This window comes from Phytohabitans aurantiacus (assembly GCF_027923225.1).
Classification (GTDB): domain Bacteria; phylum Actinomycetota; class Actinomycetes; order Mycobacteriales; family Micromonosporaceae; genus Phytohabitans; species Phytohabitans aurantiacus.
Map to the genome: position 1 here is coordinate 52637 of NZ_BSDI01000010.1, position 90730 is coordinate 143366.

The following is a 90730-nucleotide window of genomic DNA, read 5'->3' on the forward strand; positions in this document are numbered from 1 at the left end:
TCGGGCACCGCCGGTGTACCGGGTGATGGTCTTCGCGTCGGCGTGGCCGTCGATCTTGTCGACCATCTCGACGAGGGCCGGCTCGCGTTGCGGCGCCGGCTCCTCGGCCGCGCGGAGCCTCTCGACCTCCGCACGCAACCGGTCGTTCTCCGCCCGCAGCCGGGCCGTGGTATCCCGCTTCGTCTCGGGGCGCGGCACCGAGGTATCGACAGTGACCGAGATGTTGCCGATCCGGGTCCGCGCCTTGTACTCCGAGACGTGGGTGCTGCTCTCGGTCTTGGCTTGCGCCTCGAAGAGGTTGGCGAGGATGTCGACGACCGGCTTGGTGCGGTCGGCGGCCTCGGCGTTGCCGCTGACCTGGATGAAGATGTGGGCGATGTTCAGGCGCGGCGGCATCTGACCGTCGGTCGCGAGATCGGCCAGGGCGGCGAGGCGGTCGGCGATGTCGTGCAGGTTCTTGGCAACGCCGGCGTAGTAGTCGAAGCCGGTCTGGAACCTCGGGTCCGGCGTGTTGGTCTCGGGCATTGGTACCCTCCCTGGTGTCTGGCGCCTCCGACTGGCCGCGAACCTTGTCCGGGGGCGCTGGTTTTTTTGGTGGCCGGCCCGGCCGCCTGCCGAGCGGGGCGGCGGCAGGGCCGGGGTCTACGCCGCCGGTTTCGCGGCGCGCTTCTTGGCCGATGCGAGCGCCATCCGCCTCATGTGCGCGGCCTGGAGCCGCTTGACGGCGGCCTCCAGCTCGTTCGGCGACAGCACGCCGTCCGGGTCGGCCTCGGCCTCCCAGCGCCTCCGCATCGCGGCTCGCGCCGGGGCGAGCGCGGCGGTGCGGGCGTCGCGGCTGTTGACGCGCGACCAGCGGGTGAGTGAGCCGATGGCGGACGCGAGCCGGTGCTGCGACTCGGGCATGGACGCGAAGCCCTGTCCGGCGGCCATCAGGCGGCCACTTTCTGGCCGTCAGCGCGGAAGGCGCGCCGGTCGGCAGGCTGGAGCACCCGCACGAGGGCTGCGTGCACCTGCGCGCTGCATCGCGGCGAGATGCCGCGTTCCAGCTTCGAGATGTACGCCTTGCCGACCCCGACACGGGCGGCCACCTGAACGGTGGAGAGCCCGCGGTCGAGTCGGACTTCGCGGAGCGCGTCACCGTTGATCTTGATGAACGCCTCGGCGCGAGACTTGCGCTGTGACATGAGGGAAACTGTAGGAAACTGTGGATCGACTGTCAACAGGAATCTACAGGAACCACAGAACTGTGCCCTGAGCTGGAATGAGTGAGTGTCCGTTTAGATTCACGGCGACAGATTCATGTCCGCATGGGGGCTGGCCTCTTCGGTTTCCTACAGGTTCCTGTCATGCTGGGGAGGGCTGTGGGTCAATCACCCCAAGTTGGCGAGGGAGGAGGCAGAGTGCCTAGGCAATTGACGCCTAAGGAGCGCTCGGCAGTCGCCGACCTGGTACGGCGGTCACGCGGCAGGCAAAGCCAGGAGGCGATGGCCGAGCGTGCGCCTATGAGCCCGGTGACGTGGGGCAAGGTGGAGGCGGGCGAGGCGGTTCGCCTTAACACGTACGCAGGGATAGAGCGAGCGTTTGGCTGGTCTACCGGGGCAATCGAGCACTTCGTCGCTACTGGCGACGAGCCAATCGGGGGACGACGCGTCTGGCTTGAGCCGTGGGCGCCTGGCCTCATGATCGACATGGCGCTGGGTGTAGATCGCGATCCAGCGGTCAAGGTGGATCTCGTTTGGATCATTCGTTCCGGTGGCAACCCAATCGACATGATCTTGGAGCTGGACCGCGATGATCACCACAAGGTGGAAGTGCTCGCCGCTTATCGCGACATAGAAAAGCAAGTCCGCTATCTAGCATCGACCCAGAAGGGCGCCTGACAAGGGCGTTCAGGGAGAATCCGCTTAACGCGTTTGAGGATGCGGCGCGCTAGCGTAAGACCAGCAAAGCAACGACGCTCACAGCGTTTCCTGCTTGTAAGCGGAGGGTCGCCGGTTCGAGTCCGGCCGGGGGCTCCACTCCATTTAGTGCCCCGGTCCGCGCCAGTCGCGGACCGTTTGCTCCCGCGGGCACCGCGGCGGCCGGCGGCTCGCCAGGGCTCGCCGAAATCCCCGGCCCCCGCTGCCGGGTCCGCGCGCCCAAACCTCGACCCCGCACCGCGCGGGTCGTGGATACGCGGAGGGTGAGGCCGCGGGAGCAACGGCATGGCCCACGTCGAACGTCGCGGTAGCTCGCCTCAGGGTCGGCGTGGGGACGACTTCGGGGATATTGCTGCCTCAAGCCTGGTCGGACGGCGCTAAATCCCCGAACATGCGGCATCCCCCGCCGGCGCACCGGCGTGAAGCCCGAGCCAAGTGTGACCGCGTGCCGTCCGGTCGCCGATCAAGGGCGATCGCATGGATCAAGGGCGTATGCACGCGGTTTTGAGATCGAACCGTGTGCGTTTGCCCTTGATCGGCGTGCTGGGCGCGGCGACACGCCGTCGCGGGCGGGGAGCGCGTGCGGGGGAAAAGGCCGGTGGCGGGGCCGAAGCCCCGCCACCGGTTTGTATCGGGTTGCTCAGATGTCCATGTGCTTCATGCCGGGCATGCCCGCCAGCGTGCCGTTGGTCGGCAGGATGGTGGTCAGGTTGCTGATGTCGCCGATGAGCGGCAGGCCGACGCTGGCTGCCTCGGCGTAGTCGGCGTCTTCACCCGCGACCGGGCGGTCGGTGGTGCTGTGCCGCTTGGTGCGGGTCTGGCTGCTGTCGTCGTCGGCCGGCAGCGTGGTGGCGCCACCCATGCCGGGCAGGCCGAGCGAGCCGAGCGCGCTCACGACGGGGATGTCGTTCGTCGGGTTGTCGGCCGCACCGGGGACGCCCTTGAGGTTCAGGTCGCCGACCAGCGGCAGCGTGGCCACCGGAGGCAGCGCCTCGGGCTGGAACAGCTCGGGGCTCTGCGCGACCATCGCGTCACCGATGAGCGCCGGCACCATGTTCGATGCCTGCCCGCTGGTCGACTTGGCGAAGCCGTTCGCGTTGCCCTTCGCGGCCTTGTGCGTGGCCACGGTGGGGATCGCGTCGGCGGGCATGACGCCGAGCGCGGCGGGCAGGGCCGCGCCGGCCCGCGATGCGTCCACATCGGACGTAGCGGGCACGAGGTTGTGCACGTCGCCGGCGTTGGCGCTGATGCCGTTGCCGCCGTTGAGGATCGACTGGGTCGTACCGGCCACGCCGAGCGCGTCGACCGCACGGCCCGCGCCGATGGTGTCGGTGAAGGTGCCAGCGACCGGCAGCGTCGAGATGAGCTGCGGCTTCTCGGTCAGCCCGGCCTCGTTGTCGAGCGAGGCGGTGCCGAGAAGCGACGGGTTGATGGCGGCGGTCGGCGACGACGGCGCCGAGCCGAGGAAGCCGAGGTCGCGAGTCGGCGCGACGTCGCCCTTCAGGTTAGAGAGCTGGCCCCGCATCATGATGTCGGGCGAGGCGGCCGGGGCGTTGGGCCCAAGGGCGACCTGCGAGATCTGGCCCCCGTTGGGGGTGAAGAAGTCGTCGAGCAGGCCCTGCAGCTCCAACGGGTCCGTTGCCGGGGTGGCGTCGACGTCCTCCGCCTGGGCCGCGCCGCCGCCGAGCAGCAGGAAGCCGCCGGCGACGCCGACCGTCCCGACTGCGCGATAGAACCACTTGTTCATGTCCATCCATTCAGGTGCTTACCGGTAGCACCGCGCAATAGGTGCTAAGTACGCCAAAGTGGTCAACGACGCTTGTCCAAAACCGTTCCTGGCTCCGTCGAACTTCATGATCGTTGATCGCGCTGGCTACCATCCCGGTCATGTCGGTGGACCCGTGGCGAAACAGGGCCCGACGCGCGGTCGCCGCACGCTTGCGCCCCAACGGCGAAACGCGTCCCCACTACGTCGTCTGTGGAAACGACGCGCTGACCTACCGGTTGGTGAAAGAGCTGGTGTCGGCGTCCGCCGGTTGGGTGACGGTCATCGTGCCCAACAAGCGGCGCTCCGAAGTGGCCGACCTCGCGCGCATCAAGGGAATCCAGATCATCCGGGCCGACCGGCTCACCGAGGAGACGTTCCGCGCGGCCGGGCTCGCCGGTGCCGAATGCCTCGCTCTCGTGCACCAGGACGACGTGGGCAACATCCACGCCGCCCTTTGCGCACAGGCGGTGGAGCCACGGATACGGCTGGTCATGCGCATCTTCAGCAGCCGGCTGGGTAGCGGCGTGAAGCGGCTCTTCGCCGACTGCGAGGTGATGTCCGACTCGGCGATGGCCGCGCCCGCGTTCGTGGCGGCGGCGCTGGGTGAGCCGGCACCGACGCATTTCCGGCACGCGGGCCGCACCCTGTACGTGGCAAGGCGCGAAGACGTACGCGCTGACACCGTCGTGTGTGGCCTCGCCGATACCCGGCAACGCAACAATCCCCGGGTGCTGCCGGCCAATCCGGGCGACGCTGACCTGGTACTGGCCGAAGCCACCGGCCAGCCGTCGGGCACCGTGCTCGCCGCGCGCAAGCTGGCACGGCAACGCCGCCGCCGTCGGCCGGTAGCCGCCGTCGTACGTGGCCTGCGCGCGTTCGTGAACCGGAAGACCGGTGTCGCCACGATCGCGGTACTGGCCGTCGTGGCGATCTTCGGCACGCTGCTCGCCCGCACGCAGGACCTGGAGCTGTGGAAGGCGCTCTACTTCGTCCTCCTCACCACGATCACCGGCTCCGACGTCGAGCTGGATACCGGCTGGGGCGTACAGGTCATGCAGGTGATCCTCACCGTGGCTGGGCTGGCGCTGATACCGCTGATCACCGCCGCCGTCGTCGAGGCCGTCGTGAACACCCGCCTGGCGCTCAACGTCGGCCGGTTGCGTACCCCGCGCCTCGACCACGTCGTCGTGGTGGGCCTCGGCAACGTCGGCACCCGGGTGATCCGGCAGCTCAACGACCTCGGTGTCGAGGTGGTTGCGATCGACAAGGACCCGGAAGCGCGGGGCGCCGCCGTGGCGCGTCAACTGGAGATCCCGCTGATCGTCGGCGACGTGGCCCAGGAGGAGGTACTGCGTTCCGCCTCGGTCGAGACCTGCCAGGCCCTCGTGGTGGTGTCCACCGACGACGTGTCCAACCTGCAGGCCGCGCTCCACGGGCGCGCGCTCCGGGCCGACCTGCGCGTGGTCATGCGCCTCTTCGACGGTGACCTCGCCAAACGCATCCAGCGCGCCTTCAACATCGCGGTCTCGCGGAGCGTGTCGTACCTGGCCGCACCCTCGTTCGCCGCCGCGATGATGAACCGCGACGTGATCGCCACCATCCCCGTCGACCGGCACGCACTTCTGGTCGCCGAGGTGCCGGTCGCGCACGGCTCAGCCCTCGACGGCAAGGTGATCGGCCAGGCGACCCGCCCCGACGCGGTACGGGTGATCGCGCTGCACAAGTTTGGTGAGCCGCGGCCGATCTGGAGCCCCCAGACGGCGTACCGGGTCCAAGGCGGCGACCGGCTCACCGTGGTGGCCCGCCGGGCCGGCCTAGGCTGGCTCGTCAAGCAGACGATGCCAGCCCCTCCGGAGATGACCGCCCCTACGAAACCGCCTGCGTGACCTCCACGCCCAGCACCGCCTGCTCGTCGGGGCGGTGCACGAGCACGTCGGCCAGGAACGACTGCACCGCCAGCGCCAGGCCAACATCGCGGCCAGCCTCTTCGGACAGCCGCCAGCGGTGCTCGATGACCTGTACGAAGAGTTCGGTCGGCTCGAGCTTGCGGCGCAAATGGCCCGGTACCGCCCGGACCACCGGCTCGAAGACCTCGGTCAACCAGCGGTGCGCCGCCTGCTGCTCGTCGGCCAGGTCGCTCTCCGCGCGGTACGTGTCGAGGTCGTTGAGCAGCCGGCGAGCCTGGTTCTCTTCGGCGTCGAGGCCGGTCAGGCGCAGCAGCCGGCGGGTGTGGTAGCCGGCGTCGACCACCTTCGGCCGTACCTTGAACGCGCCCCGGTCAGCCAGTGACATCGCCACCTCGGCGACGTCGAAGCCCATCTCGTTGAGGCGCCGGATGCGGCTCTCGACGTGGTGCCGGTCTTCCCGCTGGAACTCCTGCTCGTAGGTGATCTCGTGCCACAGCCGCTCGTACCGCTGCACGACCTCCTCCGAGACCACCTCCGGGTCGATCGACTCGTGCAGCAGCCCAGCGGCCTGCAGGTCGAGCGCCTCGCCGAAGATGTTGACCCGCGCGATCTCCAGGTCTTCGCCGCGCTGCCCGTTGGAGAGCTTCGCGTGCAGGGCGCCGGTCTCCGCGTCGACCAGGTAGGCGGCGAAGGCGCCCGCGTCGCGACGGAACAGCGTGTTGGACAGCGAGCAGTCGCCCCAGAAGAAGCCCGTGATGTGCATCCGCACGATCAGGGCGGCCAGCGCGTCGAGCAGCCGGGCCATCGTCTCGGGGCGGAGCGTGTGGGAGAACAGCGCCCGGTACGGCAGCGAGAACTGTAGGTGACGGGTGATCAGCACAGGGTCGAGCGGCTCGCCGTCGGGAGCGTGCCGGTCGGCGACGATCGCCACCGCCTCGACGGACGGGAAGCCGATCCGCTCCAGCGCGCGCAGCAGGTCGTACTCCCGCTCCGCCACCCGCTCTCCGGTCTCCTTGACCGCGTAGACCGTGCCGGCCAGCTTGACGAAGCGCACCACGTGCCGCGAGATGCCCTGTGGCAGCGCCACCAGATGGTCGGCAGGCCACTCCTCCAGCGGTGTCGACCAGGGGAGGTCGAGCAGCGCCGGGTCGATGAGGGCCGAAGTGATCCGCACGGTGACAAGCATGCCGGCTGAGAGCGCGCGTCGCTGCCAACCGTGGCTCGTTACACAGTGTCGGAAACCAAAAGTCTTGGCTACGACACATGGGGGACACGTATGCGGCGGACTGTGGCGCTGGTCGCGGGGGTGTGCGCGGCCGTACTGGCCGGTGCGGCGGGCACGACGGCGTACGCGTTGACAGGGCAGGAGACCGCACCGGCGGTCCGGAAGCCCGCCGACGCGACGGCGGCGGCCCCCGCGCAGGACGCGCCCGCTCCGAAGCGTGCCGCGGCCGCTGACAGCGGCGCCGCGCCCCAGGCCGCGGCCGGCAAGCCGGAACGGCAGGCGCCTCGGCAGGTGGGCCGCGAGCGGATCGGCGTGATCGAGCCGATTCAGCGAGTGCTCGGGTACCTGGACACCGAACGCACGATGACCTTCCAGTACCCGGGCGCGGCGTACGTGAAGCCGCACTTCAACCACCTCCTGTTGCTCCCCGGCGACTACCTCACCGTGTCCGACCCGACCGGCCAGGAGGTGCACCGGGTCGACGGTGGCCTGCTCGACAGCGCCGGCCGGTGGGCGATGTCCGTGACCGGCGACACGGCGGTGGTCGAACTGCACACCGCCCGTCCCGACGTGCTGGGCCTCGGCTCGAAGCTCGCCCAGCTCGGTGTGGGCGTCGACAGGGTGGCCCGCGGGTACACGGCGGACGAGCGCAAGGCGGCCGAGCCGCGTACCGAGAGCGTGTGCGGTGGCGACGACAAGTCCGACGCGGTCTGCTACCGGTCCAGCGACCCGGTGGCGTACGAGCGGTCCAAGGCGGTCACCCGGCTGCTGATCAACGGCAACGAGCTGTGCACCGGCTGGCGGATCGGCCCGAACAACCGGATGCTCACCAACAACCACTGCATGGTCACCTCGCGGGACGCGTACGACACCGAGGTGTGGTTCAACTACCAGTGCGCGCAGTGCGGCGGGCACGCGGTATTCCGGTCGACCAAGGTGTGGGGCGACAAGGTACTGAGCACCGACAAGACGCTCGACTACACGCTGTTCACGATCGAAGACTTCGAGGCGGTCAAGAAGTTCGGCTATCTGCAGTTCGACCTGCGGCGGCCGGCCCGTGGCGAGGAGCTCTACATCCCGCAGCACCCCAGCGGCGACCCCACCATGATCGCGATGGACAGCGACGAGGACGCCAACGGCACCTGCGCGGTCGACAACCCGAACTACACCGGGTACGCCAACGGCACCGACGTCTCGTACCTGTGCGACACCGAGGGCGGCTCGTCCGGTTCGCCCGTGCTGTCCAGGTCGACGGACAAGGTCGTCGCGCTGCACCACTTCGGCGGCTGCCCGAACTCCGGCGTACGGGTCGACCTGATCAACAACAAGATCAAGTCTCAGCTGTAGCTTGGGTGCGTGCAGGAGACCGCCACACGTAGCAGGGTCGCGCCCGCCGGGTGGTGGCTCGACGGGGTGCTGCTCGCCGCCTTCGCCGCGCTGACCGCGATGCTGGCGGCCGGGTGGCTGCTCGACCTCGACACCACGGTCTCCGACTGGGTCGCCGATCAAGACGGAAGCCCGGTCTGGTGGCTCTGCCGGGTGCTGAACTTCCTCGGCAACGGCGGCCCGCTCACGCTGATCTGCCTGGTCATCGCGATCTGGCTCGCCGTGCGCCGCCGGTCGGTGTGGCCGGTGGCGCCGGTGATCGCGGCGTTTCTGGTGACCGGGTTCGCCATCATGCCGCTCAAGCTGTGGACCGACCGCGCGGCGCCCAACTCGACGCTGCCCGACAAGGTCGAGATCTTCAACACCCTGCCGCCCGGTGAGTACAGCATGTCGTATCCCTCCGGCCACATGGTGAACACCATGGTCTGGTACGGAGTACTGGTGCTCCTGCTGTCTCCGTGGCTGAGCCGCACGGCTCAGCGTTGGCTGCGCTTCGCACCGCCCGCGATCGTGTTCTGCACCACGATCTTCCTGAATTATCACTGGGTGACCGACTCGGTCGCTGGCCTGATGCTTGGCGTGGTCCTCGACCGCCTCCTGCACCGCATCCCGTGGCGTCAGCTGCCTCGTGAGTGAGCTGGCTCGGCGGCTGACTACGACCGACGCGGTCGTCATCGGCCTCGGGTCGATGCTCGGCGCCGGGATCTTCGTGGCGTTCGCGCCCGCCGCCGCCGAAGCGGGCGGCCGAGGACTGCTGATCGCGCTGGTGCTCGCCGGATTCGTGGCGTTCTGCAACGCCAACAGCTCCGCCCGCCTCGCCGCCCTCTACCCAGAGTCGGGTGGCACCTACGTCTACGGCCGCGAACGCCTCGGCGACTTCGCCGGCTTCATCGCGGGCTGGGGCTTCGTCGCCGGCAAGACCGCCAGCTGCGCCGCGATGGCCCTCACCATCGGCGCGTACCTGTGGCCCGCACACGCCCGCCCCATCGCCGTCGCGGCGGTCGTGGTGCTCACCGCCATCAACCTCGGCGGCATCCAGAAGACCGCCCGCGCCACCCGCTGGCTCGTGACGGTCACCCTCGCCGTGCTCGGCACGGTCGCCGTCGTGGGCGCGGCCGCCGGCCACCCCACCGCGGCTCGGATCTGGGACGCCGACGACGCCGGCGCCCGCGGCATCCTGACGGCCGCTGGGCTGCTCTTCTTCGCGTTCGCCGGGTACGCGAGGATCGCCACGCTGGGCGAGGAGGTGCGGGACCCCGAGCGCACCATCCCGCGCGCGGTGCCGCTGGCGCTGAGCCTGGTACTGGCCATCTACCTGGTACTGGCGGTGGTGACCCTGGGCGTGCTCGGCCCCGAGCGTCTCGCCTCGTCCCCCGCACCCTTGGCCGACGTCGTATCGGCCGCCGGCGCACCCGGACTAGCGTGGGTGGTACGCATAGGCGCGGCGGTCGCCGTCACCGGCGTACTGCTGGCGCTCGTCGCAGGCGTGGGCCGCACCACGCTCGCGATGGCCCGCCGCCGCGACCTGCCCGGCGCCCTCGCCGCCGTCCACCCGACCCGCCAAGTGCCCCACCGCGCCGAACTGGCGGTCGCCGCCGTGGTCATCGTGCTGGTGTCTCTCGGCGACATCCGCGACGCGATCGGCTTCTCCAGCTGCACCGTGCTCGTCTACTACGCCATCACCAACGCGTCCGCCCTGACCCTGCGCGGCCTGCGGGTCGTGCCGGCGCTGGGCCTGGTCGGCTGCGTAGTGCTGGCGGTAACCCTCCCACTATCAAGCGTCCTCGCCGGCTTCGCCGTCCTCCTGGCCGGCGCCGCCTGGTTCAGGTTCCGCCCCCAACGCTAGGCCCCACGCGCCGCGCTCCCACGCCCGCCCGCTTCCGGGCCGCCCGCTCCCGCCGCGCGCCGCCCGCTCCCGCGCCGCGCCGCCCGCTCCCGCGCCGCGCGCCGCGCGCCGGCGGGTTTTGCCGTCGATCAAGGGCGAATGCACGTGGTTGGATCTCTTTTCCGCGTGCATTCGCCCTTGATCCCTGCAGATCGCCTTGATCGACGCCGTTGGATCAGGCGATCCGCGCCAGGTCCGAGCAACGGGCGCCAAGGGCGCCCGTTTGACGACCGGATTGCCCCATTCCGCGCCGCCGCCACTCGCGCTGTGAACGTTTATTGCTGCTCCAGCAGCAATAAACGTTCACAGCTTGTGCGCAGCGACGACGTTGACGTCGGCTCGCGCCCTTGACGCAACGCCGTTTGGGGCATGACCGCCACGAGCGCCGGCGATGGACGCGTCGCGGTGCGACAGCGTCGGGGTCAGCGGCGGCGGGTGCGGGCTCTTGTGGAGCGGAGGCGGCGGAGCCGGCCCACGACCACGGGGTCGTGAGCCAGCGCCGCCGGATTGTCGAGCAGTCCATTGAGGATCTGGTAGTACCGGGTCGCGGACAGGTCGAACGCGTCCCGGATGGCCTGCTCCTTGGCGCCCGCGTGCTTCCACCACTTGCTCTCGAACGCGAGGATCTGCTCTTCGCGTTCGGTGAGACCGGGCTCGGGCGCCGCCTCCGCTTCCTCGGCAGAAGCCGACGAAGCGGAAGCCGACGAAGCGGGATCCGACGAAGCGGGATCCGGGGAGGCGGCAGGAGCGTCGGTGTCGAGATCGGAATCCGGCTCGGACTCCACTAGCTCAAGGTCGTCATCGGCCGGAGCGTCGGCGTGGGGCTTCATGGCGCTCCTTGCACATATTGACTAGCACGGAAGTACTAAAAGTACCTCACGTTACGTCCCGCCTGCGCATCAACCATGTGGCCGCGATCAGCACCACGGCCGTGCCCAAGCCGAAGACCAGGGCGGACTGCTGCCAGGTGACCACGAAGACGTCGGGCTTGCATTCTCCGGAGATGGAGAAGTTGCAGGCGTTCCAGTCCTCCAGCGTCCACTTCTTCTCGAACCACGCCATCGCGTACGTCGACAGGTAGTAGCGGTCGGCGAACTTCACGCCGGCGATGTCCAGTGCGATCCGCAGCCCGATCTCGCTGATCACGCCCGCGCCGATCGCGACGCCGAGGGCCATCGCGGTGTGCCGGCCGACCGACGCCAGCCCGTACGCGATGGCGGCGACCGCGAGCACGAGGCCGATGCCGCGGGCGCCGCTGATCGCGAACGACTCCCACGTGCCCTGTGTCATTTTGCCGGTCTGTCCATCGAACTTGCCGATGAGCCACAGCGCGATCGTCCACAGTGTACCGAGTGCGAGGCTCACGCCGAGCACGCTCGTGAGTAGGACGCCGAGCTTGGTGAAGAGTACGGAGAGCCGCTTGGGCCGCCACAGCAGCAGGTTCATCATGCCGCCGCTGTGCCACTCGGCACCGACGAACGAGGCGCCGATGATGTACGCCGCCAGGGCCACGATGCCCGCGAACACCGAGATGAAGATGCCGAACTCGTCGTGGAAGTTGAACTCGTACGGCAGGAACCACTCAGCGTCGAACTGCTCCCGCTGCGGGCCGAACTCCCGCCCGCAGTCCGGCGGATACTGTTCGTTGACGTTTTCCCCACGCGCCTTGGCGGCCTCACACTCGGCCACCCCCTGCTCGTGGTAGCGCAGTTGCGTCTCGTACGCGGATTGCGCCTTGGTCTCGGCGGCGGCCAGCTCCGAAGGGCCGATCTTGTGGCTGGCGAGCGAAAACGCGGTGATGATCGTGCCCAGGGCGAGCACGAGCAGGCCGAGCATCAGCCGGGTGACGCGCCGTTTGAACAGGCGCCGGAACTCGGCGCGAACTAGGCCCTTCATGCGGGCACCTCCGCGGACTGGTCCACCTGGCGGTGCTGACCGGCCACCGGTGCGGTGCCGGTCAACTCCAGGAAGACGCTCTCCAGGTCGACTGTGATGGGGGCGAGCTCGCTCACGTAAAGGTCGCGGCCGGCGAGCATGCGGGTGACCGACGACGGCTTGTCGACGCCGCTGACGAGCAGGTGGTCTGGCTGGATGTCGACCCGGACGCCGGAGGCGACCAGCACCTGCGCGGCGGCTGGCAGGTCGGCGGAGCTTTCCAGCCGTACCCGGAGACCGCCGCTGGAGTGTTGTGCCAGTACCTCGGCAACCGGCCCGGCGGCGACCCGGCGGCCGAGCGAGATGATCGTGACGGAGTCGCAGATCTGCTGTACCTCGCCGAGGATGTGGCTGGAGAGCAGCACGGTCATGCCCGACGCCGACAGGTCGCGCATGAGGTCGCGCATCTCGCGGATGCCGCCCGGGTCGAGGCCGTTGGCGGGCTCGTCGAGTATCAGCAACTGCGGGTTCTTGAGCAGCGCGGACGCGACGGCGAGCCGCTGCTTCATGCCCAGCGAGTACGTCTTGACCCGCTCCTTTGCCCGGTCACGCAGCCCGACCACTTCCAGTACCTCGGGCACTCGCTGTTGGGAAAGGTTGCCGGCGTCGGCGAGCAGGGAGAGTGTGTCCTGCGCCGAGAAGTGTGGGAAGAACTGTGGACTCTCGACGATCGCGCCGACTTTCCCCACCACCGCTGGCAGGTTGGCCGGTACCTCTTGACCGAGGATCGCCATCCGACCGCCGTTGGGACGGATCAGTCCCAGCAGCGTGCGGAGCGTCGTGGTCTTGCCCGACCCGTTGGGCCCAAGGAACCCATGTACCTGCCCGGCCTCGACAACCATGTCGAAGCCATCAAGGGCCCTGCGTTCGCCGCGCCGTCTACTCCGGTACGTCTTGCGCAGGCCTTCTATCTCAAGCACCGCAACCATGGCGCACACCATACTGGGTATGCACAACTCCGTGGGGTCCCCATGGCGAACTCACCCCCGACTGTCCGCGCCGTTCTCCTCGATCGCTGGCACTCGGAAGGAGGGAAACCGCGACATGCCGGTAGAACCTTGCCGTCAAGCAGCGGCGGGTTTAGCTTGCGCCGCGTGAGTGTGTTGACCGCGACCGCGCGGGCCTTGACCTTGGCCGAGGTCGTTGTTCCGGTGGGATCCGGGGTCCACAGCGACCGGATCAGTCGTATCAAGCAGGGTTATCGGGTGGAGTTGGACCCGAGCATCGAGCAGCGGGTTCGGCTCGGTCAGCACGCCGGCCTGTCCCGGGTGGTGGAGAACTTCTGCCTCGACCTGGTCAAAGCAGCGCTCGACCAGCGGGAAGCGGAGCGCAGCTATGGTGTGCCGGAGGCGATGCTGACGCCAGTGCCGTGGTCAGCCCCGGCGTTGGAGAAGGCGTGGCGCGCCACCCACCGCACCCGCTATCCATGGTTCACCGAGGCCGGGCTGTCCTCACGGGTGCCGAAGGAAGCCTGCCGGGTCCGGGCCGCCGGCCTGAAGAATTGGGTCCAGTCCGGTAAGGGCGCCCGTCGTGGCCGGCGGGTGGGGTTCCCGACCTGGCGTCGACGCAAGCACGGCTCCCGGTTCCGGTACGACGCTGACCGGGCTCAACCCGCTGACGCGTGGACGGTGAAGCTGCCCGGCGTCGGCGCGGTCGCCACCCAGGAGGAGATGGGCTGGCTGACCTCCCGCCTGGCCGACGGTCGGGCGCGGATCATCGGCGCGACCGTCCGGGAGCAGGCGGGCCGGTGGTGGGTCTCCTTCCAACTGGAGATCGACCGGACCGACGTCAACGCCCGACGTGCCGTCGGCCCGGATGCGCCGGCCTGCGGCATAGACCTGGGGTTGCGTACGTTCGCTGCAATCGCCGACGACACCGGCACCATCGAGGAGATCCAGGCCCCGAAGGCGTTGAAGGCGGCCCAACGCAAGCTGCGGCGGGCAAACAAGGCGGTGGCCCGCCGCCAGCGCGGTTCGAGTAACCGGGCCGAGGCGGTGCGCCAGCTCGCGACCGTGCATCTGAAGGTTGCTCATCGGCGTGCCGATTTTCTGCACAAGCTCACGACGAGGCTCGCGAGAACCAAGCGGGCCATCGCCGTGGAAAGCCTGAACGTGGCCGGCATGGTGCGGAACCGGCGGCTGGCCCGCACGGTGTCGGATGCCGGGTTCGCCGAGTTCGTTCGCCAGTTGACTTACAAGACGGCTTGGTACGGGTCGAAGGTCTGGGCCGCGGACCGCTGGTTCCCGTCGTCGAAGACGTGCAGCGGCTGCGGAGCGGTCAACGCCGCTCTGACACTGTCGGATCGGGTGTGGACATGTCGATGCGGCACGGTCCATGACCGGGATCACAACGCGGCCCGGAACCTGCTGGCCGCTATGCACGCCGCCTAGGCGGCGGTGGTTGTCGCCGGGTAGTTCCCCGGAGACCTCAAACGCCTGTGGAGGATCGATAGGTCCCCGGCTTGCCAGGGCACGGACCTACGAAGCAGGAAGAGAATCACCGGGATTCTCCGAACGGTCAGGCGCGGATGACCTGTACCCCGGCGGTCTCGAACGCGGCGATCGTCTCGTCCGCGGCCCCGGAATCGGTGACCAGCGTTTCCACCCTCTCGATCGGGCAGATGCGCGCGAACGCGTGCAGACCCAGCTTCGACGCGTCCGCGATGATGACGACCCGTTTCGCGCGCGCGACCATGAGGTTGTTCATGGAGGCCTCGCCCTCGTGATGGGCCGCCGCGCCGAGGTGCGCGTCGATCGCGTCCACGCCGAGCAGCGCCACGTCGAGCGTCACCTCGCGCAGGAGTGCGCTGCCCAGCGGACCCACCAGCTCGTACGACTGTGGCCGCACCACGCCACCGGCCACCACGATCTTCATTCGCGAGCGTACGAGCAGCTCGTTGGCGATGTTGAGCGCGTTGGTCACCACGGTGAGCTGTGCGCCGTCGGCGCCGCTGTTGAGGTCGGGCCGCACGGCGAGCGCCCGCGCCACCTCGGTCATCGTCGTACCGCCGTTGAGGCCCACCACCATGCCGGGCGTGACCAGGGCCGCGGCGGCCGCCCCGATGCGCTGCTTCTCGGCCGAGTGCTTTGCGGTCTTGTAGCGCAGCGGCAGGTCGTACGACACGCCGTTGGCGACCGCCCCGCCCCGGGTACGAGTGATCATCTGCTGCTGCGCGAGCTGATCGAAGTCGCGCCGGATGGTCGCCTGCGATACATCGAGCCTGGCAGCGGCGTCTTCCACGCTGACCCGCCCGCTCTCCGTCAGCAGTTCGAGCAGGGCGTTCCAGCGCGCATACCGGTCCACCGTAGCCTCCGATGCACGGACCGTGAGTTTTGCGTGCACAATAGTGCTCAAAACGCGGCTACGCAAAACTATTCGTTGCGCGAAGCTGCGCATGGTTGCGACGAGAGACGAGAAGCGCGCAGAATGGCGCTCGAAAGAGGGCGCTAACGAGCCGTAACGCGCAGGAGTTGCCGTGTCGTACGTGGACGAGGAGATCGCCAGCCAACCCGATTGCTGGCGCCGCGCTGAGACGGTCGCCGCCGGCGCCGCCGGGCTCCCAAGCCGTGGGGAGCGGGTCGCCGTCGTCGGTTGCGGCACGTCGTGGTTCATGGCCATGTCGTACGCGGGCCTGCGCGAACGCCTAGGCGTTGGTGAGACGGACGCGTTTCAGGCGTCCGAGTTCCCGACGAGCCGCCGCTACGACCGCATCGTGGCGATCACCCGGTCCGGCACCACGACAGAGGTGCTCGACCTGCTCCGGTCGGTCGACACCCCGACCACCGCGATCGTCGGCGACCCCAACGCGCCCGCCGCCGAGCTGGCCACCGACAGCGTGCTCCTGCCGTTCGCCGACGAGCGTTCGGTGGTGCAGACCCGCTTCGCGACCAGCGCGCTCGCTCTGCTCCGCGCGCACCTCGGCGAAGACCTGGACCCGCTCGCCTCGGATGCCGAGGTCACCGTGCGGGCGCCACTGCCGATCGACCCCGCGCGAGTGGAACAGGTGACCTTCCTCGGTCGCGGCTGGACTGTCGGGCTGGCTCAGGAAGCCGCACTCAAGTGCCGCGAGGCGGCCGGCTTCTGGGCCGAGGCGTACCCGGCCATGGACTACCGGCACGGGCCGATCTCGATCGCGGCGCCCGGCCGGGTGGTGTGGGCGTTCGGCGCGGTGCCCGAGGGCCTGGCGGAAGACGTCGAGGCGACCGGCGCGGCGTTCGTGCACAGCCGGTCCAGTGGTGGCTATGCGGTACTGGGCAACTGGGCCGCCGGCCGCCAACCGCTCGACCCGATGGCCGACCTGATCCTCGCGCAGCGCTTCGCCGTGGCGATCGCGACCAGCCGTGGCCTCGACCCCGACGCACCCAGACATCTCACCCGCTCCGTCGTGCTGACATGAGCGAGCGCAGCGGCGCGGCGGCGTCTGGACCGGACGGCCTCGCCGACGGAGTCGGGGTTTCGAGGCTGGGAGGGAAGACGCCGCCTCAAGGCGCCGCGGAGCGAGCGAATCATGAGGCCATGAGTGAGGTGCTCGTCGCGCTCGACGTCGGCGGTACTGGAATGAAATGCGCGCTGGTGTCGCCGTCGGGCGAGATCGTGCACGCCGAACGGCACGCCACCGGCGCCGACCGCGGCCCCGAGGCGGTGACCGCCACCATCCTCGACGTCGCCGAGGGCCTCGCGGGCAAGGCGCGCGCCGATGGCCTGCGCCCGGTGGCCGCCGGCGTCGCGGTCCCCGGGGTCGTCGACGAGACCCGGGGCATGGCGATCTGGTCCTCGAACGTGGGCTTCCGCGACGTACCCCTGCGTGATCTCGTGTCAGCGCGGCTGGACCTGCCCGCGGCGCTCGGCCACGACGTGCGTGCCGGTGGTCTTGCCGAAGCGAGGCTCGGCGCCGGCCGTGGCGCCGCGCACGTCCTCTTCGTCGCCATCGGCACCGGCATCGCCGCCGCGCACATCGTGGCTGGCCGCGGCTTCGCGGGCGCGCACGGCGCGGCCGGCGAGGTGGGCCACGTCGTCGTCCGGCCGGGCGGCACACCGTGTGGATGCGGTGCGCGGGGATGCCTGGAGGCCGAGGCTTCCGCGGCCGGCGTGGCCAGGCGATACGCCTCACTCGCGGGCACGCCGGCGACGGCGGCCGAGGTGGTCGCCAAGGCGGCCGCCGGCGACCAAGTGGCCCAGCACGTGTGGCGCCTGACGATCGAGCTGCTCGCCGAAGGGCTGCTGACCGCGCAGGCACTCTACGACGCCGAGGTGATCGTGCTCGGCGGCGGATTGGCCGAAGCCGGCGACGTCCTGCTCGACCCGCTGCGCCTCGCGGTGCGCGAACGGCTCACGTTTCACCGCGAGCCGCGGCTTGCCCGCGCCACGCTCGGCGACGAGGCCGGCTGCGTCGGCGCGGCACTCCTCGCGTTGGACCTGGTAGGAAGCCCCGCATGAGGATCGAGGGTCGGGTCGTGACGCCGTCGGGCGTCATCGAGCAGGGGTACGTCGAGGTCGAGGGCCCGTCCGTGACCGCGGTCGGCGCCGGCGGCAACGGTGGGGATACGTGGATCGTGCCGGGTTTCGTCGACATCCACACGCACGGAGGTGGCGGGCACACGTTCACCACCGGCGACCCGTCAGCCGCTCGTGAGGCCGCCGCTTTTCACCTGCGCCACGGCACCACGACGCTCCTCGCCAGCCTGGTCAGCTCGCCCTTCGAGCTGATGCGCGACGCCACGCGCGCGTTCGCGCCACTGGTCAACGAGGGCGTACTGGCCGGCGTCCACTACGAAGGCCCGTACCTGTCGCAGATCCGCTGCGGCGCGCAGAACCCGGCGTTCCTCCGCGACCCATCGGTCGACGAGCTGGCAGAGCTGCTGCCGTTGGGCGCCGTGCGGATGGTCACGATCGCGCCCGAACGCCCGGGCGCCCTGGAAGTGATCAAGCTGCTCGTCTCGCACGGCGTGGTGGCCGCCATCGGGCACACCGACGCCACGTACGACGAGACCCTGGCCGCGGTGGCCGCCGGCGCGACGGTGGGCACCCACGTCTTCAACGGCATGCGCCCGCCCCACCACCGCGAGCCCGGCCCGGTGTTCGCCCTACTCGGTGCGCCCGACGTGGTCTGCGAACTCGTCGCCGACGGCGTACACCTGCACGACGGCACGCTCGCGTTCGCCGCGATGGTCACCGGACCGGACCGGGCCGCCCTGATCACGGATGCGATGGCGGCGGCCGGCATGGCCGACGGCGAGTACGAGTTGGGCGGCCAGACCGTCGTGGTGAGCGACCGAGTGGCTCGACTCACCCGCGACGGCTCGATAGCCGGCAGTACCTTGACGATGGACGCGGCCCTCCGCCAAGCGGTACAGGCGGGTGTGTCCATCGTGGACGCCGCACGCATGGCCTCGACGACTCCCGCCCGCGCGTTGGGGCTGGCGGAGAAGGTCGGCTCCCTGACCCCGGGCCTCCGCGCCGACCTGGTCGTCCTCGACGCCGGACTACACGTCCAGCACGTAATGCGCGCCGGGTCCTGGCTCTAGCTACGCCGCGTCCCCTCGTGATCAGGGCGTCCCTCAAGGCGCTCTAACGACTTCAGGGACGCCCTGATCACGAGAGGGTGGCGAGACGGTCACCGGGCTTCGCGAGCCGTCGCGTACGTTTCCAGCCAGGCGACCTGGCCCGGGTCCAGGGATGGCCGGATGCGTTCGCGGGCCGTCGCCACGTGTGCCGCCGTCACCGTGGACGCTTCGAGCGACTCGCGCATCGCCGCCAGCGCGGCCTCGCGTACCAGGGCGGCGCAGTCGGCGGCCGAGAAGCCGTCGAGCGACGCGGCCAGCGCGGGCAGGTCGACGTCGTCGGCGAGCGGGACGTTGCGGGACGAGGCGCGCAGGATCTCCACTCGTGCTGACGCGTCCGGTGGCGGGACGTAGACCAGCCGCTCCAGCCGGCCGGGGCGGAGCAGGGCCGCGTCGACCAGGTCGGGGCGGTTGGTGGCGCCGACGACGACCACGTTGCGCAGGGCCTCGACGCCGTCGAGCTCGGTGAGCAGGGCGGCCACCACCCGGTCGGTGGTGCCGCCGTCGGTGGCCTGCCCACGGATCGGGGCCAGGGCGTCGACCTCGTCGAGGAAGACGAGCGTGGGCGCGGCTTCGCGGGCCCGGCGGAACAGTTCGCGGACCGCCCGCTCGCTCTCACCCACCCACTTCGACAGCAGCTCCGCGCCCTTGACGGAGAGCACGTTGGCCTTGCCGGTGCCGGCGATCGCCTTGACGAGAAACGTCTTGCCGCACCCGGGTGGCCCGTAGAGCAGCACGCCACGCGGTGGCTGCACGCCGAGGCGGGCGAACGTGTCGGGGTAGGTGAGCGGCCACAGGACGGTCTCGGTCAGTACCTCTTTTACCTCGACCATGTCGCCGACGTCATCGAGCGTGACCGCCGCCAGCTCCAGTGTGGACGAAGACATCGACGTGGGCCGGACCACTTCGAGGGCGGCGTCGAAGTCGGCCATCGTCACGACCGGCGAGGCGCCCGTCGCGCCGGACCGGATACGCAGCGCCGCGCGCACACCGGCTTCGCGGGCGAGCGCGGCGAGGTCGGCGGCGACGAAGCCAGGGGTACGGCCAGCCACGTCGTCGAGTTTGACGTCGTCGGCGAGCGGCATGCCCTTGGTGAGCACGGTGAGCTGCTCACGGCGCATGGCGGCGTCGGGCAGGGGTACCGCCAGCTGTACCGCCAGCAGGTCGGGTGCCCGCAGTGCGGGGTCGACCGACTCGGGCCGGCTGGTGGTGCAGATGACGGCCGCCCCGGCACGTACTGTCTCGGCGAGCACCTGGCGGAACACCGTCGACAGTGGACCGGGCTGCTCGCGCGGCGCGAGCGCGTCGACGTCGGCGATCAGCAGGATCGCTGGACCGCGGGACCGCACCGCGCCGGCAGCCGCGCGGAGCCGGGCGGCGGCGTCGTTGTTGGTGAGCGCCGCTACCTCGGGTGCCCAGATCTGCTCGACGCGCGCGCCGACCTTCCCGGCGACCGCCTGGACGAGCGACGACTTTCCGGAGCCCGCCGGGCCGGTGATGAGCACGCCGAGCGAGACGGTGGTGCCGAGCCGCCCCAGTACCTCGCGGTGGTTGAAGCCGAGATCGAGCAGCTCGCTCAGCTCCTGAGCCTGGGCGCGGAGCCCGGGCAGCTCCTCCACCGTCGGTGCCGGCGCCGGTGCGGCGGCCGCCGTCTTGGAAAGGCCGGGCGTCGTGCCGGGAGCGTGTGTCGCCTGGCCACCCTCCCAGGCGACGACGGTGTCCATTGTGACCAGTGCGGCGTCCGCCGGCTCGACCGCCTCTACGGTCAGCAGGGTGCTCGTCCACGCGTACCCGACGGTGTTCGCGAGACTGCGTCGCGCCCCCTCGATGAGGGTGCGCGTCTCGGACTGGGGCACGACGTCCTGCGGCAGCAGCGACACGTTGTCGCCCGCGGTGACCACCTTGCCCAGGAGCGCGAGCCTCAACATCTCCGGCGACACGGCGGCGACGATCTCCACCGGGCCGGCGAGCGTGACGCGGCCGGCGGCGACGACCGGCGCAGGCGTGATCGTGATCTGGCCCCCGTCGCGGATGCCGAGGTTTCCGAGGATGAGGTCGTCGGCGTAGAGCAGGGCCCGGCTGGCTCCCGGCTCGGCGCGGGCGGCGATGCCGGCGGTGCCGCGGCGGCCGGTGAGGTGCACGGGGTCGCCGGGGCTCAGCCCGAGCGCGGTCAGCACCTCCGGATGCAGCCGGACGATGCCGCGCCTGGCATCCAGCGCCGCTGGACGCATGCTCGCGGTCAGAGTGAGATCGCGTTCGGCCACGCGCCGAGAGTAGCCCGCGCGAGCACCTGAGAGTTCTCTCAGGAGGCTGATGTCGGACGACGTACCGTTTGCGCATGCTCGCACGCCTTCCGGCGCGGCTCCGCCGTGCCCTGCCCGTGGCCGTCGCCGTCGTCGTGGCGGTGACCGGCGCGGTGGTCTGGGTGGCGTGGCCGGATTCGCCGGCCTACACCACCGAGGACGCCACGGTCACGGTGCGCTCCGGTCCGAACGGCGACGAGCCGGTCGACCTGGACACCACGCTGTACCTGCCGGCGGACGCGGACGGGCCCGTCCCGGCGGTGCTCATGCCGCACGGTTTCGGCGGTACCAAGCAGAGCGTCGCCGCCGACGCCAAGGACCTCGCCGAGCTGGGCTACGCGGTGCTGGCGTACACGGCGCGCGGGTTCGGACGCAGCGGCGGCCAGGTGCACCTGGACAACCCGGACTACGAGGTACGCGACGCGCAGCGCCTGCTCGACTGGCTGGCCGCGCGCCCGGAGGTGAGCAAGGACGCCTCCAACGACCCGAAGGTGGGCGTCGTCGGCGGCTCGTACGGCGGCGCGCTCGCGCTGCTGCTCGCCGCCCAGGACCAGCGGGTCGACGCGATCGTCCCGATGATCACCTGGAACGACCTGTCGCGCTCGTTCCTGCCGCAGTCGACCGGCTCCCCGGAGGTGGATGGCGTCTTCAAGAAGGGCTGGGCCGGCTACTTCTTCTCCGGTACCCAGGGCGGCGACCCGACGTGCGGGCGGTTCGCACCGGACATCTGCCAGGCGTACCTCGGGATGGCCACCACCGGACGGGCGACCGCCGAGGCGGTCGAACTGCTGCGCCGGTCCAGCCCGGCGCCCGTGCTCGACCGGATCAAGGCGCCGACCCTGCTCATCCAGGGTGAAGCAGACAGCCTCTTCCCGCTCTCCGAGGCGGACGCCAACGCCAAGGGCATCGCCGCCGCCGGCACCCCTGTGCGGGTCGCGTGGTTCACCGGCGGTCACGACGGCGGCACCGGCCCGGCGAGTGACCGCGATCGCGTGCGGTTCCTGACCGCGCAGTGGCTCGACCACTACGTCAAGGGCGAGGGTGACGCGCCGTCCAACAGCTTCACCTGGTCGCGGGTCGCCGGCTTCAACGCGCTCGACCGGGGCCTCGTCACGAACGGGTTCTCGGTCGACGAGTACCCGGGCCTGCGCGGCACCGACATGCGAGAGGTAAAGGTGGCAGGGCCGCCGCAGATCATCGCGAACCCGCCGGGTGGCAACCCCGCCGCGATCTCCACGGTGCCGGGCGTGGGCGCGCTCGGCGCGGCGGCGTCGGTGGCGGGCGTGGCGATGGACCTGCCCGGCCAGCACACCCACTTCGTGTCGGAGCCGCTGGCCGAGGCGATCGACGTCGCCGGCGCGCCGACCGTGTCGATCCGGGTGGCGTCGCCGACGGGCGAGGCGGTGGTCTTCGTCAAGCTGTACGACGTCGACCCGAACGGGACGGAGACGCTGCCCAGCGGCCTCATCGCTCCCGTGCGCCTGACCGGTCTGCCCGCCACGATCGACCAGGCGCAGCCGGTCACGGTCACGCTGCCCGCGATCGTGCGCCGCGTCGAGGCCGGCCACACGCTGCGGGTCACGGTGGCGACCTCCGACCAGGGGTACGCCACGCCGGCCGAGCCGAACGTCTACACCGTGGCGCTCGGCGGCGGCGCCCTCACCCTGCCGACGATCGCGGGGGCGGAGCCGATCGCGACGACCGCGGCGCTGTGGCGGTGGGTGCTCGCCGCGCTGCTCGCGGCGATCGCGCTGGGGCTCGTGGTGGTCGTCCTGATCGCGCGGCGCAGGCACCGCCGCACCGACATTTCCGTGCACGAGGAGTACGCGGACACGCCGCTCGTCGTCGACCATCTGCGCAAGGAGTACGCGGACGGCTTCGTCGCGGTGTCCGACGTCCACTTCACGGTCGAGCGCGGGCAGGTCGTGGGCCTGCTCGGGCCGAACGGCGCCGGCAAGACGACGACGCTCCGGGTACTGATGGGGCTGACCCAGCCGAGCGGTGGCGAGATCTTCGTCTTTGGTCACCGGCTGGTGCCCGGCTCGCCGGTGCTGTCCCGCCTTGGCGCGCTCGTCGAGGGCCCCGGCTTCCTGCCGCACCTCAACGGCATCGACAACCTCAAGGCGTACTGGCAGGCGACCGGCCGCCCGCTTGCGGACGCGCACTTCGACGAGGCCGTCGAGATCGCGGGACTCGGTGACTCCATCCATCGCAAGGTCCGCAAGTACAGCCACGGTATGAAGCAGCGCCTCGCCATCGCGCAGGCGATGCTGGGCCTGCCCGAGCTGCTGGTGCTCGACGAGCCCACGGACGGGCTCGATCCGCCGCAGATCGCGGAGATGCGCCGGGTGCTCAAGCGGTACGCCACGGACGGCCGGGCGGTGCTCGTCTCCAGCCACCTGCTTGCCGAGGTGGAGCAGACCTGTACCCACGCCGTGGTGGTCAACAAGGGCGAGATCGTGGCGTCCGGCCCGGTGGACGAGATCGTGGGTGACTCGCCGACGGTCCAGTTCGACGTGACCGACGTCGACGCCGCCGAGGCGGTGCTCGACGGGCTCGCCGGCGTGCGTTCGGTGGCGTGGGACGGCAACGGCGGCCTGGTGGTCGACATCGACGGCAGCCCGCGCAGCGAGGTGGTGGCCGAGCTGGTACGCGCCGGCGTCGGCGTCAACCGGGTGGTGCCGCGGCGGCGGCTCGAAGACGCGTTCCTGGCCCTGGTGGGCTCCGAGACCCGGGGGAGTGGCGACCGATGACGACCACGGCGACGGCGGTGGATGGCGCGGCGACCGGCTACCGGCCCGGCCGCACCCTGACGATCCGGAGCGAGTGGCGCCGGCAGGCGTCTCGACGGCGCACCCAGCTCGCGCTCGCGTTCGTGGTGCTTTTGCCGCTGATCATCCTGGCGGCCTTCCAGTTCGGGGGCACCGGCGACGACGACAACGGCGGGGGCGAGTTCTCCAGCCTGGTCGAGCTGGCCACCTCCGGCGGGCTCAACTTCACGCTCTTCACCCTCTTCGTCTCGGCCGGCTTCCTGCTGACCGTCGTCGTGGCGCTCTTCTGCGGCGACACGATCGCCAGCGAGGCGAGCTGGGGAAGCCTGCGGTACCTGCTGGCGGTGCCCGTACCGCGGGCGCGGCTGCTCGCGGTCAAGCTCGTCGTGGCGCTGGCCTACTCGGCGGTCGCTCTGCTGACGCTGGCCGGCACCGCGCTGCTGATCGGCACGCTCCGGTACGGCTGGGATCCGTTGCGCAGCACGGTGGCGGCTGACATCCCGGCGGGCGAGGGCCTGCTGCGGCTGCTCGGCATCCTCGGATACCTGGCGATCGGGCTGCTCGTCGTGGCCGGGCTGGCGTTCCTGCTGTCGGTGTCGACCGACGCGCCACTCGGAGCGGTGGGCGGAGCGGTACTGCTCTTCATCGTGTCGAGCATCCTCGACCAGATCACCGCGCTCGGCGGCCTGCGCAACCTGCTGCCAACCCACTACAGCGACGCCTGGCTGGGGATACTCTCGACACCGGTGCAGTCCGATGACATCGTCAAGGGCACCATCTCAGCGGTGGCGTACGCGACGATCTTCTGGTCGCTGGCGTTCTGGCGGTTCACGCGTAAGGACGTCGTCTCATAGCGTGATCGGCATCACTGAGAAAGCCCGGCCGGGTCAAGCGCCCGTTACACTGGCGACACAACTGAACACCTCATCCAGAGGGGCTGAGGGATACGGCCCGATGACGCCCCGGCAACCACCGCGTAAGTGACTCGACGACGAGTCCGCTCGCGGCAGGTGCCAATTCCGTCCCCTGCCGCACGGCGCGGCGCAGGGAAAGATGAGAGAAGGGCATCACGATGACGTCGACTCTCGACGCTACGGTCACCGGCACCCACGTCCCGCCAAGCCCCGCACGCGCGCTCGTCTGTCGCGGCTGTGGCGCGGAGTACCCCCTCATCGCGCAGCACGCGTGTTACGAGTGTTTCGGCCCGCTGGAAGTGGGCTACGACTCGGCCGCGCTGGCGCGGGTCACGCGGGCGCAGATCGAGGCCGGTCCCAAGAGCATCTGGCGGTACGCCGCACTGCTGCCCGCTGGGCAGGACCCGGCCACGCGGGTCACGCTCGACCCGGGCCTCACGCCGCTGGTCGCCGCACCCGCCCTGGCCGCCGAGCTGGGCGTACGCGGACAGTTGTGGGTCAAGGACGACAGCGCCAACCCGACCCACTCCTTCAAGGACAGGGTCGTGTCGGCGGCGCTCACCGCGGCGCGGGGGCTCGGCTTCTCGCGGTTCGCCTGCGCCTCCACCGGTAACCTCGCCAACTCCGTGGCCGCGCACGCCGCCCGCGCGGGTGTCCCGTCGATCGTGTTCATCCCGGGTGACCTCGAGCCCGGCAAGATCATCACCACCGCGGTGTACGGCGGCGACCTGGTGGCCATCGACGGCTCGTACGACGACGTCAACCGGCTCTGCAGCGAGCTCGTGGAGACCGACGAGTTCGAAGACACCGCGTTCGTCAACGTAAACGTCCGCCCGTACTACGCCGAAGGCTCCAAGACCCTCGGCTACGAGGTGGCCGAGCAGCTCGGCTGGCGGATCCCCGAGCAGGTGGTCATCCCGATGGCCAGCGGCGAGCTGCTCACCAAGATCGACAAGGCGTTCAGCGAGCTGGTGGAGATCGGCCTGGTCGAGGCGCCGGCCAACGGATGGCGGGTCTTCGGCGCCCAGTCCGCCGGCTGCAACCCGATCGCCGACGCGCTGCACCGCGGCGTCGAGGAGATCACCCCGGTCAAGCCGACCGGCATCGCCAAGTCGCTCAATATCGGCGACCCGGCGGCTGGCCTGTACGCCCTGGAGGCGGTGCGGCGCACCGGTGGCTGGATGGACTACGCCAGCGACGACGAGATCCGAGACGGCATCCGCCAGCTCGCACGGACGACCGGGATCTTCGCCGAGACGGCGGGCGGCGTGACCGTGGCCGTACTGCGCAAACTGGTCGAGTCGGGCAAGCTCGACCCGGACGCCGAGACGGTCGTCTACAACACCGGCGAGGGGCTCAAGACGCTCGACGCGGTCGCGGCTCAGGTCGGTCCGACGTATCGGATCAAGCCCTCGCTGCGCGGCGCCAAGGAGGCTGGCCTGCTGCGTTAGTGCAACCGGCAGGTGGACGGTGAGTGACCGGGATGGGAGTTGCATTCCGTAGCCATGAATTTGCCGTCCGTGGAGAAACACCGCTCAGAGGACTTGACGGCGCCATCGGGACGACGCAGGATGCTCCGTGCGGGAGGGCGGTCGCCGTAGGCTTTCGTAGTTCTAACGTCCCAGCGCCGGAGGCGCTGTGCGTCCGTCCCTCCCGACCAAACTGCTCAGGCCACCCCACTCCGGGGCTAATTAGGTCGCGCGCAGTCGGCGCAGGCGAGACCCTCGTGAGATGGACATCGCCGTCACGCCACTCGATCCCGCTGATGACGCACGCGCTCACGAGGCGCACAAGATCATGGCAGCCGCGGTCGCGGCAGACATCCCAGACTTCCCGCCGGTAACCGAGAAACGGTTCTTCGGCATGCTCCGCCATCCCTGGCCGGGCATCAGTTGGCATCATGCCGTGGCGTACCTGGACGGTGTGCCCGCCGGCTATCTGGAGATCGGGCTGCCGGAGCTCGACAACCTCGACAACGCCGAGATTGAACTCTCGGTACACCCCGCTCATCGGCGGCGCGGCGTCGGGCGGGCGCTCTTCGAGTACGCGACAGGTGTGGTCCGCGGTCTCGGCCGCAAGCGGATCGCGGGCATGGCGCTGGACGCTCTTCCCGGCGGAGTCGCTCGCGACCCGGCCGGTGCGGCGTTCGCGGAGGCGATGGGTGCCAAGCCCGCGCTCCAGGAAGTGCGGCGGCGACTCGACACCACCACGCTGGACCACGAGGCGCTCGACGCGATGCTCGCGGCCGCACGCGCCAAGTCGACCGGCTACTCCCTCGTCCTGTGGCGGGGCTCGACGCCCGACGACCTCATCGACGACGTGGCGTACCTGGACGGCCGGCTGCTGTCGGACGCTCCCATGGGCGACCTGGAGTGGGAGGCGGAAAACATCGACGCCGCCCGCGTCCGGGCCGGCGAGGCCGTGAAGGCCGCTCGGGGGCGGCGGTCCTACAGCGCTGGCGCGCGCCACGACGAGACCGGACGGCTGGTCGCGTTCACCGTGATCGACTCAGGCGACGTCGACTGGCACGCGTTTCAGCAGATCACCCTCGTCGAGCCCAACCACCGCGGTCACCGCCTGGGCGCGCTCGTGAAGGTGGAGAACCTGCGGCACGCGATGGCGCACGAGCCCGCGGTGCGAGCCATCGACACCTGGAACGCGGGCGCCAACGATCACATGATCGCGATCAATGAGGCGATGGGGTTCCGTCCGGTGGATGGCTGGCAGAACTGGCAGCTCTCCGTGTGAATCGGGCCGCCCACGGGCGCAGCGGAAGCTCGCGGTAGCCGCCTGCCGCGAGCCCCGCATGCCGTTCGAAGAAGTTGCGGCTGCCGTACGCGCCGGTGAGCAGGTATGACCAGCCGGAGGCGGCCGCGTACGCCAGGAAGAAGACGGGGCCGAGCACGGCGTACTGGGCGACGTGCCGGGTCTCGTGGCGCAGGAGTTCCGCGCGCTTCGGGTCAAGCAGCCACTCGGCGGGGCGCTTGGTGAAGACCACGGTGCCGACCGTGAAGCAGCTCTGCTTCGGCACCTTGAGGCGATATCCGTGCGCCACCAGTACGCCGCCCGGCGCGCGGGTCAGGCGGGTGCGGGTGACCGCGCAGATCAGTATGGCGGCCAGGGAGCTGCCGTTGATCCAGGTCAGGGTGCTACGAATCAGAGGCCACGCGGGCATAGCTCTGAGCATCCCACCGTTTCTGCGGCATGATGGCGGGCATGACGGAGACCCCGCATCATCTGTACGACAAGCACGCCGACACCCTCTCGCGCGCGCTGACCGCTATAACCGAGCGCGGCTACTGGTCGGCCTATCCCGAGTCGCCCAGCCCCCGCGTGTACGGCGAGACCGCCGCCGCTGACGGCGAGGCCGCCTTCCGCGGATACCTGCACCAGCGCTTCCCGCTCGACCAGCCCGGCACCGACGGGTGGGTGGCCACCGAGGCCAGCCCGTTCGGGATCGAACTGGGCGTGACGTACCCGCACGCCGGCGCCGCCGCACTGCTGGCCGCCGCGACCGCCGCACTGCCGGCGTGGCGCGACGCCGGGCCGCAGGTTCGCGCGGGCGTCTGCCTCGAAATCCTCGCCCGGCTGCACGCGCACATCTTCGAGCTCGCCAACGCGGTGCAGTTCACCAGCGGCCAGGCGTTCGTGATGGCGTTCCAGGCTGGCGGGGCGCACGCGCTCGACCGGGCGCTCGAAGCGATCGCGTACGGGTACGCCGAGATGACCCGGCACCCCGCGACGGCCGAGTGGGAAAAGCCGGCCAAGGGCGAGCCGCTGAAGATGACCAAGACGTTCCACGTGGTGCCGCGGGGCGTGGCGCTCGTCGTGGGCTGCAACACGTTCCCGACGTGGAACTCGTATCCGGGTCTGTTCGCCTCGCTCGTCACCGGCAACCCGGTGGTGATCAAGCCGCACCCGCGTGCCGTGCTGCCGCTCGCCGTCACCGTCCGGTACGCCCGCGAGGTGCTCGCCGAGGCCGGGTTCGACCCCAACCTCGTGCTGCTCGCCGTGGAGGAGCCCGGCGAGGCGCTCGCGTCCACACTGGCCCTGCGCCCCGAAGTCAAAATCATCGACTTCACCGGCTCGACCGCGTACGGCGACTGGCTGGAGCAGAACGCGCGCCAGGCCGCTGTCTACACCGAGAAGGCCGGCGTCAACACGATCGTCGTCGACTCCACCGACGACTTCGCCGGCATGTGCCGCAACATCGGCTTCTCGCTGACCCTCTACAGCGGACAGATGTGCACCACGCCGCAGAACATCCTCGTGCCGGCTGCCGGCATCGCCACCGATCAGGGGCACAAGAGCCTCGACGAGGTGGCCGCCGGCATCGCCGGTGTCGTGGGCAAGCTGACCGGCGACCCGGGTCGCGCGGTCGAGCTGACCGGCGCGATCGTCAACGACGGCGTACTGGCCCGGCTCGAAGACGTGCGCTCGGTCGGCGAGCCGGTGCTGGAGTCGCGCTCGGTCGATCACCCGGCCTACGAGGGCGCCGTCGTCCGCACCCCCACCGTCGTACGCCTCTCCGCCGGCGACGCCGAGACGTACGAGCGGGAGTGGTTCGGGCCGATCTCATTCGTCATCGGCACCGACTCGACCGCGCACAGCCTGGAGATCTTCCGGGCCACGGTGGGCGAGCACGGCGCCCTGACCGCCGGGGTGTACTCGACAGACGAGAAGGTGCTCGACGCGGCCGAGTCAGCGGCGCTGGAGGTCGGCGTCCACCTGTCGTGCAACCTCACCGGCGGTGTCTTCGTGAACCAGTCGGCGGCGTTCTCGGACTTCCACGCCAGCGGGGCCAACCCGGCGGCGAACGCGGCGCTCACCGACGGCGCTTATGTCGCCAGCCGCTTCCGTATAGTCCAGTCCCGCCGCCACTCCTAACCCGTGATCATTGCGTCATTCAAGGCGTCATAGCGACTTGAATGGCGCAATGATCACGCGGGGCGGCGCATCTGGAGCTCGGTCAGCACCGGGATCGTCGGGTGCGGCAGCCGCACGGCGGTGTCGACGAAGCCCAGCCGTTCGTACGCACGCAGCGCGCGGTCGTTGCCGACCACCACTTCGAGCAGCAGCTCGGGCCGGCCGGCCGCCCGCGACCAATCGGCCACTTCCTCGACCAGATCGGCGAGCACGCCGGTGCCCCGGTAGGCGGGCGTGACGTACACCGCGAAGATCACCGTTACCTTGGCGTCGTCTGGTGACGCGATGCCGCCCGCGTGCGCGACGAGCCGCCCACCGGCGTCGGCCACGAACTGCGCGCAGTCGTCGCCGCGCGCGTTGCGGGCGACCCGGGCGGCGTACTCGCTGTGTGGGCGGGCAGCGGCGTCGGCGATCGTCTCCAGAAAGGCCAGCGGCGCGTCGGCGAGCATCTCCAGCCGGAGCGCCCGCATGCGCGCGGCATCTTCCGGCCGGATGCGGCGCACCGGCCCTAGTGCCGCTTGAGTAGTCACCCCGTCACCCTAGAGCACCCCGCGAAAGCGCTCGCTGCGCTCACGTTTTCGCGGGGACCCCGCTAGACGGGGGAGACGAGTTGCTCGCCGACCTGCCGGCACAGGTCGGTGCCGTATTCGAATCCGAGCCGCCCCGGGTACCGGGCCAGGACGCCGAGCACCCAGCCGTCGCCGATCGCCAGGCACGCGATGTGCCACAGGCGGTCCTCGTCGCGCAACAGCCAGCCGTTCTTGATGGCGACGGTGGCGGCGATGCGCTCGGGCAGTGTGTGGCGTACGCCGAAGTCGCCCGCGCCGCGCACCTGGCGCATCTCGTCGAGCAGCCAGGGTGTCCACCGTGGACCCGCGGCGCGCCCGTCGGCAAGGCAGACCCCGATCCGGACCACGTCGCGGGCGGACACGGTCGTGTTGCTCCACCAGTCGCCGTACGGGCGGCTGTCGGTGAGCCCACAGATCTTGATGAGCCGGAGGATCGAGGCGTGCCGGCCCAACTCGGCGAAGATGGTCTGCGCGGACACGTTGTCGCTGTCGCGGATCATGATGGTGAGCTGGTGCATCCGCGTTTGCCCTGGCGTGACGCCCTGCTCGGTGGCGCGGCGCAGGTAGTCGGCCGCTATCCAGGACTTGACCATCGACATGGTGTCGCTGGGGGCGGCCAGGTTCGAGCCGCTGATCTCACCGGTACCCCTATCGAGTAACGCCCAGGAGAGAAAGCCGGCACTGTCGACGTACACCGGTCCCGAATGGAGAGCGACCGTCCGCGGCGCCGGCGGTTTCGTGAACTCAGTCCGATGTGGTCTGCTGGCGGCCCGCTGCGGCGGGTCGCCGCCAATATCGACGGCCGTGACCAGCGCTGTCGCGCCCGCCACCACGATGCCGAGGCACGCGACCGCCCGGTGCGCGGGGTGGATTCCGCGAGCGCGATGCCGTCCGGCGCGGTGCCGGCCAATGCGCACGATCGATGGTGTGGACACGGATTGTTCAACGAGACAGGTGCCCTGGTGGGCGCAGGCAGGATGCCGGGTCACGACCATGGAGTCCGTTTTGGGGTAGTGCGCGAGAGGGTGTGCTCGTGTAGCGTGCGATTTCGGCCGCTGTGTTCGACGGACCACCCCGGACCACGGATCGGCGGCCCCGGTTAGGGAACGCCTCAATCGGGGGTTGTCGAAACCCAGCACCATCGAAGTGAGGGAAGTGCACCGTGGCACAGGGCACCGTCAAGTGGTTCAACAGCGAAAAGGGCTACGGCTTCATCGCGGTCGACGGCGGGCAGGACGTCTTCGTCCACTTCTCGGCGATCGAGATGGACGGCTACAAGGCGCTGGACGACGGTCAGCGCGTTGAGTTCGAGATCGCGCAGGGCCAGAAGGGTCCGCAGGCGGAGAAGGTTCGCCTGATCGCCTAGTCCACCGGTCGAAAACGCGTTGAGGCGGGGCGCCGGCAATTCGGCCCCGCCTCGCGGCTTTTCCCGGGCTGGCTTCTTGGTCTTGGCCACACGTTCACCGACCTCGCTTGCACTCGCCAGGGCAGAGTGCTAAACAAGTGATTGGCACTCGCGGTGTGCGAGTGCCAAAGGTCGGGACGGTGGGGTTCCGGTCGCGCAACGCGCGACACGGGGCCGGTCGTCGCGGGCTATCCGGCCCGGCCTACGAAGCGTCACCGCCGCCAGGTGGTGACCTTTCGAAGGTGCGCGCTTCGAGCCAACAGGCTTGGGGCGCACTGGATGTCCAGCCTGGAGGACAACGCCGTATGGCCAAGATGATCGCGTTCGACGAGGAGGCGCGCCGCGGCCTTGAGCGGGGCATGAACACCCTCGCCGACGCCGTAAAGGTGACGCTGGGCCCGAAGGGCCGCAACGTCGTGCTCGAGAAGAAGTGGGGCGCCCCCACCATCACCAACGATGGTGTGAGCATCGCCAAGGAAATCGAGCTCGAAGACCCCTGGGAGAAGATCGGCGCCGAGCTGGTCAAGGAGGTCGCGAAGAAGACCGACGACGTGGCCGGTGACGGCACGACGACGGCGACCGTCCTCGCCCAGGCGCTGGTTCGCGAGGGTCTGCGCAACGTGGCTGCCGGCGCCAACCCGATGGCCCTGAAGCGGGGCATCGAGGCGGCCGTCGCCAACGTCGCGGAGGAGCTGGCGAAGATCGCCAAGGACGTCGAGACCAAGGAGCAGATCGCCTCGACGGCGTCGATCTCCGCTGGTGACGCGACCGTTGGCGAGATCATCGCTGAGGCGATGGACAAGGTCGGCAAGGAAGGCGTCATCACCGTCGAGGAGAGCAACACCTTCGGCCTGGAGCTCGAGCTCACCGAGGGCATGCGCTTCGACAAGGGATACATCTCCCCGTACTTCTGGACCGACGCTGAGCGGATGGAAGCGGTCCTCGACGACCCCTACATCCTGATCGTGAACAGCAAGATCGCTTCGGTGAAGGACCTGCTGCCGATCCTCGAGAAGGTCATGCAGTCGGGCAAGCCGCTGGCGATCATCGCCGAGGACGTCGAGGGCGAGGCCCTGGCGACCCTGGTGGTCAACAAGGTGCGCGGCACCTTCAAGTCGGTTGCCGTCAAGGCCCCCGGCTTCGGCGACCGCCGCAAGGCGATGCTGACCGACATCGCGATCCTGACCGGTGGTCAGGTCGTCAGCGAAGAGGTCGGCCTCAAGCTCGACGCCGCCACGCTGGAGCTGCTGGGCCGGGCCCGCAAGGTCGTGGTCACCAAGGACGAGACCACGATCGTGGACGGCGCCGGTGACCAGGACCAGATCCAGGGTCGGGTCAACCAGATCCGGGCCGAGATCGAGAAGAGCGACTCGGACTACGACCGCGAGAAGCTGCAGGAGCGGCTTGCCAAGCTCGCCGGTGGTGTCGCGGTGATCAAGGTCGGCGCGGCCACCGAGGTCGAGCTCAAGGAGCGCAAGCACCGCATCGAAGACGCGGTGCGTAACGCGAAGGCCGCCGTCGAAGAGGGCATCGTCCCCGGTGGTGGTGTCGCGCTCGTACAGGCCGGCAAGTCCGCCTTCGACAAGCTCGACCTGGTTGGCGACGAGGCGACCGGTGCGACGATCGTGAAGATCGCGCTCGACGCCCCGCTGCGCCAGATCGCCGTGAACGCCGGCCTCGAGGGTGGCGTCGTGGTGGAGAAGGTGCGCAACCTCGACACCAACCACGGGCTGAACGCGGCGAGCGGCGAGTACGTCGACCTGCTCGCGGCGGGCATCATCGACCCGGCCAAGGTGACCCGCTCGGCGCTGCAGAACGCGGCCTCGATCGCGGCCCTGTTCCTGACCACCGAGGCTGTGGTCGCGGACAAGCCGGAGAAGGAGAAGGCCCCGGCCGCCCCGGGCGGCGGGGACATGGACTTCTGAGTCCATCCCTCCACTGAGGACAAGGGGCGAGCCGGTCGGCTCGCCCCTTGTTCGTGTCTAACCTCTGGGCTGGTTACGCTGCTTGTCAGCCCTGGTCATCGCCTGCCGCCCCCGCGCCGGCATGTCGGACGTCGACGCCGACTCGTCGGGCATCCGCTCCATCGGATCCCTGGCGTCCATGTCGCGCCGGTTCGGTGGGGTCTGCTCGTCGAGCCTGCCACCAGCCGTCTCGGCGGGCATGTGCGCCATACGTGCCTTCGCCTCTGTATGGAGATCGTCCTTCGGTCGCTTGTCCTTGGCCATGATCTCCTCCTTCCCCCGACACCGTATGGTCGGCGCGGCGGAGCCTGCGGTGAAACGCGACTATCCACCCACACGTCCCGTTCGTCCCAGGGTTAGAGCTGTTTGCGGTATAGGAAGAAGACTCGCTCGATCCAGGCGCCGGCGTTGCGGGCGTAGAACGGTACCGGGCCTACCCAGCCGATCTGGCTGCGGGTGATGCCGAGTTCGTGCTGTTCGCGCAGGCAGCGGCGGAGGAGTACACCGCCAATGCCCAGGCCCTGTGCGGTGGGGGCGGTGCCCATCGGGCCGAACCAGCTTGGGCGGGACGATCCGAACGCGGCGAACCCCAGGATTTCGCCGGGACCGCGGATCGCCAGGTGCAGGCCGGCGCCCTCACGGTCGATCGAGTGGGCGACCTCGCCGGCCCAGGATGCCCCGAACGTGCTCCGAGCGAATTCCACCAGCGCGTTCGCGTCGTCGGCTGTGGCGCGGCGTACGGTGATGCCCTTGGCCGCCAGGCGTTGCTCGGCCGGCTCGGTTGGGCGTAGCGCGGGGGATTCGGGGTAGGACAGGTCGGCGGTCATGTTCCACGCCGTGCGGTCCTGCTCGTAGCCCAGCGCCATCGCCGCGCACACCGCTGGCGTGTACCGGACGTCGATCCCGGGCCAGGCGTAGTACGGCGGGTTGCCGGCGAGCAGTACCTCGGTCACGCCCAGCCCGGCGAGTGCCGCCTCGGCGCGACCGATCAGCGCCCGCCCGATGCCCTGGCGCCGGGCGTCCGGCCGTACGGCCACCAGGTCGATGTGACCGACTGACTTGTCGCGAAGCGCGATTGAACCGAGCACCGCGCCGGCAACCGAACCGTCGACGGTCGCCACGAAACCCGTACCCGGCTGCTCGCGCAGGCGCGCGACGATCTGCGGCGCCTCGGCGGCGTCTTCCGGAAGGTCGAGGGCCGCGCGGCACAGCTCGACGACCCGGGGTACGTCTTCGTCGGTCAGAGGCGTGATCGAGAAGTCCACGGTGGTGGACCCTAGCGGGCGGCCTGAGCAGCGCGCACGGCGGCGTACGCGTCGACGAGGCCCGCGCCGGTCAGGTTGGCGGGATTGCCGCAGTCGTCGGTGCCGTCGCCGAGGCTGGCGTCGGTCGCGGTGTCGCGCAGGATCTGGCGGGTGCGCGTGAGGTCGCCGACCAGCGCCGGGTTCGCCGACCACATCAGCGCCACGACGCCAGCCACGTGCGGGGTCGCCATGGAGGTGCCGCTCTGCCGGGCGTACCCGCCGCCGGGCATCGCCGAAAGTACGTCGTTGCCCGGGGCGACCACGTCGGGTTTGGACGCGCCCGTGGAGGCGGGACCGCGGCTGGAGAAGTCGGTCACCGCCCGATCTTCGTCGACCGCGCCGACGGTGAGCACGTCCGCGTACGGGGCGGGTGGGTCGTCGATCGATTCGCAGTACGGGCCGGTGTTTCCCGCGGCGGCCACGAAGAAGACGCCGGCCGCCTCGAAGGCAGCGGTGGCGGCGCTCAGCGCTCCGGTGTCGCAGCCCTCGATCGGCGGGCAGCCCCACGAGTTCGTCAACACGTGCGGGGCCCGCTCCGGCCGCCCGTCGGCGAACGGGTCTCCCCCCAACGGGAACGGCGCCAGCATGAACTGCAGGCAGTCCAGGTACCGGGCCGGGTTGCCAAGGTTGCGGTCGAGGTTGGCGCAGGCCACCCACTGTGCGCCGGGGGCCACTCCGACGGTACGGCCGACGGCTGACCCGAGCGTGTGGGTGCCGTGGCCGGCCCGGTCGTTTGGCGTACGGCTCCCGTTCCATGGGTCGAACCAGGAGTCGTCTCCGCCCCGGTACCCGCCCGACAGCGCGGGGTGCTGACCGTCTACACCCGAGTCGGACGTGCCGACCACGACGCCGGAGCCGGTCACGCCGAGCTGCGACCAGACCCGATCGGCGCCGAGCATCGTGATGTTCCACGGTGGCGTGGTCGGTGCGGCGTCGTCGCCGTGGTGCACGCCCTGCTCGGCTGGCAGCGGGCGCAACTGCTGGCTGAGCAGTACCCGGTCGACGTCGCCACGGCGGGACAGCCAACGCCGCACAGCCGGGCCGCCGTCGACCTCGACGGCGTTGACCAGGTAGTACGGGGTGTAGTCGAGGTGCCAGCGCTTCAGGTCGGAGCGCAGGTCGGCCTGGGTCTGCTCGGCGTGCGCCACGAGCCGGCGGTGCACCTCGGTGACGCGGGCGTCGCGGGTGCCCGTGATGCCGCTCAGGTCGGCCCGCGACTTCATGACGACGAAGAGTCGCTCGCCGTACAGGCCAGGCTGGCCGAGTCCGATGTATACCGCGCCGCCGGCCAGGGCCACCACGACGGTCGCCACCGCCGCGATGGATCGCCGGAGCCGCAGGCCGCGCGTCGACGCGTACAAGATGGCCAGCAGGACCGCGATGGCGAGCGAGCAGGCCGCGGCGATGAGGCTCCAGACTGGCTGGTCCCGGCCCGTGCTGAGTAGCAGGCTGATCTCTTCCGGGTCGACGAAGCCGAGCGGCCCGACGGCCGCGAGCGCGACGAGCGCCCACGCCTGCCGCAACGCGGCGGCCGCGAAGCCGAGCGGCGGCAGCACGAGCATCGCGGCGAGCTGCGCGCCGCTCTGGCCGTGGCCCGCGGCGACGAGCAGCAGCGCGACGCCCACGACCAGGCCGCTGACAAAGACGCTCTGGTAGGCGCCGTCGACGGCGTTGGCGGCGAACCAGCCCACGGCGGCCGCCGCGGCCACCGCGACGGTCGTCTCCAGCGCGCCGCCGAGGGCGCCGGTCCAGAACCAGGGCAGCAGCATCGCGAGCCCGCCGGCCACGGCCGGCAGCGAGACCTCCGGGCGCGGCCGGCGCAACGCGACCGCACCGACCAGCGCGAGCAGCGTCAGCGCGGCGAGGTACATCTCGTTTTGCGCCATGGGTATCGCGCGGAGCAGCCCGAGGCCGCCGAGCGCCGCCGCACCGAGCAGCCAGGCACGGCCCGCCGAGCGCACAGCCGTGCCCTGCGGGATCGTGGCGAGCAGAGCCGCCGGTACGCCGACGAGCAACGCGTTGAGCACGCCGATGAACGGCCACATCCAGGCCGGTGTGGCGAGCCCGGAGACGACCAGCACCTGGTCGATCAGCCAGCCCACCGCCTGCGTGACGACCGTCACGCCCACCGCCCACAGTCCTACCAGCACGGCCGCGACCACCGAGCCGGGACTGCTCCTCATGCCCGACAGACTACGGATACCGTGGTGGGGTGCGTGATCCAGCCGTATCTCGAAACGTCGCTGGCCAGCTCTCGCCCGCGCGCCGGGCCGCTGACCTGCGCCGGCTCCAGTCTGAGCGCTTCGACGTGCTCGTCATCGGCGGTGGTGTGACCGGCGCCGGTGCGGCGGTCGACGCGGCGTCCCGCGGGCTCAAGGTGGCCCTCGTCGAGGCGCGCGACCTGGCCGCGGGCACGTCCAGCCGCTCCAGCAAGCTGATCCACGGTGGGCTGCGGTATCTGGAGCAGCTCGAGTTCGGATTGGTGCACGAGGCGCTCACCGAGCGTGGCCTGCTCGCCACGCGCCTGGCGCCGCACCTCGTGCGGCCGGTGCCGATCCTCGTGCCGCTGCCCGGCGACCAATCGGTGCGCGAGCTGCCCGCACGGGCGTGGCGGCGCGCCTACTACGGGCTGGGCGTAGCCGCGTACGACGCGTTCGCGGGAGTCTTCGGTGGCGGGCGCGGCATGCCGCTGCACAAGCACCTCACGCGCGACGGCGCCCGGCGACTCTTCCCGAGCCTGCGGCCCGATGTCGTCACCGGCGCGATCCGGTACTACGACGGGCAGGTCGACGACGCCCGCCTGGTCGTCACCCTGGCGCGCACCGCGGCCAGCCTTGGCGCGGCCGTCGTGACCAGCACGCGCGCCGTCGGCATGGTCCGGCAGGCGCGTGAGGTGACGGGTGTCCGGGTACGCGACATGGAGTCCGGCCACGAGTTCGAGGTACGCGCGCGTACCGTCATCGCCGCCACCGGCGTGTGGAGCGACGACATGTCGAGCATGCTGGGCGACGTCGGCGTGCGGCCCGGGCTGCGGGTGCGCGCGTCGAAGGGCGTGCACGTGGTGGTGCCGCGTTCGGCGATCACCGGTGACGCCGGGCTGATCCTGCGCACGTCGCGCTCGGTCCTTTTCGTACTGCCGTGGGGCGGTCACTGGATCATCGGCACGACCGACACCGACTGGCGGCTTGACAGAGCGCATCCAGCCGCGTCGGCGAGCGACATCGAGTACCTGCTCGACAACGTCAACACCGTGCTCGACCGGCCACTGACGACCGCTGACATCGAGGGCGTGTACGCGGGGCTGCGGCCACTGCTGTCCGGCGAGGCCGACTCGACGTCGAAGCTGTCCCGGGAGCACGCCGTCGTCGAGCCGATGCTGGGCTTGATGCTGGTGGCGGGCGGCAAGTACACGACGTATCGGGTGATGGCCGCCGATGTCGTCGACAGGGCCGCCCGGCGGCTCGGGGTGACCCGGTCGTCCCGCACCGACCAGCTGCCGCTGCTGGGCGCCGACGGGTTCGAGGCGACCTGGCGCGACCGGCTCGACCTGGCGCGGCGTCACGGCATTCAGGCCGGGGTGCTCGAACATCTGCTGGAGCGGTACGGGACGCTGTCGCTCGACCTGCTCGCGATGATCCAGGCGGAGCCGCTGCTGGCCAGCCCGCTCGCCGGGGCTCCTGAATACCTTGCCGCCGAGGTGGCGTACGCGGCGCGGGCCGAAGGCGCCCTGCACGTCGACGATGTGCTGACGCGGCGCACCCGGATCTCGTTCGAGACCGCGCACCGGGGCACGGAGTCGGCCGAGCACACCGCCGAGATCATGGGGCGGGTGCTCGGGTGGGACGCGACGGTGCGGGCTCGCGAGGTCGAGCACTACCTGGCTCGGGTGGAGGCTGAGCGGCAGTCCCAGACGATGCCTGACGACGCGACGGCGGACGCGGCTCGTTTGGGCGCGCCTGATGTACGCGGCTTCGCGGCAGACCGCGGCGCCCTCCCGTCGTGACCTCTTCCTCCGCGAGCCGCTTTTCGTGATCAGGGCGTCCCTCAAGTCGTTAGGGCGACTTCAGGGACGCCCTGATCTTGGGTGATTGGGGGCGGCGCGGGGAACGAGCGGCGCGTACGGTGCGTCGGATGGGCGTGCGGTGGGTTGCTTTGGTGACGGTTGCGGGGTTGGTCGCGCTCGCGGGCTGCGGCGGCTCGGATGGCGCTCCGCCGGTGGCGGCGTCGCCGTCGCCTTCGGCTGCGACGTCGCCCGCGTCTGACCCGACCACGGCGGCGCCTCCGCCTTCACCGACCCAGCCCGTGTCGCCATCCGCGCAGGCCGGCAGTGCCGCTGGCGTGACGGTTGAACGCAGCGGAGGGTTCGCGGGCGTCACGCAGGCTGTCGCCGTGGAGCCGAACGGTGCGTGGAAGTACCAGGGTGATGGGGGCGGCTCCGGGCCCGCGACGGGCAAGCTCACGCCGGCGCAGCGTGCTCAGCTCCAGAAGCTGCTCGCGGAGCCCGCGCTGCGGCAGGAGGGCGGCAGTCTGGATCCCCGCTGCGCGGACGCCTTCATGTACACGCTGGTGACTGGCTCGACGCGGGTGATCTGGACCGATTGCGGCGACTCGTCTCCGCCGACCGCGACGAAGATCGTCACGCTCCTGGCGGACGCGACACCGCTCTAGACGATCGCTTGAGCTACCGCGACGCTCGTCGCGCGCAAGACCGCTGCGGGAGCGGCGGTCTGGCGCACGACGGGCGTCGCGGTAGCTCGAAGCTCTCTAAAGCACCTTGCCGGGGTTGAGGAGGCCCGCTGGGTCGAGCGCCTGCTTGATCGCGGTGTGGACCGCCAGGCCGACCGGGCCGATCTCCTCGGCCAGCCAGGCGCGTTTGAGCAGGCCAACGCCGTGTTCGCCGGTACAGGTGCCGCCGAGCGACAGGCCGAGCGCCATGATGTCGTCGAAGGCGCGCCGGCACTGGGCCACGCTGGCCGGGTCGGCGCGGTCGACGACGATGTTGGGGTGCATGTTGCCGTCGCCGGCGTGACCGACGACGCCGATGGCGACCCCGTGCTCGGCGGCGATCTTCTCAGTGCCGTCGAGCAGGGCGGCCAACGCTGAGCGCGGCACCGCGACGTCGTCGATGATCAGACCGCCGTTGCCGTGCGGAAAGGCTTCCGCGGCGTACTTCTCCATCGCCCCGTGCGCGTTCCGGCGAGCCTGGAGCAGGGCGGCCGCCTCCTCGGCGTCGGTGGCGGCGTACACCTCGTCGGCTCCCGCCTCCTCGCACAGCGCGGCGATCCGTTCGAGGTCCGCCGCGGCCCGGGGGCCGGTGTCGGAGGCGGCGAGCAGGAGGGCCTTCGCGTCGGTGCGCAGCCCCATCGGCCGGTACGCCTCCAGGGCTATGAGGTGGGTCTGGTCGAGCAGTTCGAGCAGGCTGGGCGTGAGCCCGCGGGCGGAGATCGCGGCGACCGCGGCACCCGCGGCGGCCGTCGACGGAAACACCGCGACCAGGGTCAGCGACTCTTCGGCGGCGGGTCGCAGGCTCAGCGTGATCTCGGTGATCACGCCCAGCGTGCCCTCGGAGCCGACGAACAGCCGGGTCAGGTCGTACCCGGCCACGCCCTTGGCGGTACGCCGGCCGGTGCGCAGGACCTCGCCCGAGGCCAGTACGACCTCCAGCCCCAGCACGTACTCCGCGGTGACGCCGTACTTGACGCAGCACATGCCGCCTGCGTTGGTGGCCACGTTGCCGCCGATCGTCGACGACTCCCACGAGCCCGGGTCGGGCGGGTATCGCAGCCCGTGGCGGCCCACCTCGGCAGCCAGCGCCGCGTTGACCACGCCGGGCTGCACGACGGCGATCCGGTTGACCGGGTCGACCTCGACGATCCGGTCCATCGCCGCCGTCGAGAGCACGATCGCGCCGTCGACCGCGTTGGCGGCCCCGGCCAGCCCGGTGCGGGCGCCCTGCGGGACGACCGGGGTGCCCCGGGCGGCCGCGATCTTGATCACGGCGGCCACCTCGCCGGTGGTCCGCGGCCGGACGACCACGGCCGGCATGCCGTACTCGCACAGGTCGGCCTCGTCGCGCTGGTGCCCCCGCAGCAGATCGGGATCGGTCAGGACGGCTCCGTCGGGCAGGCTTGCCCGCAGATCGTCGATGAGGTCGGCCATGTCTCGCAGGCTAGCCTTCGCGTTACGGTAACGACCATGGTGTACGTCGACCCACCCGCCTGGCCAGCCCGAGGGCGGCTGTGGTCACACCTGATCAGTGACGTGTCGTACGACGAGCTGCACGCGTTCGCGGAGATGCTGGGCGCGCCTCGCAGGGGCTTCGACCGGGACCACTACGACATACCGTCGGAGCGGTTCGCGGCGGCGGTGTGGCTGGGCGCTCGGGTGGTGCCGAGCCGGGAGATCGTCCGTCTGCTGCACGGCGCCGGGCTACGACGGCCGAAGCACCGCTAGCTCGCGCGCGAGGTTGGCGCGGGCGGGCTCCTCCCACTCCGGGTGCAGCCGGTAGAGCGTGGGAAGCGCCAGCAGGTGTGAGAGCACGGCCGCCCGGCCCGCACGGAACGCGTCCTCGGGGACGTGGGCGTACTCCTCGCGGACCGCCGCCGCGTAGGCGTCGTAGTCCGCCGGGGGAGAGGCCAGGATCGCCAGGTCGGCGTCGCAGAGCAGGGCACCGTTGCCGTCGCCCGGCTCGGCGGCGTGCGTGGCCGTCAGCAGGACCAGCCGGTGCACCTCCGCCACGAGTGGCGCCGGCAGCCCGAGGGCGGCCAGCTCGGCCGAAGCGAGTGCGGCACTCGCCCGTTCGTTTGCGTCGCCGAGCGCGTGTGGGTCGTACACCGCGTCGTGGTACCAGACCGCTAGTCGCACGGGCGCGGCGGCGGACTCCACAATGGACAGCATCGTGGCCAGGTGCGCCAGGGTGTGGTACCGGCGGTGGGGCTCGCGCCACCGGTCGAGCAGGGCCTCGCCGGCACCGTCCACGGCATCCGAAGTGCACGCCGCGTCCCGCAGCGCGGTCCGCCACCGGTCGATCAGGTCCATCACACGATCATGCCGGGTAGGGTGCCCGCATGGTGGCAGTCCCGGAGACGCTGGTCAGGCGCACACGCGCCCGGCTGCGTGACCGCCTGCACCGGGTACGCATGAACCTGCTGCTCGCGCTCCAGACCGGCGTGGCCGCCGGGTTGGCGTGGCTCGTCGCGCACGATGTCGTGGGCCACCGGGCGCCGTTCTTCGCGCCGATCGCCGCGGTCATCACGCTGGCGGTGTCCGTGGGCCAGCGGCTGCGGCGCGCGTTCGAACTCGTCTTCGGTGTGGCGATCGGCATCGCGGTCCGCGACGTGCTGATCTACCTGATCGGCACCGGACCGGCACAGATCGGGCTGGTGGTGGCGCTCGCCATCGTCACCGCGATCTTCGTGGGCAGCGGGTCGGCGTTGATCACCCAGGCCGCCTCGTCGGCGGTACTCGTGGCGACCCTCACCCCACCGTCGAACGGCATCTCCTACGGGCGGTTCGTCGACGCCATGATCGGTGGTCTGGTCGGGCTGGGCGTGATGGCGCTGCTCCTGCCGCTCAACCCGCTCACGGTCGTCGGCCGCGCGGCGCGACCGGCGCTGGGCGTACTCGCTCATGGGCTGATCGAAACCGCTGACGCGCTGGCGGCGCGCGACGGCGAGCGAGCGGAGGCGGTGCTGGCGCGGTTGCGCGCCTCGGAGGGTGACGTGCGGCGCCTTCAGGAGGCCATCGACGCGGCCAGCGAGACGGCGTCGCTCGCGCCCGTGAGGTGGCGCACCAGGGGAGCGCTGAACCAGTACGTCGATGGGGCGGAGCACGCCGCGCGGGCGCTGCGCAACGGACGGGTGCTGGTGCGGCGGGCGATCGCGCTCATCGACGATGGCGAAGTCGCGCCCCCGCACCTGGTGGACGCCGTGCGGTCGCTCGGCGAGTCGGTCGAATGGCTGGAGAAGGAACTGGCTGAGGCGCAGGAGCCGGTCGCCTGCCGCGAGCGGGCGCTGCGGGCCGCGAACGAGGCGGGACTCGCGTACGCCGCCGGCGTCGGCTTCTCCGGCAGCGTGATCGTGGCGCAGGTGCGGTCGACGGCGATCGACCTCGTGCGCGCCTCGGGTCTGGAGCCGGACGAGGCGCGCCGGCTCGTGCGGCGTGCGGTTGGCCGCTCAGGCGGCGAGCCCCAGCGCTCGGCGGCTGTCGAGGGCGACGAGTAGCGCGTCTACATCGGACGGTGTGGTGCCCAGGCCGATGCTTGCGCGCAGCGCCGTCGGTGGGAAGTCACGCCTGCCGGCACGCGCGGCGGCTTCCGTGATGAGCCGCCGGGCCAGCGGATGCGCGCAGAACAGCCCGTCGCGTACGCCGATGTTGTGGTCGCGCGCCAGTTCGGCGGACACCTCGGCGGAATCCCGTCCAGCGACCACAAAGGACACTATGCCGACGCGGTCCGCGTCCGGGGCGAACATGCGTAGCTCGGCAACGCCCGGGATTTCCGCAAGACCCGATCGCAGCCGCCGCAGCAGGGCCTGTTCCCGCTCGTGCAACGCCTCGACGTCGAGCGAGGTGCACACGGCGGCCAGCGCTACGGCGCCCAGGAGGTTGGGCGTACCCGCCTCGTGCCGTGCCGGACCGGTCGCCCACCGCACGTCGTGGGTCGCGGCGCCGACGTGCGTCGTGGCGCCGCCGCCGGCCAGGTACGGCGGTGCCGCGTCAAGCCAATCGCCGCGGCCGGCCAGCACGCCGGCGCCGAACGGCGCGTACAGCTTGTGCCCAGACAGCGCCACATAGTCGACGCCCAGCGCGGCGATGTCGATCGCCGCGTGCGGGGCCAGTTGCGCCGCGTCCACCGCGATCCGGGCGCCGTGCCGCCGCGCGACGGCGGCGAGGGCGGCGATCGGCAGGCGCTCGCCGGTGACGTTGCTCGCGCCGGTCACCGCGACGAGCGCGGGCCGGTCCAGCTCGCGCAGCGCCGCGTCGACCCCGCGGATCGCCGCGCCGGGCGAGTCGGGTACCGGCAGCCGCACCGAACCCACCGGCCAGGGCAGCAGGTTGGCGTGGTGCTCGCCGCCGAACGTCACCACGGGGGTACCAGCAGGCAGCGCCCGCGCCAGCAGGTTGAGCGCGTCCGTGGTGTTCCGAGTGAAGATCACGTGATCGTCGGGGCGGGCGCCGACGAAGTCGCCGACCGCCTCCCGCGCCCGCTCATAGGCGAGCGTGCACCTGCGCGACAGCGCGCCCGCGCCCCGATGCACGCTGCCGTACCAGGGCAGGAGCTCCGCGACAGCGTCCGCGGCGGCCTGGGCACACGGTGCGGTGGCGGCGTAGTCGAGGTTGATCTGGCCGGTAATACCAAGAACGCTGGGAATGCCAAGAACGGCGGTCACGATGCCTCCGAGTCCACGCTTGTCCGGCGGACCGTCCGGCCGGACCCGGTCATCACCCGGGGCACCCCACCGCGAACTCGACGAGGGTTGCCGGCCAGCAAGCCGGGGCTTGACGCTGGCGCTCGTGACCTTGAGCCAGCATAGCGGGCCGCCCTCGCGCGCGGCACCTGGCTAGGCTGGCCGCATGGCCGTCGCAGCTCCGCCCCTCCCGCCGCCGCTGCCGACCACGCCCGCGCGGCGCGGGTTGAAGCGCGGGCTACAGATCGGGGCGGTCATCGCCTTCATCGCGCTCTGCGCGATCGCCATGCTGCTGTTCCTCGGTTTCAACATCGGGATAACCGGCCTGATCGTCGGGTTGGTGGCGGCCATCCTGCCCGTGCCGGCGCTGGTCGCGTGTTTCCTGTGGCTCGACCGCTACGAGCCGGAGCCCATCAAGTACCTGGTCTTCTGCTTCACCTGGGGTGCGTTCGTAGCGACCCTGGCGTCACTGACAGTGAATACGACGATGTCGTGGCTCTTCGACCGCGCGGGCATACCGGAGGCGCTGGTGGCGGTGCTGGTCGCGCCGTTCATCGAGGAGACGACAAAGGCGCTCGGCCCGTTCCTGTTGCTGCTCAGGCGGCGCCGGGAGTGGTCGGGCATCACGGACGGCATCGTGTACTGCGGGCTGTCGGCCGTCGGGTTCGCGATGGTGGAGAACATCCTGTACCTAGGCGGGCACGGCTACGCGACGGGCGCTGACCAGTACGGGCCGGCGACCGGGGCGCAGATGGTGTTCGCGCTCTTCATCGGCCGCATCCTGATCTTCGGCTTCGCCCACCCGCTCTTCACCTCGATGACCGGCGTGGGGCTCGGCATAGCCGCCCGCTCCGGCGACCGCCGGATCCGCCTGCTGGCCCCGATCGGCGGCCTGCTGCTCGCGATGATGCTGCACGGCGCGTGGAACCTGGTGCCGACGCTGGTACAGGTGACGGGGGAGAACCTGATCATGCTGTACGGGTACATCGGCGTGATGGTGCCGATCTTCTTCGCCATGGTGGGCTTCGCGGTGTGGTTGCGCGGCTGGGAGGGCCGGTTGACCGAGCGCACGCTGCCCGACTACGTGAAGGCCGGCTGGCTGTCACCACCCGAGGTCGCCGCGCTGGGCAGCCTCGGGCGGCGGCACTCCGCGCGGCGGTGGGCCCGGCGGGTGGCGGGTGAGCCGGGACTGCGGGCCATGCGCGGGTACCAGTTCGCCGCGACCCGGCTGGCGCTGCTGCGCGACGAGACGCGGCGCGGCCTCAACCGCACGCTCAAGGACTCTGCTCCCGCGGTGGCCGAGGAGCAGCGGCTGCTTGACGAGATCGCCGGATACCGCAGTGTCTTCGTGGGCCGCGACCCGCAGGCACCGCGCGCCGTTTGGGACGGCAGCCAGTACCACGTGATGTTTCCCGACGGCGTCACGCGCACGGTCGACGCGCCCGACGAACCGGTCGTGCCGATTCCGGTGGTGATGGCCCCGCCACCCCCACCGCAGCAGTACTACCCCACCTATAGGTAGAGGCCGGTCGCGTCGGGCTCGACGCGTTGGGCCGCCACGGCGTGCACGTCGCGCTCGCGCAGCAGCACGTACTCCCGGCCGTGCAGCTCGACCTCGGAGCGGTCGTCCGGGTCGAACAGCACGCGGTCACCGGCCACGATGGACCGGACGTGTGGACCCACGCCCACCGCGGTCGCCCAGGAGAGGCGGCGTCCCATCGAGGCGGTGGCGGGGATGACGATGCCGACGCTTGATCGGCGCTCTCCCTCGTTGCCCTCCAGCCGGACGAGTACGCGGTCGTGCAGGAGCCGGATCGGCAGCCCGTGCTCAAGGTCGGGATCGGCGGTCACGCCCGAACGCTACCGTGTCAAGTACCTGGCCGCTGCGGGTGTATCCCTCGTGATGTGGGGGAAGACTCAGGGTCTAATGGGCGGGGTCGGTCGGTTACCTCGGGCTAACGTTAGGAAGCCGATTTCTCCACCGAGGAGGAGCCCTTTGAGCCGGGTAGAGCGGGTGCGGGCTAATCTGCGCCGGGCGTACGAAGCCGGTAAGGAGTCCGTGCGCGCGCGCCGTGCCGAGGCCGCCAACGGCAACGGCGGTTACCGTGACGAGCCGCCGCCAGACGCCGCGCCGCCCGCCGAGTTGCATCCGACGACCGCCAGCCGCGACGACGCCGACGTCCCGCATGGGCTCCGCATCGCCGCCGCGTGGTCGTGGCGACTGATCGTGATCGGCGTACTCGGGTGGGCACTCCTCAAGGTGATCGCTGTACTGCACATCGTGATCGTGCCGCTGGTGATCGCGATGCTGCTGTCCGCACTCCTGGCGCCGGCCGTGCAGTCCCTGCTGCGTGCCCGGTTTCCGAAGTCGCTGGCCACCGCCGTCGTTCTCATCGGCGGCCTGGCCGCGGTCGCCCTCACGCTGACGCTGGTCATCACCGAGTTCATCGACGGGCTGCCGCAGCTCACCGACAGCGCCACCCAGGGCGTCCGGCAGATCCAGGACTGGCTACAGACCGGGCCGCTGCACCTGTCCGACAGCCAGCTCGACACCTACATCGACACCGGGGAAAACTGGCTCAAGGAAAACACCGCCTCCCTCACCGACGCGGGCGTGGCCACGGCCACCACCGTCTTCGAGGTGCTCACCGGGATGTTCCTGGTGCTCTTCGCCACGTTCTTCTTCCTGCGTGACGGCGGCCGGATCTGGCGCTTCATCGTCCGGCTCCTGCCGGTGCAGGCGCGCTGGCAGGTCGACGACGCCGGCCGGGCGGCCTGGCTGAGCCTGGTGGCGTACGTGCGGGCGACCGTGCTCGTGGCGTTCATCGACGCGGTCGGCATCGGGGTGGCCGTCTGGATCCTGGGCGTACCCTTCCCGCTCCCGCTGGCCGCGCTGGTCTTCCTCGGCGCCTTCATCCCGATCGTCGGCGCCACCCTCTCCGGCGCCGTGGCGGTGCTGATCGCCCTCGTCGACAGCGACTGGGTCACCGCGCTGATCCTGCTGGGCGCGGTGATCGCGGTCCAGCAGATCGAGGGGCACGTGCTCCAGCCGCTGATCATGGGCCGGGCCGTGGCGATCCATCCGCTTGCCGTCATCGTGGCGATCGCCGGTGGTGTGGTGTTGGCGGGGATCGTGGGCGCGCTCGTGGCAGTGCCGCTGGTTGCGGTGCTCAACACGGGCATCCGCCGCCTGACCCGCCGCCGCCCCGAAGCACCCCCGGAAGCCGTCGTGGTGGCCTCCAGCCCGCCCTAGCCTGCCCGGCTCGCCCTTAAGAGCCAGCGAGGCGTTTCAGGGCGCCGACTGCCACCTCGTGCCTCGTCGTGTACCAGAACGGGGGCAGCGACTTGCGGAGGAACGAGCCGTAGCTGCGCGCCGTCTCCAGGCGCGAGTCGAGCACCGCCACCACGCCCTTGTCGTCCATCGACCGGATCAGACGGCCGACGCCCTGCGCCAGCCGTATCGCGGCGATCGGCACGCTCACCGACGCGAACCCGGACCCGCCGGCCGCGTCGACCGCGGCGGCCCTCGCCGCCGCCAGGGGCTCGTCGGGCCGGGGGAACGGCAGCCGATCGATGACCACGAGCTGGCACGCGTCGCCGGGCACGTCGACGCCCTGCCACAGCGACATGACCCCGAAGAGGCAGCTCGACCGGTCTTCACGGAATCGCCGTACGAGCAGCGGGAGCGCCTCTTCGCCCTGAAGTAGGACGGTCAGGTCGGTGCGGTCCCGCACCAACTCGGCGGCCTGCTGCGCGGCGCGCCGGGAGGAGAACAGGCCCAGGGCACGCCCGCCGAGCGCCTCGATGAGCGTCAGCAGCTCGTTGCCGGCGGCCTCGGGCAGCCCGGAGGCCGCCGGCCGGGGCAGGTGCGCGGCCACGTACAGGATGCCCTGGCGCGGGTAGTCGAACGGCGACCCCACGTCGAGCGACGTCCAATCCGAGTCGTCGTCGACGACCGAGCCCTGAGCGGGCGCGGGCGCCGATGCCAGGCCCAGCGCCCGAGCCACGGTGTCGAACCGGCCGCCCAGCGCCAGCGTCGCCGACGTGGCCACGACCGTGCGCTCGTCGTACAGGTGCGTGGCGAGCGTGCCCGCGACGGACAGCGGCGCCACCACGACCGCGCGCCGGCCAGCCCCGAACCCCTCCGGCTTTTCGACCCAGGCGACGTCGTGGTCGGCCTCTTCGAGCAGGCGCTGTGTCGTCTTGGACAGCTCGTCGAGCACGGACTTGGCCTGCTGCTTGCGTACCGGGTCGGAGTCGTCGGCCTTGATGTCGCCGATGCCGTCGAGCCCGGCGCGGGCGGCCGCGTCGAGCAGGGTGCACGCCTCGCGCAGGGCCGGGGGCAGCCCAGCCGTGATGCGGCCGGCGGGCGTCTCGGCCAGCCCCACGGCCAGGGCGTCGCCCGACTCCACCAGCGACTCGTACGCCTGCGGCTGCACGAACGCGCGCGCCCGCCGGGCCGCCCGCTCGATGAGGTCGGGGGTCAGCTCCGCCTGGGACGCGGACGACACGCGGTCGGCCAGCTCGTGCGCCTCGTCGACGATGAGCAGCTTGTGCGGCGGGACGATGTGGCGGCCGGCGAGCATGTCGACGGCCAGCAGGCTGTGGTTTGTCACCACGATGTCGGCCTCGCGGGCGCGGGCCCGGGACGCCTCGGCGAAGCACTCGGCGCCGTACGGGCAGCGGGTGGCGCCGACGCACTCGCGAGCCGGCATGGAGACCAGCCGCCAGGCTTGATCGTCGACTCCTGGGTCCAGCTCGTCGCGGTCGCCGGTGTCGGTCTTCATCGCCCACTCGCGCAGCCGCTGGATCTGCTTGCCCAACCGGCCCGCCTCGCCGAGCCACTTGGTGCCACCACCACTCGACGGTGCGTCGAAGAGAGCGTCGTCTGGCTCGTCCTCATTGGAGTGATCGAGCCGGGCCATGCATAGGTAGTGGTGGCGCCCCTTGAGCACGGCGAAGGTCGGCCGGCGTCGCAGCACCGGCTCGACGGCATCGGCCAGCCGCGGCAGGTCGTGGTCGACGAGCTGCGACTGGAGCGCCAGCGTCGCGGTGGACACCACCACCGGCCCGTCGACCAGCAGGGCGGGTGCGAGGTAGGCCAAGGACTTGCCGGTGCCGGTGCCCGCCTGCACGAGAAGGTGCTGGCCGCTCTCGATCGACTGCTCGATCGCACCGGTCATGAGCTGCTGACCGGGGCGCGCCGCCCCGCCCGGCACCGCGCCCACCGCCGCGGCGAGCAACTCGTCGGCCGTGAGGCGGCCCGCCGATCGCGGTCGAGGAGTGGTGGGAGCGGCGGCTAGCTCAGTCACGCTGCGACCGTACCGGGCCGCACCGACGGACTCCCGGTTATCCACAGGGTGGTTCGCTTCGGATGACGATTGGCCAGCCGAACGGCCCAGTGATTGGTTCGGTTAGGGTGCGGTGCATGCCGAGCGACGTGGTCCGGGTCGTCTACCGCAAGTACGACGGCACAGCGCACCGTGACTACCCCGCGCGCCGGCTCGCCGAGGACGACATGGGGACCTGGCTGGGCGTGACCGCCGGCACGCGGTCCGTCTACCATGGCCGGCCGTCGGTGGAGCAGATCCCGTTCGTCCTGCTGGTGCCGCACGACGCCTGGTGGACGGGGATGTTCAACCCGCCGCCGCGCACCAGCGAGGTGTACTGCGACATCACCACCCCGGCTGAGTGGAGCGGCGACACGGTGCACATCGTCGACCTCGACCTCGATGTGGTGCGCCGCCGCGCGACCGGTGCGGTCGAGCTGCGCGACGAAGACGAGTTCGAGGAGCATCGGCAGCGGTTCGGGTACCCGGACGACCTGGTCGCCGAGGGCAGGGCGGCCGCCGACTGGCTGTACCAGGCGCTGGGCGACGGCACCGAACCGTTCGCGACGACGTACCGGAAGTGGCTAGCGCTCGTGGTCTAAGCGAGCGGCGGCCAGGGACCGGCCTCGGCCGGCAGCGGCGGCGCCGCCGCCACCTTCGCCGGGTTGAGCTGGTTGTAGACGGCAGTCACGCGGCCGTCGGCGATCGCGATGGACATGACCGTCCGCATCGGCCGGCCATCCTTGTACGCGCCTTCCATCTGGAAGCCGAGCGCGCCGTTGATCAGCACCATGGCCGTGCGCATCGACCGCGTGTCGCGGCCGAGCGTGCGGACCAGGCCCAGCACGAGCCGGCCCACCTCGACGGGCCCGTGCAGCGGGCGGCCGGCCGTCGGAAAGACCCCTCCGCTGTCGCCGACCATCACGACGTCCGGGGCCAGCACCGCGAGCAGCTTGTCGATCTCGCCGGACTCCACGGCCGCGGTGAACGCCGCCAGTACCCGCCGCTGCTCGGCCAGGTCGGCGGTGTGCCGCGGGCCGCCCTCGGCGACCGCTTTGCGGGCGCGCGACGCGTGCTGGCGGGCGGAGGCCACGCTGATGCCGAGCACGTCCGCGATCACCTCGAACGGCACGGCGAAGACGTCATGCAGCACGAACGCGACGCGCTGCTCGGGCGTCAGCCGCTCCAGCACCACGAGGAGCGCCATGCTGACCTCGTCGTGGCGGGTCGCCACGTCGGAGGGGTCGGGCTGGCTGGAGGGCGCCCGCTCCACGAGCGGCTCCGGCAGCCACTGGCCCGGGTACGCCTCGCGTCGCACCCGCGCGGAGCGCAGCACGTCCAGGCAGATCCGGGCGACCGTCGTGGTGAGCCAGCCACGCAGATCGCGCACCTCGGCGCGGGCGGCCGGGTCGGCGAGGGCGTCCGAGTACCGCAGCCACGCCTCCTGTACCGCGTCTTCCGCTTCGGTGCGGCTGCCCAGCATCCGGTAGGCCACCGCGATCAAGTGATCGCGTTCCGCTTCGAACTCCGCCGCCAGATCCCCCACGGCTACCAGTGTGCGCGATGATCGAGGCATGACTGAGCTAACTGGCGCTCGCCTCCGCTCGCGCGGGTCACTAAGTGATCTGCTGCGCGTCGGGCCAACCGTCGACCTGACGGAAATCGACCCGAGATCGACGCCGGGACTGCCCAAGAAGAAGGACCCCAAGGCGTGGGCCCGCGAGCGGCTCGCGAGCATCGGCGCCGACCTCGCCCGCTACCAGGAGAAGCTGTACGCGAACGCCAAGGCGACCGGCGACCCGCGGCGCCTCCTGCTGGTGCTCCAGGCGATGGACTGCGGCGGCAAGGACGGCACCATCAAGAAGGTCGCCGGCGCGATGAACCCGCTCGGCCTGCACATCGTCGGGTTCGGGCCGCCGACCGAAGAGGAGCGCGCACACGACTTCCTGTGGCGCATCCGGCGGGCGTTGCCGGAGGCCGGGCAGGTCGGGGTGTTCAATCGGTCACACTACGAAGACGTGCTGGTGGCCCGCGTCGATTCGCTGGTGCCCGAGCGCACCTGGCAGTCGCGGTACTGGCAGATCAACGGTTTCGAGCGCGAACTGGTCAACGGCGGCTACACCATCGTCAAGGTGATGCTGCACATCTCGTACCAGGAGCAGCGCGAGCGCCTGCTGGAGCGCCTGACCGATCCGACCAAGTACTGGAAGTACAACCCGGGGGATGTGGACGCCCGAGCCCGCTGGACCGACTACCAGGCCGCCTACAACGACGCGCTGAGCAGGTGCACGACGGACTACGCGCCGTGGCACGTGGTGCCGGCCGACCGCAAGTGGTACCGCGACTGGGCGGTCGCCAACATCGTGCGGGATGCGCTGGCCGGCATGGACCTTTCGTACCCGAAGGCCGATTTCGATATCGCTGCGGAGCGTCGGCGCCTGGAAGCCGATCGTGTCCCGAGGTGAACTACAGGTAAACGGCGGGTGAATCAGCAGGTGGTAGGGGGTAGCCGCCTTCCGCACCCGGGAAGGGGTTACCTAGCATTCCCCCGAGTTCATGAACCCGTACCGTCCACCACTGGCATGAGGTTGGCGCCGTGAAGTTTTCCTTCCGCCCCGTCGAGGGTGCTTTCTACGAGCTCTTCACCAAAGCCGCGCAGAATCTGGTGCGCGGTACGGAGTTGCTCAACGAGCTGGCGCTACCGGGAGTGGACGTGCAGTCGGTCAGCGAGCGGCTGACCGAGGTCGAGCACGACAGTGACCAGATCACCCACGACCTTTACAAGAAGATCAACTCGACGTTCATCACGCCGTTCGACCGGGAGGACATCTACCGCCTCGGGTCGGGCCTGGACGACATCATGGACCACCTGGAAGCGGTGGGTAACCTGCTCTACCTCTACGGGTTGACCAAGCTGCCCTCGCTGCCCCGCGAGATGCACGAGCTGATCGCGGTGCTGGACGCACAGGCCAAGCTGACCGCCGACGCGATGCCGCGGCTGCGCTCGATGAAGAACCTCGAGGACTACTGGATCGAGTGCAACAGGCTGGAGAACGACGGCGACCGGGCGTACCGGATGCTGCTGGTCCGGCTCTTCTCCGGTGAGTACGACGCGTTGACCGTGCTGAAGATGAAGGAGGTCGCCGACGAGCTGGAGGCCGCCTGCGACGCCTTCGAGCACGTGGCCAACACGATCGAAACAATCGCGGTCAAGGAGTCCTAGCCCTTGAGCCCGGAGCTTGCCGCCGTCATCGCCGTGATCGTGATCGCGATGGCGTTCGACTACACCAACGGTTTCCACGACGCCGCGAACGCGATCGCGACGAGCGTGTCGACGCGCGCGCTGACGCCGCGGGTCGCGCTCGTCATGGCGGCCATCGGAAACTTCATCGGCGCCCACTTCGGCGCGGGCGTGGCCAAGACCGTCGGCAGCGGCCTGGTCGAACTGCCCACCGGCGTCGCCAGTCTCGGCGTCGTCTTCGCGGGCGTGTTCGGCGCCATCGTCTGGAACCTGGTCACCTGGTACTTCGGCCTGCCCTCGTCGTCGTCGCACGCCCTGATCGGCGGCATGGTGGGCGCGACGCTCGCCGCCTCCGGCACGGTGCTGTGGAGCGGCATCCTGGAGAGCGTCATCCTGCCGATGATCCTGTCGCCGCTGGTGGGCTTCGCGCTCGGATACCTGGTGATGCTCGCCGTGATGTGGCTGTTCCGCCGGGGCCAGCCCGGCAAGCTGAACAGGGGCTTCCGGTGGGCGCAGACGGCATCGGCCGCGGCCATGTCGGTCGGGCACGGCATGCAGGACGCCGCGAAGACCATCGGCATCATCGTGCTCGCGCTCTACGTCGGCGGGTACCAGGACGACGCCAAGACGATCCCTGAGTGGGCGTTCTGGACGTCGGCGACGGTGCTGGCGCTCGGCACGTACGCCGGTGGCTGGCGGATCATCCGTACGCTCGGTCGCAAGATCATCGACCTGCGGCCGCCGGAGGGATTCGCCGCCGAGACGGTCGCCAGCGCGGTGCTGTACTTCAACGCACTCGTGCTGCACGCGCCGATCTCCACCACCCACACGATCACCTCGGCGATCATGGGTGTTGGTGCCACCAAGCGGCTGTCCGCCGTGCGCTGGGGCGTCGCTGGCAACATCGTCGGCGCCTGGATCCTGACGTTCCCGGCGGCGGGCCTGATCGCCAGCCTGGTCTACGTGGTGGTCCGACCGCTCTTCACCTGACGCCGCCCCGCCCGCGCGCTCGTTGGCGCGGGCGGCCAGGCGACCGTCAGTCGCGGTAGGAGACGCCCACCTCGTCACGGACCTGGTCGAGCAGGCGCATGACCTCCAGGGTCGTCGCGTGCGGGACCAGTGGGCTCTCCAGCAGACCCTCGCGCAGGCAGCGCTGCACCTCGGCGGCCTCGTGCTGGTAGCCACGGCCCTCGGCCGGGCCCTTGAACACCTCCGGCTCGGCGCCGTCGCGGTGCAGGACGAACTCGCGCGCCGCGAAGAACGCGGGCGGCAGCTCGATCCGTCCCGCACTGCCCGTGATCAGTGCGGTGATGGGGGTACCGCGCACGATGCCGCAGGTCAGCGCCGCGAGCGCCCCGGAGTCGTACCCGAAGATCATGGCGGTGTTCTCGTCGACGCCCTCGGGGGACAGCTTGGCCCAGGCACGCACATGGTCCGGCACACCGAGCAGCAGGTGAGCGAGGTGGATCGGGTAAACACCCAGGTCGAGCAGCGCGCCACCGCCCAGCTCACGCGCCCGCAGCCGGTGCGTCGCCTCGAACGGTCCCGCGACCGAGAAGTCGGCGTGCACCGACACGACCTCGCCGATCGCGCCCTCGGCGATCACCTCGGCCAGCCGCCGGACCACGGGGTTGCAGCGCATCCACATGGCCTCCATGAGGAAGATCCCCCGGTCGCGGGCCATGGCGATCAGCTCGGCGCTGGTCTCCAGGTCGAGCGTCATCGGCTTTTCGCACAGCACCGCCCGCCCCGCCTCCAGGCAGATCCGGGTGGCCGCGTAGTGCGCCGAGTGCGGGGTCGCCACGTACACCACGTCGATGTCGTCGTCGGCCGCCAGATCCGTCCACGAGCCGTACGCGCGGGGGATGTCGTACCGGCCCGCGAAGGTCTCGGCCGCCTCTTTGGAGCGTGAGCCCACCGCCACGATCTCGGCGTCGGGCAGGAGCTTCAGGTCCTCGACGAACGTGGCGGCGATGCCGCCGGTGGCCAGGATTCCCCATCGCACACGCTCACTCATGAAGCCCGATCGTACGGGCATACTGTGACTATGGCGCAGCCGCGGATTCGCTACGAAGACGGCCGCCCGTACACGGTGCCCGAGACGCTGGAGGAGCTGACCGGACCGACGAGCGGGGTCGTCGAGCTGCTCTGGCCGGCGGATACGCGGTCCAAGCGCTGCGCGCGGTGCGGCGGCTGCCGGAGAGCGCGTTCGAGCCTTACCGGCTGACGAGTGCCGAGGTGGCAGCCCTGCAGGAGCGCCTGCTGCGGTGGGCGGACGAGATTGACGGGCGGGGATGACGGACGAGGACGGGTGGCGGTTGCCGGACGCGCTCGTGGCGCGGGCGCGGGAGTACGCCGCTGGCGGGGGCGGGCCGGTGCCGGTGCCGCGGGTCGCGGCCACGGTGGTGCTGCTGCGGCCCGCTGACTCCGGCTTCGAGGTGTACCTGTTGAGGCGCGCCGCCTCGATGGCGTTCGCCTCCGGGATGTACGCCTTTCCGGGCGGGAGCGTGGATCCCGCCGACGCCACCGCAGACCTGGCCTGGTCGGGGCCGGCGCCGGACGAGTGGGCGCGGCGGCTCGGGCGGTCGCGTGAGGAGGCGCAGGCGGTGGTCTGCGCGGCGGTGCGTGAGGTCTTCGAGGAGACCGGGGTACTGCTGGCGGGGCCTGGTGGCGCGAGCGACGACGATCGGCGGGCACTGGTCGGCCGCGAGTTGGGCCTCGCCGAGCTGCTGTCGAGGCGCGGGCTGGTGCTGCGGTCGGATCTGCTGGGCGCCTGGGCGCGCTGGGTCACGCCCGAGTTCGAGGCGCGCCGCTTCGACACGTACTTCTTCGTGGCGGCCCTGCCAGACGACCAGCGTGCGCAGGACGTCTCGGGCGAGGCCGACTACACGACGTGGATGCGACCGGCCGAGGCCGTGGCACGGTATGAGGCGGGCGAGTTGGCCATGCTCCCGCCCACCATCGTGATGCTGGGGCAGCTGTCCGCGTACAGGATGGTGGCTGACGTGTTGCGCGCGGCGGCCGACCGGGATGCGGCGGCGGCGGTGAAGCCGCGCGCGGAGGTCGCCCCGGACGGCACCGTGCGTCTGAAGGTCTAGCCGAAGCGGCCGGTGATGTAGTCCTCGGTGCGCTTGTCGGAGGGGTTGGTGAAGATCCGGCCCGTCTCGTTGAACTCGACCAGCCGCCCGTGCCGCACCTGCTTGTCGTCGACCTCGGCGGTGAAGAACGACGTGTAGTGGCTGACCCGCGCGGCCTGCTGCATGTTGTGCGTGACGATGACGATCGTGTACGTCTTCGCCAGCTCGTGCATCAGGTCTTCGATCTTGCCGGTGGCGATGGGGTCGAGCGCCGAGCACGGTTCGTCCATGAGGATCACGTCGGGGCGCACCGCGATCGTGCGGGCGATGCACAGCCGCTGCTGCTGGCCGCCGGAGAGGGCCAGGCCGCTCATCTTGAGCTTGTCCTTCACCTCGTCCCACAGCGCGGCACCGACCAGCGCCTCCTCGACGCGGTCCGACAGGTTGTCCTTCAGCCCGTTGATGCGCAGCCCGTAGGCGACGTTGTCGAAGATGGACTTCGGGAACGGGTTGGGCTTCTGGAAGACCATGCCGATGCGCCGGCGTACCTGGATCGGGTCGACGTCCTTCGCGTACAGGTCCTGGCCGTGGTAGGTCACGCTGCCGGCGACGCGGGCGCCGGGCACCAGGTCGTTCATCCGGTTGAGCGAGCGCAGGATGGTCGACTTGCCGCAGCCGGACGGCCCGATCATGGCGGTGATCTGGTTCTGCCGGATCGGCATCGAGGTGCCCCGGACCGCCTCGTAGGTGCCGTAGAAGACGCTGACGTCCTTGAGGGCCATGACCGGCGTACCGGCGGCGTGCGGCGCGTCCTGGGCTCCCCAGCCGCTGGTGGGAGCGTTGATGTTGACGGAGGGGCGATCGGTCACGGTGGCTGCCTCGTATTGGGGGATGGTCATGGTCAGCGCTCCTTAATCGCGAAACGGTTGGCGATGAAGCGGGCGATGATCGTGAAGATCAACACGATCGCGATCAGGGTCAGCGCCGCTCCCCAGGCCCGGTCCTGCGCGATCTGGAACGGCTGGCTGGCGTTGCTGAAGATCTGCGCTGGCAGCGCGGTGTTCTCGCCGCTGAAGAGGTTCCAGTTGGTGGCGTTGACGGCGCCGACGACGAAGATGATCGGCGCGGTCTCGCCGGCGGCGCGGGCGATGGCCAGCAGCGAGCCGCTGGTGATACCCGAGATCGCCGCGGGGAGCACCACGGTGACGGTGGTGCGCCACTTGCGCGCGCCCAGCGCGAGGCTGGCCTGGCGCAGCTCGTCCGGGACGAGCTTGAGCATCTCCTCGGTGCTGCGGATCACCACCGGCAGCATGAGGCAGGCGAGCGCGAGCGCGCCCGCGAAGCCGCTGCGCGCCTCGAACGTCAGCACCCAGATCGTGTAGATGAACAGTCCCATGATGATCGACGGGACGCCGGTCATGATGTCGGCCAGCATCCGGATCAGGCGGGCGAGCGGGCGCTGCTTGCCGTACTCGTTCAGGTAGATCGCGCCGAGCACACCGAGCGGGACCGCCATGAGCGCGGCACCGCCGGTGATGAGCAGCGTGCCGATGATCGCGGGGCCCATGCCGCCGCCGGCCCGCCGCACCGACAGCGAGATGTCCCCGGTGAGGAACTCCCCGCTCATGATGCCGCCGCCCTTGGAGATGACCGAGTACACGACCAGGCCGAGCGGGACGATGGCGATGACCAGCGCCAGCGCGATCGCCCCCAGCGCGACCTGGTTGGTGATCCGGCGCCGGCTGGAGAGCGCGCGGCGGGTGAGGTCGGGGGCGCCGCGGCTGGTCCTTTCCAGGGTGGTCGTCATGACGTGGCTCCCCTCATGCGAGCCTCCGCGCGCCGCACGATGGCCTGCGCGAGCGTGTTGATGAGAACGGTCATCGCGAACAGCACGACGCCGAGGCCGATCAGGGCCGCGGTGAACGTGCCGGTCGACTCGCCGATCTGGCTGACGATGACCGATGGCATCGCGTTGCCGCTGGCGAAGACGTTCGGGGTGATCTGGGTGGAACCGCCGATGACCAGCGTGATGGCGATGGTCTCGCCCATCGCCCGGCCGAGGCCGAGGATGACCGCGCCGACGATGCCGCCGAAGCTGTGCGGGAAGACCGCACCCTTGATCATCTCCCACTTGGTGGCGCCGAGGGCGAGCGCCGCGTCCTTGTCGGCCCGCGGCACCGTGCTGAACACCTCGCGCGAGATCGACGTGATGATCGGGACGATCATGATGGCGACGATGAGGCCCGCGGTCATGAAGCTGCGACCGCTGCCGACCGGTTCGGCGAAGACGCTGCCGATCACCGGGATGCCGCCGAGTACGTCGTGGAACCACCGGTAGACCGGCACCAGCTTCGGTGCGACGACCAGTACGCCCCACAGGCCGAAGACCACCGACGGCACGGCGGCGAGCAGGTCGATCACGGTGATCGCCGGTCCGCGCAGGCGGCGCGGTGCCAACTCGGTGAGGAACAGCGCGATGCCGATCGAGACCGGCACGGCGAAGATCAGGGCGATCAGCGACACGAGCGCCGTGCCGTAGATGAACGCCAGGGCGCCGAACACCTCGGCTGGCGGATCCCAGGTGCGCTCGGTGATGAAGTTCAGGCCCATGTGCGTGAACGCGGGCCAAGCCTCGCGGCTGGTGGTGATGAGGATCAGCGCCAGTACGGCGAGCACCAGCAGGCCGGCGGCGAGCGCCAGAATCATGAAGGCGCGGTCGGCTCGTGGTCCGCCGCCGCGACTTGTCAGGGTGGGTTGCGTTTCAGTCGTCACGCTCTCAACTCCGGGGCTGGTGGTGCCGCCAGGGGCGGGATCAGCGATCCCGCCCCTGAACTCAGCTATCGGTCGTTCACTGGATCTTGTCGAGCTGCGCGAGCGCCTTGGTCTTCAGCGCGTCCGGCAGCGGCGCGTAGTCCACCTCCGGCGCGAGCGTCTGACCCTCGTTGAGGATGTACGTGACGAAGCCCTTGACCAGGTCCTTCTTCGCCGCGTCGTCGTACTTGGTCCGGACCAGGATGTAGGTCGGCGCGGTGATCGGGTAGGTCGTGGCACCAGCCGCGTTCAGCGGGTCGTAGGTGAGGTCGTCCTTGATCGTCGCGCCCTCCAGAGCGGCGGTCGCGCCGTCGAGGCTGGCGGCGACGAACTGGCCGTCCTTGTTCTTGATGGCCGCGAACTTGAGGCCGCTCTCCTTGGCGTCGCTGAAGTCGACGTAGCCGATGCCGCCGTCCGACGACTTGATCAGCTGAGCCACACCCGTGTTCTTCTCGGCGCCCTGCGTGCTGGCCGGCCAGTTGACGGTGTCGCCGCTGTCGAGCTTCCAGGTGCTCGGGGCGGCGGCCTTCAGGTACTTGGTGAAGTTGTTCGTCGTACCCGAGCCGTCCGAGCGGTGCGCGACGGTGATCTTCGTCGAGGGCAGGGTCACGCCCGGGTTGTCAGCGGCGATCGCCGCGTCGTTCCACGTGGTGATCTGCGCCTGGAAGATCTTCGCCAGCGTGTCCGGGCTGAGCTGCAGCTTGTCCACGCCGTTGAGGTTGTACGAGACGGTGATCGGCGCGGCCACGGTCGGCACGTACAGGTAGGAGCCGGCGGCCACGCCGTCGGTGTCCTTGACCGTGCTGTCGGTGCCGGCGAAGTCGGTGAGGTTGGCGCCGAAGTCCTTCTTGCCCTGGCCGGAACCCACCGAGTTGTAGGTGACGGTCAGCTTCGAGGCCACACCCTTGAACTCGGCGATCGCCTCGGTGTAGAAGGCGTTCGGGAAGCTGGCGCCTCCGCCCTTGAGCTCGCCGGAAAGGTTCGCATATTCGTTCGAGCCCGAACCGGCGTCGGTGCCGGTGTCGCCGCTGTTGTCGTCGTTGCCGCCACAGCCGGCAAGCGCGATCGTCGCGACGAGCGCGACGCCGGCGAGGACGCGCCGCGAAAGCACGTTGCGGTTCACCTCAGGTAAGCCTCTCTTTTAAGGGATCGGCCGGCACTGCCGGCCCGACGTCGCCGACGCTAAAAGCAGCAGGTAGCCGGCTTCCCGGACGCGGGTGAACGCAGGGTGAACTCATGCCGCCGCCGAGATTGCGCGCGGCTGAGGGCGAGTTGTCCGTTCCGTGAACTGAGAGACTGGTGACGGAAATATCCGATATAGGCGCTTAATGGCCTCGTCGGTAACTGACGTCTGTAGACCATCTGGCGAATCCGAGGCCCTCGTAGAGCGCCACGGCCCGGACGTTCGACTCATCGACGTACAGCATCGCCTGGTCGAGGCCGCGTCCGCGAAGGTGGCGCAGGCCGGCCACGGTGAGCGCGCGCCCCAGCCCCAGGCCGTGGGCGCTCGGGTCCACACCAACGACGTAGACCTCGCCGATCGGCTGGTGCTCGTGATGATGCCCGTGCACCTTCGTCCAGTGGAACCCGAGCAGCTTCTCCGCCGGATCCGTCGCTATCAGGAAACCCTCGGGGTCGAACCAGGGCTCCGCCATCCGCACATGCAGGTCGCGCAGCGTCCAGCGCCCCTGGTCGGGGTGATCGGCGAACGCGCGCGCGTTGACCTCCACCCAGGCGTCGTCGTCTTCGCCGGGCCGGAACGCGCGTACCTCCACGCCATCGGGCACCCGCGGCTCGGGCAGCGCCGCGAAAAGCGACCGTCGCATCTGGAAAAGCACCCGAGACCGCGCAAACCCCAAGCTCAGCGCCAAGGCGCCCGCCGACGGGTGGTCACCGTGCGCCCACAACCGCAGGCGTCCCTGCGGGTCGGCCTCGTCGGTGACGTCCATCGCCGCCTTCACCAGAGCCCGCCCGAGGCCATGCCGCCGGCGCAGCGGATGCACGACCAACTCGGCCGCCGCACCCTCGACGGCGTCCGTCGTGTCAAGATGCGCGTAACCGGCGAGCGCGCCGTCGTGGTCCCGGTTCAGCAGGTGTACCGCTGGCGTGTCACCGCCATGGCGAATGTGCAGGACCACGTGCTCCGAGAGCGGGTACGCCCCATCGGTATCGCCAGCCGCCTGAGCGAGCCCGAGCACGTCGTCGACGTCGGTGGGGGAGAGATGCTCGATCCGAACCACCGCGGGCTGCACTGACGTCACCCTCAACACGGTATCGGTTGTCTCAGATCTGTCCCGGCTTGACGGGCAGTTCGAACCCGTGGCGCCGCGGCGCATCGGTACCGGGCGGGAGTGCGCCAAGCTGGAAGCGGCGGCTGAGGTTGGGCAGGATCGAGCGCAGTGCGGTGACGGTGCCGCGGCGGTCACCTCCCGCGTCGTGCAGCAACACGATCGCACCCCGCGTCGTACCGGCGTTGACGGTGCCGGCGATGCTGCCGGCGCTCGGCTTGCGCCAGTCCTGCGGGTCGACCGTCCAGTGCAGGGATGTCATGCCCAGTTCGCGGGCCACACCGACGACTCCGGCTGTCCAGGCGCCGCCCGGCTGGCGGTAGTACGAGATCCGGGAGCCCGGCGCTGCGGCCCGGATCGCGTTGTTGGCGCGGATGAGGTTGGCCCGGATGGTCGCGCGCGACTTCGTACCCAGCTGGATGTCGTGGTCCCACGAGTGGTTGCACAGCGTGTGGCCGTCGTCCACGATCGCTTTCACGAGGCGGGGGAACGCTTTCGCGTTGACGCCGACGAGGCAGAAGGTCGCTTTTATCCGGTACCGCCGCAGCAGTTCCAGCGTCTGTGGGGTGTGCTTCGGATCGGGCCCGTCATCGAACGTCAACGCCACAGTGGACGTACCAGTCGTCCGGCGGCTGCCGAACGGACCGCCGCGTTCGGCGGGGAGTGGCGGCCTGTTGGGGCCGGTGATCGGCTGCCGCGGGGGCGCGAACCGTTGCGCGGCCGGCCGGGCGGGTGGTCCGGTCGTGGCGGGCGTCTTGGGAGTGGCTTGCGCCTTCGGCCCCGCCCCTGGCCGTCCAGTGATCCGTCCAGCCAGATAGCCGCTGAGCACCACCGCGCCCACGACTCCCACCACGATCAGCAGCGTGCGTAGGTACCGTGCGCCGCCCCCCGCCTCATGCGCACCATTCACAACGAGCAGAATAATTGCGACCAAAGTAACGCAAGCCCCTTTACCCACATTCCTTCGCTTTCTCCCCCTTCCCGGGCCCGCCCCTGATCCACGTCCTGCCGCCCGTGCCGCGCCGCGCGCCCGCTCGCCGCGCGCCCGCTTGCCGCGCGCCCGCTTGCCGCGCGCCCGCCTCTCCTCGTCGATCAAGGGCGAATGCACGTGGTTTGATCGCTTTTCCGCAGGTATTCGCCCTTGATCGATGCGGATGTCCTTGATCGGCGTCGTGGTTGAGCGATCGGGCGCCGCGCCAGGCCCGGCCGCCGCCGCTAACGGCGCTATGCGCCGTCCACCGACCAGATCCGTACGACGGAGCTCGTGAGCCGTGACTTTAGGGCTGTTCGTGCACTGCGGCGGTTGATCGATGCGCGACGCCGGGGTCCTGGTTAGGGCCGCCCTATGCGGCATGGCGGCTGACGGCGCCGCGACGTTGCTCGTTGACGGCGCGATGCCGCACTTTCGCGGAAATTGTGCGTCCAGGCCGTGCGCGAGCGCGCCCTGAGCTGAATCTTGGAGCTGCACCGTCGCTATGGCGACGCTGCAGCTCCAAGATCTGGCGCGCGAGGCGCGGCGGCCTCACGTGGCAGCCACCGCTCGTCCAGCGGCCTGGGCTTGCGCGGCGGTCGGCGCTCGTGCGCGGCCTCGGCTTGCGCGGCGGCCGGCGCTCGTGCGGCGGTCGGGCCTTGGCTGGCGACGGCTGGGTCGTGTGGCGCCGCCGGCCCAGCCGCGGCGATCAAGGAGATCTGCATGGATCAAGGGCAAACGCACGCGGAAAAGAGATCAAACCACGTGCATTCGCCCTTGATCGACGAGGAGAGGCAGCGCGCGGACGCGCGGCGACGGGCGCGCGACGTGCGACGACGAGCGCGGGCGTGCGACGAGCGCGGGCGTGCGGCGAGTCGGGGCGAGCGCGACGCGACGCGCTGTTAGACGGGGATGGGGGCGGGCTCGGTGTCGGGGAGCTGGCGGGTCGGCGGGACCACGAACTTGTAGCCCACCTGCCGCACCGTGCCGATCATCGACTCGTACTCGGAGCCGAGCTTGGCGCGCAGCCGCCGCACGTGTACGTCGACCGTGCGGGTGCCACCGAAGTAGTCGTACCCCCACACCTCGCGTAGCAGCTGGTCGCGGGTGAACACCCGGCCCGGGTGCTGGGCGAGGAACTTCAGCAGCTCGAACTCCTTGTATGTCAGGTCGAGCGGCCGGCCCTTGAGCTTGGCGGCGTACGTGTCGGGGTCGATGGTCAGCTCGCCGGCCCGGATCAGCCCACCGGCACCGGATGTGGCGTTGGTGAGCCGGCCGACGGCCAGCCGCAGCCGGGCCTCGACCTCGGCGGGACCGGCGCTGGCGAGGATGACGTCGTCGACGCCCCAGTCGGCGTTGAGCGCGATGAGCCCAGCCTCGGTGACCACGGCGACGAGCGGGACGCCCAGCCCGGTGGCGTGCAGCATGCGGCACGTGGCGCGCGCCTCGGCCAGCTCGGAGCGGGCGTCGACCATGACAGCGTCAGGGCTGGGACCGGAGACCAGTGTGCGTACATCGCGCGGGGCGGTGCGCACCGAGTGGGGAAGCAGGTCGAGCGCGGGCAGCACAGCGGAAGGCTCACCAGCACGCGCCGTCACGAGGAGCAGGATCTCCACACTTCACCTCCGTCCTCGCGGCGCTTGGGCCGCGCGGTGACCGTCGGGTCCCGGCGTCGCTGACGGGCGGGGTTACTGAAAAACTTGACGCTGAGCTTAACCGATTTTCAGCTTGTAACGCCCTGGTGCCTACACGATCATCTGTGTGATCGGCCATAACGGCCGAGAAAAGAGTACGGTGCGAGCGTGTTTCCCTCGTCCTCTGACGTGGGCCGCGAATCGTGGGACGGACCCCCGCCGGGCCCGCGGCGTACGGCCCCGAACGCTTACGGCGCGCCCGGCGCGGCACCGGTGACCGCTCCCGACGAGCGGCGGGAACGCGCCGCCGCCCGGCGCGCCCGCCGGGACGGACCGAGCGGCCTCCAGCCGACCGAGCCGGCGGATTCCGAGACGGACGCCGAGGAGAACGAGGACGACGCGGAAGAGGTCGAGCCGGTACCGGTACGGCGGTTACTCTCCGTTGCCGTCGCGGGGTTCGCGGGGCTGCTCACCCTGGGACTGATCATGGGCGCCCAGACCGCCGGACCGGGTGGCGCACGCGTCCCGTACGCGATAGTGATCTTCGGGGTGCAGTTGCTTTTCGTCCTGGCTTGGACGATGGCGATCCGCCCGCCGGCGCTGCCCCTGGTGGCCGGCGTCTGCATCGCGATCGCCGCGCTGGCGGACTTCGCCGCGATCTCGCCCGATACCGCGACCATCGCACCTGTCGGCTACGTCGCCGTGGGTGGTTTCGTGGCTGGGGTGCTCGCGCAGCTCATCCGGCGCGTCGACCGGGTTCGGGTCACCGATTCACTGGGCGCGACCCTGCTCATCGTGGTGGGCGTCGTCGCGTTCGCAACCCTGATCGTGCTGGGCCGGGTGCCGCTCGGTACCCAGGCGATCTTCGTCTGTCTGACGGCGACCGGCGTGTCGCTGGTCGTGGCGCGACTGACCGACGCGGTCTCCGCCTGGCCGCGCCTGGCGCCGCAGGTGCCGCGCGGCGCGGCCGGCGTCGTGCTCGGCGCGATGTGCGGCACGCTGGCCGCCGCGGTCATCGGCAGCTACGTCGTGGGTTTCACCCCCGTCAGCGGCGCGGTGGTCGGCCTGATCGCGGCCAGTGCGGCCGGTCTCGCGGACTTGGCGGCCGGGTACTCCGAAGCGGGTCGCCAGATGGCCGGTGAGCCGCCGACAATGTGGATCGCTCGGCACATGCAAGGGCCGCTCGGAGGGTTCGCGCTCGCGGCTCCTGCCGCTTATGCGATGTGCGTCCTGTTTCTCACGTGAGCGTGGCGCACAGGAAGACCGGGTATAAACGACGAACGTGACGACGTACACGTACGCCGACGAACGCACGCAGCCGCGCCGACGCAAGCGGGGCCGGCGGGTGCTGACCGTACTCATCGTGCTGCTGATCGTGCTGTTGGGGCTCGTGGCGGTGGCCGACCGGGTCGGCGCCTCGATGGCCGAACGTGTGATCGGCGACGAGATCAAGCAGGAACTCGTCGCCCAGGGGCTGGAGACGTCGTCACCCGAGGTGAGCGTCGGCGGCTTTCCGTTTCTGACCCAGGTGCTCGCTGGAGAGTATGAGTCGATCTCCATCCGGCTCCGCGACGTGGAGGGGACGCTCGAAGGCGAAGGCGTCCGGCTGCCACGCCTGGACGTCGAGGCGCGCACCGTGACGGCACCCCTCGACACGCTGCGGACGCAGCAAGGCGAGATCACCGCCGGCACCGTCCAGGGCACGGCCATCGTCGCGTACGCCAGCGTGATCGCCCTGATCAACCAGCCCGGCCTGCAACTGTCCGAACGGGACGGTGTGCTTTCTGTCACCGCTCCGCTCCAGGTACTCGGCCAAGAGGTCACCGTGAAGGGCAACGCGGAGCTGTCGGTGCGCGAAGGACGGGTACAGGTGTCGTTCGTCAACCTCTCGGCAGAGGGAGCGCCGCAGGGCACCGAGGAACTGGTGAACGCGTACGCCAGGGACATCTCACTCAACCTGGCGCTGCCGGAGATGCCCTTCCAGCTTGAACTCCAGGATGTCAAGGCCCAGTCCGACGGGCTGGCCGTGACAGCCGCCGCCCAGAACGTGCCGTTGAACCAATCGTGACCGGGCTGTCCCGGATGGTGAGTCGCTGCTGTTACCGGCGGAAGAACGGCTGGTAGGCTGCTTGCCCATGGGGACGCTCCTCACCAAACGGCGCGCGGTCGACCTGTGCCGCGTGGCCACCTGCCTGTGTCGCCCCGTCATCTGACGGCGGGGCCGGTGCTGCGTACCCTCTGATCCATCTACGCCCGGCAGTGGCGCCGTCGCACGTACCCGTGATCGTCCAAATCAATGGGTCGCGCGCCACGGCAAGAGTTGAGCGCCTAAGCGCCGACCTCGAATCAATCCTCACAAGGAGCTCATTCGATGAGTCGCGACACTGCACTCGTATCCGCGGACTGGGCAGAGAGCAACCTCGACGCCCCAGGTGTCGTCTTCGTCGAGGTCGACGAAGACACCACCGCCTATGACGGTGGACACATCCCCGGAGCCATCAAGCTGGACTGGAAGACGGACTTGCAGGACCCGGTGCGCCGGGACTTCGTCAACAAGCAGCAGTTCGAGGCGCTGCTCTCCGAGCGCGGCATCTCCAACGACGACAAGGTCATCCTGTACGGCGGCAACAACAACTGGTTCGCGGCCTACGCGTACTGGTACTTCAAGCTCTACGGGCACGGCGACGTCCGGCTGCTCGACGGTGGCCGCAAGAAGTGGGAGCTCGACGCCCGCACGCTCAGCAAAGACGCTGTGAGCCGCGAGGCGACCCAGTACACGGCGCAGGACCCCGACGTGTCGATCCGCGCGTTCCGCGACGAGGTGGTCGACGCGATCGGCACGAAGAACCTCGTCGACGTGCGCTCTCCCGACGAGTACGCCGGCCGCCTGCTCGCCCCGGCCCACCTCCCGCAGGAGCAGGCCCAGCGCGCCGGACACATCCCGACGGCACTCAGCGTGCCGTGGAGCAAGGCCGCCAACGAAGACGGCACGTTCAAGTCTGACGACGACCTGCGTCAGATTTACGGCGAGGCGGGGCTCGACGACTCCAAGTCGACCATCGCGTACTGCCGCATCGGCGAGCGCTCCTCGCACACCTGGTTCGTGCTCAAGGAGCTGCTCGGTCACCAGGACGTGAAGAACTACGACGGTTCGTGGACCGAGTACGGCTCGCTGGTCGGCGTGCCCGTAGCCCTCGGCGATGAGCCCGGAAAGGCGTGACAATGACTGCCGTTACCTCCGCGGGTTGCGCCGCGCCCGACCAGGCCGCTCCGTTGCCGGCCAGCGTCGACCTCGAGAAGGAAACCGTGATCACGGGCGTCGTGAGCGACGACTCCGGCGAGGCGGTGGCCGGCGCGTACGTGCGGCTACTCGACTCGACCGGTGAGTTCACGGCCGAGGTGGTCACCTCGCCCGAGGGCCAGTTCCGGTTCTTCGCCGCACCCGGCACGTGGACGCTGCGCGCCCTCTCCCGGCACGGCAACGGTGACACCACCGTGACCGCCAGCCAGGGCATCAACCAGGTCAGCGTCACGGTCGCCGCCTGACCTCAGAGCAACAGCAAAGGAGGCGTCCCCCAAGCCGGGGGACGCCTCCTCGCGTTTATGGCTCGGTCAGCTTCCACGCTCGTACGAACTCTCGATAGAGGAACTGTTCGAAGGGGCGGCCTCGGAAACGCCGAACTACGCCCTTGGCCATTTCGCGGGTCCCGAAATAGAGCCCGCTGACCACCGGTAGGCCGGTAATACTTCGCGTGACCGATGCCACCCCGTCGACCAGTTCGCGCTCGAGCGGGGAGGTCTCGGTGCGGCGGAAGCCGAGCGTCTCCAGAAGGCTATTGCGGACTCCTTCGATATCGCGTGCCAGGCGTAGGTGGTCCTCCTCGGTGACGCACGAGGCGACGGCGGCTCGCAGGTCCGCTGCGGCTTCCCGGTAGCGCTCGATCCGATCCGCCACGACCTCGATCCACTCTTGGTCACCGCGCTTGGCGGTTTCACCGTCTCGCCAGAGCCGACCGCCCAGAAGCGGAAGTTCGAACTCGAGCAGGCGTACGCGGACGGACTCGATCTGGCCTGCCGCCTGCGCGATCGAGTCGTGAATTCCTCGGACGGCTTTGATCACTTCAAGAACGAGGCTCCTGTCGACGCCCCGACGGTTGAGATCGAACGTGACGGAGAAGTCCCGGCGAATTGGATGAGGTTGGTAGCAGAGGGTCGCGGCCTCGGCCCGCGCCTGATAGCGGAGACCCCGCGCCAGCGTTGCCATCAGATATTTGCCCTCGCCCGGCGGGGCCACCGGCTGGAGCGCGCGGTGGAGCACGACGGCTGCCGACCGGGCCCACTCGCCGAATGCGTCGCTCTCGATCCCGTCTCCCGTGTTGATGCGGGCGTGGTGATGCCCGCTTACCCGTACCTGAGCGGCTTGGAACCTGGCCCACTCAGTCAGCCGGGCGGAGAGTGACGTGCGTGTGCTGTAACCGATGCTGTCGCAAATCAGAGCCTGATCAATGAACTGGATGATGCTTCCGGTGCCCACCGACGTCGTGAGATCGAGCAAGGCTGCTGTTTCATCGGACTGGGCAACTGTCCACTGGTGAGCGTCGAGCAGCAACGGATGCACGAGATCTCGACGCATGAGCGCCTGAAGAAGCCGCGGCAACGAACCGAAGTCCTCTGGGCGTGGGTTTGGCAGGGTGGGATGAGGCACATATGTCCGCTCCATGAAGACAAGGGACTGGACCAGTTCGACGAAGCATTGGCGAGCGAATGGATCTTGCGGTCGAGATCGTCGATTCTGTGAGGTGATGTAATCTTCGGCGCCGATCAGCGTCGTGACGTCAATGAGTACAAGGCCGCTCGCAGGCGCCTGTGTCAGGTCATCTCCAAGAACCACCGGACCTCCCTGGGCGGTCCCATGATGGTCACGTCGAATGTCGGCTCGGGGTGGCTGAGCGCCTCAGCGGTGACCGGCAGACGTTTGCGCCCGTTGGCGTCGACTCCCCAGAGCCCTACGGTCTCACCTATGCACAAGCCCGCCAGGCCATCCCACATCTTTTGCTTCGTACGATAAAAGATGGTGAAACGGTGAAATCCGCCATCGGTAAACGGGCTGATGTCGACCGCGGTTCTGATCATGTCAAGGGTCTGAGACGTCGTCCGCGTCTTGAGTTGATATCCGGCGCCTTGCAGTTTCTCTTCGAACGGGCGTGGAGGCGTGCCGGTGCTTCGGGTAACTGAGGCGTGCGGTGGCACAGGCGGTGTCGATGACGTGGCGATGATGCTTCCGTTGACCACGACCTGCCGCTTGACCGGGTCTACTGTGATCAACACCGGCTGGCGGTGGCGCCCGAGTTCCGGCGCGAGGATGAAGGCGGCAACCGGATGGAGATCTTCAAGGACGCAAACGACGGAGCAGAACTCCACCCTGTCCGGCTGTACGAACTCGGCGGTGCCGTCGATGGGGTCGACGACCCAGATCAGTTTTGGCGACCGTAGGACGTCTTGGCGTGCTGCCGTTCGCCCGTCTTCCTCGCCAACGATGACCGCATCTGGATCGAGCTTGCGGATCTTTTCGACAATGCGTCGTTCGACAGCGATATCTGCCTCGGTCAGCAGCGTCGCATCGGCCTTGGTGTCGATCTGTAGGCCTGACAAGTGGTTGCGATAGCTCCGAAATGCGGGGAGAAGGTCGCGTGCCAGTTCGCTCCACAATGCGTTGAATCGCATGGCGCGAGTTTCCCACGTGACCGCGGTCCGTGGCGCTACCCACGGACCGCGGTCACACTCAGGTCAGATGCAGCTTTGTTCGAGGGTTATGTCGGTGGTTTGGGTGACGCCGGGCTCGATCGGTACCCGTTGGGTGGTCGCGAGCCAGCCGTCCTTGGACACCACGACGTCGTACCGCCCACGGGCCAGCCAGTACGAGTACTTGCCGCTGGAGTTGGCCGACACGGTGTACGTGTTGTCCGGGTTGGCCCGTGAGATGAACCGCACCGTCGCCGGTACGGCCACGATGTCGCCGTCACACGTCACGCCGAGCACGGTGCCTTCGATCTTGCCCCAGTTGGTCGGCGGTGACACGTTCAGGCTCACCGAGACCTGCGGGACCGGGTACGGAGAATTGGTGCGGATGCCCAGCTTGGCGCGGTAGACGCCGGGCTGGTTGACGCCCTTGAGCGGGCTGGCGTCGACCGTCAGGGTGACGGTTCGGGAAGCGCCCGGGGTGAGGGTGAACGTTGTCACGTTCTCCGACAGCCACGGCACGTCGCCGATCTCGTCGCAGAGGTCGAGCCCGCCGCCGAGCCGTTCGCTCTCGACGGTGCTGTTGAAACCGCCCGGTGATCCACCGATCTTGTACGTCCCGCAGGAACCGGCGCCCCGGTACCGGGGGAACTGGGTGGCCGGCAGCTCGACCCATGCGTTGGTGCTCGGGTTGAACGCGATGCTCCGGTTGGTGATCGTGCTGAACCCGTTGGTCACGCCGCCTGCCAGGATCAGCAGGCCGCTGGCCGTGGAGTGCGCGGAGCCCCACAGGTCGAGCGGCAGGTCGGGCAGGGCCGTCCAGCGGTTGGTGGCGGGGTCGTACACGAACGCGTCCCGGTGCGAGACCGTCGAGGCGCCGCCGCCGCAGTACACCTTGCCGGCGATGCCGCCACACGACTGGAACGAGACGAGGTGCGGGTACGCCGCCCGGGCCGTGAAGGTGCCGGTACCCGGGTCGAACGCCAGCACGTCGGTCGAGTCCGGGCATGTGCTGTCGACGCAGCCGGCGACCAGGTACACCTTGCCGCCCACTACCGCGATGCCCGCCGCCGCCCGTGGCAGCGGGTTGACCGCTCCGGGAACGGTGCTCCATGTCTCGCTGGCGGGGTCGAAGACGTCGACGGTGGCGACGACGTCGTCTGGGCCCCAGCCGCCGAAGACGTACAGCTTGCCGTTGACGGCTGCCGCCGACGGCTTGGACCGGGCGCTCGGCATGGCAGGCAGTGCCCGCCAGGAGCCGGCCGCCGGGTCGTACACGTACGCCGAGCGTTCCCGGCCGGTACCGCTGCCGCCGCCGACCGAGTAGATCTTGCCGTCGACGGTGGCCGCTGCGTTGTCGAAGATCGGCACGGGGAGGTCGGCGATCCGGCCCCACGCGTCGTCGATCAGCGTGCTGGCGCGTGGCGCGTACGCCGGCAGCTTGCCGTCCGACGCCTGCTCCTTACGCGCCCCGCCAGGCACGGCGACCTCGGTCAGCCGCGCGCCCTGCCGGCTCATCGCCTCGAACCCGCCGGTGAACTCCAGCAGATCGAGCTGTGCCGGTGCGGTACCCGTGTTGGTGATCTTGACGTTGGCCGTGCGGGTGCGGCCGATTGGCGAGTACGTCTCGACCGACGTCTTGTCGACGGCGATCCGTGGCGCGGTTATCGGGAAGTCGAGCCGGGCGGAGCCGTTGGCTGCCACCTGCACGGACTTCGTCGCCTGCGGGTACCCGGCCTTCGTGGCCGTGAACTGACGGTTGCCCACGACGGTCGAGAAGAGCCAGTAGAAGCCGTCGGCGGCCGACGTGCCCGACTCGACAGGTGGGTCCACACTGGACACCTTTACATCGGACAGCGGGGTGCCGGTGTTGGCGTCGGTGGTGTAGCCGACGACCAGGCCGCCCGGCACCGGCTCGCAGAGCCGGTTGACGATCTGGACGTTGTCGACCTGCCACCACCAGGCGAACCGGCCGTTGAACCGGAACCGCACGAGCGCGTCCGAGTCGCCCGCGACCGGGAACAGTGGTACCTCTTCGACGCGTGGACCGCGGCGGCTGGTGGCCTGGTGCCACACGTTGGTCCACGACGCGCCGCCGTCGCTGGAGACGTCGATGTCGGCGCTGTCGGAACCCACGCCGACCGCACGCCAGTCGCTGTTGAACCGGACGTACGGCGCGGACAGGGCGGACAGGTTCAGCGGCGGCGTGACGAGGTCGGTGTCCTGCGTGTTGCCGCTGCCGAGCGCGTCACTGTCGATGATCGCGAAGCCGCCGCTGCCACCGGTCAGGTTGCCGCGGTTGCCCGGGTCGTCGAACTCCCAGCCGCCCATCTCGGTGCGGTTGACCACCGACCAGCCGGCCGGTGCCTCGGTGCCGTCGAAGCTCTCGCTCGTCGTCGGATCGGCGAAACGCGCCTGGTATCCGGGTGCGTTGCAGCCGGGGTCCACCGGGATTCTCGCGTCGACCTTTCCGTCGCTCTCGCCGACGGTCACGTCGCGGGTCACCGTCTGGTAGCCCGGGATGAGCGAGGTGAAGGTGAACCGGTACGTGGCGCCGCTGGCCAGCCCAACGCTGTACAAGCCGGTGGCCGGGTCGGTGTAGATCGGGCCGCCGGGCCGTCCGGCGATGTCGATACGCGCCGCCAGTGGCCATCCGTGGCCGGACGCGTCGGAGACAAGGCCGGTGATGCGTACCGTCGAGGCGGCGTCGAGGTTGAAGTTGGCCGTGACCGTGCCGTTTTCGGGCACCGTGACCGTCACCGACTCGCTGCGGTACCCGTACAGAGCCGCGGTCACCCGCTGCTCGCCGACGGGAAGGCTCAGCGAGTAGGAGCCGTCTGCCGCGGTGGTCGCGGTCTCGTCGGCCGCACTCACCGTCGCACCGGCCAGGGGCTTCCCCGCGGCGTCGGTGACCACACCGGTCACCTCGCCGACCTTGCGGATGGCCCTGGCGACGGCGGCGAACGCGTCGAGCCGTCCCTCGCCGAAGTTGTTGTTGTTGCCGGCGTTTCCGCCGCAGCCGGTCGAGTCGACGTCGATCGCGGTGCGGTCGAGCACGTTTCGGGTCGCCGCCACGTTGCCCTTCAGGGCTGGCGCCGCCGACCACAGTAGAGCGACGGTGCCGCTGACGTGCGGAGTCGCCATCGAGGTGCCGTTGAAGGCGGCGTACTGGTTGCCCGGAACGCTGGATCGCACGTTGACGGCGGGCGCCGAGATGTCGGGCTTGGTGGCGCCGTCCACAAGGGAGGAACCGCGGCTCGACGACACGTAGATCGCGTTGTTGATGTCATGGCCGCCGACCGCGTACGCGCCGGGCTCGTCGCCGGGCGAGTTGGCGGTGCCGCAGTCCGGGCCGTCGTTTCCGACCGCGAAGGACGGGAAGATGCCGGCCGCGACCCAGGCGGCGATGGTCTGGCGGTACCAGGGGTCGTTCTGGCCGCCGCCCCACGAGTTGTTGACGACGTCCGGGTGGAGGTCGGGGCGTGGGTTGGCGCCGTTCAGGTCGGTCGGCGCGAGCACCCACTGGCCCGAGGCGAGCAGCGAGGCGTCGGTACAGTTGCGGTCTTCGCAGCCCTTGGCGGCGATCCACTTGGCACCGGGCGCGACGCCGATCTGGTTGGCACCGCCGTCGTTACCGACCGCTGTGCCGGCAACGTGGGTGCCGTGGTCCTCGTTGTCGCACGGTGCGGGACTGCCGCACACGCCGGCCGGGTCGAACCAGTTGTAGTTGTGGTCGAAGGTGCCGTTGCCGAGGTTGCCCCGGTACTGGTTGACCAGCGCCGGGTGGTCGTACTGCGCGCCGCTGTCGATCGTCGCGACCGTGATGCCCTCGCCGCGCGTCCCGTACTCGGACCAGACCTCTGGCGCGCGAACCTTGTCGACGTTCCACTCGGCGGCCGCGACACCGCGCTCGGGGGCCTTGCCAGCCGTCACCGTCAGCAGTTGGTAGCTGCGGCTCGGTTCGATCCGTTCCACGTCCGGGCGTGCGGCGATGGCATCTACTGTGGACTGATCGCCAGTGACCTGCAGCGCGTTGGCGATCCAGAAGCTGCGGTACGGCGTCTTGCGCTCGTCGAGGTCTGCCCGCAGGTCTGCCTGGCTGCTCTTGGCGGTGCTGGTGAGCTGCTGATACACGTGCGTGGCGCGAGCGTCCGACGTCGCCTGCTTGGCGGCGCCGGCCAGGTTGGCTCGTTCACGCAGATAGACCATGAATTTGGTGGTGCCCTTGGCGTCGAGCTCGGCGACCAGGTCGGGGCTGACCGGTGCGCCGGGCTCGGCGGCGCTGGCGATGGCCGGTTGGGCCGTAACGCCGAGCACCCCCACCAACAGTGCGATAGATAACCGTCTCATTGGTTCCTCCCCCGCCCCGCTTTTACTGACAGTGCACTCATGCTTCTGGCGCGTAACGGGGGTCATCAATGGCGTCTGTCGGGCAGTTCTCGGGCAGAACTCGGGCGCGCCGCCCGGGGAATCCGCTTTATTCGCGACATTGCAGTTGACTTCGTCTATCCCAGGGCGTTGGCTGAGTGCGCACGGAGACTGCGCCCCTGGGGAGGAATGCGGTGGTCCATGGGGACGTGCCGTTGGTGGTGTGTGTATCGGCCGACGTGGCGCTCCGAGAGCGCGTGGTGCGGCGGCTCGACGACTGCGGCACCGTGGTGCTCTGCGCCGACCTGGCCGAACTGCGGGCGATGCTGTTTCCCGAGGCGCGCATCCCGGCTGAGGCCGCGCCCAAAGCCGCGAACGGTCCGGTGAAGCTCGGCGAGCTGACCGTCGACGCCGCCGGTCACGTGGTGACCTGGCGCGGCGAGCCGCTCGCGCTCACCCGCCTGGAGCGTGACCTGCTTGGCCGCCTCGCCAGTCCGCCGATCGCGGTGTGGACGTATGAGCAGCTGTTCGACACCGTCTGGGGCGGCGCCTACCTGGGTGACACCTCGATCCTGCACTCCGCCGTGAAGCGCCTGCGCCGCAAGCTCCGCGCGGCTGAGGGCGGGCCGGTGGTCGAGACCGTCCGCGGCGTCGGCTACCGCCTCCGCTTCCGTAGCATGAGCGCGTGACAGTAGACGCGCCGCCATCCCGGCGCCGCCGGTGGCTGGTAGCCGTCGTGGTGCTCTGGGCCATCGTGCTCGCCGTCATCGCGTACGCCTCCGTGCGGCGCGGTGACGCGACGGTCCGCGACCAGAGCAGCGCCGCCGACGCGCGGCCGGTCGTCGACCGCGCGGTGGGGGAGCTGGCGGCCGCTGCCGGCGCGGCGGGGGTCCTGCACATCTCCGGGTACGACCTGGAGCGCGACTGCCGCATCACCCCGGTCCGGTCGGGTGTGACGCTGACCCGCGAGGTCACCATCTACGCCCGCGAAGCGGACGGTCCGGGGCTGCTCGACCAGATCGTCAAGGCGCTGCCGGCGGGGTACGACGCGGTTGCCCGGCACACCGCGAAGGCGCACGCGCTGCGCGCGGACGCGGGTGACTTCGTCGCGATCCGGGGCAGCATCACGTCACCGGGCGTGGTGAGCCTGTCAGTCGACACCGGTTGCCGCCCGGCCGGTGACATCGAGCTGACCGAGCCCGCGGCCGACCGCAGCGTGATCAACCCCGTTCTGGGCGCGTTCGGGGCCACCGCCAAGGCTGTGACCGCTGCCGAGGCGCCATGCCCCAACGGCGGCACCGTGCGCACCGTGCGCGCCGACGCCACGCCCGGCACGCCGCCCACCAGCCTGTCCGAGCCGCTGCGGCCGCTCACGACCGGCGCGACGGTGATCGTCAACGCACCCGACCGCGTCGCCTACCGCACCCCTCAAGCCGCCGTGTCCGTCGACGCCGACGGCGGCGACCTTGCGATCGCCACGACCACCGGTTGCTAGTAAACGAGGGCCTGAGCGCCGTCGGCCAGCGACTCCTCGACGAAGGCGGCCGCACCCGCGATGCGTACGCCGGGGATCACGTCGTCCGTGGTGATCTCGCGGCGGGCGGCGCACTGGGTGCAGAGGGTGACCTTTCCGCCGGCCAGGATCGCCTCCAGGAGGTCCGGTAGCGGCGCCGAGTGCGCCAGGTCGAACTCAGCCGCCCGCCCCGGCAGCGCGAACCACGCGGACTCGCCGGTCAGCCACAGCGATACGTCGGCACCAGCCGCGACCGCGGTGGCCGCCACCGTGAACGCCTGTGCGCACCGCTCCGGAGCATCCGAACCCGCTGTTGCCTTGACGATGAGAGACCGAGCCATCCCGCCAGCATAGGATCGTGCCGTGGTCACCGAGATCGGGTTCGTGAGCCTGCTGGTAGCGGGCTTCGGGGCGCTCGCCGGTGGCCTGGTCTATCTGGCCGTGCGCATCTCAAGAGGACGCTGGTGACTGAGAACCCGATCGGACCCCCACCCTGGCTCAACGCGCCGCCGGTCGACCCGTACCCGTACGAGGAGACCTACGACCTGCGCAAGGGGCCCGACCTGCATCCGGCGCTCCTGGGCCTGCTGCCGTACATCGGTCTGTGGCGCGGCCGCGGCCGCGGCGGCTTTCCCACGGTCGAAGACTTCGACTACGCGCAGGAGATCCGGATCAGCCACGACGGCCGCCCGTTCCTGCACTACGAGTCGCGGGCCTGGCTGCTCGACGAGCAGAGCCAGCCGATGCGCCCGGCCGGCCGCGAGGTGGGTTGGTGGCGGCCGGTGTTCGACGGTGACCGCCCGACCGACGACCTGGAGGTGCTGATCAGCACGCCCACCGGGATCGTCGAGCTGTACCTGGGCAAGGTCACCGGCACCCAGATCGAGTTGGTCACCGACGCGGTCATGCGCACCTCGACCGCGAAAGAGGTGACCGCCGGCCACCGGCTCTTCGGCATCGTGGAGGGCGCGCTGCTGTACGCCCAGGAGATGGCCGCCGTGGGCCACCCGCTCTCGCCACACCTGTCCGCCCGGCTCATCCGGGTCGGCGGCTAACTCACGCACTATTATCGGTTGGTGTCGGAAACCTCACTTCCGGAGATCCTGCGGGCACGTGGCCTGCGGTTGACGGCCCAGCGCCAGTTGGTTCTGGAGGCCGTTCACGAGCTCGGGCACGCCACGCCCGAGCAGTTGCACGCCGCGGTCCGCGAGGTCGCCGCCGGAGTGAACATCACCACGATCTACCGCACCCTGGAACTACTCGAGGACCTCGGGTTGGTTACCCATACGCACCTGTCGCACGGGTCGCCGACCTATCACCCGGTGAGCGAAGATCAACACGCCCACATGGTGTGCCGGCAGTGCGGCGCGGTGAGCGAGGTCGAGCCGGAACTGCTCGCGCCGCTGGCTGAGGAGCTGCGGCGCCAGCGTGGTTTCGAGGTCGACATCGGGCACCTGGCCTTGTTCGGCACCTGTGGGGAGTGCGGATGATCAACGTAGCGGGAGCGGTGGCGGTCGAGGCCATCGATCCGGACTCGCGAGACGCGGGCGTGGCCGCCCACTACGGCGATCCGATGCGCGAGCAGCGGCTGCTCGCGACCGACGTCGGGCTTGTCGACCGCTCCCACCGGAGCGTGCTGGCCGTGCCGGGCGTCGAGCGGGCGAGCTGGCTGCACAGCCTCACCACCCAGCACCTCGCCGGCCTGCGTGCCGGTCAGGGCACCGAGCTGCTCGTCCTCTCGCCGCACGGCCACGTCGAGCACCACGCGCTGGTCGCCGAAGACGGCGACACGACCTGGCTCGACACCGAGCCGGGCAGCGGGCCCGACCTGCTCACGTTCCTTTCGAAGATGCGGTTCCTGACCCGCGTCGAGCCGCGCGACGCCACGGCCGGGTGGGCGGTGCTGTCGCTGGTCGGCCCCCGCGCGCTCGAAGCGCTCGGACTCCCGCTGAAGGACCCCGAGGTCCGCCCGGTGCCGGGTCCGAAATTCGCCGCCGGCTCCATCCCTTCGACATCGAGCAGCCTGTACGCCGTTCAGGCCCTGCCGTCCGGTGGCCTTGCCCGACGGGGCCGGTTGGGTGTCGACCTGATCGTCCCGCGTGACGCCGTCACCGACGTCGTGGCATCCCTCGGCGTGCCGCTGGCCGGGCTGTGGGCGTACGAGGCGATCCGGGTGGCCGCTCGGGTGCCCAGGGTGGGCCTGGAGACCGACCACCGCACGATTCCCGCCGACGTCGACCTGATCGGCCCGGCGGTGCACCTCGACAAGGGCTGCTATCGCGGCCAGGAGACCGTGGCCCGCGTGCACAACCTCGGGCGGCCGCCGCGCAGGCTGGTACTGCTGCATCTCGACGGTGTGGCCACCGACCAGCCGCCGGCCGCCGGCACACCGGTGACCACCGAAGACGGCCGCGCGGTGGGATTCGTCGGCACGGCGGTGCGCCATTTCGAGCTCGGCATGGTCGCCCTGGCCGTCCTCAAGCGCAACGTCCCCGACGACGCCGTCCTCCGCGCCGGCGAATCGGCAGCTGCCATAGATCTAGGCTGAGTGCATGGGTACGTTGATCACGGTGGCGCCTACAGGTGCCGAGTCCGCCAAGGCTGACGTGCCGGCGCTGCCGGTCACACTCGACGAGCTGGTGAGCACCGCCAAGGAGTGCGAGGCGCTCGGTGCCAGCGTGATCCACGTTCACATCCGAGACGCCGAGACCCGGCCGACGCTCGATCCCGGCCGGCTCCGCGAGACCGTCACGGCGTTACGAGAGAGTACCGGCCTGATCGTGCAGCTCTCCACCGGTGGCGCGGTGACCGACCCGGAAGACGCCCGGCTGGCCGTACTCGAAGCCGGCCCCGACATGGCGTCCTGCACGATGGGCACGGTCAACTTCGGCGACGACGTGTTCCTCAACCGCTGGGAGTTCGTGGTCGGCCTGCACCTGCGCATGCAGCAGCTCGGCGTCGTACCGGAGTACGAGATCTTCGACCTTGGTCACCTGACCGCGTTGCAGCGCCTGCTCGACAAGTGGGGCTTGCCGGCCGGCGGCCACGTGCACGTCGACCTGGTCATGGGCGTACCGGGCGGCATGCCCGGCACCACCGAGGCGCTCGTGGCCTGCCGCCAGGCGATGCGCGACCTGCCTGAGGACACCACGTTCTCGGCCACCGGCATCGGTCGCAGCACGATCCCCGTCATGCTGGCGTCGCTGTCGGCGGGCGGCCACCTGCGGGTCGGCATGGAAGACACCGTCACGTACGCCAAGGGCCGGCCAGTCGAGTCGAACATGCAGCTCGTGGCCCGCGCGGTCGGCTTCGCGCAGCTCGCGCAGCGGCCACCGCTGAGCACCAGCGAGGCCCGCACACTGCTGGGCGTGCCCGCATGACCGAGCTGGCTGCGGGAGGCGGCGCATGACCGTGCTCGCCGAGGTGGTGCGCTCAGGGTTCGTCGAGGGGGTGCACCGCGGCTCGGTAGTGGTCCTCGACGCCACGGGTGCGGTCGTCGACTCCGCTGGCGAGGTCAAGTCCCCGATCTTCCCGCGCTCGTCCAACAAGCCGCTCCAGGCGATCGGCATGCTGCGCTCGGGGCTCCGGCTGGCCGACCAGGCCGACCTGGCGCTCGTCTGCGCGAGCCACTTCGGCGAAGACTTCCACGTGGCCCGGGTGCGGGCGCTGCTGCGCACCGCCGGGCTGGACGAGTCGGCGCTGCGCTGCCCGCCCGACCTGCCGCTGTCCGCGCCCGCCGCGGAGGCGGTACTGCGCGCGGGCGGCGGCAAGGCCCGGATCCAGATGAACTGCTCCGGCAAGCACGCCGGGATGCTGCTCACCTGCCTTGCCGCCGGCTGGCCGACGAAGGAGTACTGGCTGCCCGATCACCCGCTACAGGAGCGCATCCGGGCGACGGTGGAGGAGTTCGCCGGTGAGCGGGTCGCCGCGGTGGGCGTCGACGGGTGCGGCGCGCCCGTGCTGGCCATCTCGCTGACCGGCCTGGCGAGTGCGTTCCTGCGCCTGGTGAGCGGTGCGCCCGCCTCGCCGGAACGCACGGTCGCCGACGCGATGCGAGCACATCCGGAGCAGGTTGCCGGCACGGGCGTCGAAGACACCCGGCTGATGCAGGGGGTGCCCGGCCTGCTCGCCAAGGGCGGCGCCGAGGGGGTTGTCGCGGTGGCGGTACCCGACGTGGGCGCGGTGGCAATCAAGATCGATGACGGCGGGATGCGGGCCCGCATGCCGGTACTGGTTTCGGCGCTCCGGCGCCTGGGCGTGACCGCCGAGGTCCTGGACTCGCTGGCCGAGACCCCGTTGCTGGGCGGTGGCGAGCCGGTGGGTGCGGTACGCGCCGCCTGGTGACCCTCGATGTGACCTGAGACCCATGTTTGCCAGTAGTTAGCGAATCGCTTGCAGGAGCAAGCAGTGCGGGCTACCTTCGAGTCATGGCCACCCCGAAAGATCTGCCCCGCGACATCGGCGGCTTCATCCGCGACCTGCGGCGTAACGCCAAGATCTCGTTGCGGCAGCTCGCCGACCAGGCCGGGGTCAGCAATCCGTACCTCAGCCAGGTCGAGCGCGGCCTGCGCAAGCCCAGCGCCGAGGTGCTCCAGCAGCTGGCCAGCGCGCTGCGGGTCTCCACCCCGGTGATGTACCTGCGCGCCGGCCTGCTCGACGCGCTCGACGCCAAGGAGGGCCAGGGCGTACTGGCGGCCATCGCCGCCGACCCCGACCTGACCCTGTCGCAGAAGCAGTCGCTCAGCCAGATCTACGAGACCTTCCGCCGCGAAAACGCCCGGCACGCCGAGGAAGAGGCGCCGGGGGAGGCATCCTCGCCCGAAGCGGCGACCGCCGATGAGGCCGTCATCGAGTCGGTCGCGGTGACCGAAGGGGGCGCCGCACCGGCACCCAAGCCAGCCCGTAAGACCGCCAAAAAAGCGGTCAAGAAGGCCGCGCCCGCGGCCGAGGAGGAGTGACCACCATGACAGAGACCAAGTCGACCCGCATCCCGGCCCCGCTCTACGCCGCCGCCGGCGCTGGTGACCTGGCCTACCAGCAGCTTCGCAAGCTCCCCGCCGTGGTGAACGAGCTGGGCGAGAAGGCCGCCGCCGGCAGTGTCGACCTGCGCGAGAGGGCTGTCGCCACGCTGCGCGCCGCGAACACCGCCGCGACGAACCTGCGCGGCAAGGCCGCCAGCACCGACCTCGACGTCGACAAGCTGCGTGACGCCGCCAAGCGCAACGCGGCCGTGGTCGTCGCGGGCGCCTTCGCCGCCCAGGAGAAGGCCGTCACCGTGTACGGCAAGCTGGTCGCGCACGGCGAGCGCGTGCTCGGCACCGGTGTGGTCCAGGCCGCCGAGACCATCAACGCCGACATCGAGGCCACCGAGGCGCCCGCCGAGGTGACCGCCACTCCGGCCGACGTGCCGGTTGAAGAGAAGCCCGCCGCCAAGGCGACCCGCCCGGCGAAGCGCACCCGCCCGGCCGCTAAGTAAGTCCCCCCGAAACCGCTGGCCCGGACTCTGTTCAACGGAGTTCGGGCCAGCGGCATAAGCTTCAAGGCATGGCCACCACCGCGCCGATCTTCTTCCTCGACGTCCGGTACGTCATCGACCTGGCGCTGCTCATCTTCGCCCTTGTCATCGAGGGCGTCGCTCTCGTGCACTGCCTCACCCAGCGGGCCGACGCGTTCCCGGCTATCGGCACCCTGCCGAAGGGGGCGTGGCTGGCCATCCTGGGCATCGCCCTGCTCTTCACACTGCTCTTCTGGGCAGTCAGCATCTTCGGGCTGATCGGCATCGCGGCAGCCGCCATCTACCTGCTCGACGTGCGGGTGGGGCTGCGTGATCTGACCGACGGCAAAGGGTTCTGGTGAGGGATTTCCGCTGGCCTCCGCCGCCCGACGGCGGACCGCGGACGTACGGCCCCGGGCCCACCGCGCCCAGGACCGGGCGGCCAGCGCTGCCCGAGCCCATGACCGAGCTGGTGACTACCCCGCACGGCGTGCGCCTGGAACGACTGGTGACGGGTGCGGGCGAGCCGGTCACCGTGTTCGCGCACGGGTTGGCGACCGGCATCGCCGCCACCCGCCCGCTGGGCAGCGCGGTCGCGGGCACCAAGGTCTTCTTTCAGTTCCGTGGGCATGGTCGCTCCGACGCGCCGGCCGGCCAGTGGACGTACACGGATCTCGCCCGCGACCTGCGAGCCGTCGCCGACCTGGCGGGGGCGACCCGGGCCGTCGGTGCGAGCCTCGGAGCGGGCGCGATGTGCCGGCTGCTGGCGGAGAGCCCCGAGCGCTTCGAACGGGCGGTGTTCTACCTTCCGGCAGTACTCGATCAGCAGCGAAGCCCGGCGGTGCGTGAGCGGCTCGCGGAGCTGCTCGACGCGGTCGAATCCGGCGACATCGCGGCGGTGGCCGGCGTGGTCTCCGCCGAGGCGCCGCCCGCGGTCCGCAACACGCCGGCCGGCTGGGCGTACCTGCGGCAGCGCATCGACCAGCTCATGCGCGACGGCCTCGCGGCCGGCCTCGCCGACCTCCCCGACCAGGTCGCGGTGACCGACACCGCCGACCTGGCGGCGGTGACCGCCCCCGCGCTGGTGATCGGCTGCCAGGGCGACGACCAGCACCCGGTCGCGGTGGCCGAGGCGCTCGCCGCCGCGCTGCCGCACGCGACGCTGCACGTGTACGACAAGCCAGCCGTTCTGTGGACGAACCGGTCCGACCTACGAGACCGGATCTCGGGCTTTCTCAACGAGTAGGGTTCGGTTCATGGGTGTCACGCACCATGGCCGAACTCATCGGCTCGACCTCGCCGATCCGACGCTGCGCGAATGGGAGTGCACCGTCCTTGCCGCCGATCCCGAGCAGGGCATCGTGCTGGACCGGTCGGCCTTCTACCCCGGTGGCGGTGGCCAGCCGCCCGACCACGGCGTACTGCTCTGGCAGGGTGTGCAGACCCGCATCGTCGGCACCCGCAAGGGTGACGACCTGTACCTGCTGCCTGCCGAGGGCGACCCGCTGCCGCCCGCCGGCACCGCGGTGACCGGCGCGGTCGAAGACGAGCGGCGCAGCCTGCTGATGCGCACGCACAGCGGTCTGCACGTGCTGTGCGGCGTCGTGTTCCGCGACTTCGGGGCGCTCGTCACCGGTGGAAACATGGAGCCTGGCGAGGCTCGGATGGACTTCAACCTGCCCGAGGTGCCGCCCGACTTCAAGGCGAGGCTGGAAGACCTGGTCAACCAGGAGGTGGTCGCGGACCGCCGGGTGGAGGTGCGGGTGCTGCCCCGCGACCAGGCGCTGGCGCTGCCCGACATCATCCGCACCCAGTCCAACCTGATCCCGGCCGACGAGCAGGAGATCCGGATCGTCGACATCACCGGGCTCGACGTGCAGGCTGACGGTGGCACCCACGTGGCGTCGACGTCGCAGATCGGCAAGGTACAGCTGGTCAAGGTGGAAAGCAAAGGTAAGGCCAACCGACGGGTACGGATCAGACTCGCTGCGTAACCTTTTTGCCGCTTCAGCGGTGAAATAGTGTGGACAAAAGGCCCAAGGTGGTTTTCGCGGCGATTGTACTGATTGGCCTGCCGTTCGCGGTATGGGCGGGCTGGACCTGGGCAGGTACCGGTCCCGCGCCCGCCGCCACCCCCGTGGGCGACGGCGGCCTGGGCACCGCGCCCGTCGGCGGCAAACATCCCCGCGTCCGGATGACCTTGTCACCCTCGACCACCGTCACGCCGTCCGCCACGCCCACGTCGTCCACCTCACCCACGGCGCCACCCGCCTCGCCCACCGCCCCGGTCGATCCGACGCCCTCCCCGTCCCCCTCCGAGACGCTGGCGCCGGAGGCCACCGTCGAGCCGACATACCCGGCCACCGAGCCGCCGGCATCCCCGGACGCGAGCCCGACGCCGTAAGCTCCGGCTTCGTGGCGGTACCCCTTCGTGAGTTCCTCGCGGGCCTGGGCCTGCTCGGCCGCGGCCTCGGCATGTACGCGCGCAACCCCAGGCTCGTCCTGCTCGGCCTGATACCGGCGCTCATCTCGGCGGTGCTGTACCTGGCCGCCTTCGCGACGCTCATCTACTTCCTGTCAGACCTGTCCGACGCCGTCACCTGGTGGGCCGACGGCTGGTCCAGCGGGATGCGCGACACCGTGCAGGTACTGGCCGCCATCGGCATCCTCGGCCTTGGGGGCCTGATCGGCATCCTGACCTTCACCGCCGTGACGCTCGCGATCGGCGACCCGTTCTACGAGAAGATCTCCGAGACCGTGGAGGCCCGGTACGGCGGCGTCCCCGACGAGATCGACGTGCCGTGGTGGCGGTCGCTGCGGCGCAGCCTCTGGGACTCTCTCCGGCTGATCGCGCTGTCCATACTGATCGGCATCCCGCTCTTCGTCGCTGGCTTCATCCCGATCGTCGGCCAGACGGTGATCCCGGTCATCGGTGCCTTCGTGGGTGGCTGGTTTCTGGCGCTGGAGCTGGTGGGCGTGGCGTTCTACCGTCGAGGGCTGCGACTGCCCGAGCGGCGCACCGTCCTCAAAGCCAACCGGCCGATGGCGCTCGGATTCGGGGTGGGCGTGTTCTGCTGCTTCCTGATCCCGCTCGGCGCCGTACTGGTCATGCCAGCCGCCGTCGTAGGCGGCACCCTACTGGCCCGCCGCACCCTCAACCTCCCCACCTGAGCCGCCGGCCTCCCACGCGGTCAGCAGCTTGTCTGGACCGTAGACGGCGTCGACGCTGGTCGCGGTGACGCCACTTCGGCTGACCGCGACCAGTGGGACCGGTTCGTCGGTGAGAGCGGCGCGATGTTTCTGGAGAGCAGCGAGGTCATGGCTGTCGAACGGCGACCTTTCCAGCCACTTGATCGAGCCGAGGAAGTACACCTCCTTGGCGACGGGCTCACGATCCGCGCCGACGATGTCGATTTCGATCGTGCTGGACCGGTTCCAGTACGCGCCGACGACCTGGGCGGCCGGCAGGCTCCCATCGGGCAACAGGCGGGCGAAGGACTCGCGCAGGAGTGGCTCGATCGCCCGCCCGCGCCACGCAGTCCACCCGTCCCGGATCCGCCGGAGTGTGACGTCACCGCGCAGGCGTTCGATCTCGGGCAGGTACGGGCCGATGAATCGCAGCCAGAACCGGAGGTAGGGGTCGGTGACCCGGTAGCGGCGCTCCTTCGAAGGGCGCGTCCAGACCGGCAACTCACTGGCCACCATCCGCTTGGCCATCAGAACGTCGGTCGAACGCGTCAGGCTGGTGTGTGCGATCCCGCCGGCCGCCCGGGCGATGTTGGTAAAGGTCCGCTCGCCGCTGCCGATAGCCGCCAGCACCTCCCGGGCGTTGGCCGAGTCGGGGAATTCGGCCGCGAGGGATCGTTCAGCGGAGACCAGCAGTGCGGAAACGGGGTTGGCCAGTTCAGCCTGCAGGAAGGTCCACAGGCTGTCGCCCGGCTGCCAGGCCGCGCAGATCAGCGGCAGCCCACCGGTGACGAGCGCCGCGTCGAACGCCTCGGCGGGGTCCAGGCGCAGCATCCGACCGACCTCGGCTGGGTTGAGTGGGCCGAGGACCATCTCCTGACCGCGCTGGTGAAACGGCCGGCCGTAGGAGCCAAGAGCCTCCATCATCGACAGATCGGAACCGATCAGCACCAGCAGGACGGGCCGCCGGCTCAGCTCCCTGTCCCACGCGCGTTGCAACACGCCTTCGAACGCGTCGACCCGATCCATCAGGTAGGGCACCTCGTCGATGACAACCACGCTGGGCCTGTCATCGGGCAGGATTCCCGCGAGCTGCCGCAGTGCCGCGGTCCAGTTGCCGGGCACCGCCTCGGCGAACACCTCGCGATCAGGCAATGTGGACCCGGCGACCGCCTCCCGCAACGCCTCCAGCTCCGCCTCGGCGGATGTGCCAGCGGCGGTGTAGAAGACCGCAGGCGCAGCCGCCCGGTCGACGAATGCCTCAACCAGGCTCGACTTACCGATTCGCCGGCGACCGCGAATGAGCAGGCAGCGCCCGGGGCGCGCCGACCCGATATCGGCGTCGACGGCGCGCAGCATCGTGTCGAGTGTTGCCAACTCTCGGTCTCGTCCGATGAACGCAACCACTGCCTGTCACCTACCTGCGATAGTTACAGCCGCGATACTATCTGATGCGATAGTATCGCAGCCGTAACTATCCGTCCGGCTCAGCTCTGGTACGCACGGATGATGGTCTGGTCGAGGGCGCTGCCACCGCTCGCCTTCACCGCCACCCGCAGCGACACCGCCTGCCCGGCCGCCACCTGCGGCAGCCGTGCCGTAAACCGGCCAGCGCCGTCCCGCGACACCGGCACCGTCTTCCAGGTGACGCCGTCGTCCACGGACGTCCACAGCCCGAACGACGTGATCCGCTGCCGGGCCACCCCGTGTGCCTGGTGCACGGTGAACGCGGCGTCCTGGCCGGCGGGGCGGTTCGCGATGTCCAGAGGGAGTTCGTAGTCGACCGATAGCAGCGGCACGGGAGCCGAGCCGGTGCCGCGCGGGCCCGCTGACTTGAAGGTCCACGCGGTGCTCACCCGGGTCGAACTCGGCAGCCACCCGCTGTTGTCCACCTCGTGGACGAGCCGGTACGTGCCGCGCTCCGCCGGGATCGCGAAGTCGCCCACCGACCCCTCGACCTCGCCCAGCAGTGCGCCGTTCCGGTACAGCGCGGTGGTCGCGTTGCCCAGTTCGAAGCAGGTGACCCGCTGGTGCTGGTCGGTCATCGGGACCAGTTCGACGTACAGGTGGCCCCGGGTGCGGCTGATCGGCTCGGGCGCGCACCCACCGACCAGCTCCGCTGGATCGTCGTACCAGTCGGGGCGGAGCGGCTGGCGTACCCAGACCTTCTCGTGCCGGCTGCCCGGCGCGTACCTGCGCGGCGCTTCCTGGGTGACCAGGTCGTCGTAGAACGCCTCGTCGATCCACCGGTACTCGGGCGACACGTAGTCGACGCGGTCACCGGAAAGGTCCCATGTGGTGGTGTCGGAGATGAGCCGCCCCGACGAGTTGACCCCGTACCGCTTATGGCCGGTAGTCGTCTCCGGCTTGTCGAGCCGATGGAACCGCTGGTCGATGCGCACCAGCCTGGCCCGCTCAGCGGCGGTCACCTGATGTGACGCGTCGGCCGGCAGACCCGACGGGTGCGCCTTGATCACCTCGTAGAACGACGGGCCGGGCGCCTCCATCCCCGCCACCGTGTACGCCTGGAACTCGCCGACGGCCGGCTCGTCCAGCGCAACGGCGTAGACGCCGCCGGCGCGGGCGCTGTCGTTCCACGCGAACGCGAAGTCGTACCAGCCGGAGCCGCGCCGGGCCCGCTGCTCGAAGTAGACGCCGACCGCGACCGGCGTGGTCTCCACGCCTTCGACGCCGACGTTCGCCGGCCGCGCGTTCGTGGCGTCCATCGTGAAGGCGGTGTCCGAGGTGAGCACGATGTCGGAGTCGCCGGTCAGCGCCATCCGCTGCAGCTCGACCGTCTCGTAGATGGAACCGGTGATGCTGTACCGGCCGGCCGGCACCCGGACCTTGACGCCCTCACCGTCCCGGTTCAGGTAGAACGTCGTGGCGAAGAGCGCCGGATCCTCCAGGTTGACGATCTGCCCGAACAGGAAGATGTCCGCCTCGGCGGGCGCGTCCGGCAGCGGCTTCATCGACAGTGACAGCTCGACGGTGGGCGGCTCCACATAGAACGCGACCGGCGTGGTCACCGTCCGGCCGCCGGCACGAGCGGTCACGGTCGCGGTGTAGTACCCGGTCGCCAGACCCTCCCGGTCGATGCGCAGCACCGCGGTACCCGTGCCGCCGGCATCGATCGCCAGCCTCCGCTCCGACAGCGTCGCGGCGCCGGGCGCCTTGGCGCCGAGCCGGTCGGTCACCGTGGCCGACAGCGCCACCGCCGCGTCGCGCGCGCCGATGTTCGTCCAGGCAAGCTTGGTCTCGGCGCCGCCGGCGCCGAGGTTGACCACGGCCTGGTCGGGCACGAGCGCACCGAGGGCACGCGCGGCGTTGAGCCTTCCTGATCCGATCGTGTACGCGTCAGCGCCCTCAAGCCGGTCCGCGGATCCGACGAGGGCCGCCTTGAGCGTGCGGGCATCCCAGTCAGGGTGCTGCTGGACCAGCAACGCGGCCGCGCCCGCGACGTGCGGCGCCGCCATCGAGGTCCCCGAGAGCGCCGTGTACCTCTCATCGACGATCCGCCCGATCCCCGTCCCCGACGCGCGGGCCGCGACGATCTCCACGCCCGGCGCCGCGATCTCCGGCTTGAGCGCGTTGGTGTTGATCACAGGGCCACGCCCAGAGAACTCGGCCAGCCGGTCGGCCCCATCCACCGCCCCCACCGTCAGCGCCGACGCCGCGGCGGCCGGCGTACTGATCAGCCGGTCAAGGGGATCGTTGCCCGAGGCGGCCACCACCAGCGTGCCGTACTGTTCCGTTACCGCGTCGACTGCCTGAGACAGCGGGTCGGTACCATCACTGGCCTCGTACCCGCCGAGGCTCATGTTGATCACATCTGCCCGTGGAGCCGCCCATTCCAGGCCGGCGATAATCTGCGAATCGCTGCCCAGGCCCAGATCGTCGAGCACCTTCCCGACGACCAGTCGCGCGTCCGGCGCCACGCCCCGGCGCTCCCCACCCGATCCGGCGCCGCTGCCCGCGACCGTGGCCGCAACATGGGTACCGTGCCCATGCCCGTCGACCGCCTCAGGGCTACTGTCGGTGAAGTCCGCTGTCTCGGCGATCCTGCCCGCGAGATCCGGGTGCGTGGCGTCCACCCCGGTGTCCAGCACGGCAACCCGGGCGCCCCTGCCGGTGTACCCGGCGGCCCACGCCTGCGGCGCCGACACCTGGCGCAGGTTTCGATCCAGCTTCGCCTGCGTCGCGCGTACCCGATGATCAAGCCAGACCTTGCCCGCCGCCGCTTGGCCGGCCAGCGCGGTCATGGGCTTACCTTTCGGCTGCTTACCCGCGACCGCGCCGATGCTGCGCAGCTCTCGCCGCTCGACCAGACTGGTCGTGAACGCGCTCCGGGCGCGGCTGTCTGCCGGCTTTACGATTAGGGGCAACTCTTTGCTGCGCGCGTCGTCATACCCTTCCCGGATCAGCGTCGTCACGTCGAACAGCGCCTCGTCGAGCACGCTGCCCACCAGCCCCGCCACCGTGCCGGGTATGACTCGCACGTGCCCATCGGCGCCGCAACTTTTGTGCAGGATCCCGCTCCGCTGGGCCGGCCGAACCGACACCTCCGGGCACCCCGACGCTCTCGTATGGACGGTAACGACATCGCCGGTCAGCAGCGTCACCGTGTACGTCTCACCGGCTGGCAGGACGGGCGCCGGCCCCTGCCCAGATTTTTGAGCGAACGCCGGCCCGCCTGTGGTGGCGAGTAGTAGCGGGATGGCCAGAAAACTGGCAATTCTACGTATCGTCACGTCACGAAGACGCACGGCATCGTCGCCAGGTTGCACCCGCATCGATACTTGCGTGAACCCGCATGGGGCGCGGGGGCGGCGAAGGGGTCCGGTAGCCTAGATCCGCGGGCCGCTAGCTCAATCGGCAGAGCTGAGGACTTTTAATCCTTAGGTTCGGGGTTCGAGTCCCCGGCGGCCCACCCGAAACGCGTACCCAAACGCGGTGTAAGCGAGTGGTCGAGCGCGCCCGACGATCCGTACTCCTTTCCGAGTGGCCGGTACACACGATTGCAGGCTGTGGTTATGAGGCGGCAGCATCCGGTGCTAAATGTGTACACAATCGGGTACACTTTGGAAATGTTGATCGAGACCTTGTCCGTTCGCGAGGCGCGCGAGCAGCTGCCCAGTGTTCTGGAACGGTTCCGCAAGGGGGACCGTACCCCGGTGGGCGTGGGTTCACATCGCAAAACTGAGGCAGTCATGGTTCCAGTCGAGGTGTTCGACGAGCTCACTGCCGAGCGATCCCGGTCGTTGACGCAGGCAGCGGCATCGGTGCGGGCCGAAGGACTTGCGGTTGCCGCCGATGTTGATGCCATCACTGAACGTTGGGCGCGTGGTGAGATCAGCACCGTGCAGATGCGTGAGCTAGTTCGGCAACTGTACGGCGCATCGTGACCGTCGATCCGTACATGGACCCCGATAGCGGGGTGCTGCGTAACCGGCTCGGCATCAGGGACCCCGAGCGGCTGCGTGAGGTGGAGGCGGGTCTGACATTGGCGGCGCTGGCTGATCTCGGCACGCGGACGCTGCCTGGCGGCTACGACCTGACTCACTTGCAGGCCTTCCATCGGGAAATATTCGGCGACCTCTATCCGTGGGCTGGCGAGATCAGAGCGGTGGGCATCGCCAGGTCGGACCCGTTCTGCCTGCCGCAGCACATCGAGGCGTACTCGGCGGAGGTGTTCGGCAGCCTGGCGAAGGAGCGGTACCTGCGCGGGCTGCCGCGCGATGGCTTCCTTGACCGGTCGACTCACTACTTCGCCGAGGTCAACGCGATCCACCCCTTCCGTGAAGGCAACGGCCGGGCGCAGCGCGCCTTCTTTCGTCAGCTCAGCCGTGAAGCGGGATGGTCCATCGACTGGGCGGATCTCGACCCACACGCCAATGAAGCTGCATCGATGGCTTCACTTCGCGGCGACAACGGCCCGCTTCGCCGCCTCCTCGACGGCTTGGTCACTCCCTGACGTTCGCGGTTAATCGGCCATCGTCAGGGACGTCCGGCATCCCGCCGTGACCTTGCCATCTGTACAGGCAGCGGGTCACCGGCGACCGTCAGAACCGGTTTCGCATTCTGCTGCGCTAAGCCCACCAACAGCCCCTGAGATGCGGGGTGCTGACGCGGGCCTGTGTCGACATGGGAAACGGGTCACGAACGCTCCCGTGGTGCGCTTGTCTGTGTATTACTGTCGGTTGCGTGGAGGAAGACGGCCATAGCGCGGCGTACCAGCCGTTGACCTTGGCCCAACTGAGCGCACTGCTGGTCGGCACCGACGAGTCGCGGCGGTGGCGGCTAGTTGCAGAGTTCCTAGAGGAGTTCCGCTGGGAGCAGCCCCACACGAGGGGCGAAATGCTGGCGGCTGAACCTCCGAGCACAGGCGACGAGCGCTGGGACGTGTTCCTGGCCGCGCTGGCAGAGTACCTTGCGGCGCGCGACGGCCAGCGAGGCCCATTATGGGTTGAGCCGAGGTCGCTGCGACGGTTGTGGTTCCCGTTCAACACCCGTGCGGCGCGGGTCGATGCGTTGGTCCACGCGCCGGCGGCGTTCCGGCGACGAGGCGTGTACGTCGCCGCGCAGGAACTGGAGGTCGCGTGAGCGCCGATGATCCGCTGCTCGACCCAGCTTTTCAACGGCACGTCATACGGGTTCCGGCTCGTCGCCACCAATCTCTCCGGCGACTCGGCACCGTCCAATGAGGCATGGGCCCGCCCACTACCACCCCTGCCCAGAGCGCCAGGGAACCTGCGCGCGTACGCCGGCAGCTCGCACGTCACGCTCAAATGGGATCCCTGTCAACGACGGCTGAAAACTGAGCAGGTTGCGACGGCTGAAAACTGAGCACCTGGGTTGATGGTTTGTCCTACTTGTTGCGGTCTTTAGCGAGTAGTTCGCGGCGGGCTTTGGTGCGGTAGGAGTCGCCGGC

88 protein-coding genes, 1 tRNA gene and 2 riboswitches (2 of these 91 cut by a window edge) are annotated in these 90730 nt (G+C 70.1%); of the genes, 52 read left to right on the forward strand and 37 right to left on the reverse strand.

The window, feature by feature from the left end; translation table 11 throughout:
- Position 1 carries a 1-nt sliver of a hypothetical protein gene (locus QMG73_RS13380; protein ID WP_281895212.1) on the reverse strand. Its footprint begins 407 nt before the window's first position, so a 1-nt sliver of its 408-nt coding sequence is all that appears in the window; the start codon is cut by the window's left edge — 1 of its three bases falls inside, at position 1; its stop codon lies off the left edge, out of view.
- A protein-coding gene (locus tag QMG73_RS13385; RefSeq protein ID WP_281895214.1) for a hypothetical protein crosses the window boundary here: on the reverse strand, positions 1-525 show its 5' portion. 3 nt of this gene lie to the left of the window's left edge; 525 of the gene's 528 nt are visible here — the first part of the coding sequence; its start codon is at positions 523-525; its stop codon lies beyond the left edge, outside the window. Before QMG73_RS13385 ends, QMG73_RS13380 begins: the two co-directional genes overlap by 4 nt.
- A 117-nt stretch (positions 526-642) precedes the next feature.
- Positions 643-930: a hypothetical protein gene (locus tag QMG73_RS13390; RefSeq protein WP_281895217.1), complete on the reverse strand. Its 288-nt coding sequence runs from the start codon at positions 928-930 to the stop codon at positions 643-645.
- A complete protein-coding gene (locus QMG73_RS13395; RefSeq protein WP_281895219.1) occupies positions 930-1184 on the reverse strand; it encodes a helix-turn-helix domain-containing protein in 255 nt (84 codons plus the stop codon). The genes QMG73_RS13390 and QMG73_RS13395 overlap by 1 nt, the downstream gene beginning before the upstream one ends.
- A gap of 318 nt (positions 1185-1502) precedes the next feature.
- Here QMG73_RS13395 and QMG73_RS13400 point away from each other — a divergent pair, with 318 nt between their 5' ends.
- A complete protein-coding gene (locus QMG73_RS13400; protein WP_281895222.1) occupies positions 1503-1880 on the forward strand; it encodes a hypothetical protein in 378 nt (125 codons plus the stop codon).
- 679 nt (positions 1881-2559) lie between these two features.
- Here the strand turns inward: QMG73_RS13400 and QMG73_RS13405 are convergent.
- Complete coding sequence (locus QMG73_RS13405) at positions 2560-3666, reverse strand: hypothetical protein (protein WP_281895224.1); 1107 nt, start codon at positions 3664-3666, stop codon at positions 2560-2562.
- A gap of 140 nt (positions 3667-3806) precedes the next feature.
- Between QMG73_RS13405 and QMG73_RS13410 the strand changes: the two genes are divergently transcribed.
- Complete coding sequence (locus QMG73_RS13410; protein WP_281895226.1) at positions 3807-5573, forward strand: NAD-binding protein; 1767 nt, start codon at positions 3807-3809, stop codon at positions 5571-5573.
- Here QMG73_RS13410 and QMG73_RS13415 read toward each other — a convergent pair.
- Entirely contained in the window at positions 5554-6780 is a 1227-nt protein-coding gene (locus QMG73_RS13415; RefSeq protein ID WP_281895228.1) for a DUF4032 domain-containing protein, read from the reverse strand. The two genes, QMG73_RS13410 and QMG73_RS13415, sit on opposite strands and share 20 nt — an antisense overlap.
- 90 nt (positions 6781-6870) lie before the next feature.
- Between QMG73_RS13415 and QMG73_RS13420 the strand changes: the two genes are divergently transcribed.
- From QMG73_RS13420 to QMG73_RS13430, 3 genes are read left to right on the forward strand one after another with little or no spacing between them, the layout of a single operon-like run.
- Entirely contained in the window at positions 6871-8166 is a 1296-nt protein-coding gene (locus tag QMG73_RS13420) for a trypsin-like serine peptidase (RefSeq protein ID WP_281895230.1), read from the forward strand.
- A 9-nt stretch (positions 8167-8175) separates the two neighbouring features.
- A complete protein-coding gene (locus QMG73_RS13425) occupies positions 8176-8841 on the forward strand; it encodes a phosphatase PAP2 family protein (protein ID WP_281895233.1) in 666 nt (221 codons plus the stop codon).
- Positions 8834-10051 carry an APC family permease gene (locus QMG73_RS13430; protein ID WP_281895237.1) on the forward strand — a complete coding sequence of 406 codons (1218 nt, stop codon included), beginning with the start codon at positions 8834-8836 and terminating at the stop codon, positions 10049-10051. Before QMG73_RS13425 ends, QMG73_RS13430 begins: the two co-directional genes overlap by 8 nt.
- A 461-nt stretch (positions 10052-10512) precedes the next feature.
- Here QMG73_RS13430 and QMG73_RS13435 read toward each other — a convergent pair whose 3' ends face one another.
- From QMG73_RS13435 to QMG73_RS13445, 3 genes are read right to left on the reverse strand one after another with little or no spacing between them, the layout of a single operon-like run.
- Entirely contained in the window at positions 10513-10920 is a 408-nt protein-coding gene (locus QMG73_RS13435; protein WP_281895239.1) for a DUF3263 domain-containing protein, read from the reverse strand.
- A 46-nt stretch (positions 10921-10966) separates the two neighbouring features.
- Positions 10967-11986, reverse strand: a complete 1020-nt coding sequence (locus QMG73_RS13440) for an ABC transporter permease subunit (protein WP_281895240.1) — start codon at positions 11984-11986, stop codon at positions 10967-10969.
- Entirely contained in the window at positions 11983-12954 is a 972-nt protein-coding gene (locus QMG73_RS13445) for an ATP-binding cassette domain-containing protein (RefSeq protein ID WP_281895241.1), read from the reverse strand. The genes QMG73_RS13440 and QMG73_RS13445 overlap by 4 nt, the downstream gene beginning before the upstream one ends.
- Positions 12955-13119: 165 nt before the next feature.
- On the opposite strand from QMG73_RS13445, the gene QMG73_RS13450 reads away from it, so the two are divergent.
- Entirely contained in the window at positions 13120-14415 is a 1296-nt protein-coding gene (locus QMG73_RS13450) for an RNA-guided endonuclease InsQ/TnpB family protein (protein ID WP_281895242.1), read from the forward strand.
- 127 nt (positions 14416-14542) lie between these two features.
- Here QMG73_RS13450 and QMG73_RS13455 read toward each other — a convergent pair whose 3' ends face one another.
- Positions 14543-15328 carry a DeoR/GlpR family DNA-binding transcription regulator gene (locus tag QMG73_RS13455; protein ID WP_281895245.1) on the reverse strand — a complete coding sequence of 262 codons (786 nt, stop codon included), beginning with the start codon at positions 15326-15328 and terminating at the stop codon, positions 14543-14545.
- A gap of 172 nt (positions 15329-15500) precedes the next feature.
- Here QMG73_RS13455 and QMG73_RS13460 point away from each other — a divergent pair, with 172 nt between their 5' ends.
- From QMG73_RS13460 to nagA, 3 genes are all read left to right on the forward strand, one after another.
- On the forward strand, positions 15501-16421 hold the full coding sequence (locus tag QMG73_RS13460; protein ID WP_281895248.1) for an SIS domain-containing protein: 921 nt from the start codon (positions 15501-15503) through the stop codon (positions 16419-16421).
- Positions 16422-16540: 119 nt separating this feature from the next.
- On the forward strand, positions 16541-17461 hold the full coding sequence (locus tag QMG73_RS13465) for an ROK family protein (protein ID WP_281895250.1): 921 nt from the start codon (positions 16541-16543) through the stop codon (positions 17459-17461).
- Positions 17458-18549 (forward strand): N-acetylglucosamine-6-phosphate deacetylase, encoded by a 1092-nt coding sequence (nagA, locus tag QMG73_RS13470; RefSeq protein ID WP_281895251.1) that lies wholly within the window; start codon positions 17458-17460, stop codon positions 18547-18549. Before QMG73_RS13465 ends, nagA begins: the two co-directional genes overlap by 4 nt.
- An 89-nt stretch (positions 18550-18638) precedes the next feature.
- On the opposite strand, the gene QMG73_RS13475 is transcribed toward nagA, so the two are convergent.
- A complete protein-coding gene (locus QMG73_RS13475) occupies positions 18639-20816 on the reverse strand; it encodes an AAA family ATPase (protein WP_407676794.1) in 2178 nt (725 codons plus the stop codon).
- Between the two features lie 107 nt (positions 20817-20923).
- Here QMG73_RS13475 and QMG73_RS13480 point away from each other — a divergent pair, with 107 nt between their 5' ends.
- The 4 genes from QMG73_RS13480 (at position 20924) to QMG73_RS13495 (ending at position 27321) form a co-directional block, all read left to right on the forward strand.
- On the forward strand, positions 20924-23641 hold the full coding sequence (locus tag QMG73_RS13480) for an alpha/beta fold hydrolase (RefSeq protein ID WP_281895253.1): 2718 nt from the start codon (positions 20924-20926) through the stop codon (positions 23639-23641).
- Positions 23638-24513, forward strand: a complete 876-nt coding sequence (locus QMG73_RS13485) for an ABC transporter permease (RefSeq protein WP_281895256.1) — start codon at positions 23638-23640, stop codon at positions 24511-24513. The genes QMG73_RS13480 and QMG73_RS13485 overlap by 4 nt, the downstream gene beginning before the upstream one ends.
- 67 nt (positions 24514-24580) lie before the next feature.
- Positions 24581-24719: riboswitch (SAM riboswitch) on the forward strand.
- Positions 24720-24731: 12 nt separating this feature from the next.
- Positions 24732-26024, forward strand: coding sequence for a threonine synthase (gene thrC, locus QMG73_RS13490; RefSeq protein ID WP_281895258.1), 1293 nt, complete (start codon positions 24732-24734; stop codon positions 26022-26024).
- A gap of 280 nt (positions 26025-26304) precedes the next feature.
- The gene (locus QMG73_RS13495) at positions 26305-27321 is read left to right on the forward strand and encodes a GNAT family N-acetyltransferase (protein ID WP_281895260.1); all 1017 of its coding nucleotides are present in this window, start codon (positions 26305-26307) and stop codon (positions 27319-27321) included.
- Here QMG73_RS13495 and QMG73_RS13500 read toward each other — a convergent pair.
- Positions 27260-27748, reverse strand: coding sequence for a hypothetical protein (locus QMG73_RS13500; protein WP_281895262.1), 489 nt, complete (start codon positions 27746-27748; stop codon positions 27260-27262). The genes QMG73_RS13495 and QMG73_RS13500 overlap by 62 nt on opposite strands.
- Before the next feature lie 41 nt (positions 27749-27789).
- Here QMG73_RS13500 and paaN point away from each other — a divergent pair, with 41 nt between their 5' ends.
- Positions 27790-29460, forward strand: a complete 1671-nt coding sequence (paaN, locus tag QMG73_RS13505) for a phenylacetic acid degradation protein PaaN (RefSeq protein WP_281895263.1) — start codon at positions 27790-27792, stop codon at positions 29458-29460.
- Between the two features lie 53 nt (positions 29461-29513).
- Here the strand turns inward: paaN and QMG73_RS13510 are convergent, their stop codons facing one another.
- The gene (locus tag QMG73_RS13510) at positions 29514-30029 is read right to left on the reverse strand and encodes a GNAT family N-acetyltransferase (RefSeq protein ID WP_407676791.1); all 516 of its coding nucleotides are present in this window, start codon (positions 30027-30029) and stop codon (positions 29514-29516) included.
- 62 nt (positions 30030-30091) lie between these two features.
- Entirely contained in the window at positions 30092-31003 is a 912-nt protein-coding gene (locus QMG73_RS13515) for a serine hydrolase (protein ID WP_281895265.1), read from the reverse strand.
- 227 nt (positions 31004-31230) lie between these two features.
- Here QMG73_RS13515 and QMG73_RS13520 point away from each other — a divergent pair, with 227 nt between their 5' ends.
- Both QMG73_RS13520 and groL read left to right on the forward strand, forming a co-directional pair.
- Positions 31231-31434, forward strand: a complete 204-nt coding sequence (locus QMG73_RS13520; RefSeq protein WP_173040429.1) for a cold-shock protein — start codon at positions 31231-31233, stop codon at positions 31432-31434.
- Positions 31435-31778: 344 nt separating this feature from the next.
- Complete coding sequence (gene groL / locus QMG73_RS13525; protein WP_281895271.1) at positions 31779-33398, forward strand: chaperonin GroEL; 1620 nt, start codon at positions 31779-31781, stop codon at positions 33396-33398.
- Positions 33399-33455: 57 nt separating this feature from the next.
- Here groL and QMG73_RS13530 read toward each other — a convergent pair whose 3' ends face one another.
- The 3 genes from QMG73_RS13530 to QMG73_RS13540 all read right to left on the reverse strand — a co-directional run bounded on the left by QMG73_RS13530 (position 33456) and on the right by QMG73_RS13540 (position 36924).
- A complete protein-coding gene (locus tag QMG73_RS13530) occupies positions 33456-33701 on the reverse strand; it encodes a hypothetical protein (RefSeq protein ID WP_281895273.1) in 246 nt (81 codons plus the stop codon).
- A gap of 92 nt (positions 33702-33793) precedes the next feature.
- Entirely contained in the window at positions 33794-34702 is a 909-nt protein-coding gene (locus QMG73_RS13535) for a GNAT family N-acetyltransferase (protein ID WP_281895275.1), read from the reverse strand.
- Between the two features lie 11 nt (positions 34703-34713).
- A complete protein-coding gene (locus QMG73_RS13540) occupies positions 34714-36924 on the reverse strand; it encodes a S8 family serine peptidase (protein ID WP_281895277.1) in 2211 nt (736 codons plus the stop codon).
- Between the two features lie 29 nt (positions 36925-36953).
- Here QMG73_RS13540 and QMG73_RS13545 point away from each other — a divergent pair, with 29 nt between their 5' ends.
- Complete coding sequence (locus QMG73_RS13545) at positions 36954-38744, forward strand: glycerol-3-phosphate dehydrogenase/oxidase (RefSeq protein WP_281895279.1); 1791 nt, start codon at positions 36954-36956, stop codon at positions 38742-38744.
- A 335-nt stretch (positions 38745-39079) separates the two neighbouring features.
- Positions 39080-39409, forward strand: coding sequence for a hypothetical protein (locus tag QMG73_RS13550; protein WP_281895281.1), 330 nt, complete (start codon positions 39080-39082; stop codon positions 39407-39409).
- Between the two features lie 96 nt (positions 39410-39505).
- Here the strand turns inward: QMG73_RS13550 and QMG73_RS13555 are convergent, their stop codons facing one another.
- Positions 39506-40900 carry an FAD-binding oxidoreductase gene (locus QMG73_RS13555; protein WP_281895282.1) on the reverse strand — a complete coding sequence of 465 codons (1395 nt, stop codon included), beginning with the start codon at positions 40898-40900 and terminating at the stop codon, positions 39506-39508.
- 36 nt (positions 40901-40936) lie between these two features.
- Between QMG73_RS13555 and QMG73_RS13560 the strand changes: the two genes are divergently transcribed.
- Entirely contained in the window at positions 40937-41194 is a 258-nt protein-coding gene (locus tag QMG73_RS13560; protein WP_281895283.1) for a DUF4031 domain-containing protein, read from the forward strand.
- Here the strand turns inward: QMG73_RS13560 and QMG73_RS13565 are convergent.
- Positions 41171-41779 (reverse strand): HD domain-containing protein, encoded by a 609-nt coding sequence (locus QMG73_RS13565; RefSeq protein WP_281895285.1) that lies wholly within the window; start codon positions 41777-41779, stop codon positions 41171-41173. The two genes, QMG73_RS13560 and QMG73_RS13565, sit on opposite strands and share 24 nt — an antisense overlap.
- 29 nt (positions 41780-41808) lie before the next feature.
- Here QMG73_RS13565 and QMG73_RS13570 point away from each other — a divergent pair, with 29 nt between their 5' ends.
- Positions 41809-42963, forward strand: coding sequence for an FUSC family protein (locus tag QMG73_RS13570; protein WP_281895287.1), 1155 nt, complete (start codon positions 41809-41811; stop codon positions 42961-42963).
- Here QMG73_RS13570 and QMG73_RS13575 read toward each other — a convergent pair.
- Entirely contained in the window at positions 42916-44130 is a 1215-nt protein-coding gene (locus QMG73_RS13575; RefSeq protein ID WP_281895289.1) for an aminotransferase class V-fold PLP-dependent enzyme, read from the reverse strand. The genes QMG73_RS13570 and QMG73_RS13575 overlap by 48 nt on opposite strands.
- A 10-nt stretch (positions 44131-44140) precedes the next feature.
- Positions 44141-44260: riboswitch (SAM riboswitch) on the reverse strand.
- A 54-nt stretch (positions 44261-44314) separates the two neighbouring features.
- Here QMG73_RS13575 and QMG73_RS13580 point away from each other — a divergent pair.
- On the forward strand, positions 44315-45670 hold the full coding sequence (locus QMG73_RS13580; protein ID WP_281895292.1) for a PrsW family intramembrane metalloprotease: 1356 nt from the start codon (positions 44315-44317) through the stop codon (positions 45668-45670).
- Here the strand turns inward: QMG73_RS13580 and QMG73_RS13585 are convergent.
- A complete protein-coding gene (locus QMG73_RS13585; RefSeq protein ID WP_281895295.1) occupies positions 45661-45999 on the reverse strand; it encodes a GroES family chaperonin in 339 nt (112 codons plus the stop codon). The genes QMG73_RS13580 and QMG73_RS13585 overlap by 10 nt on opposite strands.
- A gap of 52 nt (positions 46000-46051) precedes the next feature.
- Here QMG73_RS13585 and QMG73_RS13590 point away from each other — a divergent pair, with 52 nt between their 5' ends.
- Entirely contained in the window at positions 46052-47401 is a 1350-nt protein-coding gene (locus tag QMG73_RS13590; protein WP_407676792.1) for an AI-2E family transporter, read from the forward strand.
- Positions 47402-47417: 16 nt separating this feature from the next.
- On the opposite strand, the gene QMG73_RS13595 is transcribed toward QMG73_RS13590, so the two are convergent.
- Positions 47418-49331 carry an ATP-dependent DNA helicase gene (locus QMG73_RS13595; RefSeq protein ID WP_281895380.1) on the reverse strand — a complete coding sequence of 638 codons (1914 nt, stop codon included), beginning with the start codon at positions 49329-49331 and terminating at the stop codon, positions 47418-47420.
- Positions 49332-49576: 245 nt separating this feature from the next.
- On the opposite strand from QMG73_RS13595, the gene QMG73_RS13600 reads away from it, so the two are divergent.
- Positions 49577-50080 carry a DUF402 domain-containing protein gene (locus QMG73_RS13600; RefSeq protein WP_281895298.1) on the forward strand — a complete coding sequence of 168 codons (504 nt, stop codon included), beginning with the start codon at positions 49577-49579 and terminating at the stop codon, positions 50078-50080.
- On the opposite strand, the gene sigJ is transcribed toward QMG73_RS13600, so the two are convergent.
- Positions 50077-51024, reverse strand: a complete 948-nt coding sequence (gene sigJ, locus QMG73_RS13605; protein ID WP_281895300.1) for an RNA polymerase sigma factor SigJ — start codon at positions 51022-51024, stop codon at positions 50077-50079. The genes QMG73_RS13600 and sigJ overlap by 4 nt on opposite strands.
- A 28-nt stretch (positions 51025-51052) precedes the next feature.
- On the opposite strand from sigJ, the gene QMG73_RS13610 reads away from it, so the two are divergent.
- From QMG73_RS13610 to QMG73_RS13620, 3 genes are all read left to right on the forward strand, one after another.
- The gene (locus tag QMG73_RS13610) at positions 51053-51943 is read left to right on the forward strand and encodes a PPK2 family polyphosphate kinase (protein ID WP_281895302.1); all 891 of its coding nucleotides are present in this window, start codon (positions 51053-51055) and stop codon (positions 51941-51943) included.
- Positions 51944-52074: 131 nt separating this feature from the next.
- Complete coding sequence (locus QMG73_RS13615) at positions 52075-52701, forward strand: DUF47 domain-containing protein (protein WP_281895304.1); 627 nt, start codon at positions 52075-52077, stop codon at positions 52699-52701.
- A gap of 3 nt (positions 52702-52704) precedes the next feature.
- A complete protein-coding gene (locus QMG73_RS13620) occupies positions 52705-53709 on the forward strand; it encodes an inorganic phosphate transporter (RefSeq protein WP_281895307.1) in 1005 nt (334 codons plus the stop codon).
- Between the two features lie 46 nt (positions 53710-53755).
- Here QMG73_RS13620 and QMG73_RS13625 read toward each other — a convergent pair whose 3' ends face one another.
- Positions 53756-54736, reverse strand: a complete 981-nt coding sequence (locus tag QMG73_RS13625) for a Gfo/Idh/MocA family protein (RefSeq protein ID WP_281895309.1) — start codon at positions 54734-54736, stop codon at positions 53756-53758.
- A gap of 30 nt (positions 54737-54766) precedes the next feature.
- Here QMG73_RS13625 and QMG73_RS13630 point away from each other — a divergent pair, with 30 nt between their 5' ends.
- A complete protein-coding gene (locus QMG73_RS13630) occupies positions 54767-54946 on the forward strand; it encodes a hypothetical protein (RefSeq protein ID WP_281895310.1) in 180 nt (59 codons plus the stop codon).
- A gap of 67 nt (positions 54947-55013) precedes the next feature.
- Entirely contained in the window at positions 55014-55817 is an 804-nt protein-coding gene (locus tag QMG73_RS13635) for an NUDIX hydrolase (protein ID WP_281895313.1), read from the forward strand.
- Here the strand turns inward: QMG73_RS13635 and pstB are convergent.
- The 7 genes from pstB to QMG73_RS13670 form a co-directional block, all read right to left on the reverse strand.
- Positions 55814-56695, reverse strand: coding sequence for a phosphate ABC transporter ATP-binding protein PstB (pstB, locus tag QMG73_RS13640; RefSeq protein ID WP_309299469.1), 882 nt, complete (start codon positions 56693-56695; stop codon positions 55814-55816). The two genes, QMG73_RS13635 and pstB, sit on opposite strands and share 4 nt — an antisense overlap.
- A 2-nt stretch (positions 56696-56697) precedes the next feature.
- Positions 56698-57603, reverse strand: a complete 906-nt coding sequence (gene pstA / locus QMG73_RS13645) for a phosphate ABC transporter permease PstA (protein ID WP_281895315.1) — start codon at positions 57601-57603, stop codon at positions 56698-56700.
- Positions 57600-58568, reverse strand: a complete 969-nt coding sequence (gene pstC / locus QMG73_RS13650) for a phosphate ABC transporter permease subunit PstC (protein WP_281895317.1) — start codon at positions 58566-58568, stop codon at positions 57600-57602. The genes pstA and pstC overlap by 4 nt, the downstream gene beginning before the upstream one ends.
- 76 nt (positions 58569-58644) lie before the next feature.
- A complete protein-coding gene (gene pstS, locus QMG73_RS13655) occupies positions 58645-59718 on the reverse strand; it encodes a phosphate ABC transporter substrate-binding protein PstS (protein ID WP_281895319.1) in 1074 nt (357 codons plus the stop codon).
- 214 nt (positions 59719-59932) lie between these two features.
- Complete coding sequence (gene mshD / locus QMG73_RS13660) at positions 59933-60868, reverse strand: mycothiol synthase (protein ID WP_281895321.1); 936 nt, start codon at positions 60866-60868, stop codon at positions 59933-59935.
- A gap of 22 nt (positions 60869-60890) precedes the next feature.
- Entirely contained in the window at positions 60891-61805 is a 915-nt protein-coding gene (locus QMG73_RS13665) for a polysaccharide deacetylase family protein (RefSeq protein WP_281895323.1), read from the reverse strand.
- Positions 61806-62767: 962 nt separating this feature from the next.
- Positions 62768-63481 (reverse strand): winged helix-turn-helix transcriptional regulator, encoded by a 714-nt coding sequence (locus QMG73_RS13670; protein ID WP_265251609.1) that lies wholly within the window; start codon positions 63479-63481, stop codon positions 62768-62770.
- Positions 63482-63667: 186 nt separating this feature from the next.
- Here QMG73_RS13670 and QMG73_RS13675 point away from each other — a divergent pair, with 186 nt between their 5' ends.
- The 5 genes from QMG73_RS13675 (at position 63668) to QMG73_RS13690 (ending at position 67045) form a co-directional block, all read left to right on the forward strand.
- Positions 63668-64744, forward strand: a complete 1077-nt coding sequence (locus tag QMG73_RS13675) for a mechanosensitive ion channel family protein (RefSeq protein ID WP_281895326.1) — start codon at positions 63668-63670, stop codon at positions 64742-64744.
- 37 nt (positions 64745-64781) lie between these two features.
- On the forward strand, positions 64782-65567 hold the full coding sequence (locus tag QMG73_RS13680; protein ID WP_281895328.1) for an LmeA family phospholipid-binding protein: 786 nt from the start codon (positions 64782-64784) through the stop codon (positions 65565-65567).
- A gap of 67 nt (positions 65568-65634) precedes the next feature.
- On the forward strand, positions 65635-65712 hold the full coding sequence (locus QMG73_RS46275) for an Ms5788A family Cys-rich leader peptide (RefSeq protein ID WP_311202345.1): 78 nt from the start codon (positions 65635-65637) through the stop codon (positions 65710-65712).
- A gap of 158 nt (positions 65713-65870) precedes the next feature.
- The gene (locus QMG73_RS13685) at positions 65871-66719 is read left to right on the forward strand and encodes a sulfurtransferase (protein ID WP_281895329.1); all 849 of its coding nucleotides are present in this window, start codon (positions 65871-65873) and stop codon (positions 66717-66719) included.
- A gap of 2 nt (positions 66720-66721) precedes the next feature.
- On the forward strand, positions 66722-67045 hold the full coding sequence (locus QMG73_RS13690; protein ID WP_281895330.1) for a DUF1416 domain-containing protein: 324 nt from the start codon (positions 66722-66724) through the stop codon (positions 67043-67045).
- Between the two features lie 55 nt (positions 67046-67100).
- Here QMG73_RS13690 and QMG73_RS13695 read toward each other — a convergent pair whose 3' ends face one another.
- The 3 genes from QMG73_RS13695 to QMG73_RS13705 all read right to left on the reverse strand — a co-directional run bounded on the left by QMG73_RS13695 (position 67101) and on the right by QMG73_RS13705 (position 73588).
- Positions 67101-68390: a hypothetical protein gene (locus tag QMG73_RS13695; RefSeq protein WP_281895333.1), complete on the reverse strand. Its 1290-nt coding sequence runs from the start codon at positions 68388-68390 to the stop codon at positions 67101-67103.
- Positions 68369-69223, reverse strand: coding sequence for an inositol monophosphatase family protein (locus QMG73_RS13700; RefSeq protein WP_281895335.1), 855 nt, complete (start codon positions 69221-69223; stop codon positions 68369-68371). The genes QMG73_RS13695 and QMG73_RS13700 overlap by 22 nt, the downstream gene beginning before the upstream one ends.
- 63 nt (positions 69224-69286) lie before the next feature.
- Positions 69287-73588 carry a S8 family serine peptidase gene (locus QMG73_RS13705; RefSeq protein ID WP_281895337.1) on the reverse strand — a complete coding sequence of 1434 codons (4302 nt, stop codon included), beginning with the start codon at positions 73586-73588 and terminating at the stop codon, positions 69287-69289.
- 257 nt (positions 73589-73845) lie between these two features.
- Here QMG73_RS13705 and QMG73_RS13710 point away from each other — a divergent pair, with 257 nt between their 5' ends.
- Together QMG73_RS13710 and QMG73_RS13715 are read left to right on the forward strand one after the other, a co-directional pair.
- Positions 73846-74295, forward strand: a complete 450-nt coding sequence (locus QMG73_RS13710; protein WP_281895384.1) for a winged helix-turn-helix domain-containing protein — start codon at positions 73846-73848, stop codon at positions 74293-74295.
- On the forward strand, positions 74292-75101 hold the full coding sequence (locus QMG73_RS13715) for a hypothetical protein (RefSeq protein ID WP_281895339.1): 810 nt from the start codon (positions 74292-74294) through the stop codon (positions 75099-75101). The genes QMG73_RS13710 and QMG73_RS13715 overlap by 4 nt, the downstream gene beginning before the upstream one ends.
- Here the strand turns inward: QMG73_RS13715 and QMG73_RS13720 are convergent.
- Positions 75098-75460, reverse strand: coding sequence for a DsrE family protein (locus QMG73_RS13720; RefSeq protein ID WP_281895341.1), 363 nt, complete (start codon positions 75458-75460; stop codon positions 75098-75100). The two genes, QMG73_RS13715 and QMG73_RS13720, sit on opposite strands and share 4 nt — an antisense overlap.
- Before the next feature lie 22 nt (positions 75461-75482).
- Here QMG73_RS13720 and mtfM point away from each other — a divergent pair, with 22 nt between their 5' ends.
- From mtfM to QMG73_RS13785, 13 genes are all read left to right on the forward strand, one after another.
- Positions 75483-75587: a small membrane protein MtfM gene (mtfM, locus tag QMG73_RS13725; protein ID WP_269746704.1), complete on the forward strand. Its 105-nt coding sequence runs from the start codon at positions 75483-75485 to the stop codon at positions 75585-75587.
- Positions 75581-76174 carry an FABP family protein gene (locus tag QMG73_RS13730; protein WP_281895387.1) on the forward strand — a complete coding sequence of 198 codons (594 nt, stop codon included), beginning with the start codon at positions 75581-75583 and terminating at the stop codon, positions 76172-76174. The genes mtfM and QMG73_RS13730 overlap by 7 nt, the downstream gene beginning before the upstream one ends.
- 18 nt (positions 76175-76192) lie before the next feature.
- Complete coding sequence (locus QMG73_RS13735) at positions 76193-76609, forward strand: Fur family transcriptional regulator (RefSeq protein ID WP_281895347.1); 417 nt, start codon at positions 76193-76195, stop codon at positions 76607-76609.
- Complete coding sequence (gene ygfZ / locus QMG73_RS13740) at positions 76606-77667, forward strand: CAF17-like 4Fe-4S cluster assembly/insertion protein YgfZ (RefSeq protein WP_281895349.1); 1062 nt, start codon at positions 76606-76608, stop codon at positions 77665-77667. Before QMG73_RS13735 ends, ygfZ begins: the two co-directional genes overlap by 4 nt.
- A gap of 4 nt (positions 77668-77671) precedes the next feature.
- A complete protein-coding gene (locus QMG73_RS13745) occupies positions 77672-78499 on the forward strand; it encodes a BKACE family enzyme (protein ID WP_281895351.1) in 828 nt (275 codons plus the stop codon).
- Positions 78500-78524: 25 nt separating this feature from the next.
- Positions 78525-79463 carry an asparaginase gene (locus QMG73_RS13750; RefSeq protein ID WP_281895353.1) on the forward strand — a complete coding sequence of 313 codons (939 nt, stop codon included), beginning with the start codon at positions 78525-78527 and terminating at the stop codon, positions 79461-79463.
- A gap of 83 nt (positions 79464-79546) precedes the next feature.
- A complete protein-coding gene (locus QMG73_RS13755) occupies positions 79547-80077 on the forward strand; it encodes a helix-turn-helix domain-containing protein (protein WP_281895355.1) in 531 nt (176 codons plus the stop codon).
- Between the two features lie 5 nt (positions 80078-80082).
- A complete protein-coding gene (locus tag QMG73_RS13760; RefSeq protein WP_281895358.1) occupies positions 80083-80595 on the forward strand; it encodes a hypothetical protein in 513 nt (170 codons plus the stop codon).
- Between the two features lie 68 nt (positions 80596-80663).
- A complete protein-coding gene (locus QMG73_RS13765) occupies positions 80664-80975 on the forward strand; it encodes a DUF2516 family protein (RefSeq protein ID WP_265251595.1) in 312 nt (103 codons plus the stop codon).
- A complete protein-coding gene (locus tag QMG73_RS13770) occupies positions 80972-81859 on the forward strand; it encodes an alpha/beta fold hydrolase (protein ID WP_281895362.1) in 888 nt (295 codons plus the stop codon). Before QMG73_RS13765 ends, QMG73_RS13770 begins: the two co-directional genes overlap by 4 nt.
- Before the next feature lie 10 nt (positions 81860-81869).
- Complete coding sequence (locus QMG73_RS13775) at positions 81870-82607, forward strand: alanyl-tRNA editing protein (RefSeq protein ID WP_281895363.1); 738 nt, start codon at positions 81870-81872, stop codon at positions 82605-82607.
- 29 nt (positions 82608-82636) lie between these two features.
- A complete protein-coding gene (locus QMG73_RS13780) occupies positions 82637-83017 on the forward strand; it encodes a hypothetical protein (RefSeq protein WP_281895366.1) in 381 nt (126 codons plus the stop codon).
- A gap of 11 nt (positions 83018-83028) precedes the next feature.
- The gene (locus tag QMG73_RS13785) at positions 83029-83784 is read left to right on the forward strand and encodes an EI24 domain-containing protein (RefSeq protein ID WP_281895367.1); all 756 of its coding nucleotides are present in this window, start codon (positions 83029-83031) and stop codon (positions 83782-83784) included.
- On the opposite strand, the gene QMG73_RS13790 is transcribed toward QMG73_RS13785, so the two are convergent.
- Together QMG73_RS13790 and QMG73_RS13795 are read right to left on the reverse strand one after the other, a co-directional pair.
- The gene (locus tag QMG73_RS13790) at positions 83749-85176 is read right to left on the reverse strand and encodes an ATP-binding protein (protein WP_407676793.1); all 1428 of its coding nucleotides are present in this window, start codon (positions 85174-85176) and stop codon (positions 83749-83751) included. The genes QMG73_RS13785 and QMG73_RS13790 overlap by 36 nt on opposite strands.
- 110 nt (positions 85177-85286) lie before the next feature.
- A complete protein-coding gene (locus QMG73_RS13795) occupies positions 85287-88298 on the reverse strand; it encodes a S8 family peptidase (protein ID WP_281895370.1) in 3012 nt (1003 codons plus the stop codon).
- Between the two features lie 358 nt (positions 88299-88656).
- Between QMG73_RS13795 and QMG73_RS13800 the strand changes: the two genes are divergently transcribed.
- From QMG73_RS13800 to QMG73_RS13815, 4 genes are all read left to right on the forward strand, one after another.
- Positions 88657-88729, forward strand: a tRNA-Lys gene (locus tag QMG73_RS13800).
- 157 nt (positions 88730-88886) lie between these two features.
- Positions 88887-89204: an antitoxin VbhA family protein gene (locus tag QMG73_RS13805; protein WP_281895371.1), complete on the forward strand. Its 318-nt coding sequence runs from the start codon at positions 88887-88889 to the stop codon at positions 89202-89204.
- Positions 89201-89773 carry a Fic/DOC family protein gene (locus QMG73_RS13810; RefSeq protein ID WP_281895372.1) on the forward strand — a complete coding sequence of 191 codons (573 nt, stop codon included), beginning with the start codon at positions 89201-89203 and terminating at the stop codon, positions 89771-89773. Before QMG73_RS13805 ends, QMG73_RS13810 begins: the two co-directional genes overlap by 4 nt.
- A 230-nt stretch (positions 89774-90003) precedes the next feature.
- Entirely contained in the window at positions 90004-90402 is a 399-nt protein-coding gene (locus QMG73_RS13815) for a hypothetical protein (RefSeq protein ID WP_281895374.1), read from the forward strand.
- Positions 90403-90730: the final 328 nt, after the last annotated feature.

Excerpts from the sequence above, each read along its gene's own strand:
- QMG73_RS13720 (WP_281895341.1), bottom strand. The coding sequence starts at position 75,460 with ATGGCTCGGTCTCTCATCGTCAAGGCAACAGCGGGTTCGGATGCTCCG.
- QMG73_RS13405 (WP_281895224.1), bottom strand. The coding sequence starts at position 3,666 with ATGAACAAGTGGTTCTATCGCGCAGTCGGGACGGTCGGCGTCGCCGGC.
- QMG73_RS13495 (WP_281895260.1), top strand. The coding sequence starts at position 26,305 with ATGGACATCGCCGTCACGCCACTCGATCCCGCTGATGACGCACGCGCT.
- nagA (WP_281895251.1), top strand. The coding sequence starts at position 17,458 with ATGAGGATCGAGGGTCGGGTCGTGACGCCGTCGGGCGTCATCGAGCAG.
- QMG73_RS13600 (WP_281895298.1), top strand. The coding sequence starts at position 49,577 with ATGCCGAGCGACGTGGTCCGGGTCGTCTACCGCAAGTACGACGGCACA.
- groL (WP_281895271.1), top strand. The coding sequence starts at position 31,779 with ATGGCCAAGATGATCGCGTTCGACGAGGAGGCGCGCCGCGGCCTTGAG.
- QMG73_RS13435 (WP_281895239.1), bottom strand. The coding sequence starts at position 10,920 with ATGAAGCCCCACGCCGACGCTCCGGCCGATGACGACCTTGAGCTAGTG.
- QMG73_RS46275 (WP_311202345.1), top strand. The coding sequence starts at position 65,635 with ATGGGGACGCTCCTCACCAAACGGCGCGCGGTCGACCTGTGCCGCGTG.
- QMG73_RS13395 (WP_281895219.1), bottom strand. The coding sequence starts at position 1,184 with ATGTCACAGCGCAAGTCTCGCGCCGAGGCGTTCATCAAGATCAACGGT.
- QMG73_RS13420 (WP_281895230.1), top strand. The coding sequence starts at position 6,871 with ATGCGGCGGACTGTGGCGCTGGTCGCGGGGGTGTGCGCGGCCGTACTG.
- QMG73_RS13390 (WP_281895217.1), bottom strand. The coding sequence starts at position 930 with ATGGCCGCCGGACAGGGCTTCGCGTCCATGCCCGAGTCGCAGCACCGG.
- QMG73_RS13560 (WP_281895283.1), top strand. The coding sequence starts at position 40,937 with ATGGTGTACGTCGACCCACCCGCCTGGCCAGCCCGAGGGCGGCTGTGG.
- QMG73_RS13480 (WP_281895253.1), top strand. The coding sequence starts at position 20,924 with ATGCTCGCACGCCTTCCGGCGCGGCTCCGCCGTGCCCTGCCCGTGGCC.
- QMG73_RS13805 (WP_281895371.1), top strand. The coding sequence starts at position 88,887 with ATGTTGATCGAGACCTTGTCCGTTCGCGAGGCGCGCGAGCAGCTGCCC.
- QMG73_RS13415 (WP_281895228.1), bottom strand. The coding sequence starts at position 6,780 with ATGCTTGTCACCGTGCGGATCACTTCGGCCCTCATCGACCCGGCGCTG.
- QMG73_RS13690 (WP_281895330.1), top strand. The coding sequence starts at position 66,722 with ATGACTGCCGTTACCTCCGCGGGTTGCGCCGCGCCCGACCAGGCCGCT.
- QMG73_RS13565 (WP_281895285.1), bottom strand. The coding sequence starts at position 41,779 with ATGGACCTGATCGACCGGTGGCGGACCGCGCTGCGGGACGCGGCGTGC.
- QMG73_RS13590 (WP_407676792.1), top strand. The coding sequence starts at position 46,052 with ATGTGGGGGAAGACTCAGGGTCTAATGGGCGGGGTCGGTCGGTTACCT.
- QMG73_RS13445 (WP_281895241.1), bottom strand. The coding sequence starts at position 12,954 with ATGGTTGCGGTGCTTGAGATAGAAGGCCTGCGCAAGACGTACCGGAGT.
- QMG73_RS13440 (WP_281895240.1), bottom strand. The coding sequence starts at position 11,986 with ATGAAGGGCCTAGTTCGCGCCGAGTTCCGGCGCCTGTTCAAACGGCGC.
- QMG73_RS13625 (WP_281895309.1), bottom strand. The coding sequence starts at position 54,736 with ATGAGTGAGCGTGTGCGATGGGGAATCCTGGCCACCGGCGGCATCGCC.
- QMG73_RS13685 (WP_281895329.1), top strand. The coding sequence starts at position 65,871 with ATGAGTCGCGACACTGCACTCGTATCCGCGGACTGGGCAGAGAGCAAC.
- QMG73_RS13400 (WP_281895222.1), top strand. The coding sequence starts at position 1,503 with ATGAGCCCGGTGACGTGGGGCAAGGTGGAGGCGGGCGAGGCGGTTCGC.
- QMG73_RS13500 (WP_281895262.1), bottom strand. The coding sequence starts at position 27,748 with ATGCCCGCGTGGCCTCTGATTCGTAGCACCCTGACCTGGATCAACGGC.
- QMG73_RS13530 (WP_281895273.1), bottom strand. The coding sequence starts at position 33,701 with ATGGCCAAGGACAAGCGACCGAAGGACGATCTCCATACAGAGGCGAAG.
- QMG73_RS13755 (WP_281895355.1), top strand. The coding sequence starts at position 79,547 with ATGGCCACCCCGAAAGATCTGCCCCGCGACATCGGCGGCTTCATCCGC.
- QMG73_RS13465 (WP_281895250.1), top strand. The coding sequence starts at position 16,541 with ATGAGTGAGGTGCTCGTCGCGCTCGACGTCGGCGGTACTGGAATGAAA.
- QMG73_RS13475 (WP_407676794.1), bottom strand. The coding sequence starts at position 20,816 with ATGCGTCCAGCGGCGCTGGATGCCAGGCGCGGCATCGTCCGGCTGCAT.
- QMG73_RS13700 (WP_281895335.1), bottom strand. The coding sequence starts at position 69,223 with ATGCGATTCAACGCATTGTGGAGCGAACTGGCACGCGACCTTCTCCCC.
- pstA (WP_281895315.1), bottom strand. The coding sequence starts at position 57,603 with ATGACGACCACCCTGGAAAGGACCAGCCGCGGCGCCCCCGACCTCACC.
- QMG73_RS13765 (WP_265251595.1), top strand. The coding sequence starts at position 80,664 with ATGGCCACCACCGCGCCGATCTTCTTCCTCGACGTCCGGTACGTCATC.
- pstB (WP_309299469.1), bottom strand. The coding sequence starts at position 56,695 with ATGACCATCCCCCAATACGAGGCAGCCACCGTGACCGATCGCCCCTCC.
- QMG73_RS13555 (WP_281895282.1), bottom strand. The coding sequence starts at position 40,900 with ATGGCCGACCTCATCGACGATCTGCGGGCAAGCCTGCCCGACGGAGCC.
- QMG73_RS13540 (WP_281895277.1), bottom strand. The coding sequence starts at position 36,924 with ATGAGGAGCAGTCCCGGCTCGGTGGTCGCGGCCGTGCTGGTAGGACTG.
- QMG73_RS13760 (WP_281895358.1), top strand. The coding sequence starts at position 80,083 with ATGACAGAGACCAAGTCGACCCGCATCCCGGCCCCGCTCTACGCCGCC.
- QMG73_RS13595 (WP_281895380.1), bottom strand. The coding sequence starts at position 49,331 with ATGACCGGTGCGATCGAGCAGTCGATCGAGAGCGGCCAGCACCTTCTC.
- QMG73_RS13485 (WP_281895256.1), top strand. The coding sequence starts at position 23,638 with ATGACGACCACGGCGACGGCGGTGGATGGCGCGGCGACCGGCTACCGG.
- QMG73_RS13635 (WP_281895313.1), top strand. The coding sequence starts at position 55,014 with ATGACGGACGAGGACGGGTGGCGGTTGCCGGACGCGCTCGTGGCGCGG.
- QMG73_RS13630 (WP_281895310.1), top strand. The coding sequence starts at position 54,767 with ATGGCGCAGCCGCGGATTCGCTACGAAGACGGCCGCCCGTACACGGTG.
- QMG73_RS13775 (WP_281895363.1), top strand. The coding sequence starts at position 81,870 with ATGGGTGTCACGCACCATGGCCGAACTCATCGGCTCGACCTCGCCGAT.
- QMG73_RS13410 (WP_281895226.1), top strand. The coding sequence starts at position 3,807 with ATGTCGGTGGACCCGTGGCGAAACAGGGCCCGACGCGCGGTCGCCGCA.
- QMG73_RS13745 (WP_281895351.1), top strand. The coding sequence starts at position 77,672 with ATGGGTACGTTGATCACGGTGGCGCCTACAGGTGCCGAGTCCGCCAAG.
- thrC (WP_281895258.1), top strand. The coding sequence starts at position 24,732 with ATGACGTCGACTCTCGACGCTACGGTCACCGGCACCCACGTCCCGCCA.
- paaN (WP_281895263.1), top strand. The coding sequence starts at position 27,790 with ATGACGGAGACCCCGCATCATCTGTACGACAAGCACGCCGACACCCTC.
- QMG73_RS13580 (WP_281895292.1), top strand. The coding sequence starts at position 44,315 with ATGGCCGTCGCAGCTCCGCCCCTCCCGCCGCCGCTGCCGACCACGCCC.
- QMG73_RS13610 (WP_281895302.1), top strand. The coding sequence starts at position 51,053 with ATGACTGAGCTAACTGGCGCTCGCCTCCGCTCGCGCGGGTCACTAAGT.
- QMG73_RS13705 (WP_281895337.1), bottom strand. The coding sequence starts at position 73,588 with ATGAGACGGTTATCTATCGCACTGTTGGTGGGGGTGCTCGGCGTTACG.
- ygfZ (WP_281895349.1), top strand. The coding sequence starts at position 76,606 with ATGATCAACGTAGCGGGAGCGGTGGCGGTCGAGGCCATCGATCCGGAC.
- QMG73_RS13570 (WP_281895287.1), top strand. The coding sequence starts at position 41,809 with ATGGTGGCAGTCCCGGAGACGCTGGTCAGGCGCACACGCGCCCGGCTG.
- QMG73_RS13750 (WP_281895353.1), top strand. The coding sequence starts at position 78,525 with ATGACCGTGCTCGCCGAGGTGGTGCGCTCAGGGTTCGTCGAGGGGGTG.